Source organism: Buttiauxella sp. JUb87, assembly GCF_004361975.1.
In the GTDB taxonomy this organism is placed as follows: domain Bacteria; phylum Pseudomonadota; class Gammaproteobacteria; order Enterobacterales; family Enterobacteriaceae; genus Buttiauxella; species Buttiauxella ferragutiae.
Genome location: NZ_SNVY01000008.1, coordinates 1 through 115,343, shown reverse-complemented (window position 1 = coordinate 115,343; position 115,343 = coordinate 1). Strand labels below are relative to the sequence as shown.

Below are 115,343 nucleotides of genomic sequence, written 5' to 3'. Positions count from 1 at the left end.
TGTGCTTTGTGCAGTTTGTTGATCGGGTAAGCCAGTTGACGGCGGCCCCAGTCTTCCAGACGGTGGATCGTACCTTCTGCTGCAGTGATTGCACCAGTGTAACGTTCGATCATACCCGGAACCTGTTCGCTCTGGTCAGGATGGACCATAAAAACGATTTCGTAATGACGCATCGAATTGCTCCTTACGGATTATTCAGCCTCCTGTCAGGGTCAGCCGCGGCCCATGGAAGCAAGGAACGTGTTTATAAAGGCGGCTGAAAAAATTGACGCGTAATCATACAAGTGCAGCCCGCTAAACTCAAGGCAATACAGAAATTAATTCTTTTGCATGAAGGCTAAAATTTAAACTGCGTACTAACTCAGTGAAATCTATAACTTTGACGTAGATCACTTTAAATTTTTGACCAACACCATCAGAAATGGTCGCTTTTTATTCAACATGATGGAGTTACACTTACTGTCATAGGCCGCCACTATTATTTATTAACAGGAGCGACGACCGCATCTAACACACTAAGTTGTATACCCTGGCTGCTTCAGAACGCTGGGCTATGGGTATAGTGGAGCGGAATATGAAAACTATCGCATTAGCCTTTGTCGCTGCACTTTTGCTTTGCGTGAATGCGACAGCCGCTATCAAAATAGACAACCATCAGGCAAAAAATATGGATGATGTGATGAGCTTAGGGGTGATTTACATCAATCATAATTTTGCTACCGAACAAGAGGCCGAAGTCGCGATTAATGGCGACACGGATCAGCACGGAGCAAAGTACTTTCACCCGATATTGATGAGAGAGCCAGATAGCAACGGCAATATGCGTATCAGCGCTGATATCTATCGGTAATAGAATGCAATGAGGTAATGAAGTAACGCGTTAACACCAGGAATACCACAACGACATAGAAAGCCAACGTTTGACTTGCCCCCGCTTGCGGGGGCCTTTTTATTACGCTTTCTCATTCAAAATACAGGGGTGTTGGCTGCGTTCACTCACCCCGGTCACTTACTTTAGTAAGCTCCCGGGGATTCGCCCTCTTGCCGCCTAGCTGTATTTCGAATGAGCTCGCGTAATACCTAATAATGCTCAACTAACGCTGTCCGTAATAAGCATTTGCGCCGTGTTTGCGCTGAAAATGCTTGTCCATCAAATAGCTGTCGATTGGTTTTAACTGCGGGTTTATACCCTGTGCAATCCATGCCATTCGTGCGACTTCTTCCATGACCACTGCATTATGAACGGCGTCTTCAATGCTTTTTCCCCACGTAAATGGGCCGTGCTGATAGACCACGACACCAGGCGTGTGCAAAGGATTACCACTGCCCAGCGTTTCAATGATGACATTGCCGGTGTTTAGCTCGTATTCACCTTGCACTTCATCGCAGGTCAACGGACGAGAGCAGGGGATATCACCCAAAAAGTAATCAGCGTGTGTGGTGCCGAGAGCCGGAATACTGAGCCCAGCCTGCGCCCATGCGGTTGCGTGAGTGGAATGGGTATGCACTACGCCGCCGAGTTCGGCGTACTTTTTATAAAGCGCCAGATGGGTAGCAGTGTCCGAAGATGGTCGATACTTCCCTTCAATGACCGTACCGTTCAAATCCACGATGACCATATCGTCCGCAGACATTTGTTCATACGCTACACCACTAGGCTTGATGGCAATGTATTGCCGTTCACGGTCTATCCCGCTGACGTTTCCCCAGGTAAACGTCACCAGACCATGGCGCGGTAATGCCATGTTTGCTTCAAATACCTGTTGTTTAAGCTGCTGCATCGCCGGCCTCCTGCAACCCAGCCGCCGCCATTCGCGCCAATACCCAATCGCGAGCGGCAATGACTTCGGCAATCGGATCCGCCGCAGTCTCACTCCACATTTCAATTAAATATGGGCCACGGTAGCCACTGCGTTTTAATGTTTCAAAACAGCGCTCAAACTCCACTACCCCACTGCCGAAGGGAACATTTTTGAATACCCCCGGACGCGTGTCTTTTACATGTACTGCCACGATATGTCCGCGCCCTGCTTCGAGTTCCATCTGAACGTCGTTATCCCAGGCGGATAAATTCCCGATGTCCGGGTAAAGCTGGAACCACGGGTTATTCAGGTAATGTGCATACCCCATCGCTTTGCTGATGGAATTCATCAGCGGGTAGTCCATGATTTCCATCGCCAACGTGACTTGCGCACGGCTCGCCATTTCGACTGCCAGAGTCAAACCTTCACGAAAGCGACGGCGAGTTTCATCGTTAGCTTGCTGGTAATAAACATCGTACCCAGCCAGTTGGATGACGCGGATACCCACATCCTGCGCAAACTTAATGGCTTTGCGCATTATCTCCAGCCCCTGATTACGCACCGCGTCGTCTTCGCTTCCTAGCGGGTAACGGCGATGCGCACTCAAGCACATCGAAGGCACGCGAACGCCGGTTTGTGCTACAGCCTGAACCAGCGCTATTCTCTGCTCGCGGCTCCAGTCCAGACGCGCCAGGCGCTCATCGGTTTCATCAACTGACATTTCGACAAAATCGAACGCCAGGCTGGCGGCAAGCTGCAATCTTTCGAGCCAGCACTCCCCTGCAGGGAGCGCTTTTTCGTAGATACCTAGCGGAACTTGCTTATGTAACATGAGCCGTCCTTAACCCCAGAGCTGGGCGATAGTGCGCTTAAACTGGCGTGCTGCTTCTACCGGAGATTGCGCATCACGAATACTTCGCCCAGCGATAAACACATGGATTGGAATACCTTTAAATAGTGGTAAATCCTCCAGAGCCAGGCCGCCGGTCACCGTCACTTTAAAGCCCATATCGGAAAGGCGTTTGATGGCACTGATATCTGCTTCACTCCATGCCACCCCAGCGGCTTGCGCATCACGACTTCGGTGATAAACCACCTGTTCGATTCCTGCGGTGCGCCATTCCTGTGCCTGTTCCCACGTCCAGAAACCGGTCAATTCGATTTGCACATCTCCGTTAAATTCACGGGCCACTTCCAGTGCACCTTTGGTGGTGTTGATATCAGCACAGCAAATGACGGTCACCCAATCGGCATTGGCTTCAAAACACATCCGCGAAAGTATTTTCCCGGCATCGGCGATTTTGGCATCTGCCAGTACAATTTTATGTGGGTAGAGCGCCTTGAGATCGCGCACAGCTCGCACGCCCTCCCCGACACAAAGAATGGTCCCCACTTCAATAATGTCGACTTCTTCAGCTATCAGGCGCGTAGTTTTGTATGCGTCTGACATGGTTTGGTTATCCAGCGCAACTTGCAGCATCGGTAATGAATGAGACATGAAAAGCTCCTTAAGCAGTTGCCAGCGCCGTAGCGCGGTCAATTAAATCCAGCACTTCCTGTTCGGAACGGCAGGCGCGTAAACGGTCAAAATTGGCTTCATCTTCAAACAGATTCACAATCTGCATGATGCCGATTTCCTGATGGGTGGTGGCATCAACGGCCGCCATAGTGATGAGGATGTCCACTGGGTCGTTATCTTCATGGTTGAACACCAATGGTGTTTTCAGCGTCACCAGTGAAAAACCGGTGCTTTTCACTCCTTCCTCTGGGCGACCATGCGGCATAGCAAGGCCTGGAGCGATAACGAAGTAAGGGCCAAATTGCGCCACACCATCGAGAATCGCCTGGTAATATCGCGGTTCGACGATGTCTGCCTCCACCAGCAAATCGACGCCGATTTTTACCGCGTCCTGCCAGGTTTTGGCTTCAGCCTGTAAACGTACGGAATGATTTTGTGCCAGAGAATCACGTAATTTCATTGGCGTTCCTTACTTCAGATCCTGAGGAAAATGCGCGGTGATCACTTCCATCAACTTTGGTCCGAAATCCGCCGCAGAAAGCATATTGCGAACCCCCACCACATGTTTGTTGCCGGTCACGGTGATTTCACCTGCGATGTGCGTCGAAGCGATAATCACATCGGCACCGCTCAGTTCACTTTTGTATTCCCCCACGGCACAACTGTTTACGGAATGATCAACACCTTGCTGCGTCAAAAACTGATCCACTTTCATTTTCATGATCATGGAACTGCCTTGCCCGTTACCACATACAGCCAGAATTCGTACGGTCATAATCTCAATTCCTTAATTGGCGGAAGATTCCGTCAGTTGTTTTTCAGCATCTTCTTCCTGGCGCAAGGTGCGCCCGGCGAAGAACATGTAAACCAGTGCAATGACTATCACGACCCCCATAAACCACAGGCCCAGTGTTAATCCTTCCATTAGCGGAGGTGCCAGAATCGACCAGTCGGCCATGCCCATCCAGGCACTGAGTCCGGTAAGTTTTACCGCCCAAACGCAACCGAAGATTTCAATCATGCCCATCACCAGGCAGATTTTTAGTGCAGCACGCCAGCCGCCAAAGTGGTTGGCAAACACGCCAATGGTGGCGTTCGAGAAGAACATCGGGATGAAACCAGGAATAATCATGATGGAGGAGCCAGCGGCGATGAGAATACCGACAGCGATAAGCTGGCCGATGGTTCCCCAGATAAAGCCCCACACCACGGCGTTAGGCGCAAAGCTATAGATAGCCGCACAGTCAATGGCAAGCACCGCACCGGGAATCAAGCGCTGCGAAATACCGTTAAACGCTTCGGAGAGTTCAGCAACAAACATCCTGACGCCCTGCACGATGATGAAAATCGCCACGGCGAACTGGAAGCCGGTTTGCAATATGTAGATAGTCCAGTGTGTTTTACCAGCCATAGCCTGCATGACATCAATGCCGAATGAGCAAAGAATCACACCGAAAAACAACGTCATTACAATGGCAGTGGAAACGATATTGTCATGGAAGATGTTGAGCCAACCGGGCAGTTTGAGGTCTTCAACGCTCTCCTCTTTTTTGCCCAAATACGGCGCAATTTTATAGGCGATCCACGAGGCGAATTGCTGTTGGTGGCCAATGGAAAAACCGCTATTTTCCGTCACAGCTTGTGTAGGTTTGTACATCATGTTTGAGGTGATGCCCCAATAGAGGGAAACCAAAACAGCGGTACAGATGATGGTCGTCCACATCGGATACCCGAGAATAAAGAAGAACACCGCTATTAAACCGGCTTGCTGGAACATGATGTGCCCAGTCAGCATGATGGTGCGAATCCCCGTCACGCGCCGTAACAGCACATAAGTTATGTTGAGAGCCAGCGCCAGCAACACCGCGTACCCCACCCAACTGTAAGCGTCCCCCATCCTTTCGATAGTGGCCATCATTGAGGCATAGGTATCTGAGATCGCGCCATTAATTCCATAAACCTCAGACATTTTTGCCACTACCGGTTTAAACGTGCCGGTCAAAATGCCAGAGCCTGCTTGTAACAGCATGAAACCAATAATGGTTTTGATGGTGCCTTTGATAATCACACTGGCGCTTTTTCGCAGCAGCAAGTAGCCAAGACAAGTGACAATCCCCAACAACAGCGGGGCGTTGGTCATTACCTGGTTAAAAAAGATGGTAAAGACGTTGTAGAGGATCTCCATAAAGCTCTCCGTAGGGTAGTCGCTCCCTGTTTTGATGAGAAAACAGGCTGAAGTAATGTTCGCCCTCACTTTATTTGTCAAAAGTAATCACAACAAGATTGAAAATGATTAATTGTGAGATGCCACGCAATTTATTTTACACAGTTTCACAATGGTTAATGCTTCATAATAAATTCAGACAAATAATCACTAAATATCATGTGAATAGTGAGAGTAAAGCACTGCAGCGATGTCATTAAGTGAGTTTTTTATGGAATCAAACAGCAAACAAGAAAACTAAAAAACACTTCTCAAGTTAATTTTTTGATGTCAATATCAATCAAATTAAATCATTTAATGACCACTATTGATTTTAAATTCTGAATGGAAAGGAGAGAAATGATGAGCAAGGTTAAGACGATTACCCGCGAATCCTGGATATTGAACACCTTCCCGGAGTGGGGAAGTTGGCTGAATGAAGAAATTGAGCAGGAAGTTGTCGCTCCTGGCACTTTTGCCATGTGGTGGCTGGGCTGCACGGGTATCTGGTTGAAATCTCAGGGTGGTGCGAATATCTGTGTAGATTTTTGGTGCGGAACCGGCAAACAAAGCCACGGTAACCCGCTAATGAAAAAAGGCCATCAAATGCAGCGCATGGCTGGCGTCGAGAAGCTACAACCAAACTTGCGTACCACGCCATTCGTGCTCGATCCTTTCGCCATTCGTCATATTGATGCAGTGCTGTCGACGCATGATCACAACGATCATATCGACGTCAACGTGGCTGCTGCCGTAATGCAAAATTGCGCTGATGATGTGCCGTTTATCGGGCCACAAACCTGCGTTGATTTATGGATTGGCTGGGGAGTTCCACGCGAACGCTGCATTGTGGTGAAGCCTGGCGATATTGTGAAAGTGAAAGATATTGAAATTCATGCGCTGGATGCCTTTGATCGCACTGCACTTATTACACTACCTGCGGATGAAAAAGCACTGGGCGTACTGCCGGATGGCATGGACAAGCGGGCGGTAAATTATCTGTTCAAAACACCAGGCGGCAATCTGTATCACAGTGGCGACTCCCACTATTCCAACTACTACGCCAAACATGGCAATGACCACCAGATTGATGTGGCACTCGGCTCTTATGGCGAGAACCCACGCGGGATCACCGATAAAATGACCAGTGCTGATATTTTACGTATGGCGGAGTCACTGAATACTAAAGTTGTCATCCCGTTCCATCATGATATCTGGTCGAATTTCCAGGCCGATCCACAAGAGATCCGCGTCTTATGGAACATGAAGAAAGATCGCCTGAAATACGGCTTTAAGCCGTTTATCTGGCAAGTTGGTGGCAAGTTTACCTGGCCGTTGGATAAAGATTTATTCGAATATCACTATCCTCGCGGTTTTGATGACTGCTTTACCCTCGAACCAGACTTACCGTTCAAATCCTTCCTGTAATAACATAAAGCCGGGTTTACGCCCGGCATCTTCAGCATAACTTTAGGTGTTTCATTATTTTTCAAATATCATCTTTAAAAATCATCTTTCCTCGGGAATAAGCATGACCGAAGCACAACGCCACCAAATCTTGCTTGATCTGCTCCAGCAGACTGGGTTTGTTACTGTCGAACAAGTTATGGAACGCCTGGCAATTTCTCCCGCTACAGCACGTCGTGATATCAACAAACTGGATGAAAGCGGCAGGTTAAAAAAAGTCCGCAATGGTGCCGAAGCCATTAGCCAGCAGCGCTTACGTTGGACGCCAATGAATATACATCTGGCGCAAAATCATGATGAGAAAAGCCGTATTGCCAGCGCCGCTTCTGCCCTCGTAAAACAGGGAGAAAGTGTGGTGATTAACTGTGGGTCGACCGCTTTTTTACTCGGCCAACAGATCTGCGGAAAACCCGTGCAGATCATTACTAACTATCTGCCGCTTGCTAATTATCTTATCGATCAAGAACATGAAAGTGTGGTGATCATGGGCGGTCAGTACAATAAAAGCCATTCCATCACCCTTGGGCCTCAAGATAACGATACTTCGCTGTACGCCGGACACTGGATGTTTACCAGCGGTAAGGGTTTGACTGCGGAAGGGCTTTATAAAACTGACATGCTGACGGCAATGGCTGAGCAGAAGATGCTAGGTGTGGTGGGTAAACTGGCAGTACTGGTTGATAGCTCGAAGGTGGGCCAACGTGCAGGTATGCTTTTTAGCCGGGCTGAGCAAATTGATTTAGTCATCACCGGTAAACAAGCAAACCCTGAAGTGGTCAAAAAGCTTGAAGATCAGGGTGTGCAGGTCATTCTTGTGTAATCAAAGATATTCGCTAAAAAAGCGGCTGGTCGCCTCAAGCGCTGAAGGGGTAATACGATGCTTCACTCCCGGTTCACGCAAGCAAAGAAGCTGTTTGTCCAGCCCCTTCTCAATCAGTGCCTGTTGTAAACGCCAGGTTTCTGCCGCCGGAACTACGTCATCTTCTTCGCCGTGCCACAGCATTAGTGGCCGGTTCCCGGCCTTTTCCAGTTGATGGCTGATGTCGTAGTCTGCAAGTTTGTTAAGTGATTCCAGATCTAACACCTGCGGTGGGAACAAACTTTTACCAAGCGATATGAAATATCCCGACCCCATCAGGCATGCCACACAACTCACTTGCGGGTAACGCGCCATAATTCCAAGAGCGGTCATTCCTCCCATCGACGCACCACCTACTGCAACACGATGTTCATCTATGGGATAACGTTCGCACAGTGCCTTGTGAAGCTGAGAAAACTCATCAATATTTTGTTTGAGAATCGACCAGAATTGATACAGCCGCGCCGCATCGTCTCCATTGAAACGGGAACCATGCTGCTCGGCATCAGGCATAATCACGCGCATTCCGGCCTGAGCGAGTGCGACAGCAAAGTAGCTGTACACCAGTTTGGATGACGTAAAACCGTGATAGAAAAAAACTACCGGCAGTTTGCTTTCTTTTTTCCCGGCAGGTACAGCATGCAGAACTTCGATACCGCCTAACTGCTCGGTGTACATTTCTATCATTGGAATCGCTCCGGATCATTGTGCGTCTTCTTTTGTAAGCCAGCATTCACTAGATGGCAAGCCATGTGCTTACATAGATTCTTATTCACTATGAGATCTGCTTAGCGATTTTCATTCGAAAGTGATTAAAAAGCGCGGGGAAGCTAACAGAATGGGAACATTCCCTCTTCCCAGAAAAAAACCGGGGCTACACTATGGCTATTAAGAGACGAGAAACGATCATGCGACTGCTATCAGCTTTGCTACTTGTGACAGCACTCAGTGCCTGTAGCGTGTTACAGGGTACACCGCAACCCGCACCGCCGGTAACCGAAAGTCCTCAGGAAATTCAGCGTTCGCAAACGCAAGGATTAACCAAAATAGGGACAGTAACAGCACTCGAACGCGGCTCACCAATGGACTCTGAGCGAGCGATAAAAGAGAAAGCAATTGCTGCGAAAGCGGATTACTACCAAATCTTGTTAAACGATGAGACGGTGGTTCCGGGACAGTGGTATGCCCAGGCAATTTTGTATCGCAAGTAATGCAGTGCGGTGTTTACCTTTATTAAGATTTACACAGCTTTGCGTCAACTGATCGTTTGTTATGCACAATGAACTTCAGCCAACGGACAGGTCTGGAGTTCAACTAACGCGAAGGAATGCCCTGCTGATTTAGGGTAAGTATTAAAGGAGCTAACTATGAAACGATCGCTTGCCTTAACCTCATTACTGCTGTCCGTGGGGCTAATTACAACATCGGCGCAATCGGCAGAAGATGTTGCCGCAGATTGTGTGACGGGTTTGAATGAAATCGGCATGATTTCAGTAAACGGTATCGCCGGTACCGTGCAAGATGTGGAAAAAGTCATTGCCTTAAAGGCCGATGAGCACGGTGCGTCTTACTATCGTATCGTCAAAATGCAGGAAAACCAGCTTGCTGAAGGCTGGCGTGTACAAGCCATTATTTATGCGTAAATAAGCCAGCAGCCATTTAGCTCAACGCTATAGCGCTGGCTTTTATGTTTCTATCCAGTACGCCCCGTCGCTCGCAGCAGCACATCAATCAATACTTGATTCGGTAATACACTTTCCCCACGCGAATCCAGCATCATACGACACCAGGCCTCGCCCAACGGTGGAGAGAGATGTTGTAAAACTTGTGCGCCGGTTGCCAGTAGCGCCAGCAGCCGTGTCAGTTCCCTGCCCCACTCTTCTTGTGGTTTGTGCAGCCGCTGTTGCAACTGCCGCCAGCTACGATCGAAATGCCGGTTTTGCCCCTTTACCTCATCAAATTCTGCATGCAGCATTTCCATAGCACCCAGCTGTTTAGTCAAAACACGCAGCACATCAAGGCTCATGATATTGCCGGAGCCTTCCCAAATACTGTTCACCGGCATTTCACGATAAATACGAGGTAATTCGCTGTCTTCGCAATAGCCGATTCCCCCGAGTACTTCCATCGCTTCTGCGACAAACGGGATACCTGATTTACAGACGCTAAACTTGGCAGCTGGGGTAAAGAGGCGGCTATAGGCCAATTCATGTGGGTTAGCAGGTGATTCCCAGGCGCGAGCCAGACGGAACAGAAACGCCGTTTGCCCTTCAAGTTGCAATGCCATTCGTCCAAGCACCTGGCGCATAATAGGCTGGTCGATCAGCGTCTTGCCGAATGCTTGCCGTTGATGTGCGTGATACAACGCAACCGAGAGCGCACGGCGCATCAGGCCATGGCTACCCAATGCACAATCAAAACGGGTGTAGCCACCCATTTTCAGAATCGAACGAATCCCTTCGCCTTCCTCGCCAATAAGCCATGCTGTTGCATCGAGAAACTCGGCTTCACTGCTGGCGTTTGAACGATTACCAAGCTTATCTTTCAACCGCTCAAAGCGAACCTGATTGCGCTGCCCATCCGGTAAAAAGCGCGGCAGGAAGAAGCAGGACAACCCACCTTTCGCCTGTGCCAGAACCAAATGAGCATCACTTTGTGGAACGGAGAAAAACCACTTATGGCCGACTATGCGATACATTTCGCCAGGGCCGCGTTTGTCGATGGCTTCAGCGCGAGTGGTGTTGCTGAGTACATCCGAGCCACCTTGCTTTTCGGTCATCCCCATGCCAATCAACAGGCCACGTTTTTGCGCACCGGGTGCAAGATGGGCATCGTAACGATCGCTGAGCATCGGCTTCAGCCACGGTTGAAACTCTTTGGGTAGATGCTTAAGCAAGAGAGGGATCGCACCAAATGTCATGGTTATCGGACATAACGTGCCTGCTTCCACTTGTGCGTGCTGAACAAAACGCGCTGCACGGGCAACAAACGAGCCCTGCCTGGCATCTTCCTGCCACGGCAAATTATGAACCCGATTGGCACACAATCCCTGCATCAACAAATGCCAGGCGGGATAAAACCGCACATCATCAAGCCGTTCGCCGCTAGAGTCATAACGAAGTAATTCAGGGGGATTCGCGTTTGCCAGCCGCCCGAGTTCCAGCGATTCAGCCGAGCCGAGTTGTTGGCCAATACTCGCCAGAAGTTCAGCATCCCAGCCAGCACCTTCACGTAAAACAGCTTCGGTTAACGAAATATCAGAAAGAAAAAGGTTACTGTTGTTGAGGGGTATTGGTTGGTTAAAAACGGTATGAGTTTGCCAGCGCATCGTGTTCCCTCCCATTAATGGCATAGCCATTAGTATGGACGGTGACGGCAGTTATGCATGGAGGAGGATCACAAAGCGGGGTGCGAGCGCACCCCACCGAGAATTAACTGCGTTGACGCACAGCTTCGAACAGGCAAATACCGGTCGCAACGGAAACGTTCAATGAAGAAACCGTTCCGGCCATTGGGATGCTAATCAGCTCATCGCAATGTTCACGCGTCAGGCGACGCATGCCTTCACCTTCAGCGCCCATCACCAGCGCCATTGGGCCGGTCATTTTGCTCTGGAATAAAGTATGGTCAGCTTCGCCCGCTGTACCGACGATCCAGACGTTCGATTCCTGCAATAAACGCATAGTGCGAGCCAGGTTGGTCACACTGATAAGCGGAACGTGCTCTGCGGCACCGCAGGCCACTTTCTTGGCAGTCGCGTTCAACTGGGCAGATCTGTCTTTCGGAACGATAACCGCGTGCACGCCAGCGGCATCTGCACTACGCAGGCAGGCACCGAGGTTGTGGGGATCGGTAACGCCATCCAGAATGAGCAGGAACGGGGTATCGATACTGGCAAGCAGGTCTGGAATATCATTTTCCTGATACTGACGACCCGGTTTCACGCGAGCAATAATGCCCTGGTGCACCGCGCCTTCAGATTTTTCATCCAGCCATTGGCGGTTTGCCATTTGAACCGGCACACCCTGAGCTTCCAGCGCATGAATTAAAGGCATCAGACGTTTGTCTTCACGGCCTTTAAGAATAAAGACTTCCCGAAAACGCTGAGGGGCGTTATCAAGCAGTGCCTGGACGGCGTGAATGCCGTAAATCATTTCACTCATTACTGTTACTCATTTCAGGTGCTGATGCACCGTTGTTAATGCTGATATGGTCACCCTCACCCCGGCCCTCTCCCCAGGGAGAGGGAGAAAACCGATCGGGTTAGGGTGAGAGGTATTACTCGTTAGCTCGGCTGCTTTTTCGCAGCGCGCTTGGCTTTAGTAGCGGCGGCTATTTTACGAGTTTTGTCCGACTGCGTTTTTGGTTTCTTCGCTTTCGGCTCGGCTTTTGTGTCGGCGCTTTTCTCGGCTTTCGCTTTCTTCGGCTTGGCTGGCCCTTTCTCTTTACGGAAAGTGCTGTCTGGCTCGAAGTTCGTGCGTTTACCGCCCTGACGACGTTTTGGCCCGTTGCCGTTTGCGCCTTTTTTCGCTCGGTCTTTCTCAGTTTTACCCGCGCCACGAGGAACACGAGTGCTGGAAATCAGAGCAAAATCAATTTTACGCTCGTCCATGTGGACGGCTTCAACGCGCACTTCGACACGGTCACCCAGGCGATAAGTCTGACCACCGGATTCACCAATCAGGCGCTGCCCGATTTGGTCGAAACGGTAGTAGTCGTTATCGAGAGTGGAAACGTGTACCAGGCCATCGATAAACAGATCCGTCAGGCGTACAAAGAAGCCGAAGCCGGTAACGCTGGCGATGATGCCAGTAAAGGTATTACCGACCTGATCCTGCATAAAGTCGCATTTCAGCCAGTCGGCAACATCGCGCGTCGCTTCATCGGCGCGGCGTTCTGCCATGGAACAATGCTGGCCAAGCTGCAGCATTTCGTCCATCTCATAGTGCCAGCCACCAGACTCGGTGCTGTTGCCTTTATGACCCTGCTCTTTTGCCAGCAGATACTTAATCGCACGGTGCAGCAACAGATCCGGGTAACGACGAATCGGTGAAGTAAAGTGCGCGTAAGATTGCAGCGCCAGGCCGAAGTGACCACGGTTTTCTGGATCGTAAACGGCCTGTTTCATGGAACGCAGCAGCATGGTTTGCAGCATTTCATGATCCGGACGATCGGCAATCGAGTTCAGCAATTCTGCGTAATCACGCGGTTCTGGTTTCTGCCCGCCAGGCAGTTCCAGACCTAGTTCAGCCAGCACCGAACGGAATGACGTGATCGCCTCGTTAGTTGGACGGTCGTGGTCACGGAACAGTGACGGTTCGTTGTTTTTCTCGACAAAGCGTGCCGCCGCGATATTCGCGAGGATCATGCACTCTTCGATAAGTTTATGCGCGTCGTTACGAACGGTTTGCTCAACGCGTTCAATACGGCGCTCGGCGTTGAAGATAAACTTCGCTTCTTCGCTTTCAAACGAGATGCCGCCACGCTGCGCACGGGAAACATCCAGCACTTTATACAGGTTATGCAGCTCTTCAATGTGCTTAACCAGCGGCGCATATTGCTCGCGCAGTTCCTGGTCGCCCTGCAACATGTGCCACACTTTGGTGTAGGTCAGACGCGCATGGGAGCTCATTACCGCTTCGTAGAATTTCGAACCGGTCAGACGGCCCGTCGAAGAGATGGTCATTTCACAGACCATACACAGACGGTCAACCTGTGGATTGAGCGAGCACAAGCCGTTGGACAGCACTTCCGGCAGCATCGGGATAACCTGCGATGGGAAGTAAACTGACGTGCCACGGTTACGAGCTTCTTTATCCAGCGCGGTTGGCGGGCGAACGTAATAGCTTACGTCGGCAATAGCGACATATAAACGCCAGCCGCCGCCACGTTTCTTCTCACAGAACACGGCATCATCGAAGTCACGCGCATCTTCACCATCGATGGTGACAAGCGGCAGGTCACGCAAATCCACGCGGCCAATTTTGGCTTCTTCCGGCACCTGTTCTTTAAGTGAAGCGACTTGTGCTTCGACTTCTGGCGGCCAGACGTATGGGATTTCATGGGTGCGCAGCGCCATATCGACAGCCATGCCGGTGCCCATGTTGTCGCCAAGAATCTCAACAATTTTACCTACAGCTTTGGTGCGGCGAGTTGGACGCTGAGTCAGTTCAACCACTACCACAAAGCCCATGCGTGCGCCCATTACCCCTTCTGGTGGGATAAGGATATCGAAGCTCAGGCGGCTGTCGTCTGGCACCACAAAACTAATACCGGCATCGGTAAAGTAGCGGCCAACGATTTGCCCGGTTCTTGGCTCAAGTACGCGCACAATACGCGCTTCGCGACGGCCTTTACGGTCGGCACCCAGCGGCTGCGCCAGCACGATGTCGCCATGCATGCACATTTTCATCTGCTCAGATGAAAGGTAGAGATCGTCTTTACGACCTTCTACGCGCAGGAAACCAAAACCATCGCGATGGCCAATGACTTTGCCTTTTAGCAAATCGAGACGTTCTGGCAGGGCGTAACACTGGCGGCGGGTAAAGACCAACTGTCCATCGCGTTCCATGGCTCGCAAACGGCGACGCAGCGCTTCAAGTTGTTCTTCACCGGTAATATTCAGTTCTTCAGCCAGTTCGTCACGATTGGCTGGTTTTTCACGTTTGGAGAGATGAGCGAGAATAAACTCCCGGCTTGGGATCGGGTTTTCGTATTTTTCGGCTTCTCGTTCCTGAAAAGGATCTTTTGACATTGCGGTTCCTCCGTTGTCATTTGCTGAGGAAATCGTGATTTATTCCACCAGCAATAATTTGTAGAGCGGTTGGTTTTGGTCCACCAAATCGGCCAGGGTGTGCTTATCCAGCTCTGTAAGAAAGCTTTGCACCGCCTGGGCCAGTGCCTGTTTCAGGCGACATGCGGGGGTAATATGACAAAACTCACTGCTACAGTTCACCAAAGAAAGCGGTTCCAGCTCGCGCACCACATCACCGACACGGATAGATACCGCCGGCTTGCCGAGGCGAATGCCACCGTTTTTGCCGCGCACTGCCGTCACATAGCCTGCGCGACTGAGTTGATTGATGATTTTCACCATATGATTACGTGATACACCATACACTTCTGTGACTTCAGAAATGCTCGTCATCTTGCCTTCTGGCAAAGACGCCATGTAAATCAAAGCACGTAAACCGTAATCAGTAAAACTCGTTAACTGCACATCAACCTCTAGGGTGGGAGGGGAAACGCTTTTCGCCATCAGGGCGATATATTGATGATAAACCAGCCATATGGTTGCCAGCTAATTTATTTAACGGGGAAGGTAGATAAAACGGCAGGATAAAGCAGTTGGGGCGTGCTATGCGCACACCCCATCACATCATTATGCGTCGAACGGATCGCGCAGAATCATGGTTTCAGAACGGTCCGGACCGGTAGAAATAATATCTACTGGTACTTCGGTCAGCTCTTCAATGCGTTTGATGTAGTTCAGTGCTGCCTGAGGCAAACCGCTACGCTCTTTCACGCCAAAGGTGGTTTCTGACCAGCCTGGCATGGTTTCGTAGATTGGCTCGATACCTTCCCAGTCGTCAGCAGCCATTGGAGTGGTAGTCACTTCACGGCCATCTGGCATACGGTAGCCTACGCACAGTTTAACTTCTTTCAAGCCGTCCAGTACGTCGAGCTTGGTCAGGCAGAAACCTGACAGGGAGTTAATCTGCACTGCGCGACGCACAGCAACGATGTCCAGCCAACCGGTACGACGACGACGGCCAGTGGTAGCACCATACTCGTTACCTTGTTTGCACAGGAACTCGCCGATATCATCAAACAGTTCTGTTGGGAACGGACCTGCGCCAACGCGAGTAGAGTACGCTTTGATAATACCCAGAACGTAATCAACATAACGTGGACCAATGCCGGAACCTGTTGCCACGCCACCCGCGGTGGTGTTGGAAGAGGTCACGTACGGATAGGTACCGTGGTCGATGTCCAGCAGCGTGCCTTGAGCACCTTCGAACATGATGAAGTCGCCGCGTTTACGTGCGCCGTCCAGCAGGTCGGACACATCAACTACCATGCTGGTCAGAATGTCAGCAACTGCCATGACATCGTCCAGAACTTTCTGGTAATCAACCGCTTCAACTTTATAGAAGTTAACCAGCTGGAAGTTATGGTATTCCAGAACTTCTTTCAGTTTGTCTGCAAAGGTGGCTTTGTCGAACAAGTCGCCAACGCGCAGGCCACGACGGGCCACTTTGTCTTCATATGCAGGACCGATACCACGACCGGTAGTACCGATAGCTTTCGCACCACGAGCTTTCTCACGAGCCACATCCAGCGCAACGTGATAATCAAGGATCAGTGGACATGCTTCAGATAACAGCAGGCGCTCACGTACCGGAATCCCACGGTCTTCCAGCTCTTTCATCTCTTTCATCAGTGCAGCAGGAGACAGCACAACGCCATTACCGATGATGCTGGTAACGTTATCACGCAGAATACCTGATGGAATAAGATGAAGAACGGTTTTTTCACCGTTGATTACGAGAGTATGGCCTGCGTTGTGACCGCCCTGGTAGCGCACAACATATTTAGCCCGTTCAGTCAGAAGATCTACGATCTTTCCTTTACCTTCGTCACCCCATTGGGTGCCCAGTACGACGACGTTGTTACCCATTTTTCAAAATCACCGTTTGCTTAAAAAAGGATTCTACCATCGGTTTCTTCGATGATCAGCCCTTTTAGTATGCAAAATGGTAATCATCGCCCTCAATGTGACTCAACCACCGCTTCGACTCAACATGTAGTAGATAACAATACCTGCAACCACTAGACCACCACCAAAACGGCGCAGCGTATTGTCGGGAAGCTGAGTTAAAGCGGCAATCATTCGGCGCCACATACGCGGGTAAAGCATTGGCCCGAGTCCTTCGAGCACTAAAACTAACGCTAATGCCATCCAGATAGTCGAATTCATATTTCCCTCAAACACCAATAAAAAAAGAGCCGGTCAGACCGGCTCTTGTATAACTCGCGAAAATTAACGTGAACTGTTCGCTGGCGTTTTCATGTAGCGGAAGAAATCATTCTCCGGACTTAACACCATCACGTCCTGACCAGAATTGAAGCTGGCCTCGTAAGCGCGCAGGCTACGAATAAAGGCATAGAAGTCTGGATCCTGGCTAAATGCGTCTGCAAACAGTTTGGCAGCTTCAGCATCACCTTCACCACGGCTAATACGGCCCTGACGCTCAGCTTCTGCCAGAGTACGAGTGACTTCGTAGTCGGCGGTAGCACGCAGCTTCTCAGCTTCTTCCTGGCCTTGTGAACGGTGACGACGAGCAACGGCTTCACGCTCTGCACGCATACGGTTGTAGATTGCTTCAGAAACCTCTGCTGGCAGGTTGATCTGCTTGATACGCACATCGACCACTTCGATACCCAGAGCCGCCATACTGTTCGTGTTAACCACAGGCACTTTGCCATTGGTTTCTTGAGTCACACGCGCCGCCGCCGATGCAATCGCATCATCCGCAGCAGGCGTTGACACTTCATCGTCAGCACCCGCAGAACCTGAGTTCAACGCATCACGAACATCCAGAGTCAGGCGACCACGGGAATCGGTCACGATGTCTTTCACATCAAGACGACCAATTTCAGAACGCAGACGGTCACTGAATTTACGTTTTAACAGCACTTCAGCTTGAGAAACATCACCACCACCGGTTGCCAGATAGTAGCGACTGAAATCACTGATACGCCATTTGATATAAGAATCAACGATCAGGTCTTTCTTCTCTTTGGTTACAAAGCGGTCGGCCTGGTTATCCATGGTCTGAATACGCGCATCAAGAGTTTTAACTGACTCGATAAACGGTACTTTGAAATGCAGACCTGGCTCGTAGACCACCGGCTTATTTTCATCATCACGCAACACCTTACCAAAGCGTAACGTAATCCCGCGCTCACCTTCTTGTACCACGAAGACCGAGGTAAACAGCACCACCAGCACGATGATAATTAAAGCAATGACTGACTTACGCATCGTTATTCACTCCCTACGCGCTGGTTATCAGTGCGCTGCGCGTTCACGCGGCGCTGATCCATGATATCGCCCTGACTAGTTGAGGACGGTGTGCTGGCGCTACCGCTGCTAGAGCCGGATGCAGGTGGCAAACGCAACAGATTATTCGCGCCACTGCTGTCACTCTTTGCTGCAGGCTGAGAGCCACCTTTCAGCATCTGATCCAGAGGCAGAACCATCAAGTTGCCGCCTTTGTCGTTAACCAGAACTTTACGAGTATGGCTAAGCACTTTTTCCATGGTTTCGATATACAGACGCTCACGGGTGATTTCCGGTGCGGCTTTGTACTCTGGCAACAGCTTCGCAAAGCGTGCAACTTCACCCTGCGCTTCTAACACTGTCTGTGTTTTATAAGCGCGAGCTTCTTCGAGAATACGCTGCGCCTGGCCGTTAGCACGCGGCTGAACTTCGTTGGTATAAGCTTCAGCTTCACGGATGTATTGCTGTTCGTTTTCACGCGCAGAAATCGCGTCATCAAACGCAGCTTTTACTTCTTCCGGTGGACGAGCTGTCTGGAAGTTAACGTCCAGTAAGGTGATACCCATGTTGTACGGACGAATGGTTTCTTCCAGTTCACGCTGAGTATCATTACGAATAATGGTACGACCCTCGGTGAGGATCTTATCCATGGTGTATTTACCAATAACACCACGCAGTGCGCTGTCGGTTGCCTGACGCAAGCTGTCGTCTGCACTGGTTACGCTATACAGATAGCGACGCGGATCGGTCACGCGATACTGGACGTTCATTTCGACGCGAACCACGTTCTCGTCAGAGGTCAGCATCACACCAGAAGCCGCCAATTCGCGAACTGCTTCAACGTTTACCGCAGTGACTTTATCAATAAATGTTGGTTTCCAGTTCAGACCTGGCTCAACCAAATGGCTGAATTGACCAAAACGAGTCACCACACCACGTTCGGCTTCTTTGATGGTATAGAACCCAGTAGCAGCCCAAATAACCACGGCTACGGCAGCAACAATGCCGACCATACGACCACCGATGTGTGGACGCGGAAGCTGTGAAGAACCGCCGCCGGTACCGCCACCACCACCGCTTTTACCGCCACCAAGGCCGCCGAGTTTTTTGCTTAATTTCCGGAAGATATCATCAAGATCAGGAGGCCCCTGATCCCGCCCTCCTTTATTACCCCCAGAGTCGCCGCCTGGTTTGCTGCTTCCCCACGGGTCGCGGTCCTGTCCGTTATTACCGGGCTGATTCCACGCCATGTTTATGCTCCATATTTGTTGTGCGGTGATATCCCCCTAAGGGGAAAAAGTCTTCAGGACAGTCCCTTGACTTGCTAAACGATGTAGTCAACGAGTGCCGGTTCTTGTTTACAGAGGCGACGCCAGTCAACAATAGGCATACGAATTTGTAAGCCAACACTGCCGTCCTCCTCCATCCACTCTTTTTCGATTGCCTGAAGCTGATAAAAACGGCTTCGCAGTCGCCCAGCCTGGGGGGGCAAGCACAACGTATGCTGTGCAATTTCACCAGATAAACGCTCAGTCAAAGCCTGGAAAAGCAGTGGAACGCCATCACCGGTCTGGGCAGAAAGCCAGACCCGTATCGGCATATTTTCATCATCTCTGTCGATACGAGGAACAAAGTCGTCCAACATATCTATCTTATTCATCACCATTAGCGCAGGAATTTCATTAGCCTCAATCTCTTCGAGAACGGTATCAACCGCGGCAATGTTTTCCTCGATCCTGAGGTCACTTGCGTCAATCACATGTAATAACAATGTCGCCTGACGAGTTTCCTGCAGGGTTGCTTTAAATGCTGCCACTAAGTCATGTGGCAGGTGACGAATAAATCCTACTGTATCCGCCAGGATCGTTTCACCCACATCGGCGACGTTAATACGACGCAATGTTGGATCCAGCGTAGCAAACAACTGATCTGCGGCATAAACATCTGCCGCTGTTATTTGGTTAAACAGGGTGGATTTGCCGGCGTTGGTGTAGCCCACCAGAGAAACGGTTGGGACATCAGCCTTGGCACGCGATCTTCGCCCTTGCTCACGCTGTTTTTCGACTCGTTCTAAGCGACCAAGGATCTGCATAATCCGATTGCGCAGTAAACGGCGGTCGGTTTCGAGCTGAGTTTCCCCAGGGCCTCGTGAACCTATCCCCCCTCCCTGACGCTCAAGGTGGGTCCAGCCGCGCACAAGGCGAGTTGCCATGTGACGTAACTGAGCCAGCTCAACCTGCAATTTACCTTCATGGGTACGCGCACGTTGAGCAAAAATATCTAAAATCAGGCCGGTTCTGTCGACGACACGACATTCACACAGCGCTTCGAGGTTACGCTCCTGAGCTGGAGACAACGCATGATCAAATAAAATGACCGATGCCCCAGTGGCTTTCACTGCATCGGCAATTTCAATTGCCTTACCTTCACCAACAAAATACTTCGGGTGAGGAGCTTTACGGCTACCAGTAACCACCTGTAACGCTTCGACACCAGCTGAAGAGACCAGAGATTCAAACTCATCCAGATCTTCTTTGTTTTTGTCTTGCGTAAAATAGATGTGTACCAGCACCGCCTGCTCACCGGCATCATAACGGTCAAACAAGCGTATAACCTCTCAAAAAGACCAGCGGGGAACCCAGCATCCCTGGTTCCCCGGCTTGGAAAAACAACGTTATGCCTTATTCAGCGTCTTCGTTGTCTTGTTGTGGCGCAGAACCTTGCGCACTTCCACCATGGTGGTAGCTGCCAGAACCGCTAGTACCGGTGTTATTGCTGTGATGAGATACCGGACGAGACGGAACAACAGTTGAAATCGCGTGCTTATAGACCATCTGGCTAACCGTGTTTTTCAACAGGATCACAAACTGATCAAAAGACTCAATCTGACCTTGCAGCTTAATACCATTCACCAAATAAATAGAAACTGGAACACGTTCGCGACGCAGTGCGTTCAAGAACGGATCTTGTAATGATTGCCCCTTAGCCATTCTATCTTTTCCTTATATGCTTGTTGTTTGTAACTCAAGAGCCCTGAGGCTCTGAAAAACTGCGTAAGATACTGCGCACCATAACGATTCAATTGTACACATTCATTGATGCTTCGCACTAACTACCTGTACTACATCGTTGTAAGACTGGGACGGATTATCACTGTCTAACCAGTGAACACCTTCCCAACCTCTCAACCAGGTCATTTGACGCTTAGCCAATTGTCTCGTCGCGCAAATACCACGATAAACCATTTCATCATGAGGAATTTCACCCGCCAGATAAGACCACATCTGCCGGTAACCCACACAACGAATGGAAGGCATGTCCGTATGCAAATCACCACGGGCAAAAAGAGCCCGTACTTCAGCTTCAAATCCCGAAGCTAACATCTGATGAAAACGCTGCTCAATTCTTTGATGGAGCAGTTCACGGCTCGCCGGGGCGATGGCGAACTGATGCACCTGGTAAGGCAGAGCTTCTCCTGACGTTTGTGTCAGTTCCGTTAAAGTTTTACCCGAAATGAAAAAAACTTCCAGTGCCCGGGAAAGCCTTTGTGGATCATTTGGATGAATACGAGCAGCAGCAACCGGATCAACCAGTGCTAATTCACGGTGCAACGCATCCCATCCTTGCTCTGCTGCCTGTTTTTCTATCCGTTCCCGAACTTCAGGAGAGGCGGATGGCAACGGCGATAAACCTTCTAACAATGCCTTGAAGTAGAGCATCGTTCCCCCTACTAATAAGGGGATACGTCCTGCAGCGGTAATTTCCGCCATTTCAGCCAGTGCATCACGCCGGAAATCTGCGGCGGAATAAGCCTGTGCCGGGTCGAGAATATCAAGTAACCGATGCGGAGCCTGGGCGAGTTCTTCTGCCGTTGGCTTCGCGGTACCGATGTCCATCCCTTGATAGATAAGGGCCGAATCGACGCTTATCAACTCTACCGGCAACGTTTTACGCAAATTAATGGCTAACGCTGTCTTACCTGAGGCCGTCGGCCCCATCAAAAAAATTGCCTGTGGCAGGTTTTGCTTAACTTCAGTCATGTTTCAGGGCGTTCATCGCCAATTGTAAATCAACAGGTTGTAACAAACCGCCAGGTGGTGATTTCACCAGTTGCGGACAAAGACGCTCTACGTCAGCCAGCAGGGCAATTGCCTGTGACTGGTTCCATTGTTCATGAAAGCCGTCCATTTGACGAGCAAACCATTGAGCAATCTGTGTTGCGCTAACCTCTGTCTGTTGCGCCAGGTATCCTGGCAGTTCGTGAATCAAGATTTGTAAATTTTGTTTACGCAAAGGTAAAGGTACCGTGCGAATTGTTATCTGACGCGACTCCGCAACAAATTCGATGCCCATTTCCAGCAACAGTGATTGATTTTTCAGCAAAACATCCTGTTCTTCTTTGGTCACCTTCAACCGAACGGGTATCAACAACGGTTGGGCTCGAGCGCCTTCACTACCCGGCACGAGCTGCGCCATTCTCAACCAGCGCTCAGCTACGCTTAGTGAAAGCAGCATCAATTTGCCTTCGCGTTCCAGCAACGCCAGGTCCGGAGGAAGAACCGTCAGTACGCGGCCAAAACTTTGCGCATGTGCATCTAACGCCTCGAAAACTTCAGGCTCAGCAACACGATTCTCCACCGCAGATGCGGGTGTATCCAGTAACTCGCGGTACAACGCACCTTCTTTCTTCTGAAAACCGGGTGCAGCATGGGGCCACAATGGTGCGACTTTATTCACGCCCCCACCGCTATGCCCAGGGATATTTTCCCCAGAACTACGTGGTGCAACGTCACGATATGCCGCTTCGCGATGTGTCGTTGCCGGAGCAGGGGTCGCAAACTGATTCCGCCCCGATGCAACGCGGTTTTCAGGCTGCCAGCGCGGTTGTGGATCTTCCGCAGTCTCTTCCAACGGTAGACGATTTTCGCTCTGCTGTTGCAAAACGCTTAACACGCCCTGGTAGATAAAATCATGTACCAGGCGCGACTGATGAAAACGGACTTCATGCTTAGCGGGATGCACATTCACATCCACCTGATGCGGGTCAATTTCAAGATATAGCACAAATGCGGGTTGTTGCTCGGCCCCAAGCTTATCTTCACAGGCCTGGCGGATCGCATGGTTGATCAGGCGATCGCGCATCATGCGTCCATTCACATAACAGTATTGAATCTCAGCAAGCGCAGACGTGGTGGCAGACGGTTCAGCCACCCAGCCACGCAACGCCAAATCACCATGTTGCCATTCGATGGCCAACGCTTGTTCGAGGAATGCAGTACCGCAGATTGCCCCAAGGCGGCGTTCACGTGGTGCGCCTTCCGCTACAGCACGGTACTGACGTATCACTTTACCGTTATGGGTGAGATTAATTGACACATCGAAGCGCGCCAGCGCAATACGTCTGACTATTTCATCAATGTGGTTGAATTCAGTTTTTTCGGTGCGCATAAATTTGCGCCGGGCAGGCGTGTTGTAGAACAGATCCAACACCTCGAGCGTGGTTCCAACAGGATGTGCGGCAGGTTTAACCGTCACATCTTGTTCGCGTCCTTCGGCATAAGCCTGCCACGCCTCGCTTTGTTCAGCAGTACGCGACGTTAACGTCAGCCGCGCAACTGAGCTAATACTCGCCAGCGCTTCACCACGAAAACCAAGGCTAATAATGGCTTCAAGGTCATCAAGTGTGGCGATTTTACTGGTGGCATGACGAGCCAGCGCCAGCGCCAGCTCATCTTTTTTAATCCCGCAGCCATTGTCGCGAATGCGAATGAGCTTGGCACCACCACGTTCGATATCAATATCAATCCGCGTAGCACCCGCATCAAGGCTGTTCTCAACCAGTTCTTTCACCACCGACGCGGGGCGCTCTACCACTTCGCCAGCCGCAATCTGGTTGGCAAGTTGCGGCGGCAAAACCTGAATCGGCATGAAATATCCTTATTGAGTAATCGCGACCTGATCGACACCTGAGCCTGAGCGTGCGGTCTGAGAAGAGTCAGGTGCTGATTGTAGCGGATGCGTCAGGAAATAATCCTTTAACCCTTGATAAATAGCCTGGGCAATTTTTTGCTGATAATCATCGCTATCCAGCAGACGCTCTTCCGAATGGTTACTGATAAACCCGGTTTCCACCAACACAGAAGGAATATCCGGGGAACGTAACACCCCAAGGCTCGCATGCTCCGGACGGCGTTTATGTAACGCGCCTACCCGCTGCATCTGCGCCAGAACTTTGGTTGCCACATCATACCCGACGCGCTGAGAATGGCCGAATTGCAAATCCAGCACCGCCTGGCTGAGATAAGGATCCGCCTGGCTGTTGGCCAGCACATCGCCCGCGCCGCCAAGTAACTCGGATTGTTTTTCGTGTTGCTCAAGCCAGCCTGCCATTTCGCTATTTGCCCGGCGATTTGACAACACCCAGACAGAAGCCCCTGTTGCATCGCGATTTGGTGCGGCATCAGCATGAATCGACACCAGAATATTGGCGTTCTGCTTACGGGCGACATCTGAACGCCCCATCACTGAAATAAAATAGTCGCCATCGCGAGTGAGCACACCTTTAAACATGGAGTCGTCATTAAGCAACTCACGAAGTTTACGGGCGATAGAAATAGTGACGTTTTTCTCTTTGGTACCACCGGGGCCAATCGCGCCAGGATCTTGCCCACCGTGACCGGCATCAATGGCGACGACGATAGTATCGGATTGAGTGGTGGTGCGTTTCGCTCGTGCCGGATGCGTGACGGTATTCGAACTCATGGCACCGGTTACGGTTTGAGAACTAAAAGGATTTTTTGCCGGTTCAGCGGGACGTGTTACTGGCAACACTTCAACACGTTTCGCCACTACTGGTGGAGGTGGCGGCGGCGGTGCATCGGCATTAATGGTAAATACCACCGTATAATTAGCGCCGTGCTGCTGTTTCACCGCTCGTGTTTTACCTGGCTGGGTGAGGTCCACCACCAGACGTAAAGAACCGCTATCTTTAGGTTGCCCGGATCGAATGCTTTTCACCAGATTATTGCCACTGAATAGCAGCGGCAAACCTCTAATAACACCGGTTTGCTTGATATCCAGAGCAACGCTTTTTTTATCATCCTGAGAAAAAGCATATTCAGGGTCACCAATAAAACTAAAGGTGATCCGCGCCTGCGAATCACCATTTGATACCTGAATATCTGCTAAATTTGCGGCGTTGACCTGTACAGTCAGTACCAGTAAACACACCGCCATCAACCAACTTTTTACGCGAGAGATCATCCCGTCATCCTTGTTATTTGGCCAACCGCGCCAGTAACGACTCACCAGATGAGGAAACTGCTTTCAGACACGCTTCGCGCCCGCAAGCCTGGTAACTTAGGTGGATTTCGACATCCGGTTCTGGAAGCACACCCTGACCTTGTTGCGGCCACTCCACCAGACTGATTGCATCATTGGTGAAATAGTCACGGATTCCCATAAACTCGAGTTCTTCTGGATCGGCAAGACGGTAAAGATCGAAGTGATACACCATCAAATCGCCGAGGGTGTACGGCTCCACCAACGTATAGGTTGGGCTTTTAACGTTCCCTTTATGGCCTAGCGCCTGTATAAAACCACGGCTAAATGTCGTTTTCCCCGCGCCCAGGTCACCATACAGATGAATAACGGTGGCACCTTCGCAGGCTTTAGCCAGACGGGCACCCAACTCTAATGTCGCAGCTTCATCAGGTAATGCGATAACTCGATTAATCATTTTCTTTGCTATTCAAATCCGGGTTAACAAAAGGGTACAACGTCGTTAATAAGTCGCTCGCTAACATGCCACGCGTGCCGTAGCGATGGGCTAACATGTCAGCAGCAGCACCATGAGCAACACAACCAGCGCAAGCAGCATCATACGGGGTTAACTTCTGTGCCAGCAACGCTCCGATAATTCCGGACAGCACATCCCCCATTCCACCACTGCCCATACCAGCATTACCCACATCAATCATTGCGCACTCACCACTTTGGCTGGCCACAATCGTACCGGCACCTTTTAAGACCACAATTCCACCATAACGTTTTACCAGGCGGTCCGCGGAAAGTAAGCGGTCACTCTCAATTTGAGATACGGTACAATTTAATAACCTGGCGGCCTCTCCAGGATGCGGCGTAATCACGCGATTCTGACGTTTATCGGGATTGATTGCCAGAAGGTTAAGCGCATCGGCATCCCACAACATCGGTTTCTGACTGTTCTCTGCTTTTTGTAAGGCGCTTTTGCCCCACTCCTGCTGCCCTAAACCTGGGCCAATGACCACCACATCAGCCCACTCAAGAGATTCATCAAGCGTTTGTGCAGTCAGTTCCTGAACCATTAATTCCGGACGAGCAGTGAGCAATGGTACAACGTTCTCGATACGTGTCAGCACTCTGACTAAACCCGCCCCCGCCCGTAATGCGGCTTCACCCGCCATTCTAATCGCTCCGGCAGTACCGTAATCACCACCAATAACCACCAGCCGCCCGTTAGTGCCTTTGTGCGAAGTAGGTTTCCGTGGCGGTAGCCAGCCGGATAATTGTGCGCTATCCACGCGAGAAATTGGCGCTGTCTGGCCTTGCAACCACTCTTCAAGACCAAGCGCATGAAAATGCAGTTTACCGACCACATCCCGAGCCTTTCCCGTTAGTAAGCCAGGTTTGAGAGCAATAAACGTCAGGGTATGGGAGGCATGTATCACTGCACCTGGTGTCGCCCCAGTTTCTGCGAGCAGGCCTGAAGGAATATCCAGCGCAATGACCGGTGCCGAATACTGATTACATTGTTCGATAAGCTGTACTGCAGCCTCACGCGGCACGCTATTCAGACCGGTTCCCAACACACCATCAATCACAAGGTCGATATCATCGGGCCAGACAGTATCCGCTGCGTGAATCACACCCGCGGCATTTAGCCAGGCATCGCGCGCTGTAGCAGCTTCTTCCGGTAAGGCTTTATCGCTTTCTAATGCCAGCAATGTCACGCGGATGCCAGCAGCCTGAGCAAGCCGAGCCACCACGTAACCATCGCCGCCGTTATTGCCATGCCCGCATGCAATCAACCAGTGGTGAGTTTGCGGGTACAGTTCACGGGCTAAATTAAACGCCGCCGCTCCCGCTCGTTGCATCAATTCATACAGCGTTAACCCTAAGTCATCCGCCGCCTGCTTTTCAGCGGTGCGCAGCCAGTCTGCTGACCAGACTGAATGTGGTATACTTTTAGCGGTTATTTTTAGGCTCAGGTCCGTCATGTCACAGCCCCTCGATCTCAATCAATTAGCGCAAAATATTAAACAGTGGGGGATCGAACTCGGCTTCCAGCAAGTTGGAATTTCCGATACCGATCTCACCGCCAGCGAGCCTGCGCTCCAGATGTGGCTGGATAAACAATACCACGGTGAGATGGACTGGATGGCTCGTCACGGCATGATGCGTGCCCGGCCTCACGAACTGCTCCCCGGCACTTTGCGTGTGATTAGCGTGCGCATGAACTATCTTCCGGCAAACGCAGCCTTCGCTTCAACGCTCAAAAACCCCAAAATTGGTTATATCAGCCGCTACGCGCTTGGACGTGACTACCACAAACTGCTGCGTAATCGGCTCAAAAAACTGGGTGAAATGATCCAGTCCCACTGTTCCACGCTGAATTTTAGACCTTTTGTGGATTCTGCGCCGATTCTTGAACGCCCGTTGGCAGAAAAAGCCGGTCTGGGTTGGACAGGTAAGCACTCACTTATCCTTAATCAGGAAGCCGGTTCATTCTTTTTCCTCGGCGAGCTGTTGGTCGATATCCCTCTTCCTGTTGATAAAGCTATCGAGGAACAGTGTGGGCGCTGTGTGGCTTGCATGACTATTTGTCCAACCGGCGCGATTGTGGAGCCATACACCGTGGATGCCAGGCGCTGCATCTCCTACCTCACCATTGAGCTTGAAGGCGCCATTCCCGAAGAGTTCAGACCATTAATCGGTAACCGCATCTATGGATGTGACGACTGCCAACTGATTTGCCCGTGGAATCGTTTTTCGCAACTCACCACAGAAGACGACTTTAGCCCGCGCCGTGCGTTACATGCACCACCGCTGGTTGAGTTATTCGCCTGGAGTGAAGAGTATTTCCTGCGGGTAACCGAAGGTTCGGCAATTCGGCGCATTGGACATTTGCGCTGGCTGCGAAATATTGCGGTAGCGATGGGTAATGCGCCATGGGATGAAGCGATTCTGGAAGCACTACAACAACGAAAAGGTGAGCACCCACTTCTTGACGAACACATCGACTGGGCGATTGCGCAACAATTAACCAGACGAAGCGCGAATGCAACGGAAGTCCAGTTACCGCAAAAACAGCGTCTGGTTCGAGTCATTGAAAAGGGGTTAAAACGTGATGCGTGAAATGTCCACAGGATGTGAATAAAAATTTGAAAGCCTTGCCCCACAAGCGATGTAAAATCTGCAAGCGATCGAGTTAACATTTTTAAACATTATAAAAATGAATTAAATCAATTAGTTAAACTAAATATGTAAAAGTTAATAAATAATTAGCGATCGAAGGGAATAAAACTAAGCTGTGGATAAGTCTGTTCACAATAGTTTTTGAGGAACGTAAAAACCACCACCGACGCGACTTAGCGTTGTGGATAATTTGTACTGGATATTAGAATTTGGAGCGGGAAACGAGACTCGAACTCGCGACCCCGACCTTGGCAAGGTCGTGCTCTACCAACTGAGCTATTCCCGCTTGGGTGGTGCTGGCTGTAAAAAGCCTAATCAAATTTGGAGCGGGAAACGAGACTCGAACTCGCGACCCCGACCTTGGCAAGGTCGTGCTCTACCAACTGAGCTATTCCCGCTCTGTGTAACGCTGCAAATTCTGCATCGGTACGGGAGGCGCATTATACGAGAAATCGTTTTAGTCGCAAGCCCCTCAAAAGGTTTTTTTCACAAAATTAGTTTGAATGGCGATTTAAACGCCAAAATGATTAATATCTCAGCGATGGAGGAGTTTAGCTCCTCCCACACGCCTGTCAAAGCTTAATAAAATTCTCGCGATAGAATGCTAACTCAGCCACTGACTCACGAATATCGTCCATTGCCTGATGAGTGCCCTGCTTTTTGAAATCAGCCAGAATCTCAGGTTTCCAACGGCGCGCCAGCTCTTTGAGCGTACTGACATCCAGATAACGGTAGTGGAAGTAAGCTTCCAGCTCAGGCATATACTTAAACAGGAAACGACGATCCTGGCCGATACTGTTACCACAGATTGGCGAGCTATTCGCTGGCACCCAAAGCTTTAGGAACTCAAGTGTTGCCAGTTCAGCTGCGCGGTCATCCTGGGTACTCGCTTTGACACGCTCAACCAGGCCACTTCCAGTATGAGTACGCACATTCCAGTCATCCATCAGCGCCAGTTGCTCATCAGACTGATGAACAGCAATGGTTGGTCCTTCAGCGAGGATATTCAAATTGGCATCAGTAACCAGAGTGGCGATTTCAATTATGCGATCCCGCTCGGGGTCCAGGCCGGTCATTTCTAAATCAATCCAAATGAGATTGTTTTCATTTCCACTCATGCTATTTTCCACCCTTCTTGTGCGTAGCCCACCCTTGTCGATGGGTTAACTCGTATAAAATAGTGTGTATCATAGAGGTTTTGCCCACTACGGGCGACCAGGAGCCAGTAAGATTGAGCAAAAATAAACTCTCCAAAGGACAGCAGCGCCGGGTTTCAGCAAACCACCAGCGTCGGCTTAAACAGACTGTGGAGAAAGCCGATCCCGACGACTCTCAGTTTGGTGAACCGCGCGATGGCCGCGTGATAAGCCGTTTCGGCCAACATGCCGATGTTGAATCTCTCGGTGGTGAAATTCACCGCTGCAATATTCGTCGCACCATCCGTTCGCTGGTGACTGGCGACAACGTGGTCTGGCGCCCAGCTAAAGAAGCGGCTGCCGGTGTCACGATTAAAGGCATTGTAGATGCAGTACATGAGCGCACTACCGTCCTGACGCGCCCTGATTTCTACGACGGCGTAAAACCTATTGCCGCTAATATCGACCAAATCATCGTGGTTTCCGCGATCTTGCCGGAGCTGTCACTGAATATTATTGACCGTTATCTGGTGGCGTGCGAAACGCTCGATGTCGAACCATTGCTGGTACTGAACAAAACCGACCTGCTGGACGAAGCAGGCCTGAAGTTCGTCAATGAACAAATGGATATCTACCGCAAGATTGGTTATCGCGTTCTGTTCGTTTCCAGCCACAAAGTTGAAGGTCTGAAAGAGCTTGAAGAAGCGTTGATTGGCCGCGTCAGTATTTTTGCCGGGCAATCAGGTGTGGGCAAATCCAGCCTGCTCAACAACCTTCTCGGCTTTAAAGAAGTCCAGATTCTGGTCAATGACGTTTCGGACAACTCCGGTTTAGGTCAACACACCACCACCGCTTCACGTCTGTATCACTTCCCGGGCGGCGGTGATGTTATCGACTCCCCAGGCGTGCGTGAGTTTGGTTTGTGGCACTTAGAGCCGGATCAGGTCACTCATGGGTTTACTGAATTCCACGACTATTTAGGTCGTTGCAAATACCGTGACTGCAGCCACACCAACGATCCAGGCTGCGCACTGCGCGAAGCTGTTGAACGTGGGGAAATCGCAGAAACGCGTTTCGATAACTACCACCGCATACTGGAAAGTATGTCCGAGGTAAAATCGCGTAAAACCTTTTCCGATACTGACCGCTGACAATTAAGCTGGGCATCGCTAAAATCGCGCTCCTTTTTGTGTATGCCCGCTTACATGTGTACTTAGCCAGGAGGCTATCTTGTTAGACAATTTTAAACTTTCACTCCAGTACATCCTGCCTAAACTTTGGCTGACACGCCTGGCAGGCTGGGGTGCAAGCAAACGAGCAGGCTGGTTAACCAAACTGGTTATCGATCTGTTCGTCAAATACTACAAAGTCGACATGAAGGAAGCACAGAAGCCGGACACCGCCAGCTACCGCACCTTCAACGAATTCTTCGTTCGCCCACTGCGTGACGATGTTCGCCCAGTGAACACCGACCCTAATGTGCTGGTGATGCCAGCAGATGGCGTAGTCAGCCAGTTAGGCCCAATTGAAGAAGACAAAATCTTGCAGGCAAAAGGCCATAATTACAGCCTCGAAGCCCTGCTCGCCGGTAACTACTTAATGGCAGATTTGTTCCGTAACGGCAGCTTCGTTACGACTTATCTGTCACCACGTGACTACCACCGCGTTCACATGCCTTGTAACGGTATTTTGCGTGAGATGATTTACGTGCCGGGCGACTTGTTCTCTGTGAACCATTTAACCGCGCAAAACGTGCCGAATCTGTTTGCCCGTAACGAACGCGTTATCTGCCTGTTTGATACCGAATTTGGCCCGATGGCCCAAATTCTGGTGGGTGCCACCATTGTTGGCAGCATCGAAACAGTCTGGGCTGGCACCATCACACCACCGCGTGAAGGCGTTATCAAACGCTGGACATGGCCTGCGGGCGAAAGCGAAGGTTCTGTGGCACTGTTAAAAGGCCAGGAAATGGGTCGCTTTAAACTAGGTTCAACGGTTATTAACTTGTTCGCACCGGGTAAAGTGAACCTGGTTGAACAGCTGCAAAGCCTGTCTGCGACCAAAATTGGTGAGCCGCTGGCAATCTCGACTGAACCGATGAGTGAACCAGAAATTCCGGTAAGCGAAATTCCCGAACCAGAAGTGGCAGCTGAAACGGACACACCAGAGAACAAACCAGACATCTAATAACGCTATTATCTCCAGCCCTCACCATGAGGGCTGGTTCATAAATAAGGGACTGACGTGCGCCTGATAATCACATTACTGATCGGTTGCTGCCTCAGCCTCGGTGCCTACGCCGCAACGGCCCCCGACGCCAAACAAATCACCCAGGAACTGGAACAAGCCAAATCTGCGAAGGATAAACCAGGCAGTGCTGAAACTGTGGAAGCTCTACAGGCGGCCCTTAATGCGCTTGATGAACGCAAAGTCTCCCTGGAACGAGCCACACAATATCAACAAGTTATAGATAACTTCCCCAAACTTTCAGATACCTTGCGTCGACAAATCAATAATCAGCACGATGAACCACAAAAAGTGCCTGATGGCCTGTCGACCGATGCGTTAAATCAGGAAATCCTGCAAGTCAGTAGTCAGTTGCTGGATAAAAGCCGTCTTGCGCAGCAAGAGCAGGAACGCACCCGAGAAATCACGGACTCACTCAGCCAGCTCCCGCAGCAGCAAACTGATGCTCGCCGCCAGTTAAACGACGTTGAGCGTCGGATGGGAACCTTGCCAGCCACCAGCACACCATTAACTCAGGCGCAGAACATCGCTTTGCAGGCTGAAGCTTCACGCCTGAAAGCGTTAGTCGATGAACTGGAACTGGCACAATTGTCAGCCAGTAATCGCCAGGAACTCGCTCGCCTGCGGGCCGAGCTGGCCCAAAAACAGAGCGCACAGCTGGATGCTTATCTTCAGGCATTGCGTAACCAACTGAATAACCAGCGCCAGCGTGAAGCAGAACAAGCGCTGGAAAGCACCGAACTGTTGGCCGAAAGCAGCGCCAACCTGCCGCCAGAGATCGTTGCCCAGTTTAATAATAACCGCCAACTATCTCAGGCATTGAACCAACAAGCTCAGCGTATGGATTTAGTGGCCTCGCAGCAACGCCAGGCCTCCAGCCAGACGGTGCAAGTGCGCCAGGCACTTAATACGCTGCGCGAGCAATCACAATGGCTGGGCGTTTCAAACGTCCTCGGCGAAGCGCTGCGTGCTCAAGTAGCCCGTTTGCCTGAAATGCCAAAACCTCAGCAAGTGGATACCGAACTCGGCCAGTTGCGTGTCCAGCGTTTGCATTACGAAGACCTGCTGAGTAAACAACAACAGCTTATGCAAACTCGCCAAACCAATGGTCAGCCGCTCACCAGCGAGCAAAATCGTATTCTGGAAGCGCAACTACGTACCCAGCGCGAACTGCTCAATTCTTTGCTGCAAGGTGGCGATAACCTCATCCTTGAACTGACCAAGCTGAAAGTGGCGAACAGCCAACTGGAAGATGCACTCAAAGAGGTCAACGTAGCCACACACCGTTACCTGTTCTGGACCTCAGACGTTAGTCCAATAGGATTCGCCTGGCCGGTTGAGTTAGTGCAGGATTTACGCCGTCTGGTTTCGATGGATACCTTCAGCCAACTCGGCAGCGCTACCATGATGATGCTGACCAGCAAGGAAACGCTGTTGCCGCTGTTTGGTGCGTTGATCCTCGTCGGTTTCAGTATTAGTTCGCGCCGCCATTTCACCGCCTTCCTGGACCGCTCAAGCGCCAAAGTCGGTAAAGTGACGCAGGATCATTTCAGCTTAACCTTGCGCACCGTGTTCTGGTCGATTCTGGTGGCGCTCCCGCTGCCGGTGCTATGGGCAACGCTCGGTTTCGGGCTTCAGGCTGCGTGGCCGTATCCCCTCGCGGTGGCAATTGGTGATGGTGTAACCGCCACCGTTCCCTTGCTGTGGGCCGTGATGATTTGTGCCACGTTTGCGCGCCCTAACGGTTTGTTCATCGTGCATTTTGGCTGGCCGCAACAACGTGTGGCCCGCGCGATGCGTTACTACCTGATGAGTATCGGCCTGATCGTGCCACTGATTATGGCCTTGATTATGTTTGATAATCTTAGCGATCGTGAATTCTCAGGCTCACTTGGGCGGCTGTGCTTTATTTTGATTTGTGGTGCGTTAGCGCTGGTGACCTTAAGCCTGAAACGTGCGGGTATACCGCTGTATCTGGATAAACAAGGCAATAGCGAAAACATCGCGAACACCGTGCTGTGGAACCTGCTGCTTGCCGCTCCATTAGTGGCAATTCTGGCGGCCGTGGTCGGTTACCTCGCGACCGCACAGGCCTTGCTTGCCAGGCTGGAAACCTCAGTCGCTATCTGGTTCCTGCTGCTGGTGGTCTACCATATCATCCGCCGCTGGATGCTGATTCAGCGTCGCCGCCTGGCGTTTGATCGTGCAAAACATCGCCGTGCTGAAATCCTCGCCCAGCGTGCGCGTGGCGAAGAAGAAACCACTCATAGCCTCAGCGCAGAAAGTTCTGCTGAAACCATCGAAGAACAGGAAATCGATCTGGATACCATCAGTGTGCAGTCACTGCGCCTGGTGCGGTCGATTCTGATGCTGATTGCACTGTTGTCGGTCATTGTATTGTGGTCAGAAATCCATTCCGCCTTTGGCTTCCTTGAGAACATCACCTTGTGGGATGTGACCTCAACCGTACAAGGCGTGGAAAGCCTTGAGCCGATTACGCTTGGTGCGGTGTTGATTGCGATTCTGGTGCTGATTATTACCATGCAACTGGTGCGTAATTTTCCCGCACTGCTTGAACTCGCGCTGCTACAGCATCTGGATTTAGCCCCTGGTACTGGTTATGCGATTACTACCGTCACCAAATATCTGCTGTTACTGGTGGGGACGTTGGTCGGTTTCTCGATGATTGGTATCGAATGGTCGAAATTGCAGTGGCTGGTCGCCGCCCTCGGTGTGGGTTTAGGTTTTGGTTTACAGGAAATTTTTGCCAACTTTATCTCTGGCCTGATTATCTTGTTCGAAAAGCCGATTCGTATTGGCGATACCGTGACGATCCGCGATCTCACCGGTAGCGTCACCAAGATCAATACCCGTGCCACGACGATCAGCGACTGGGATCGTAAAGAGATCATCGTACCGAACAAGGCGTTTATCACCGAGCAGTTCATCAACTGGTCGCTGTCGGATTCGGTAACGCGTGTGGTGTTAACCGTTCCAGCCCCGTCGGATGCGAACAGCGAAGAAGTGACGAGGGTGCTGTTACAGGCAGCTGAGCGTTGTTCACTGGTGATTGATAACCCAGCGCCAGAAGCATTCCTGGTGGATTTACAGGCGGGTATTCAGATTTTTGAGCTGCGTATTTATGCCGCTGAGATGAACCACCGTATGCCACTACGTCACGAGATTCATCAGTTGATTCTGCAAGGGTTCCGCGAACACGGAATCGAGCTACCGTTCCCACCATTCCAGATGCGTCTGGATACTTTAGGCGGGCAACGTAGCAGTAAAACGCTGACATCTTCAGGGAAAGCGGGCAGGACGCCGGGGAGTTTGTAAGCAAGGTCGCCCTCATCCGAGCCTTCTCCCCCAGGAGAAGGAGAAAACCGGTACCGCCCTCAGGGGGGGAGAACACCAGACTATCCCCTCTCCCTCAGGGAGAGGGCCAGGGTGAGGGTGAGGGTGGTTTAAGCGCGATCTACCGGAAACGCCAGCACATCGGCCAGGCTTTCAGCCTTCAGAGCCAACATAATCAAACGATCCACACCTAACGCCACGCCTGAGCAATCTGGCAAACCTGCCTTCAACGCTTCCAACAAATTCACATCAATTGGTTGCTGCGGCAAACCGCGAGCGGCACGTTTACGGTTATCCTGCTCGAAACGCTGCTGCTGCTCACGCGCATCGGTTAATTCGTGGAAACCATTCGCCAGCTCAATACCTCGGAAGTAAACCTCAAAGCGCTCAGCTACACGATGGTCTTCGGTGCTGATCTGTGCAAGAGCGGCCTGGCTTGCCGGGAAGTGGTACACAAACGTCGGTTTATCTTTACCAATATGCGGCTCGACACCCATGCTGAAAAGCAGTTGCAGCAAGGTGTCACGGTCTTCTTCCTGATCGGCAATGTTGCTTAAATCGAGTTTTCTCGCCACTTCGCGCAGCTGGGTTTTGTCCGCAGAAAGCGGGTCAATTTCCAGGTGGCGTTGGAAAGCCTGCTGATAAGAGAGCGTTTCTGCCGCATCAGTTTCCAGAACCTGTTGCAGTAAATCATCCACTTCATTCATCAGACGATACATATCGTAGCAAGGGCGGTACCACTCCAGCATGGTGAATTCTGGATTATGGTGGCGACCCATTTCTTCGTTACGGAAACTGCGGCACAACTGGAATACCGGGCCAATGCCCGCCGCCAGCAGGCGTTTCATGTGATATTCCGGGCTGGTCATCAGGTACAAATTGACGCCCTGAGCGTGGCCTGGGCCAACAAAACGGGTTTCAAACGGGAACAGGTTAATATCTGTAACCGTTGCCTGGCTCATGCAGGGTGTTTCCACCTCCAGTACACCGCGATCGGCAAAAAAACGCCGAATAACCGCCATGATCGCGGCGCGTTTCAACAGGTTGGGGATGGATGCGCTCGGCTGCCAAGTGGCCGTTTCGCTCATGGTGGAATCTCCGTATACAAACAAGGCGGAGAAGTCTACTCGCAACACTCCAGGGAGACAAATTTTGCCTGGTAAATTTTCATCAGCCTACGAACCGATTTGGCAGTAAAAATTTGAATTTCGTGACCTGACTCATCATCAAAATTAATTAATTACCGATCTGAACAGCAAAAAAATCGAACACGTCAAATTTCCTTAATATGCCTACGGCTATAATCCGCTACCTACAAAGGAGCAGGGATAACCCTTTCGCGTAGCTAGCGCCGTATTGGTGAACTACCTTTGGTTACATTAGCTATACGAAATCACTAAAATCTGGAGGAATGTCGTGCAAACCTTTCAAGCCGATCTCGCCATAATAGGCGCTGGCGGAGCGGGCTTACGAGCAGCCATTGCGGCAGCACAAGCCAATCCACAAGCCAAAATCGCTCTGATCTCCAAAGTCTACCCAATGCGTAGCCACACCGTGGCCGCTGAAGGGGGTTCTGCCGCCGTTGCGCAGGATCACGACAGTTTCGAATACCATTTTAATGACACCGTAGCCGGTGGTGACTGGTTGTGCGAGCAAGATGTGGTCGACTACTTCGTCCATCAATGCCCAACCGAAATGACACAGCTGGAGCAATGGGGTTGCCCATGGAGCCGCCGTCCGGACGGTTCCGTAAACGTGCGTCGCTTCGGTGGCATGAAGATTGAGCGTACCTGGTTTGCCGCGGATAAAACCGGCTTCCATATGCTCCACACCCTGTTCCAGACCTCATTACAGTTCCCGCAGATCCAGCGTTTTGACGAGCATTTCGTGCTCGATATTCTGGTGGACGACGGCGCAGCACGTGGCCTGGTCGCCATGAATATGATGGAAGGCACGCTGGTGCAAATCCGCGCGAATGCCGTGGTAATGGCAACCGGCGGTGCAGGTCGTGTTTACCGCTACAACACCAACGGCGGCATCGTGACCGGTGATGGTATGGGCATGGCGTTAAGCCACGGCGTACCGCTACGCGATATGGAATTCGTGCAATATCACCCAACTGGCCTGCCAGGCTCCGGCATTCTTATGACAGAAGGCTGCCGTGGTGAAGGCGGTATTCTGGTCAACAAAGATGGCTATCGCTATCTGCAAGATTACGGCATGGGACCAGAAACTCCGCTTGGCGAACCACGTAACAAGTACATGGAACTTGGCCCACGCGACAAAGTTTCTCAAGCCTTCTGGCACGAATGGCGCGCAGGCCGCACCGTTCCGACGCCACGTGGCGATGTGGTCTATCTCGACCTGCGTCATCTGGGCGAGAAAAAACTCCTCGAACGCCTGCCGTTTATCTGCGAATTGTCCAAAGCGTATGTTGGCGTCGATCCGGTTAAAGAGCCGATTCCAGTTCGCCCTACCGCGCACTACACCATGGGCGGTATCGAAACGGATAGCCAATGCGAAAGCCGTATCAAAGGGCTGTTTGCCGTCGGCGAATGTTCTTCCGTTGGTCTACATGGTGCAAACCGTCTGGGTTCTAACTCTCTTGCTGAGCTGGTGGTGTTTGGCCGTATGGCGGGCGAAAGTGCCATGAAGCGCGCGAACGAAGCGCAGCCTGCGAATGATGCCGCGCTGAATGCGCAAGCCGCTGATGTCGAAACGCGTCTGAAGAAACTGGTTAATCAGGAAGGCAATGAAAACTGGTCGAAAATCCGCGATGAAATGGGCCTGTCGATGGAAGAAGGCTGCGGTATTTATCGCACCCCAGAGCTGATGCAGAAAACCATCGATAAACTGTCTGAGCTGCAAGAACGCTTCAAACGCGTACGCATCACCGATACCTCCAGCGTGTTTAATACCGATTTGCTCTACACCATCGAGCTGGGCCACGGCCTGAACGTTGCGGAATGTATGGCGCACTCGGCGATGGCGCGTAAAGAGTCTCGCGGTGCACACCAGCGTTTAGACGAAGGTTGTACCGAGCGTGATGACGTTAACTTCCTGAAGCACACTCTCGCTTTCCGTGACGCAGATGGAACGACACGTCTGGAATACAGTGATGTGAAAATCACCACTTTGCCACCGGCTAAACGCGTCTACGGTGCGGAATCCGAAGCAGCCGACAAGAAGAAGGAGACGTCGAATGGCTGATGTGATGAAGACTCTGAAGATTGAAGTGATGCGCTACAACCCGGAAACGGACAGCGAGCCACACAGTGCTATCTACGAAGTGCCTTATGATGAACAAACCTCGCTGCTTGATGCGCTGGGTTACATCAAAGACAATTTGGCACCAGACCTGACCTACCGCTGGTCGTGCCGTATGGCTATCTGCGGCTCTTGCGGCATGATGGTCAACCGTGTACCGAAACTGGCTTGTAAAACCTTCCTGCGTGAATACACGCAAGGTATGAAGGTTGAAGCGCTGGGGAACTTCCCTATCGAGCGCGATTTAGTCGTCGACATGACTCACTTTATCGAAAGCCTGGAAGCGATTAAGCCTTACATCATCGGCAACACGCGTACGCCAGATCAGGGGCCAAACACCCAAACCCCGGCACAGATGGCGAAATACCATCAGTTCTCCGGCTGCATCAACTGTGGCCTGTGCTATGCAGCTTGCCCACAGTTTGGTTTGAATCCTGAGTTCATTGGCCCGGCGGCCATTACGCTTGCTCATCGTTACAACCTGGATAACCGCGACCATGGCAAGAAAGAGCGTATGGCGCAGCTCAACGGCCAGAACGGCGTCTGGAGTTGCACTTTCGTGGGCTACTGCTCCGAGGTGTGCCCGAAACACGTCGATCCGGCAGCTGCCATCCAGCAGGGTAAAGTCGAAAGCTCGAAAGACTTTTTGATTGCCACCCTGAAACCACGCTAAGGAGTGCAAAATGACTACGAAACGTAAGCCATATGTACGGACGATGACTCCGACCTGGTGGCAAAAACTGGGCTTCTACCGTTTCTATATGATTCGCGAAGGAACATCGGTGCCAACCGTGTGGTTCAGTATTCTGCTGATCTGCGGTCTGTTTTCGCTGAAAAGTGGCCCGGAAAGTTGGGCGGGATTTGTCAGTTTTCTGCAAAACCCGATTGTGGTTATCCTCAATCTGATCACCTTAGCGGCGGCTTTACTGCATACCAAAACCTGGTTTGAACTGGCACCGAAGGCCGCCAATATCATCATTAAAGATGAGAAAATGGGGCCAGAGCCGGTGATTAAAGGATTGTGGGCGGTGACCATTGTCGCCACTGTCGTCATTCTGTTTGTTGCACTGTTCTGGTAAGGGGACGTCATGATTAATCCAAATCCAAAACGCTCCGACGAGCCGGTATTCTGGGGTCTGTTTGGCGCAGGCGGCATGTGGGGGGCGATCATCGCTCCGGTAATCGTGTTGCTGGTTGGCATTATGCTGCCGCTGGGTCTGTTCCCGGGCGATGCTTTGGGCTATGAGCGTGTGCTGGCATTTTCGCAAAGCCTGATTGGCCGCCTGTTCATCTTCCTGATGATTGTGCTGCCGTTATGGTGTGGGCTTCACCGTATCCACCACGCGATGCACGACCTGAAAATTCACGTGCCGTCTGGCAAGTGGGTGTTCTACGGTCTTGCTGCCATTCTGACCGTCGTAACCTTTATCGGTGTGATCACTCTCTAATCACATTGATTGTCAACAAGGCCTGCCATTGCGCAGGCCTTTTTATTTGTACCGGCCAGAACTAAAGTGTCGTTTTATGGAGGAATACCAATGATGAACAAAACTCTCAGCTGTGCGCTGCTACTCACGGCCTCTTGCTCGACGTTTGCCGCCCCGAATACGCTGACTGAAAAACAGATTGCCCAGACAGTCGACCGTGTCATCGCACCGCTACTCAAACAGCAGAGTATTCCAGGCATGGCGGTCGCCGTGATTTATCAGGGAAAACCGTATTACTTCACTTATGGCAAAGCTGATATCAGCCAAAATTTACCGGTGACGAAAGAGACATTATTTGAGCTCGGCTCAGTCAGTAAGACCTTTACTGGCGTGCTGGGCGGCGATATCGTCGCGCGCGGTGAAATTAAACTGAGCGATCCGGCAATCAAGTACTGGCCTGAATTAACCGGTAAACAATGGAAAGATATAAACCTGCTGCATCTTGCCACCTATACCGCAGGAGGCTTGCCGTTGCAGGTGCCTGATGACGTCACCAGCCCGGCTTCCCTGCTCCACTTTTACCAGACCTGGCAGCCACAATGGGCACCGGGGACGACTCGTCTGTATGCCAATTCCAGCATCGGCCTTTTCGGTGCGCTGGCAGTGAAACCGTCAGGATTGAGCTTTGAAGAGGCGATGACCGAACGTGTTTTCCAGCCGTTGAACCTGTCACATACCTGGATAAAAGTGCCCGCCTCTGAAGAAAGAAATTACGCCTGGGGTTACCGTGACGGTAAGGCTGTGCACGTTTCACCAGGCATGCTGGATTCTGAAGCCTATGGTGTGAAATCGACGATTACAGACATGGCGAGCTGGATGCAGGCCAATATGCAGCCTGACCAGGTCGGTGATAAAACACTGCGCCAGGGAATTGAACTCGCGCAATCGCGCTACTGGCGAGTGGGCAACATGTATCAGGGCTTAGGTTGGGAAATGCTCAACTGGCCGGTTGAGGCTAAAACCATCATTGATGGCAGCGATAACAAAGTGGCGCTCGCCCCACAAAAAGCCGTAGCCATCGACCCGCCAGCACCTGTTGTTAAGGCATCCTGGGTCCACAAAACTGGCTCAACCGGGGGATTTGGTACTTATGTGGCATTTATCCCTGAGCAACAGCTAGGCATTGTGATGCTGGCAAATAAAAGTTATCCCAACCCCGAGCGCGTAAAAGCTGGGTACACCATCCTCGAAGCATTGCAGTAATATATTCAGGCCTGCACCGCAGGCCGATTTATTTCCGTCCACACGCCGCAATTTTTCCCGCCGCAATCTACACTTAGCAAAAAACAAACAAGGATTTTGCTATGCGCATCTGGCCGATTATCACCACCCTTGCAGTTGCGTTTCTTGTTGTCTCCTGTAGTTCCCCTACTCCACCACCAGGCACCACGGTAGTTAATAACTTTGACGCTAAACGGTATCTCGGTAAGTGGTATGAAATTGCCCGCTTCGACCATAAGTTTGAAAGTGGATTGAATCAAGTGACCGCCACTTACAGCACCATGGATGACGGCGGTATTCGGGTGATAAACAGAGGTTTTAACCCAGACAGGCAAATGTGGCAGCAAAGTGTTGGCAAAGCGTATTTTACGGGTGACTCGAGCCGTGCGGCACTGAAAGTCTCGTTCTTTGGGCCATTTTACGGTGGCTATAACGTGATTGCGATAGATAAAGATTACCGACACGCACTGGTGTGTGGGCCGGATAAAGACTATCTGTGGATATTGTCACGCACGCCAACCATCAGCCCTGAAGTGAAACAGCAAATGCTGAAAATCGCCGCACAACAGGGCTTCCAGGTTGAAAAATTACTGTGGATTAAACAACCCAGTAGTTAATGGGTGCTGAGTTTCAGGCCAATAATCCCGAGAACAATCAACGCCAGGCTCGCGATGCGGGCCAGGCTTGCTGATTCGCCTAACAGTAAAATACCTGTAGTGGCTGCACCCACGGCACCAATTCCCGTCCAGACCGCGTAAGCCGTACCGGTCGGCAGCGTTTTCATTGACCATGACAGCAACGCGACACTTACAACCATTGCCACCACTGTGATAACGCTAGGCCATAAGCGAGTGAACCCGTGGGTATATTTCAGGCCGACAGCCCAGACAACTTCTAATAAACCAGCAATAACAAGAATCAACCAGGCCATAAACAGCTCCAGCAATGGGGCCGTCCCCGGAATCAAGAAGCGCTTATGGGTCGTCCCATAAGGCTGGTGAGGGCGTTATTTTAACAACCCAGCGAGCTTAGAACAGCCAAAAAAACACTTTGTTATCACAAAACCAGTAACGTTTAGTTGCCATGCTGAGTGAGTGTTTGACGCTAAGCCGAGAATTGACTGCTAATTAACCCGCAAATCCGCAATTCATTTCCGATGTTTTCTTCATATTATAATGTTTTCTCGCACATTCAGAAAAGGCTGTAATAGTGAGTCACGCGAACGGTAAGTATGAATAAGATATTGTTAGTGGACCGTTGTCATTATAGTCGACAAGGTTTTAAAAGCTGGCAGAGTCACAATATGGCCTTTTCCATTGCTGAAACGGACAATTTACTTTTAGCTCGTGAAAAAATAATACAGTGGCGACCAAACCTTGTTATTGCTGACTTCACCAGTTTTGCCAGCTCATTACATAATGTCCAGCAACTCTCCTCTATTTATTCAGCTTGCGGCAAGTCAATACGTTTAATGTTGCTGAATAGTATGCGTCACGTGAAGATTGAAGAATATTGCCTGTCGCAAGGCTCACATTCGATATATAGCAAATCTACACCATTACCTGAGCTTTATGCGGCCATTCAAACGCAACTCAGTACCCGGCCACCGTTTCACACTGGGCAGCAGTACACTTCGCCCTTGCTGACACTACGTGAGGAGAGGATATTAAAACTGTGGACCGATGAAGCCAATAATGATTTTATTGCCAGAATGATGGGGATAAGTACCAAGACAGTTTATACCTATAAGCGAAATATCCGCATGAAACTTGGTATTAATAATCGCTTTTCATTGTTTATAGAACAACACCAATAATAAAAATTAACAGCGGTACGGGCTTGATACCGTACCGCCAGCTAATATATTAATTTTGTGCTTTTGTTGCTGCACCAGAAATCGCCTGACCACCATCCTGAATATCTTCACCCATACCTTTAGTCGTATTACACGCAGTCAGTAACGATGAAAGCACTATGAGAGAAAAAAACGCTGCAATAGTTTTCTTAATCATAACCGTATCCTTTTTTGACGATATTGTTTGTGTATAGCAGTTAAAGCATAGTCAAAAAATGGCAGTCTGAGGGAAAAAGCAGGTTTTTAGGAGTGTTGGAAATTACTTGTTTGCTGCACGTTCAATTGAGCCGCCAAGGTGCTTAAGATCTTCACCAAAGCCGCGAGTGGTGTTACAACCGGCGAGAAATGAGGCTAACAACGTGATGAAAAGTAAATGTTTAATCAAACGGTTCATCTTCCCTGCCTTTTGCAAGCAGCGGTGAAGCATGCAATGCCTCACCGCCAACCTTCACGTATTACTTAACGCGAGAAACATATTCGCCAGAGCGAGTGTCAACTTTGATGACTTCGCCAATCTGAACGAACAAAGGTACTTTAACGACAGCACCAGTAGACAGTGTTGCAGGTTTACCGCCGGTACCAGCAGTATCACCTTTCAGACCTGGATCAGTTTCAACGATTTCCAGCTCTACGAAGTTTGGTGGCTGAACAGCGATAGGACGGCCGTTCCACAGGGTCACGATACACTCGGCCTGGTCAAGCATCCATTTAGCGTTATCACCGATAGCCTTCTCATCTGCAGCCAGCTGCTCAAAGGTTTCGTTGTTCATGAAGTGGTAGAACTCACCGTCGTTGTACAGGTAAGTCAGGTTCATATCTACAACGTCTGCGCCTTCAGCGGAGTCGGTAGATTTGAAGGTTTTCTCAACGCGGGTGCCTGTCAGCAGGCGGCGCATTTTAACGCGAGCAAAGGCCTGGCCTTTACCTGGTTTCACGAATTCACTGGATTCGACTGCGTAAGGTTCGCCTTCGAACATGATTTTAAGACCGGCACGAAAATCGTTGCTAGAATAAGTCGCCATAAGGCCCTCTGAAATTGTTAATTGGTAGCTTAGCCAAAAAATGGCACACATTGTAACCCTAAATCCCCCCCGCAGAGAAGATTGGTTAACGCAACTTGCCGATGTTATAACCGATCCTGACGAACTGCTGCATATTTTAGAGCTAGACGCTGACAAAGAGTTGCTGGCGGGACGTGATGCACGTCGACTTTTTGCCTTGCGTGTCCCACGAGCATTTGTCGCTCGCATGGGAAAAGGCAACCCGAACGACCCACTCTTACGCCAGGTGTTAACCGCCAAAGAGGAGTTTATTGCCGCTCCGGGCTTTAGCACCGATCCGCTGGAGGAACAACACAGCGTAGTACCGGGCCTGCTGCACAAATACCGCAACCGGGCGTTGTTGCTGGTAAAAGGCGGTTGTGCGGTCAATTGCCGTTATTGCTTCCGTCGCCATTTCCCCTATTCCGATAACCAGGGAAACAAACGCAACTGGCAGGCGGCTATCGCTTATATCAGCGAGCATCCGGAACTGGACGAGATTATTTTCTCCGGCGGCGACCCGTTGATGGCAAAAGATCACGAGCTGGATTGGTTATTCAGTGAACTGGAAGCAATCCCGCATATTAAGCGCTTACGCATCCACAGCCGCTTGCCGATTGTTATCCCGGCGCGCATCACTGACACGCTGGTCGAACGCATCGCTGGTTCCCGGTTGCAGGTTATTTTGGTTAACCATATCAATCATGCCAATGAGATTGGGGATGAATTTACCGCATCCATGAAGCACCTGCGCCAGGCGGGCGTAACACTGCTTAACCAAAGCGTGCTGTTGCGCGATGTGAACGACAATGCGCAGACACTCGCAGATTTGAGTAATGCGTTGTTCGATTCCGGAGTGATGCCTTATTACCTGCACGTATTGGATAAAGTACAGGGTGCGGCACATTTTATGGTCAGTGACGACCAGGCAAGATTGATTATGCGTGAACTGCTGACGTTGATTTCAGGCTATATGGTGCCGAAACTGGCACGTGAGATTGGCGGTGAGCCGAGCAAAACACCGATAGATTTGCAGTTGCGCCAGAGCTGATCGTTTTCGAGAATTTCGCCCTCACCCTAACCCTCTCCCCGAGGAGAGGGAAATGTACGATTTCTCCCTCGCCCTTTTAGGGAGAGGGTCGGGGTGAGGGTGGTTTCACCCAAAAATCAATTCGGGCACTTATAAACCTGGCCAGTCATGGTGCTGGCAGTCGGAGCGAAGCTCGACAGCAAGTTTTGAGTCGGGCTGCTCACGCCATACAGCACGTTACCGCCCATCGCCGCTGCGTTATTACGCAGAGCATTTGCTGCGCCACGCATAGAACCGCCTTCACCGCCATGCTGCCCGGAAAACCAGTTACTTTGCTCACCGGTTGCGTTTCCTAATAACTGGCATTCGGTGCCTGGCTTATCCTCAACAAAACGGACGCCTTGCCCACCAGCAGAAAGATCGTTGCTAGTGCTACAGCCTGCCAGCAGCAGCGCTGCTACAGCCATTCCTGCTGAAACTTTAATGCGCATGTTGTTCCCCGTTATCAATGCTGTCTTGAAAAGTAGCGGGCCACCATCGCCCGGTGAGATCTTATACCAGACTGTGACCAAAAAGAAAAAACCCTCAGACATTTCTGACTGAGGGTTTTCTTAACACGGTGTTACAAACACATCAGTGTTTGGGCAATTACATCATGCCGCCCATGCCACCCATACCGCCCATACCTGCGCCACCTAAATCAGGGCCGTCAGATTTTGGCATATCGGTAATCATGCACTCAGTGGTAATCATCAGGCCAGCTACAGAGGCTGCGTACTGCAGAGCAGAACGAGTCACTTTAGTTGGATCCAGAATACCCATGTCGATCATGTTGCCGTATTCTTCAGTTGCTGCGTTGTAACCGTAGTTACCGTCACCCGCTTTCACATTGTTAGCAACAACAGATGGCTCTTCGCCGCAGTTCAGAACGATTTGACGCAGTGGGGATTCCATTGCGCGCAGCGCAACTTTGATACCCACGTTCTGGTCTTCGTTCTGGCCACGCAGTTCAGACAGTTTAGACGCTACGCGAATCAGCGCAACACCACCACCGGCAACCACGCCTTCTTCAACCGCAGCACGGGTCGCGTGCAGGGCATCTTCAACGCGTGCTTTCTTCTCTTTCATTTCAACTTCGGTAGCAGCACCGACTTTGATGACTGCAACGCCGCCAGCCAGTTTAGCTACGCGCTCTTGCAGTTTTTCACGGTCGTAATCAGAAGTTGCTTCTTCGATCTGCTGACGAATCTGAGACACACGGCCCTGGATTGCAGCTTCTTCGCCATTACCATCGATGATGGTCGTGGTGTCTTTGTTGATAACGATACGCTTAGCAGTACCCAGATCTTCCAGGGTCGTTTTTTCCAGCTCCATACCGATCTCTTCAGAGATGACGGTACCGCCAGTCAGAGTAGCGATATCTTGCAGCATGGCTTTACGACGGTCGCCGAAACCAGGTGCTTTAACCGCAGCAACTTTCACGATGCCACGCATGGTGTTAACCACCAGAGTCGCCAGCGCTTCGCCTTCAACATCTTCAGCGATGATCAGCAGTGGTTTGCCAGCTTTCGCAACGGCTTCCAGAACTGGCAGCATTTCACGGATGTTGGAGATTTTTTTGTCAGCCAGCAGAATGAACGGGCTTTCCAGTTCGATAGAACCAGTTTCTGGCTTGTTGATGAAGTACGGAGACAGGTAGCCACGGTCGAACTGCATACCTTCTACAACGTCCAGCTCGTCTTGCAGGCCGGTGCCTTCTTCAACGGTGATAACGCCTTCTTTGCCTACTTTCTCCATCGCTTCAGCGATAAGTTGACCCACGGTTTCGTCGGAGTTAGCAGAGATAGTACCAACCTGAGCGATTGCTTTAGAGTCAGAGCAAGGAACAGACAGAGCTTTCAGCTCTTCAACAGCAGCGATAACAGCTTTATCGATACCGCGCTTCAGGTCCATTGGGTTCATGCCTGCAGCAACAGCTTTCAGGCCTTCAGTGATGATGGACTGAGCCAGCACGGTTGCAGTGGTAGTACCGTCGCCTGCCGCGTCGTTCGCTTTAGAGGCAACTTCTTTAACCATCTGTGCACCCATGTTCTCGAACTTGTCTTCCAGTTCGATTTCACGCGCTACAGAAACACCATCTTTAGTGATAGTCGGTGCACCGAAAGATTTATCCAGAACCACGTTACGGCCTTTAGGGCCGAGGGTAACTTTCACTGCATCTGCCAGTACGTTAACGCCACGCAGCATTTTCACACGAGCGTCATTACCGAATTTTACGTCTTTAGCTGCCATTCTTAACTTTCCTTAAATTCGTTTATGTTCGTTCAGTTTTTGCGCGGATTACGCTTCAACAATTGCCAGGATGTCGCTTTCTGCCATGATCAACACTTCTTCATTGTCGATCTTCTCAGACTTAACACCGTAGCCATCGTTGAAAATCACGATGTCGCCGACTTTTACGTCCAGCGGTTGCACGTTACCGTTTTCCAGAATGCGGCCTTTACCGACAGCGATGATTTCGCCACGAGTTGATTTACCAGCTGCACTGCCAGTCAGAACGATGCCGCCTGCAGATTTAGATTCAACTTCTTTACGCTTGACGATGACACGGTCATGTAATGGACGAATACTCATGTGATAGCTCTCCTTTGAGAAAGTCTGTATCAGTGTTTGGGTAACGCCGGCCCAAAATGGGTTATCGGCTGGTGACCTGAGAGATGGGGATGCGCCTTCCCCCCTTCAAGGGGGGAAAACAAAAAAATTTTCGATTTTTAACGATTGTGACGATCGTCGTTGTCATGATCGTCGAGCTGTTTTGGTGCATCATCTTTACGTTGATACTCACCATCGAACGTTGAACCACCACCAGCGCCCGCACTAAAACCACCACCTGGAGTGCGTGAGAAACGCAAATGAGGCATCAGCTTCAGCGTGAGGTGTTTCTGTACTGGTGGCAGTAACAGCAATAAACCGAGGAAGTCCGTAAAGAAGCCAGGCAACAGTAACAGCAAACCGGCGATGATCAACGAAACACTTTTAATCATCTCTGCCGCCGGGCTTTCACCCACCGCCATTTTCTGCTGCATCAGCATGAAATTCTTAAAGCCCTGGTTGCGAACCAGTGACATACCTATAACTGAGGTGAATATCACCAGCACCAGCGTCAGGAAAACTCCCATCACATGGGCGACTTGAATAAACAACGAGATCTCTATGTAAACATAGAGGAAAACGGCAATTAACGGTATCCAGCGCACCGTGCACTCCTGTCATTGGGAAGTCTGTAGCAAGCGCCATCAAGCACTTGCGGGAAATTAGTTGGCTATTTAGCCAGATAAAAGAGATGGCGGCGTCTTAGTCAAAAATCAATCTATCTGCCGTATTATTTTTCTGGAAATTTTCAACAATTGATCGGCATCACATATTAATAATTGTTATGTGAGCTGGTGTTTATTAAGTGATCCAGATTACTGCATTTCTCTATCATCAGCATATCATCACTGCGTGGTGACCGAATATGGACATAATCGTCGGTCTATTCATCGCACGACCAAAGATCCTGTTCGTGCAATGATCAATCAATGGCAGCTTTAATTAAGAAGGTTCACATGTTAAATAACATTCGTATCGAAGAAGATTTGTTGGGTACCAGGGAAGTGCCAGCGGATGCCTATTATGGTGTTCATACTCTGAGAGCGATTGAAAACTTCTACATAAGCAACAGCAAAATCAGTGACATACCTGAATTTGTACGTGGTATGGTAATGGTTAAGAAAGCAGCGGCAATGGCGAACAAGGAGTTGCAAACCATTCCGAAAAGCATCGCGAACACCATTATCCAGGCTTGCGATGAAGTTCTGAATAACGGCAAATGTATGGACCAATTCCCGGTGGACGTTTACCAGGGCGGTGCCGGTACTTCCGTTAACATGAATACCAACGAAGTGCTCGCCAACATTGGGCTTGAGCTGATGGGCCACCAGAAAGGTGAGTACCAGTACCTGAACCCGAACGACCATGTCAACAAATGCCAGTCCACCAACGATGCTTACCCAACCGGTTTCCGCATCGCGGTGTACGCCTCTATTGTGAAACTGATTGATGCAATCAATCAATTAGGCGACGGCTTCCAGAACAAAGCAGTTGAGTTCGAAAACGTCCTGAAAATGGGTCGTACCCAGTTGCAGGATGCCGTGCCGATGACGCTGGGCCAGGAATTCCATGCGTTCAACGTCCTGTTGACTGAAGAAACCCGCAATCTGCTGCGTACCGCAGAATTACTGCTGGAAGTTAACCTTGGTGCGACCGCCATCGGGACTCGTCTGAACACCCCAGAAGGTTACCAGCAACTGGCTGTGCAGAAACTGGCTGAAGTCAGCAACCTGGCCTGTGTTCCGGCTGAAGACTTGATTGAAGCGACGTCTGACTGTGGCGCATACGTGATGGTTCACAGCTCGCTGAAACGCCTGGCAGTGAAATTGTCGAAGATATGTAATGACCTTCGCCTGCTATCTTCCGGCCCGCGCTCTGGTCTGAACGAAATCAACCTGCCAGAACTGCAAGCCGGCTCTTCTATTATGCCTGCGAAAGTAAACCCGGTAATTCCAGAAGTGGTTAACCAGGTTTGCTTCAAAGTCATTGGCAACGACATCACCGTCACCATGGCTTCCGAAGCAGGTCAGTTGCAGTTGAACGTGATGGAGCCAGTGATTGGCCAGGCAATGTTCGAATCTATCCACATTCTGACTAACGCTTGCTACAATCTGCTGGAAAAATGCATCAACGGCATTACCGCGAACAAAGAAGTCTGCGAAAGCTACGTCTACAACTCGATTGGTATCGTGACTTATCTGAACCCGTTCATTGGCCACCATAATGGCGATATCGTAGGGAAGATTTGTGCTGAAACTGGCAAGAGCGTGCGTGAAGTCGTGCTGGAGCGCGGGTTACTCACCGAAGCCGAGCTGGATGATATTTTCTCTATTAACAACCTGATGCACCCAGTTTATAAAGCGAAACGTTATACCGATGAAAATGAACAGTAGTCTTAACAGGTGTTAATAAAAGGCACGTCCATTGGACGTGCCTTTTTCATTTGTACGTTCAACAAAAACACAACATATAATTATCAAATAATCAAACACAAGGAAGGCAGTTATGTTTGGAGCAGAACTCGTTATCGTGCTGTTAGCGATATATCTCGGAGCCAGACTCGGCGGCATAGGCATTGGCTTTGCTGGCGGTTTTGGCGTACTGATTTTAACTCTTGTTTTTCAAGTTAAACCTGGTGCGATTCCGTTCGATGTTATCGAAATTATCATGGCAGTTATTGCCGCAATTGCCGCCATGCAGGTGGCCGGGGGAATGGACTATCTGGTCAGCCTTGCAGAAAAACTACTGCGTCGCCATCCTAAATACATCACCTTCCTCGCCCCGTTGGTCACCTGGTTTATGACCATTCTTGCGGGAACAGGCCACACCGCGTTCTCCACGCTGCCGGTGATTACTGAAGTCGCGAAAGAGCAAGGGATTCGCCCATCGCGTCCACTGTCTATCGCGGTTGTCGCTTCGCAAATTGCCATTACCGCCTCGCCGATTTCTGCGGCGGTGGTGTTCTTCTCGGGCATCCTTGAGCCAATGGGCATCAGCTATCTGACACTGCTCGGCATCTGTATTCCTGTGACGCTGGTTGCTGTCATGCTGACAGCGATTGTTTGTAACTTCCTCGGTTGCGAACTGAAAGACGATCCGGTTTACCAGGAACGCCTCGCCAAAGGTGAAGTGAAACTGCGTGGCAGCAGCGTGTTTGTGCTGAAGCCACACGCCAAACGTTCTGTGCTGCTGTTCCTGATCGGCATTGTCGCCGTGATGTTCTACGCCACTGCCATCAGCGATACCGTTGGCCTGATTCAAAACCCAATCCTGCCGCGTAACGAAGCGATTGTGGTGTTCATGCTGACCATCGCCACGCTTATCTGCGTCACCTGTAAAATTGATACTGGCGAAATCCTTAATGCCAGCACCTTCAAATCGGGTATGAGTGCCTGTATCTGTGTGCTGGGTGTGGCATGGCTGGGTGATACCTTCGTCAAAAACCATATTCAGGATATTCAGGCCGTTGCAGGCGACTTACTACAAAGCTATCCGTGGTTGTTAGCGGTAGTGCTGTTCTTCGCCGCCACATTGCTCTACTCCCAGGCGGCGACCACCAAAGCATTGATGCCAGCGGCGCTGATGCTCGGCGTGAGCCCACTGACCGCTATCGCTTCGTTCGCTGCAGTATCTGCGTTGTTCGTCTTGCCGACCTACCCAACCTTGTTGGCGGCGGTGGAAATGGACGACACCGGCTCAACACGAATTGGTAAGTACGTGTTTAACCACGCGTTCCTGGTTCCTGGCGTTATCGCCATTACGTTGTGCGTCATCCTCGGCTTTATCGTCGGTGGTTTGGTTCTGTAAATCTTTCAAAACACGGGTCGTACAGCGGCCCGTTTAACACCTCCCCCCGCTTCACCGTGCTATAGTCAACCGCTGTTTCCCCCGGATACGAGGTTAGCTATGCCGAACACTCAGGCTGTTGTCATCCTTTGTACTGCCCCAGACGAAGCCACCGCTCAGGAACTCGCAGCCCTAATGCTGGCTGAAAAACTAGCGGCCTGCGTCACAATATTGCCCGGTGCCACTTCGTTGTATTACTGGGAGGGAAAAATGGAACAGGAGTATGAGGTGCAGATGTTGCTCAAAAGCGATATCGAACATCAAGAAGCCTTGATCGCGTGTCTCAAATCGCATCACCCATACCAAACCCCTGAATTACTGGTTCTGCCAGTTACCCACGGAGATAGTGATTACCTCTCATGGCTCTACGCATCTTTGCGCTAATCTTTGCGCTATTCAGCACTCACGCTTTTGCAGGTCTGTTCGATAACCAGAGCAAATCCCAATTTGTTCCTGTCGATCAGGCTTTTGCGTTCGATTTTCAGCAGTCTGGAAACCAGCTTAACCTCAACTGGCAGATAAAACCGGGCTACTACCTTTATCGCCAGCAAATCAAACTCAATCCGGCGCAGGCCGAACTCACCCCGCTGGAATTACCAAAAGGCAGCTGGCATGAGGACGAGTTCTACGGTAAGACCGAGATTTACACCCAACAGCTCAATCTGCCCGTTACCGTTCAATCTGCGGCCAAAGGCGCGACTATCAGCGTGACTTATCAGGGCTGTGCCGAAGCGGGCTTTTGTTACCCGCCGGAGACACGTGTGGTGCCGCTGAGTGAAGTGGTTGTATCGGCTGAGGGACGCCCTCACCCTAACCCTCTCCCCCAGGAGAGGGGACAAACCAGTGCCGACTCAGAACCGCCTTCCTCCCTCTCCCCTGCGCCTACCGCGGAACCGCCTTCCTCCCTCTCCCCTGGGGAGAGGGCCGGGGTGAGGGGTACAGACAACACGGAACCCTCCCAACTGCCCTTCTCCGCACTGTGGGCATTCTTAATCGGCATTGGCATCGCCTTCACGCCTTGCGTGCTGCCGATGTACCCGCTGATTTCCGGCATCGTGCTCGGCGGTAAACAGCGTTTATCCACCACCCGCGCGCTGCTGCTAACCTTTGTCTACGTACAAGGTATGGCGCTGACCTACACCGCATTGGGTCTGGTGGTTGCCGCCGCCGGGCTGCAATTCCAGGCCGCACTTCAACATCCTTATGTGCTGATCGGCCTGTCTGCACTGTTTGTGTTGCTCGCCGCGTCGATGTTCGGGTTATTCACCCTGCAACTGCCGTCCTCGCTGCAAACCCGCCTGACGCTAATGAGTAATCGCCAACAAGGGGGTTCCGCAGGTGGCGTATTTGCGATGGGCGCATTAGCCGGATTAATTTGCTCTCCCTGCACCACCGCGCCGCTGAGCGCCATTCTGCTGTACATCGCCCAAAGCGGGAACCTGTGGCTGGGTGGTGGCACGCTGTATCTCTATGCGCTGGGCATGGGCCTGCCGCTGATGCTGATCACTGTTTTTGGCAACCGCCTGCTGCCAAAAAGCGGCCCGTGGATGGAAACAGTCAAAACGGCTTTTGGTTTTGTGATCCTCGCACTACCAGTATTCCTGCTGGAACGCATACTGGGAGAGACATGGGGGATTCGTTTGTGGGGATTACTCGGCGTAGCGTTCTTTAGCTGGGCGTTTATCACCAGCCTGCAAGCCAGCAAATCATGGATGCGTATCGTGCAGATAATCCTGCTCGGCGCGGCGCTAGTCTGTGCTCGCCCGCTGCAAGACTGGGCATTTGGCACCTCCGTCGCAGCAAACCAGGCACATATCAATTTCACAAAGATTACCAACGTTGAACAGCTCGACGCAGCACTCGCCAATGCCAAAGGCCAACCGGTGATGCTCGATTTGTACGCCGACTGGTGTGTGGCCTGCAAAGAATTTGAGAAATACACTTTTAGCGATCCGAAAGTGCAAAAACACCTGGCAAATACTGTTTTATTGCAGGCTGATGTCACTGCCAATAACGCGCAGGATGTCGCCCTGTTAAAGCATTTACAGGTTTTAGGACTGCCAACGATTTTGTTCTTTGATGGACAAGGCCATGAGCAGACTGGCGCACGCGTTACCGGTTTTATGGATGCAGACACCTTTAGTACGCATTTGCAGAATCTGGCGCCGTAAATAACACTACTTATGGGACAAACCGTTGAATGAACGACGGAGGGGAGGAAAATACCGTGCAACGCGAAACAGTATTAGAGCATGCCCTGGGCGTTCTTGAACGTGAGGGGATTGCCAGCACCACACTTGAGATGGTCGCCAATGAAGCAGACTATCCGATAAAAGAAATCAGTAAATTCTGGCCTGACAGTGAAGCGTTGCTCTATGACGCGCTGCGTTATTTGAGCCAGCAAGTTGACGTCTGGCGACGCCAGCTCACGCTTAACGATGAGCTGTCGCTTGAACAAAAGTTGTTGAAGCGCTACGAAGCGTTGACTGAATGTGTCAATAAACAGCGCTATCCAGGCTGCCTGTTTATCGCGGCCTGCACCTTCTATCCAGACGCCTCACACCCGATTCACCAGTTAGCGGATCAGCAGAAAAAAGCGGCCTGGGAATTCAGCCATCAACTGCTTACGCAGCTGGAAGTGGATGACCCAACGATGGTAGCTCATCAAATGGAGCTGGTGCTGGAAGGTTGCCTGAGCCGTTTACTGGTGAAACGCAGCCAGGCAGACATCGAAACCGCTCGCCGTCTTGCTGAAGATATTCTGCGCTTTGCGCAATGCCGACAAGGTGGAGCGTTGACCTGATTTAGATATCCTAATCGTCCACTAAACGCATATAATTTCGGCAACATTCACATGTTAAAGGGAATTATATGCGTCATCTGATCTGGCTGGCCTGCGCTGGCCTGTTTTCAACTCAGCTTTTTGCCGCACCGTTAACCGGATTATCTTTCCAACATAAAGACTGGCAAGTTTCCTGCGACAATACCGGCACCTGTCGGGCGGCAGGATACAGCCGCGATTTGGTAAGCGTCTTATTAACGCGGGTTGCCGGTCGCGAAACCAGCGCAAAAGTTGAAGTCACCTTCGCACAACCCACGGCATCATCCGCCACGCTTTTTATAGATGGTGAACAGAAAGGCGAGTTAACCCCTCTTTCAGACGGAAGTTTTTCCATCCAATTTACCGCCCGAGACGCGTTTTTGACCGCGTTGAGCCAGGACAACACCATAGAATTCGAATCTGGCGGAAAGCGTATCCCGCTCTCATCAGCAGGTTCCAATGCCGTGTTGCTGAAGATGGATGAATTCCAAAAAACCACCAATACTTCCAATGCCATGCTTCATCCCGGCAATGAAAATACCGACAATGTATTACTGGCTAAACCTGCCCCGCTTATCATCAGCCAACCCGTTATCCCGGATCCAGACGCAGTACCTTTGACTACCACGCAATTACAAAAAATAGCGCCTCAGCTAAAACTCACCCCTGAGATGCAATGCCGTGAAATTGCGGATGAACAAACGCGAACGTATTACCGCATTCCTGTCGATAAGAATCATGCACTGATTAAAACCGAATGCTTTGATAGTTCCCGCTTTGCCTTGTGGCTGACCGACAATACCCTTACCGCTCGCCCAGAATTGATCACCCACGATGCCAGTAAATATGAAAATGGCGAAATAGCCCGGCTCAGTGGCCCAATACAAATATGGGTCTGGAACGGTAAGCAGTTTCTTCTGCGGGATCAATACCGTAGCAGTGGCCACAACGGCGCCTGGACTCTACCTACGTTCGTCAGCAGAGTACGTACCCAACACGACGTAGATACCGACAAAGCCGCGTTACAGAAGCTTTACCAGGCGGTGACCGACCTGAAAAAAACCGATCCTGAATTAACCCTCACTAAACTTGCCAATCAATTCACATTAACCGGCGAAGTCACCAAATTTGAACTTTCCACTGTTGAAGATGCTACACCGTCAAAAACCAAACCCTCAGCAGAGATAAGTGACGACGAATGGCAGGCATTTTTACGCAGCCCCGTCATGGTGGAGTCGGAAGATGGCAGTATTAGCTACACGCTGCTTGATATGGATGGCGATGGCAAACGAGATCTCATTATCAACAGCTACGTGGGCGGTACGGGATTATATAGTTACACCGGAGTTTTAAAGCGCGGTGAGAATTCGTTCTACAACCCTCGAGCTGACCGTTCAAGTCACGACGGTTTTGGCCCCTTTTTCTCAGAAAACGGGCGCGGAGCGAACCAGTGGAGCGAATGGGTGCGCATCAACGGCCAGGTTTACGCTCTCTGGTTCAACGGGCAGTTTGGTGAAGACAATCTTTACTTGTTGCGCCCGTTTAGCGTTGATGACAAAACCCCTGCTGTCACCATCCGCTATCGCTACACACTGGATACCATCGGCTCATCCGAAGAAAATCAACCGAAGACACCTGCGCTAAGTGACAAAGACAAGGCCAGATTATTAAAGTCGCTTGATACCATGCAGGACCATCTTCTGAAGGATATGGCTGCTGACCAGAAAGTCTCGCCAATTTGCCCTATTCCACCCGGCACATCAGCGAAAGAAGCGGAAAGTTACCACCGGGGTGTCCCCCTGCACTACGCTTTTGAGAGCGTCGCCTACATCCCAGTCTGGCTGAATGAAAAATGCTATATCGGCACCGTAGCCAGCCATCACGGTAGCTACAATAAAGGCGTCGATGCTGAGATCGCGATCAGTTCCCCAAGAGAAGGTGAAGAGAGCGTTAACGGATATTATATTTCAGGTTTACGCCATGTCACTTCAGTGAAAAGCGGCTGGAAGGCACGAGCAGGCGACAACGGCGTGCTGTGATTTTAAGCAAAAAAATGCCCAAAAAGCAGAGTTTGCCGCAAAGTTAAGCAACCGAACGGTAAAATGTGAAATTTGGTTGACGGGGTATGCAGATTACGGTTTAATGCGCCCCGTTGCCCGGATAGCTCAGTCGGTAGAGCAGGGGATTGAAAATCCCCGTGTCCTTGGTTCGATTCCGAGTCCGGGCACCACATTTAGAAGAACCCGCCTATGGCGGGTTTTTTGCTTTCTGTGGATTAACCACTGCAAGCGCTGTTCAAAAACCTTGCCAACGTTTTTATCCGATCCCATGACACTACAAAAAAAAACAGCATCAACCATAAACGGCTGATGCTGTGCTGAAACGTTATTTCTTCTTATAGACCACTGCATTTCCATGTATTTTATTATTGGTATTCCCTGATGTCAGCACATAAATATCACCGCCTTTCTCATCAGCCTTTTTTGACAACTCAGCTTTCGCATCAGCAGTACTGGTTTCACCCGAAGTAGAGATATTTCCAACTTCGACATACTGATCTTTCACCTTCTCAAAATTTTTTTGCGACATCATTTCTGCAGCAAATGAACTGAACGTGAATGTACAAGCAACCATGCCTAAAATGATTCTTTTCATCTTTATTTCCTTTTGAGTATGTCACTGATAGTCATGAGTAAAAATAATAAAAACAACCAAATTTCTATAAACACATATAGTTTGCATGGATAACTTTATCATGATTCATCACTCACAAGATTGATACATCATTATCGTTTAATGATTATGGGATCTCCGTCATAGCCAGTGAAGATTAGGAAGTTTCATGATTATTTGCCTATTTAAAGAATAGCGATGCCACACCCCCGCTAATCAGGCGCCAATACGTAATATGTACGGTGGATATAAAAGAGGAATTGATTAACAGATGAATTATTTTATAAGGAGTAAATAACTGAGGGTAAATGCTGTGCGGAATTATCCTGCCAGTCTTTCCATCACCGGCAGGCTCAGGGTGCATCCACTCACAACACCAATGTCATAAAGCGGCTATTCGGGTCGAGCTGGTAATCGGCAAAGGGTTGGCAATCGACAAAGCCATGCTTGAGATAGAGTTGGTAGCAGGCGGCAAATCCTGGCTGGGTGCCCGTTTCTAAGCTGATACGTTGCAAACCCCTTTCGCGCGCGATTTGCAAAATATGCACTAAAAACTGATTCGCCACGCCACGGCGCAAAAACTCAGTCGCAGTGCGCATTGATTTCAGCTCACCGTGGCTGCCATCGAGCATTTTCAACGCGCCAATGCCGGCTAGTTGCTCCCCTTCCCACGCCGACCAGAATGTCACGGCGGGGTCACGGAGTTTTTGCACATCCAAAGCATGGCTGCTTTCCGGTGGTGATTGTTCCAGCATGCCAGAAATATGGAAGGCCACTAATGTCTGTACCGCATGATGGGACAAATCGTCGATTTTAATGGTGAACATGTTTAACCTTCAAAATGTTACTAACATATTTGCAACATCAAAGCGGACTCGCTGACGTTCGTCCAATAACGATTACTTATGACCTCATTTCTTCATCTGCTGGAGCTGTATCTGGTCAGCGAATTTAGCCTGTTCAGCCAGCTCCGGGAATTGCGAGGGGACATAAAAGGTTTCCGGCGCTTTCAGGCCACGCATATCGCTCCCGGTATGAATTTGCAGTTCCCCAAGCTCGCTCAGCGTAGCGCCCGCGACGGTGACAGGCATCACCAGGCGATAAGGTTCCGCCCTTTCAAACGGGACTGGAGTTGGATAGCGGTTCTCACTCAAATCGTAATTACGGTTAAGCACCAAAAACTTATCCGGCACCCGGCGTTTGCTGTTCCACCAACTGCCGTCCACTTCACGAAACTCTCTTTCTGTCTCTGCTTTGGAGACGGCTCCCAACTGCACCAGCGCCTTGTGCAACGCTTTGTCTATTGCGGAGTCGTAGGAGTCAATCGACCCCGCCTGGCCATGCAGAATCACGTTAATCGCAAGCCTTGCCCCCAATAGATTGGAGTAGAGATCTTCGGGTGAGAACGCAGATATCTCCTCAGGAAACCCCGGCACAGACTCGAAGCCGTACCACTGGGCAATCTCATGCCATTGCGCGAGCTGAAATGCGAGATGCCCCGCAAGCCACGCAGCAATCGTGTAGCGTTCCGACATCGAGGCCGGTGGAGTAAACGCATGCAGTTGAATGCGCCTGACCCCCAACTCTTCACTGTAGAATAGCCGCCAGTCCTGGCCGAGACGCGAATAAATCTGCGTGAAAAGATAGAAGGTGTTATCGGCGGTATCACGGACGTGGGCGATATCGATAAAACCGCCGTGACGGGTATAAATCAGGCCGCTTTTCTCCTCGCTCAGACCGACGATATTTTTGACTGCCCCTAGTGCACTGTCGTTATAACGATGATTGCCAAGCGTCGCGAGCGTCAGAATATTACCAATCTGGTAGACCGGAATTGGCACACCCACGGCGCGCACTTGCAGGTCATAACCAAACGCACAGCAAGGCCGCAAAGATTCTGGGGCGGTAAGCTCCTGAGCAACAGGCCACACGCGCCGCGCCTGTTCGATGGGTAGAAAATCTGTTGATGCTGCGGCAGCACTTGCGCTCACGCAGGCGGCACCGAGCAACAGAGTAAAAATCCAGGCGCGCATTAAAATGCCTCCGCAACTTGAAAATAAAAACCGGTACTTTCTTTGCCAAATCCCAGATCGAGACGGATATTCATGTCTGGCTTAACTTCAAAGCGATAACCCGCGCCAATAGTGGGCAACAGCGGGTTATCTGACAAATTATGCGGGCTGTCACCCAACGCCCCTGCACCGACCCATAAAACATAGCCGTGTCGCCAGTTGAGTTTTTTGCGGTATTCCACTTGTGTGCTGACCACGTCTTTATCGCGATAGCGCCCCTGATAGTAACCGCGCATCCGGTTGTCGTCCCCCGCCTGAGATAAACGATCCCACGGCACATCACCACGGGTGAAGCGCCCCCAAAGATCGAACGCCAGAACATCCTGATCGCTAAGCGGAAGATAATAATTGTATTGCAGTTGCAGAGCGGTGAAGTGCGTGTCCGAGCCGAATGCTGGATCAAAAACGCTGTATTCAGCACTGAAAAACTGACCGTGTTGTGGACGAGTGATCACATCGCGCGAATCGTAATTAATGGTCGCCGTCACGCCGGAACTCAGCGTGCTGCCACCCGCGTTGTAACTCGAAAAGTTATCGCCTGGATGCGGATCATCAATGTTGTCGGCTTTGTAGTTCGAAAAATCCCAACCCACGCCGGCATACAAGTTATCCAGCACCTGACGCATGATCTGGGGATGGAGGCTGAACGACTGCTGGGTGTATTTCTGCTCGTTACCTTGCGCCGCATCGTAGCCAATCCCCCAAAATCCAGTGGGAATTTTTGCCAGCGATCCGTCGATAAACAACCGCCACTCGTCACCGGTGAAAAACGTGTAGTTTTTCATGCCCAGCCCCAGCGCCCCGCTGGTGCTGACAAACCCGGTTAACGATAGCGACGAGTTTTGCGTCACACGGTCATGAGGATCAACGCGGTAAACACCCGCCACCGCCGTCCCGAGGCCAAGCTTCAACTCCGGGGTATAAAACGGCCCTGGCAGCACGCTCCAGTTAATGCCCTTGCTTGGGTCGTATTGATTATCCGCCCCCAACTTACCCAGAAAACCGTCAATCTCTTCGCGCGTCATGGCTTCAGTGGCGGTCGGTATCAACATCAGGCTTAACAACCCCAAAAATAGCGCGCTGCTTGTGTTCATCAGAATCGGTATTCACCTGCCAGGAAGAAGCTATTACGCTCATTAAAACCAATTTCTGTCAGCACATTAAAGTTTTGCGTGATTTCATATTGCGCACCGATCAGCGTGTTCCACGGCGAGGTGAGATGCTGCTTAACATCGAAACGCCCCTGGTTATCCTGGTTCACCGCGCTTATCAGCGGCTGAAGCGAAGCTGGCATATGCAGGTCAGAGAGATTCCCCTTAAACTCCTGCTGCACGTCCTGGTACATCGCCCCAACCCAGATGCTCAAGTGCGACGGCCCGGAAATTTGTGGCATATCAAAACGATAACCAACGCGTGGTGAAACCGTCAGCGCCGAAATTTTACCATCCAGAATATCGAAATCGGTACGCGTGTAGTTGGTGTCCACCAGCGTAAACCAGTTTTTATAGCCACCCGCCAGCGTAAAACCCGTTCCGTAGGTCATGCCTTCGAAATCGAGCGTGAAATCAATATTCTGCAAGTCACCGCTTTGATTCAGGCGATGAACCGAAGCAGCAATAAGGCGATCAATCCCGGTATACAGCGACGGATCCGCATCAACCGAAACGTTGGAAACCGATGAACCTTTGGTGTACCCCACCAGCCCGTAAATATTCAGAAACGGGAATACCCACATATCCATGCGCAGGTTTTCACTGTTACTGCGCTCGCGCGTGTGGCCGACATCGATATTAAACATGTCGCTGGGAATAGCATGCTGGCCCAGTTTAAGGCCGGAGAAAGTAATGCTGTCTACATCCACATTCTGGCGGATGTTCATGTAACTGAGATTCACGCCAAACGGCAGCGGGATGGAATATCCGCGCGCTCGGGCTTCATCTCCCCAGATAGGAAATGTGCTGCTATCACTGGTCGTGGTGTCCGTGGATGCGCCAAAGGCTGCACCTGATAAAAACAGCAGCGGAAGCGCAAATACCCGGCACTGCTGTATACCTTTTAATTTTGTTTTCATTGCGTTCTCTTTAAATTTTACTTGGTCAGTCAGGCGGCAAAATCCTTCTACAGCCCCGCCCCCACATTGAAATAGACCGCTTGTTCGTTGTCGCTAAACGCCACATCAATCCCAGTATGCAGACCAAATTCGCGGGCGATGAGATAACGGAACCCACCGCCCCAGGCCACTTCCGCGGTATGGAAAAGATCGTCAGCATCGTTGCTGGCACTGCCTGCACCGACAAAACCCTGCAATACCCAGCGCGGCGTCATCTGCCATTCGAGTTGCGTTTGCACGATCCCGACATAATCCCCTTGATAGCGATATTGCGAGATGCCTCGCAATTTGATGTATGGCCGCGCCATAGGTGGCAAATGGCTGTCATGGTTCGAAAGCGATTGATAATTACCCGCCAGCGCGAGGGTAAAATCACGGCTTAGCGGTTGGAAATATTTGCCATCAAGCGTCAGCATGTCGTATCGGTAATCGCCACCGAGAAAGCTGGAGTAAAACTGGTATTCGCCGGTAACCGACAAGCCATTGCGTGGATAAAAGAAGTTATCCGTCGTGTCATATTCCATCAGCAAGCCAACACCGGAAGTGGTGCTTTGCTCGCCAAGAACACGTTGAAAGGTACGGTCAATAAGCTTGTTATCGGCCGATATTTCCATATTTGCATAGAATTGCGAACCACCAACGAAAAACGGAGTATCTGCAACGCGGAACAGTAATTTTTGCATACCTCCGTACCCTCTTGTTTGGGTACTAATGCCTTTTCCGTTGTCAAAACCTGCGATATCGCCTGAATAAATATCAATATTTACATTGGCATAGCCGAGGGCAACCAGATAACGAATGCCGTCATTGTTCCAGGTGTGGCGATGCCCACCGCCGACAAACCAGGTGCCGTTTTGTGTCGCTCCACCACCGAATGCTGACATCGCTGGCGGGATGGATCGCCCGTCCGGACGGGTATGCCCAGGCTGACCGTCAGCAGAGTCGTGCAGGAAAAGGCCAAATAACCCACCGCCATAACCGACTGCCGGTTCGGTGATCACCACCGGAATCGGCAGAAACCCGTAGCGGTTATCACGCAAGTACTCGCTCATATCGAGCATACCGTCGGTTGGGTCAATTAACCCTGCGGCGTGGGCGTCCGTGGGCTGCCACAACCCGAGCGAGAGCACCACCGCCAGCGAATACGTGGATTTATTCATAGCAGTTTATCCGGCTGCACGGCGGGTGCCGCAAGCAGGAGGTATACAACGTTGTCCATGCCAGAAGAAACAGCAGCGCCCTGGTCATAACCATCACCTGGTAAAGAGAGAAATTTGTTTTATTTTTCAATTACACGAGAAACCGCACTCTCGCCTAATAACTGATTTGAGCATAGACCAGCATCAAGCATATTCAAGATAAGTGGTGCGAAGTTAAGGGCCTGGAAGCCGCGGATTTCAAGGGTGGCACCGCACTGGAGAGCACGGTATCATTTATTAAACTTATGAAATAAGGCTTATCAATGGATATTAACCACAGCACGGGCGAAAGTGTCATCACCAGCACCAAAGGCTACATGTGGTTTTTATCACTGAATATTATCTTCTGCGCCTGGTTGCTGTTGCGCGGTATTCATCGCAGCGATCTCGATACCCTGCCGCTTCCGTTGCAAATACTTTGCGGTTGTATCATCGCGTTAGCCGCAATAAACCTGATGATTACGCTAAAAATAAAGAAGAATATTAACGACGGTTTTTACCACTACGCCCTGCCCTTTGTGGTGCTGACCTTTGGTTTGTTGTGGTCCGTTTTGTTGTATAACTTCACCCAGTTTTACCAAAACCCGCTTGTCACACTGATGATGGCCGTATCATTGTTATTACCCGCAACCATCACCTTCTTTATTTCTGGCCGCTTATTGTTACTGTTCTCTGCCCCGTTAGTTTTGTGTTTGCTGTATGTCGAATTCTTCTTTCAGCGTAAATTCAGCATCGCACAATTCGTCGGTGCGTTGATCATGCTGCTAGTTATCTATTCTGCACGCTACATTTTGCTGGAGTGGTATCAGCGCGTGCAGCGCAGCGAATATGAAAAAAATATCCTGATCAAAAAACTGGTTCAGCAAGCGCACTACGATGCCTTAACCGGTTTGTATAACCGTCTGAGCCTGGCGCGTTACTTTGAAGAGCACGTCAGCACGCTCGCGCAGAGCAAGAAAAAGCTGTTTATGATAGTGCTGGATATTGATTTCTTTAAACAATACAACGATATATATGGGCATGTGGCTGGCGATAAATGCCTGATCAATGTGTCACGCTGCATCGAACAATCCCTGCGCAAAGAGACTGACAGCGCCTTCCGTTTTGGCGGCGAGGAGTTTGTGGTATTAACTGTCTGCAACGATATTTCCCAGGCGAAAAACATCAGCCAGCGAATCCAGCAGAATATTGCCCATGCCCATATACTGCATAAAGGTTCTGGCGTTTCGGCGGTACTGACTGTCAGCCAGGGAATTGCGCAATGGCGCGAAGGAATGGCACTGGAAATGTTAGTTGAACAAGCCGACCAGCAGCTTTACAAGGCGAAGAAAAACGGCAGGAATCGTGTCTGTTACTAGAAATGAGTTAACGAATAAAACGCCAGAAACGAAAAAACCCGCCGAAGCGGGTTTTTAAATTCTTTAGAGCTTAGTTAACGCTAACCTTACAGGCTAGTTACGTTACCAGCTGCTGGGCCTTTAGCGCCGTTCTCGATGGTGAAGGAAACTTTCTGGCCTTCATCAAGAGATTTGTAACCTTCGTTCTGGATTGCAGAGAAGTGAACGAACAGGTCTTTAGAACCGTCGTCTGGAGTGATGAAGCCGAAACCTTTATCAGCGTTGAACCATTTTACCAGACCAGTCATTTTGTTAGACATGTGTATTACCTTTTGGATTAAGTGTGCCTTACGGCGATTTGGTATGCTTTACAGATTTTATGAAGCGGTAGAAGAGCACACGACAAAGGGTATCCAGGGATGACTCTTGAAGGACTGCTTTACTAAGTTGCTTTAAAGGTCTGTACGTCAAACCGATGGGGCGTATTAACTCATGCTTAGGCGATGAATGACAAGGATTATTTTAGCCGTCCACAGCTCTGGAGCTAAAACACCCCTGTTTTAGCGCTTCGCTTAACAGGGGCACAATGTGAAGCTAATCCATTGTTAATAATCTATTTTCGCCACTCTGCGCAGCGCTTGAGGCGTGACTTCTGGCAGGCCAAAAAATTCCATATAAGCCGGAATCATCTCAAACAACATATCGGTACCAGGTTGAATCTGGCAGTCTCTTTGCATTGCGGCACTCAAAAATGGGGTGATTTCACTTTTCATCACCACTTCGCCAACAAAACTCCCCGGTGTTATCGCATCCACGTCGATGGGCAATTCATCACCTGGATTCATGCCCAGCGGTGTTGCGTTGACGACGATGGAAAACGCCTGCGGGTTGCGCAACCCCGTTAGTACCGTGAGCGCCGGATAATGCCGACGCAGACGAGACGCCAGTTCTTCACTGCTTGCCTGGCGGGTATCAAACAACGCCAGCTTATCAACGCCCGCCGCCGCCAGCGACGCCGCGATAGCCGAACCGACGCCACCACTGCCCACCACCAACGCGCTGGCGCCTTTAACCTGAATCCCTTTGCGCAACACACCGCGCACAAAACCGTCGCCATCAAACATATCGCCGCGCAGGCTGCCATCTGGTTCGCGACGAATAGCATTACAGGCTCCGGCGATTTGTGCCGTCGGACTCAGGCTGTGGACTAACTCGCAGGTCGAGACTTTGTGCGGCATCGTCACCAGCGCCCCAACAATATTGGTCAGGCTGAATAAAGAAGGAATCAGTTGCGCATAATCACCAGGCTTTACCCCCATCGGCACCACTTTGATATCAATGCCTTGTTCTTCAAACCACGGGTTGTAAATCATCGGCGCTTTGAAGGTGGTAGTTGGGTAGCCCAAATGGGCGATTAAACGGGTGTTGCCACTAATTTCCATGATTAATCCGCCAGCTCAATACGTTTGATATCGCCAAGAATAAAGACATAGGCAAACACGCCCAGCAGTGCCGCTCCGCCGATATACACCAACGCGTAGAAGAAGTTACCGGTAGCTGCAACGATAAAACCAACGATTAACGGCGTGATAATCGACGCAAGGTTTGAGCAAAAGTTAAATAAGCCACCCGTCAGCCCCGCAAGGTTCTTCGGTGCCATATCAGAAATCAGCGTCCAGCCAAGTCCCACCATGCCTTGCCCGAAGAACGCCACCGACATCACCGTAATCACCAGCGCGTCAGTCGGCATCCAGTTCGCCGAAATAATCAGGCTCGCCATCAGCAGGCCAGCAATAATCGGCAGTTTGCGGGCCATGTTCACCGAACCGGTGCGTTTCAGAATTTGGTCAGAAACCCAGCCACCAAACATCACGCCTACTGCCGCAGCGAGGAACGGCATAATCGCGAAGAAGCCCACTTTCAGCCACGGCATATGGCGCTCGGTAGCAAGATAAGTCGGGAACCAGGTCAGGAAAAACACTAAGGTGGTATTCCCGGCAAACTGGCCAATCCCCGCGCCAAGGATCTGGCGGCATTTCACCAGCCTTGCGACGTTCGCCCAGCTAAAATTCATCTTCGGCTCAGGTTCAGCCTCTTTGTCATCATGGCCGATGTATTCCAGTTCAAGCGAGTTAGCGGTTTTTGACTCATGCGGCTCGTGATAAAAACGCCACCACACCAGCACAAACAAAATGCCGACCACGCCCACCGTAATAAACAGCGCACGCCAGCCGAAGGTTTCCATAATAAAGAACAACAGCGGAGCAAACGCGGCCAGACCGATATATTCACCAACGGTATACACCGCCGTAGCGCGGGCGCGTTCATGCTGCGGGAACCATTTGCCGACCACCCGGCTGTTGACCGGGAAACACGGCGCTTCACTGATCCCAAGGCCTAAGCGGCAGAGCAACAGCGTTTTCAGCCCGACCGTCAAACCGTGGAATAAAGTAAATGCCGACCAGAAGAACAGTGCCAGCGCGTAAGTGACTTTGTTGCCGAAGCGATCAAGGAAGATGCCGCCGGGGATCTGCATGGCCGCATAAGTCCAGGCAAACGCCGAGAAGACAATCCCCATGGTGGCCGCACCGATGCCGAGATCGGCACTCAGTTGCGGTGCCGCAATACCCAGAACGGTGCGGTCCAGGTAGTTAATCATGGTCCCGATAGCCAAAAGGGTCAGAATCACCATTCGGGTACGGGTTCGTTTTACAACACCAGTTTTCTGGGCGGCGATGTCGCCCTGGCCATAACTCGCCATGGTTGCTTCCTCTATTATTTTATAGGTTACAGGTGTTTTATTGAACCTTAAGGTTCATTTATTGTTATCAATCGAATGACTGCATCTGCATTGCCGCCAGGCGAACAGCCGCGTTAGTGGCACCATATTGTTGATAATCCCCGCGCCGCTCAACCAATTCAAAGAAGAAACGATCCGGGCGGAACGGTGGCGTATAGGCGTGCAAAAATTCCTGCTGGCGTGTATCACGCTCGTAAAGAATATCGAGGCGCTCAAGTCCTTGTAATAACGCGTTGTTTGCGCCGTAACGCGCCAGTAAATCGTCATAATAGTTGGCCGGGATCGTCAGCAATTTCAGCCCTTGCGATTGCAGGCTTTCCACTGTCACCGGTAAATCATCGCAGGAAAATGCCGCATGTTGCAGGCCGGTTCCCTGATAACTCGCCACTGAACGGGCGATTTGCGTATCGAGGCTGTGCGACATATTCAGCGGCAGGCGAATCGAATGACACGGGCTGTGCATCACCTGGCTTCTGACCAGGCCATACGGGTCCGGTACGCTAAGCTCGTTATCCAGCTCGAAACCAAATACCGCACGGAAGAACATAATCCAGTTATCGCGGCTACCTTCCACCAGGCCTAATGCCAGATGATCAATGCCGCGCAATACGCCAGTATTCACTGAATCAGACAGCGTGAAATCGGTCTGATAAATATCGTTTTCGCCCTGCTCTGGCGCTTCTATTAAATAAATCAGGCTACCGTCTGGCGCGCAAATCGCTGCCAGTGCACGCTCGTCCGGGCCGTGTTCTTCGTGCCAGATCGGGTAACCATAATCTTGTGCGCGTTGCAGCACATTCGCCGCCCCTTTCACCCGCCACGCCATGGCACACAACGACACGCCGTGGCGACGATGAAACTCGTCCGCCCAACTGTGCGCCTGATGGTTGATAATCACGTTCACCCCACCGTTGCGCCACAGCGAAACATCTTTTGAACGATGGGTCCCGGTCTGCGCGAAACCTAGCGGTTGCAGAGCTTCGCCAAGTGCTGTGGCATCTTGCGCGTCAGTGGCGAACTCTAAAAATTCAATCCCCTGGTAGCTGGCTTGCGGCGCGCTATGGAACAGTGGTGCATCACTTTGCGGGTTGCCATTCCAGGTTTGTTCTTCCAGCCATAGCAGCGAACGATAGCCATCCTTCGCCGTTGGCGCGTTCGGCGTGGCGCGGAAGTTGTCATTGAAAATCTCCAGCGACCACGGGCCGCGGTAGCCTTTTTCGGTCAGCAAACGGGTAAATTCCACCACCGGCAATTCACCCTGCCCTGGGAAGCAGCGGAAATGACGGCTCCACTCCAGCACATCCATTTTCATCAGCGGGGCGTCGGCCAGTTGCAGGAAGGTGATTTTATCAAGCGGAATATCGTCGAGATTAATCAACTGGTCGCCGAGCGACAGCACATGGAAACTGTCCAGTACCAGCCCCAACGCTGGGCTGTTGACCTGTTTTACCCGCTCCCACGCCTGGCGGTAACGGTTTACATGGGTGCCCCACGCCAATGCTTCGTAGCCGACGATAATTTCATTTTGTTGTGCAAGTTCAGCAAGATGCGCTAAATCGCTGACTTGTAGATCAAGGCTCGGCGAGCAATCTGGAGCCACATTGCTGCACAGCAACATGGTGTTGCAGCCCAGCTCGTGCATCAGAGCAAATTTACGCCGCGCACGTTCCAGGTTGCTGGCAAACTGTGGGCGAGAGGCTCCTTCAAAATCGCGGAACGGCTGAAACAGCGTGATAGTCAGCCCCAAATCTGCGGCCATTTTGCGCACATCCGCAGGTGAACCGGGGTAGTAAAGCAGGTCATTTTCAAAGATTTCGACGCCGTCAAAACCAGCAGCCGATATTGCGGCCAGTTTTTCAGGCAACGTGCCAGAGATAGATACGGTTGCAATTGAACGCTGCATGATGGCTCCTGGTCGCTCGGGGTAATTGGGCTAATGTTGTATCATTTGGTTCATATTGCAAATTTATAGTTAATTTATTGTTACCCCAGATCACACCTACGGAAGTAAAAAAAAATAGCGGGCGATTACCGAACAAAACAAAGTGGAGTTACACTTTTCAGTCACTCCCTGGCAACCCAAAGGCAGACACAACATGTCAGATAATCAATATCAGCCACCGAAAGTATGGACGTGGAATAAAAGCGACAGCGGCACCTTTGCAAACATCAATCGCCCGATTGCCGGCCCAACACACGAACGCACTCTGCCCATCGGCAAGCATCCATTGCAGCTCTATTCTCTTGGCACACCGAACGGGCAGAAGATCACTATTCTGCTGGAAGAACTGCTGGCGGCAGGTGTCAGCGCGGCCGAATACGACGCACATTTGATTCGCATCGGTGAAGGGGATCAGTTCTCCAGCGGCTTTGTGGATGTGAACCCGAACTCGAAAATCCCGGCGCTAATGGACCATTCGGTCACCCCGCCGATTCGCGTGTTTGAGTCCGGCTCAATCTTGCTGTATCTGGCGGAGAAGTTCGGTCTTTTCCTGCCAAAAGAGCTGGCGGCACGCACCGAAACCCTGAACTGGCTGTTCTGGCTGCAAGGTTCCGCTCCGTATCTTGGCGGTGGATTCGGCCACTTCTATCATTACGCGCCAGTGAAAATTGAGTACGCCATCAACCGCTTTGCCATGGAAACCAAGCGCCAGTTAGATGTGTTGGACCGCCAACTGGCGACACATCGTTTCATTGCGGGCGATGAGTATACGATTGCGGATATTGCGATATGGCCGTGGTACGGTAGCCTGGCAAAAGGTGGGTTATATGAGTCTGCTGAATTCCTCGACATCAGCTCATACAAAAACTTTGTCCGTTGGGCCGATGAAGTGGCGAATCGCCCGGCAGTGAAACGTGGGCGTATTGTGAACCGCACGTTCGGAGAGCCGTCGCAGCAGCTGCATGAACGCCACGACGCCTCTGACTTTGATTTGCGTACTGAAGACAAACTGGTTAAATAACATCCAGATGGCAGGTTGCAACGGTGGCCTGCCTTTTTTATCGTTCAAATTTAAACAAACTTAATATAGTTTCCGGATAACCGTGCAGGTAAGTTGCCGTCTGAGTTAAATAGTAAGCAACCTGCAAGGAAATATCGTGTTCAAGAAATCCCTGTTTTTATTCGCTTTCGTTTTAGCCGGTTGTGCTCAACCAGGCGATGATAAGGTTGAAGCGTTAAATACTCTCGACTTCCACGCCACCCCGTCACCTTCCGCCCCGGCGAATAGTAACCCTGCGGAATTAGAAAGCCTGCACAAAACCAATCAGCAAGCTATCGCTAGCCTGACGGCTGAAATTAAATCGGCACGAGTGGATGAGCTGAAAAGTGGTGATGTATTTGATAATCGGGATGGCATTGATAACGTGTTTCAGGCGCTGACACGGCTCGAGGAGTTTGGTGAGCTGAACAATATCTATCTGAAAGATAATAATAAGAATGGCTTAGTACAAATTGGTAAGGTATTAAAACCGCTTACCGAGAAAGACTCCTGAGAACATACCTGGTCTGACATTTCTGTCATTAATGGTGGATGACGCTTACGCTTATCCACCCTACAAAATCCCAATCCGGCATTTCTGCATTAATGGTGGATGACGCTTACGCCTATCCACCCTACAAAATCCCAATCTGGCATTTCTGCATTAATGGTGGATGACGCTTACGCTTATCCACCCTACAAAATCCCAATCTGGCATTTCTGCGTTAATGGTGGATGACGCTTACGCTTATCCACCCTACAAAATCCCAATCCGGCATTTCTGCATTAATGGTGGATGACGCTTACGCTTATCCACCCTACAAAATCCCAATCTGGCATTTCTGCATTAATGGTGGATGACGCTTACGCTTATCCACCCTACAAAATCCTAATCTGGCGTAGGTCGGATAAGCGCTAGCGTCATCCGACATATTCAACGTCAATCAGTAGAGTTGTTTCTCAATCAGCATCTGCTGCAACTGCTGCTTTTGTTCAGTGGTCAGCACGCGGCTAACATTAAACAGATATTTCGCACGCTGGTAACGTACCTGGCCTTGAATATCGCCAATCGCGGTCAGCTGTTTCTTCGCCGCAGTGTCATCCCACACGCCGGTATGGAACATATCAACAATCGCATCCTGAGTTAAAGCATCAGTATTAATCTTACTGATCTCTTTTTGTGCATCTTCGCGCAGTGCCTTCACCGTCTTCATTTGTTCTGGTGTCAGCTTTAATTGCTGTGCCAGGTTATCCTGCGGCAGTGTTTCGGTTGAGTTGGATGCAGAAGCCACACCAGAAAAAGCCAGAACGGTTGCCATCATGGCAATTTTAAACATATTCTTCATTCGATACCCTTAAGAACAATAAGCATTAATACAAATAGTACAGTTCTATTATTAACGCAGCTCGAAGGACATTGAAAACCATTACTCGTTTATTTTTAAATAAATAAATTAACCATATTTTAACAAAAATAATTACAATAGTGCAGATATGTAACCTGGAGCTCACCATGCTCGAAATGGAGTTTTCCACCCTTTATGTTTTCATTTTATTACAATGAATAATAATTAAAAGAACCGGAATCAAAACCTGGATTTCACTCTTAACCCCACTCCCGATAATTAATCTTTTCGCTTATTTATATATATAGCAACCGTGCGCTAGCCAAATGAAAAAGCAAAACAGTGAACATTTATTTTACGTCATTCACCTGTAACAAAAACCTCTTTAACCTCCTCACGTTAGCAGAAAATCACATAGCAAAAAGCCACACTATGTTGCCATAGTGTGGCCTCGTACTGCTTACTATTTGATGGTTGCTTACATAGCCCACATCCCTATGAGCTGAAACCAGCATAAGGTTAATGCACCACGTATTCAAAATTCTTTTTATTTAAAAATAAATTTTAATATTTAGATAAAAAAATACCCGCCGGACAGGCGGGTATATTGTATTGGCACAGCAAGATGCACAAACAATATTAAAGGATCGAATCACTCGAATTGACGATATCAATGAGGCTTGATGTATCAACGTGATAATTGTAGTGTGTGACCATTTCGCCAGCAAACTAATTTCCGTACAAAAATAAACTTATCAGAAACTAAAATTAACCCCAGCGTAAGCGCCATCGGCTAAGATATTATCGCTGCGGCCATCTTTCCCTTCCATGCCAACATAACGGTACCCGCCATCAACGGAAAACGTGGAGTTAACATTCCAGCGAAGACCCGCGTTCGCTTCGCCATACTGTGCTACGCCACTTGAGAGCGAATCAGGTGAAAAATAAGCATCGCCAAACAGAGTAAAATTTTCGCCCAGTGGCAGCTGCGCACCACCCCCTACTGCCACGGCATAACCTTCGTCGTTATCATCCGGGTTCAGATACAGCGTTTTACCGCCGAGGGTAATCAGCACCGAACCCAACGGGATATTCCAGCCCAGTCCCAGGCTCGCAACATCACCGTCATTATCGTTATGTGCCCAGTTACCACTAAAGGTAAAACCAGGCTCATTGGCGCCAAAACTCATACCCAGGTTGGTCCATTTAGAACCCGCCTCTCCATGAAATGAAACCGCACTTGCCGAACCTGCGCTTAGTGTTGCAACGATCAGACAAGCCATTTTTAAATTTTTCATCGCGTTCCTCTTTATTCTTCAGGGTTTCCGGACCAAAAAAAAAGCCCGATAGGCACTAAGGCATCGGGCAAAACGGACGTTACTGCTATTTTTGTAATTGCATGTTGGGACTTATTGCTGTGGCGCTACACCGGCAATTTCGATAACAACGCGGCGATCTGGTGCCAGGCAGTTAATCAGTTCTTGACGCGCAGTGACTGCATCACAGGTTGTTCCAGTTACTGGCTCACTTGCACCACGGCCTTCTGCCTGGACGTTCTGAGCTGGCATACCTAAACGAACCAGTTCGTTAGCAACGGCTTGCGCACGTTTTGCAGACAGGTTCAGGTTGTAATCTTGTGAACCCAGACGGTCAGTAAAGCCAATCACCATAGTGGATTTGTCTTTAGCTGCCTGAATTTCTGGACGGTTGTAGAGGTCACGTACCGCTGCTTCACCTTCAGCAGAAAGCACTGCTGAGTTGAAGGCAAACATCACGTCTGATTTCAGGTTGAAACGCTGTGGTTCTACTGGCGCTTCTACTGGAGCAGGTGCTGCTGCAACTGGAGCGGCTTCGTTGGCACCAAAGCGGTAAACCACACCGGCAGTCACAGTGCTGACATCAGAACTCACGCCAATTTGGTTGGAGTTACCCACGTTGCCAACCCATTGGTATTCCACGCGGCCAGCCCAGTTGTCATTGAACTCATATTCAGTACCGACAGCGGCCAGTGGGCGCACGCCAGTATCAAACTTAGAATCGCCATTTTGCTCAGCTTCAGCACGGTATGCAAATGCACCGGCACGGCCATAGATATCCCAGTTATCAGTGAAACCGTAGCTAGCTTTCATAGAAAGCTGCAAGCCCTGAGAACCCATTTTGGCACCGGCTACGCCGTTGTTGCCTTGGATCTGCATATTGCCGAGATAGTCGTAGCCGCCTTCAACAGCCAACCACGGATTAATTTGATAACCTGCGAATACGCCACCGCCAACATTGTCGCTGCTGGTTTCAAAGTCGGTCGCGTTGCTTACGTTATCATTGAAATCATTGTCACCATTGCCATCGAAATAATGTGACCAACCTAATTTAGCACCGCCATACCAGGTATCGGTATCGGCTGCGGCATTGGCGTTCGTTACTGCGAAGGCGTTGAGTGCGATTAACGCAATAAGAGTCTTTTTCATCATAATCCTTGAAGTCGCTGCTGGGAGATTGCTCAATGGTATTAATATTTAAGCGACGGATGATATTCATATTCCTTGCAAGAAGGAATTTGAACTTCATTTAATTTTAAATGAAAAAGAACTAGGTTAAATCATTGCATAACACACCCACAAAACCAATATCACAACAATAATTAGCGTGCTTTAGAATTTCTCAGGCAAATTGATGACTTCCAGTAAATAACCTCCACGGCGAATGTCAATGTAACCGCCATTCTTTAAAGCAAACATGACATTCAGAATACTGCTACGTGATAAGTGCGTTCTTTCCTGAATGTAATCAAGAATTGAAGTTCTTAATCGAGATTCTTCCGGCAAGCGGCTCATCTCAATAAGATGACCACGAATAATGGAATAAGTGCGTTGCTGCACGACGACAGAATCGCGGTAGCAGAGGTAGGTGGTGTAGTAAGCAAGAATAATAGCCACATCTTTCCAAAGGTCTTGCTGACTTATTATTTCATGTGCCTGGCTGGCATCCATACGTAGCATGGTGCAATCGGTTTCTGCACGCAGAATATGGCTACGTAAAGGCTGGATACTCTCCGCAATACCGAACAAATTCTGCCCGGAGAGCGTAGCAATAACTAAACCATCCGTTGCGCGCAGCACAGAAATTTCGCCTTTCTTGAAGACGTAGAACTGCGGGACATCTTTATATTCCCAGTTAATCCGCTTACGAGGAATGATCTCCATGGGGGTTCCATAGGGCTCAAGGGCGGTCAGCAGGCGCTGGATGGCGGCTTCGGGTCGTGTGGGAGGAGGTATAATCATTTTTTTTCCTGAGATGACTCACTATACATGCAGGTTCCTTGAAGTATATACCACGCCAAAGATCTAGCGGGGGAGCGCTACTCTGAAGTGTTTGCTGCTTACATACAACCATGTATTGAAAAACTAAAACACCTTTTTGCACATTTTTTACAACTATTTCTATGATGAAAAGAAGTGTAATTTCTTATTTTTCCTCTTGCACATTATTGTGGTTTTGTGCAATTAAAAAATCGCCAAAAATTTAAATTTAAACAAATTAAAAGTGGTGCCGCGCACACCTTCTCATTAGTGTCTCCGGACATTTAATCACGGGGCACCAAACTATGATCCTGGACTACCTTGCCTTAGGCGCTCTTATATTTGTGGGACTGACGCTTTTCTATGGCGTTATTGTTGTGCACGATATTCCTTATGAAATCGCGGTGCATCGCAATCATCCACATCAAGATGCTATTCATGCTGCAGGTTGGGTGAGTTTATTCACACTGCACGCAATCTGGCCGTTTTTGTGGATCTGGGCGATGCTATATCGCGAAGATCGTGGTTGGGGATTTGCGACTAAAAACCATGAGTTAGAGGCGTTACGTGAACGTCTGGCTCAACTGGAAGCTCAGCACAAAAATAATACAGCAAACCACCAGTAACCGAATTATTGAGCAGGATTCATTGTGGATTTATTACTTATTCTTACATATACCGCAATTTGTGTCGGTATATTTAAATTCTTCAAAATTCCATTAAATAAATGGAGCGTTCCTACTGCAGTTTTGGGTGGGATTATTCTTATTGGCTCCCTGCTGTTATTAATGAATTACAACCATCCTTACACTGAACGTGCTCAGATGGTTACCGTGACAGTACCTATTATCCCTGAAGTATCGGGTACGGTGGTCGAAGTGACCGCTAAATCTAATGAGATGCTGAAAAAAGGGGATTTCCTGTTCCGTATTGACCCGACCGCCTACCAGGCCAAAGTCGAGTCAATCAAAGGTGAAATCGAAAGCGCAGAAAAGAACGTTGAAATGCTGCAAGCACGCCTGGCTTCCGAAAATGCCGATATTGCCCAGGTAAAAGCACAACGCGATTTAGCCATGAAAGATGCTGACCGTTACCGCAATGGCAGCCAGGACAAAATGAAAAGCCCGTTTACTGACCAGGAAGTGGTTCGCGCACAGCAAACCTATCTGGCAGCGCAGGCGCAATGGCGTTCTTCCCTGTCGAAGCGCGACCAAACAGCGGCAGAACTGAGTGCGCTGGTTAACGGCGAAAACGCGACAGTGTACCGCTTGAAGTCCAACCTCAAAGAAGCAGAATACTTCCTTGAGAAAACCGTTATTCGCGCCCCTAGCGATGGCTACGCAACGCAACTGTTCCTGAAACCAGGCATGTTCGTGCGCCCGATACCGCTGCGCCCAGTGATGGTGTTCGTCCCTGACCAGAAAACCAGCGTTTATGCCGTTTTCCGCCAAAACTCTGCCCTGCGTTTAACCGCGGGTGATGAAGCCGAGGTCGTGTTCAACGGCCTGCCAGGCAGTGTCGTGAAAGGGAAAGTGAAACAAATCATGCCGGCGATCGCCAACAGTAGTTATCAGGCACAAGGCTACTTACAAGGTTTAAGTCTGGATCCCAAACTCGACGGCATCTATGCAGAAATTGAGCTTAACAACGTCAAAGATGTAGAACGTTTACCGGCCGGTACCATGGGACAAGTTGCCGTGTATTCGGATTATTTCGAACACGTTTCCATTATCCGCAAAATCTTGCTGCGTATGACCAGCTGGATGCACTACCTGTATATCGATCATTAATTTGAGGTGAAAAAAGGAGCCACCCCATGCAGAAAGCCAAAATGTTGACACTTTTCGCCGTCGTTATTCTGACGTGGGGTAGCACCTGGCTGGCGATGAAATTCGCGCTAGTCAGCATGCCACCGATTTTTGCCACCGGCCTGCGCTTTTTAAGCGCAGCGCCACTCCTCTTGTGGCTATTGAAGATCACTCGTTCATCGCTGTTATTCCCACCAGGCCACCGTATTTTCCAGTTCTGTGTGTTCCTGTTCTGTTACTGCCTGCCCTTCACGCTGGTGCTTTACGGTGAGCAGTACGTCGATGCCAGCAGTGCGGCAATTATCTTTGCCGTGTTGCCGGTTGCCGTTCTGCTGATTTCTATCGTAGTGCTCAACGCCCCTGTCAGCCTGTTACAACTCATGGGTTCGATGCTGGCGCTACTCTCACTGTTTTGCTTGCTGCGAGAAGAAGCCAGGATGAGCCTGAGCAACAACTGGAAAGGGTCATTAGCCGTCGTTCTTGCCGTTTTCATCCATGCTTTTATGTACGTTCAATGCAAGAAGCGCAGTTGCCAGGTTTCGCTTTCCACATTTAACGCGCTGCCGTGCCTTGCCGCAGGGTTAATCCTCACGCTGATTGGTGTGATAGTGGAAAAACCGCTGATTGAAAATATTACCTGGCTGTCTTTTGCCTCGATTATTTACCTTGGCATTGTGGCTGGGGTGTTCGGAATTTTGTGTTATTTCTCGCTGCAAAAACGTATATCGACGTTCAGTACCTCGTTGGTATTTATCTGTTTTCCGGTTATTGCCGTGCTACTCGAATGCCTGGTAATGGACAGCGTCTTTTCACCGACATCCTGGATTCTGCTCGCCGCGATGCTTAGCGGTGTCTTTTTCTCTTTAATACCGGTTGAGAAGAGAAAAAGCGTTTCAACCTCACAACAACAGTGGAACTAGCACGATTTTTTCTGCGCCATATTTACAACTCATTAATAGCTGTTAAAAATGGATATTATTTGAACATAAATATGGTCAATGTCAGAAGAGATCCTCAGGCAACAGATCCAGAACCTCAAAAAGCATAATGCCCGTCTCAAGAGAATTGCGCATGACTCACGCAACAAGCTGAGTGCAACGCTCGACGGGACAGGTTTGTGCTTGTGGCAACTTGATATTAGCAGCGGCAAACTGGTTATTTTCAACCGCCGTTGGGGTTCCATGCTGGGTTATCGGCCCAAAGAACTTAGCGCTCATTTTGATGTGTGGCGTGACCATCTGCACCCTGAAGACAAAGAAATGGTGCTCGCCGCGTTTTATAACCATCTCGAAGGCAAAGCCCCCTGGTACGAAGCGCTGCACCGTATGCAGGCTAAAAATGGCACCATCACCTGGGTGCTAGACCGTGGACGAGTGACCGAATGGAGCGATGACGGTAAGCCATTGAAAGTCACCGGTACCCACATCGACATGACCAAAGAAAAGCAGTACGAGGAACAGCTGGCGAAGCTCGCCAACCACGATCCGCTCACCGGTCTTGCTAACCGCCACTCGCTGCATGCACAGTTTGATTTGTTAAAAAAACTCGGCCCGCTATCAGTGGCTTTTATCGACCTTGATGATTTCAAAAACGTTAACGATACCCTGGGGCATCGCAGCGGCGACGAAGTTCTGTTGCAGCTCAGCCAGCGGTTGTCCGAAGCCTGCCCGCCAGAAGTGACCATTGGGCGAATCGGTGGCGATGAGTTTATCCTGCTGATGCCGTGGACGCTGGAGAGTGCAGCAATCCAAACCACTGCCCAGCGCTGCCTGGATGCCGCTATCACGCCATTTGAGTTGAGCAACGGTTCGGCGACTGTCGGCGCATCAATTGGCATTAATGAGTCCTGGGCCAACGACAATTTTGCCGATGCGGTAATTCGTGCCGACGAGTCGATGTATTTGATTAAGCGCACTGGTAAGAATGGGGTGGTGCTGGGTGCGAGGGTGGTGAGTCAGGCCTAAACGCCTCTATCTTATACACCACTCACCCTGGCAATCTTGTCAGGGTGAAATCTGTAAGCCTCGCTGATTTTCCGTTCACCCGTGTATTCAGTTATCTCTTTAATCCCCGAAAACGGTGAACGTATCAAGGGGTTAACGCCAACCCCTTGATAATCCAGGCGCCCGGCAAATCAATCGCCGCTAACGCGGTAAACACCGTTTTTCACCCAACATCCGGGGTCGTTCGCGATTCGTTCCCGACGATCGCTCTCTCACGTGGCTCCCGGCCACGTGACCCCAACTGAAGGGTAAAAAACGGCGCGATTGAAGCCGGGGACAAGGTCAAAACCGTTCTGGCCTTTGACTTTGAATTTCGGGTCCGGCTTAAATCGCCTCCATTTTGACTCCAGGTGGCAGGGTCCAGCCGTCGGGAACGGCTGGAGGGCGCGATCGTCCGACAAAAATGTCAGGAACATTTTTGAACAACGCTTGCGTTGGCCACGAAGTGGTTCGGCACACGGATGTGCCGAATAAACGAATCGCAACCGACCCTGACACGGAGGCAAAATGGAGGTTTACCGCTTGCGGCGATTTATTTGCCGGGAGTCCGGGTTCTTAGGGTGGCGACGATGGCCACCCTAAGACGTTCACCGGTTCTGTGGCGACATAAATACTCAATCGCCTGGTGAACGGAACCTTCTTCGGCTCGACAGAAAACGCCCCTCAAAGATCTGTATAAGAGCCAGCTCCCTTGGGGAGAGGTCCCCCCCCTCTAAACCAAATACTGATTAAACCAGGCAATAGTCCGCGTCCACGCAAGATCCGCCGCCGCTTTGTCATAACGCGGGGTCGAATCATTGTGAAAACCGTGATTCACACCCGGATAAATATACGCTTCATAAACTTTCTGATTGGCTTTCAGCGCCGCCTCATAAGCAGGCCATCCCTCGTTAATGCGCGAATCCAGCTCCCCATAATGCAGCAATAATGGCGCTTTGATGCGCGGCACATCTTCCGCTTTTGGCTGGCGTCCGTAGAACGGAACCGCTGCAGCTAATTCCGGATACGCCACCGCCGCAGCATTAGCGACACCGCCGCCGTAACAAAAACCAGTCATCCCGACTTTCCCTGTCACCGCATCGTGGTGCATCAGGAACTCAATCGCGGCGAAGAAATCATTCATCAATTTGGTGGGATCAACCTGCGATTGCAGCTCGCGCCCCTTTTCATCATTGCCCGGATAACCGCCGACCGAACTTAAACCGTCCGGTGCCAGCGCGATAAATCCTGCCTTGGCAACACGCCGCGCCACATCTTCGATGTAGGGATTAAGCCCACGGTTTTCATGCACCACCACCACGCCAGGCACTTTACCCGCCGCTTTTGCCGGGCGCACCATATACCCCCTCACCTCGCCATGCCCTTGCGGGCTGGGGTAGCGAATATATTCAGCCACAATATCCGGGTCGGTAAATTCCACTTGCTGTGCGAAGGCATAATTTGGCGTCAGCAAAGTCCCCAGTGCCGCCGCCGCAAGCCCGCCGACCACAAATTTCCCCGCAATGTCGAGAAACTCACGTTTGCTGATTTTTCCGTGGACGTAGAAATCGAAGTATTCGAGTAATTCAGGAGGGAAATCTTTTGCGGTCAGTCTGGTCATTTGCAGGCCCTTTATCGGTAAAAGATGGATAAATAATGGCCTGCATTTGACGATTTTGTAAACTATCTGCGCGTCACGTTCACTCGCCATATCCCAAAGCACACCAGCACCAGAGCCAGGGCGTAACGCCATTCGAGAATACTTTCTTGCAAGAAGATGGCTGAAAGCACCGCACCCGATACCGGAATCAAGAAGTTAAACGGCGCAATCATTCCCACGCGGTTGTGTTTGAGCAGCAAGCTCCACAACGCAAAGGCCACGGAGGACAGCAACGCCAGATAGCCAAGAATCGCCACCGACTCCAGGCCATGAAACTCAAGCCGCCCGCCGCTTGCGTAGCCGCCAACAGTCAACACCACGCCACCGATGGCCAACTGCCAGCCTGTCATGATAGTCGGGTCGATGGTTTGCGAAATGCGCTTCCCATACAGCGAAGCGGCAGAAAGAATAAACGCTGCCAGCACCACGAAACCGTCACCCATCCAGCTAAAACTGAAGTCCATCAACTGGCTGTTGAAGTTCACCACCATCACACCGGCAAACCCCAGCACACAGCCCACCACTTTGTTAATACTGAGCTTGTCGTTTTGATAGATAAAATGCGCCAGCAGGACACTAAAGAAAGTGCCAGTGGCATTCATAATTGAGCCTTTCACGCCGGTGGTATAGGCGAGGCCAATGTAAAAGAAGATGTATTGAATGGCAGTTTGCGTGACGCCGAGCAACGCTAACTGCGAAAACTGGTGGCGGGATAAACGCGCAATCGGCTTGCCTTGCAGCATCGCGAACGCCAGCAATAAAAGCCCCGCGATGACAAAACGATAACCGGCGAAAACAATTTTGCCCGCTAAATCGTCGGTCGCTATCTGAAAAATGTCATAACCATTTTTAATTGCCGGGTAAGCACTTCCCCATAACAAGCAACAAAAAGCGGCTCCCATCCATGCGAATTTCTTATTAGTAAACAGCGAAACGTTATTACTCACGCCCCTTCCCTTACCCAAAAATAAACTGTCGTTTCAGAATCGGCCATTATCCGTTAATAGCGAAAAATAGCGATAGTGCCATCCACACTTTGCGGCAGTGCGAATGGCACGACAGTGACTTTATTTTTCAGGGTAATGCGATGGGCGAGCTTTCGGGTGAACCGCAAAGTGCCCTGCTGGAGCATTTTCCACGGTCACAGGTGTGAGATGTGGAGCCTGTCTTCTCTGCGATTTATCGCGGAACATATAAACGATAAACGGCAGAATAAACACCAGACCGAAGCAGATAATCAGCAGACCGGCATAAATATCATGGGCGCTGCTGCCAGGCAGAGAACTCGGTGGAATAAACGAAACAAAGAACGCCAGCACTGAAACCAGCAGGCCAGAACAGGCGACGACCAACTTAACGGCTTTACCGCCAGGAATCTGGAAGTCACGTGCTCTGTCACGTTGATGAAGCACCAACTGAATGTATCCGAGGAACAGCATCAGGTAGCTACACAGATAAATCACCACCGTCAGCGACAGAGCAATCAGGAATGACATATTGCTGCCGCCACCAGTATTAGTGAGGACAACCAGTGCGAGAGTAGTGATGCATAACTGGGAAATCACCAGCGCTACTGGAACACCATTTTTATTCACTTTGGCAAAACGCGAAGGCAATAAACCATCCCGTGCGGTGACTAACATGCCGCGCGATGGGCCAACAATCCACGAGGCAATCTCGGCCAACACGCCCAGCATCAACAGCGCAGCAATAGCGCGAATCGCCCACTCGTATTCAGGCCCGTAATAACTAATCAGGGTACTAAAAGCCTGCATCACGCCAGCCGAAAGGTTGATTTCATCGTGCGGGATCACGGTGGCGACAGACAACCCACCAATGGAACTCAGCACAATGGCGGCAATGACCAGCAGGAATATCGCCAGCGGGTAATCACGCGCTGGATTATTCATCTCATTGACATGGGTTGCCGAGGCTTCAACACCCATATAACTGAGCACAAACGCCACAAACACCACTAACGTGCCAATCTGCGAAAAATCAGGGAAGAAGGTCTTCTCTGACATCTCAATCGCCAGCGGTTGCCCATGATAAAGCCACGCCACAGCCAGCAGCACCAGGACAATCGCCGGGAACAAAATCCCAAAGAAGAAACCGAATTTGGCAATAATCGCGGTATAGCGTGTCCCTTTAAATTGAGTCAGCGCCAGCCCCCACAAAATAACCACCGCCGCTACAGTTCTCACCAGCGGGTCGGTATTTAACGCAGGCCAACTCAGGATGTAAGAGAGAGCACCGAGCACAAAATAGAGCATCGGGATAAAACCGATGGCGATTTGCAAATAGCTAAAAGAGATCGCCGCAAAACCCCAGCGTTCCCCGAGCGTATTGGAAACCCATGCGTACAAACCACCTTCTTGCCAGCCCTCAACTGTGGCCATTTCAGCGGCACACAGACCAACGGGAATAAACCAGAAAATCCCGCCCATCAGCAGGAAGAAAATCAGGCTAAAACCTGAAGTGGCAAAAGTGGGATATTCATAAACGGCCATCACCATTGAAGCAGTAATGGCAAAAAAACCGAGCAAAGTGAGCGACTTTGCAGGGGCACTCGTCGTTGTACTGGACATAATCCTCTCCGCATCAGCAGGTTTGAACCACCTGCCGATGTTCATTCACGATTAAATAAGAGAGCCGTAACAAACAGGCTCTCTGGTTGATTGATAAGAAAGGGGTTTATGCGTGGTTGAAGCCGCCCGCTTCCTCGGCAGTCAGCGAATGCGTGACAGGATTTTTTTCCAGTGCTGCGAGCGTGCGTTTCAGGTCGCTTATCAATAATTCGGCCAAATCGGTACTCATGCCATGGCGCACCAGAATGCGCTGCACCACTAGATCTTCGCGGTGAGTCGGCATGGAATAAGCAGGCACCTGCCAGCCACGGCTCCGTAAACGGTCAGCCAGATCGTACAGCGTGTAGCCACAATTGCGTTGGTCAGCTTTTAGCGTCCAGGTTAGTCCTGGAATGCCATTTTGCTGGTTGCCATCATAGATAACCTCGAATGGGCCGATAGCGGCGATTTCACGCGCCAGATACTGGGCGGTGTGATAACAGGCCATGTGAATTTTGCGATAACCTTCGCAACCCAGGCGCAGGAAGTTGTAATACTGAGCGACAATTTGCCCACCAGGACGTGAGAAGTTCAGCGCAAAGGTCGGCATATTGCCGCCGAGGTAGTTAACGTTAAAAACAAGTTCCTCTGGCAGATCTTGTTTTTCACGCCATACCACCCAACCGGCACCGAGCGGTGCAAGGCCGAATTTATGACCTGACGCGTTGATAGATTTCACTCGTGGCAGACGAAAATCCCAGTCGATTTCTGTGGCGCAGAATGGCGCCAGGAAGCCACCGCTGGCGGCATCAACGTGCATCGGAATATCCAGCCCTGTGCGCTCAAACAAATCATCAAGCGCATCGTGAATCTCTTTCACTGGCTCGTACTGGCAGGTGAAGGTAATCCCCAAAGTTGGCACTACGCCAATGGTGTTTTCGTCGATATATTTCAGCGCTTCTTCGGCTGTCATCATCAGACGGTTGCCTTCCAGCGGCACTTCGCGCAGCTCCACGTCAAAATAACGGGCGAATTTATGCCAGCAAATCTGCACCGGGCCGCACACCATATTTGGCTTATCGGTAGATTTTCCTGCCAGTTCACGGTGTTTGCGCCAGCGCCATTTCAGCGCCAGACCGCCCAGCATCGCGGCTTCGGAAGAACCGATAGTGGAACAGCCCATGGTGTCGGTGGCTGACGGAGAATGCCAAAGGTCCGCGAGCATGTTCACGCAACGCTGCTCTATCTCAGCAGTCTGTGGGTACTCATCTTTATCAATCATGTTTTTGTCGATGGAAAGATCCATCAGCTGGCGGATTTCGTCATCCACCCAAGTCTGGCAAAAAGTCGCCAGGTTCTGGCGGGAATTACCATCCAGCATTAATTCATCATGAATAGCATGAAAAACATTGCGTGGATTACTTTCGTTGACCGGAAATGCGTTTTTAGGCAGTGCGGTAGATAACTCTATCGAAGCATAAACATCGTCATTTTCATTTTCGACTGGCTGAATAAGTGTGGTCATAATAAATCCTCTATGGGTATCACTTAAGTTGATAATTCAATTAAGAGTGAATATGGAATTACTTAGCGCTTTGGGTCAGCTCACCTAATTTAGCTTTCGGTGTTTTTTGACACTGTTTAAAAATCCTGGGTACTGACACGGTTTCGACTTCATGCCAATGGATATAATCGCCACCTTTAAAATCTGTATTTCTATTCACTACCCAAAAGGCGACTGGGGTCATAGATTTAGGATTCATATCCATAAACTCCTGGCAGGTCATATTTTGTGGTGTCGTTTCCTGAGTAGCGAAAGCACTATTCATAGTGGCTGAAAAAGCGGCAGCAGCAATAATTACCGAGACATAGGCTTTAATATTCATCATTTACTCCACTGTTTTTGGTGTATCGTTAAGGTTCAATTTCTTGTGCTTCGCTGGCGTCAAATTCCTGCGCAGCGCGATAAATCCAGCAGCGCTGAAGATCATCTCCACGCCAATGAAAGCGGTGGTAAATAAATAGGATTGTTCAGGGTTCAAACTGAGCCAGACAACGGCAATCAGCAGGTCTAAAACACCGATAATAATGTTGGTGATCGCCCCCGCGTTACCACGCATAGTGAAGCCGGAAACGATGCGTGAAACCCCGCCAACAATGAAGAAACAGCTAAATACCAGCGACAGTGACGTCATGCCAATCAGAGGATGGATGACAAAACTGAAGCCCAACAACAGCCAGGCTAAGGCAAATATCACGCTGACAAATTTAGAACGCCAGTGGCGTGAACGAAATACCACCAGACTATAAAGAGTATAAAAACCGCAAACCATAAACATCATGCCGATGATATAGCTGAGGTACATCCCGGCCATAAAAGGATAAATAAGACAGCAGGTACCACAAATAAACAGTAGCACCGCCATCACCAGCGCATGTTTTCTATAATGAAGACATGAAGCCTCACTCAGTGCTTTCAGTCGATATTGATTAAATATAAACATTTTATTTCCGCCATATCGTTATTGACCAACTAGTTATTGGTTAAAATAGTAAGGCCAGCTAGCAAACGGAGTAAATAAGAGTGAACCCCTATCTTCATACGCTCAATCTGACGTCTGACTCAATAATCTGACAAGTGTCAGACAGCTCCTGCAATATTCATTCCGCGCTCTGATTTTCATTCGTTTTGTTATTTCCTATTCTGTCTGGGTTGGTGATTAACACCCATTTTATTAAGGAGACGATAATGAAAAAATTAATTCTGGCAGGCGTACTGGCAACCATGATGAGTTCTGCACCGGTATTCGCTGCAACAGCAACGACTCCAGCACAAACTGCTGCGGCCACTGCACAAATCCAAAAAGAAGCGGCTGATGTGATGCAGGTTGCCGTTCAGGGCGCGAATGCCATGCGTGATATTCAGCTTGCTCGCCTGGCGCTGTTCCACGGCGAACCGGCCAGTGCTAAAAAACTGACTGATGACGCAGCAACACTGCTAAAAGATGACAGCATCGACTGGAAGAAATTTGTCAAAACCGACGCCAAAGCGAAGATGATTGACGACCAGTACGTCATCATTAACGCCACAGTTGCCCTGTCTGAAGACTATGTTGCGACTCCAGCAAAAGAGAGTGCGATCAAATCTGCCAATGAAAAACTGGCTAAAGGCGATAAAAAAGGTGCGATGGACACTTTACGTCTGGCGGGGATTGGCGTGATGGAAAATCAATATCTGATGCCACTGAACCAGACCCGCAAAGCGGTAGCTCAGGCACAAAAAATGCTGGCAGATGGTAAATACTACGAAGCGAATCTGGTACTGAAGGGTGCTGAAGACGGCATCGTTGTTGATAGCGAAATGTTCGCTGCCAGCAACTAAAATTATCGTGCTGGATGTCGGATGACGCTGCGCTTATCCGACCTACAAAAGCTGTATTTGTATTATCGTGCTGGATGACGCTGCGCTTATCTGACCTACGATTTCGGTTCCAGTTCCGGTTTCGTAGGGGGATAAGCGCCAGCGTCATCCACCATTTTTAGTGGCTTATCAAACTATCAATCTCCACGTCAATTTCCTGCATGACTGCCGTAATTTTTTCTAACGCTTGCTGGCGCTCCTCAAGTGGTAACGAACTATGACGACGTGATTCGAAAGGTTCACACAACGCCTGAAGTGCGGTGATTTCCAGAATCTGTGCCGAACCATGCAAACGATGCAACGCATGCAAAAACATTTGCGGTTCATCCTGCTCTATTGAACGCACTGCGGCCTGTAAATCATTGGCTGAAGCTTCGCGGAAGGTTTCCAGAATCTCATTCATCAACTTCCTGTCCCCCCCAGTATTCTCGGTCAGAATGCTCAGCTTCAAATGTCGTGTAGTACACAGCGATGTGCGCCCGCTATCGAGTTTGCTCAACTCGTGAGTCAGCGTCTGAATCGAAACCGGTTTAAACAGGCACTGATTCATACCGCTTTGCAGGCATTGATCGCGTGATTGCGAAAGCGCACTGGCGGTCAGCCCCCAGATTTGCAGCCGCATATTCTGGCGACGCAAAGATGCCGTCAGCGCCAGCCCATCTTTTTTTGGCATGTTCAGGTCAGTTATCAACAAATCGTACGCGTTATTGGCGATTTTCGCTTCCGCCTCCTCACCGTCGCAGGCTTCATCCACGTTGTAACCAATGGCATTCAGCTGGCGTTTTAACAACAGGCGATTCGTCGGGTTATCGTCCGCAATCAGAATCGACAAACGCGGTAATGGCGATAATGCGGCCGGGGTGTTATGGGTCGGCGTAAGCCTCTTCTGTGCAGTTTCAACCAGCAACGTAATCGTGAAAGTGGTGCCCTGCGACTGCTGGCTACTGAGTTCCAGCGTGCCGCCCATCAGCGTCACCAGCTCTTTGCAGATAACCAGCCCCAGTCCGGAGCCTGTCTGTTTACGCCCCTGGCCTGCCTGAACGTAACGGTGGAATAGTGTCTCCTGCTCTTCGGCACTAATCCCGCATCCGGTGTCGCTGACCGTCACCACCAGAGTCCCATGCTTATCCTCAACTTCTGTCAGACGGGATAAGACCTCAATATGCCCTTTTTCGGTAAACTTCAGCGCGTTGCCGACCAGATTGGTGAGAATTTGCCGCCAGGCTTGTGGATCAATCAGCACCTGAGCGTCCGCCGCCAGATGGCTGATACAACGCAACTCAACACCTTTCTGCCTGGCCAGCGCGTCAAATGAGTGGCACTGTAGATTGATAAGCTGTGATAAATCAGTCCATTGCGGTGCTATCTGGTATTTACCAGACTCAATTTTATCGACATCAAGAATCTTGCCGATCAACCCCAGCAGCGATTGTGCAGTTGCCCCTGCCAGTGCTATCGCTTCTTTGCGTTGACTGGCGTTGAGATCCGAGCTCGACAGCAATTCTAAAAAGCCCACAATCGAACTCACCGGGGTACGCAGCTCATGGCTCATACTCGCCAGGAAACGGCTTTTCGCTTTAGTGGCCTGAATCGCTTTATCTTTCTCGGCCTCCAGCTCATGGGAGAGCGTCTCTTTAAGCTGCAATTCTTCTTCGAGTTGCCGTTGCGACTGTTTTCTTTTGCGCACTTCACGCGACAGCGACAGCCCCCAGCCAAGGCTAATGGCTATCAGCACCATCGCGAAGACCACCAGTTGATAGAACTGCTTGCTGTACAGGTTCCAGGTATCTTTCTGTACGCTGGAAATTTTCGACCACTTTTCCGTCATTTGCAGAATGTCGCGCGGAGGAATCGCTTGCAGCGACTGACTGATAATCGACTTCAGTTCGGGTTCATCGGAGGCTATCGCAAAACTCAGCGAACCGCTCGGCATCCCCGGCAGGCGCATGTAGTACATATTTTGCGGGTAATAATGGTCAATCATGTAACGGGCGGATAGCTCGGTGGTAATCGCCGCATCGACCTTACCCTCCTCGACCATTTTCATTGCCTCACCGACATTTTCCGTTTCAACCAGAGTCGCCAGCGGGTATCGCTGATGTAAATCAGCAACCAAAACATCCCCCAGCGCTACGGCAATGCGCAGTGGTTTGGTCAGCAAGCGGTCAGCATTTTCGTGATGCGCGGTGACAATAACGAACGAGAGGCTCATCAACTGATCGCTAAGCGAGGTGTTCTGCGGCGTATTATTCAGCGTGGTGGCGGGGATCATGTCCCACTGCTCTGGTGCCTTTTTTGGGTCGGAACTCATCATCACCGGCTGAAATTCAAGACCGGTTTGCAGCTGAATAATATTGAGTAAATCAGCCATGATTCCGCGTAACTCGCCTTCCTTGTCGATCAGCGTAAACGGTGGATAGTTGGGATTAATGAGCACTTTGACAGTGCGGTGCTTATCCAGCCAGTTTTGCTCTTCCTGGCTAAATGGGCCAGGTGAATTCAGATAGGAAAGATTGCCGCGGTTTAGCCAGTTCTGCATCATCCGCATATGGGTTTCATTGCTGATTGAGGCAATAAAACGTTCAAGGATATTTCGCAACAGCGGCTGACGGTTGCTGGTAATAAAGTAATTGTATTGTTCTTGCTTGTTAAAATAGTGGGTAATCACCAGCGATTGTGAAAAGTATTTAGAAATACAATTCCCGGTAGTCACGTTATTACCAATAAAATATTGGTTTTTACCGGACACCACCGATGACATCGCCTGGTAGTCATTATCGTAATAAGTCATTCTGGCATTCGGGAACGCCACCTTAACAACATCGGCAAACGAGCAATCGCGCACGCAAGCAACAGTCACCTCTTTGCTGGTTTTTAGCGGCAGCAAAGTGTTTTTAAGTGACGTCACCAGTGTCGGCCAGGTTTTGATCAACGCAGACGTTGTCAGCAAAGAACTCGGCGTTTCTTTGTGGGCAGTTAACTGAGTCAGCAGCGTATCGACTTCGTTTTTCGACAGTGCCGCAAGAGCCTCTTTCTCGCTATCATATTGTTTAATAATAATTTTAATATGCAGATTTTTCTGCAGAAGAGCCAGGTAATCGGCATTAACACCCTGATATATCCCCCCAGTACTTTCATAATCAATAGGGGAAACTTCCGGCAACCAGGTGCCGACAGTCAGCGTTTTTTTGCGCTCGAGCCATAACCTGTCTTCTGTACTTAACCGAATATCCAGCACCGCAGGCTGGTAATTACTTTTAAGCTCAATAACCTGTGTGGCGCCAGAAGAAGAAAAACTACTCAGGCAAAAAAACATCATCAAATAAATAAACCAACGAGACTGCATCTTATTAGCCAATTTTATTTCTTTGCGCATAATCATAGAGTTCCATTAATGATGAGCAATCTAACTTTTCCATTAAACGGGTTTTATAAGTACTTACCGTTTTATTACTGATATTCATTTTGTGGGCAATAGTGGTGTAATCAATGCCGTTGAGAATGTAGCGTAAAACCTTCATTTCCTGAGTCGATAAAGTATCCAGTTTATCTTGTTCAGTGAGGGTCACACCGCTAAAACGCTCAACAGAGAAAGGAAAATAGCTATAACCATTTTTTGCCGCTTCAATAGCCGCCAGAATATTATTCATACCCTCTTTTTTACTAACAAAACCATTCGCGCCGTACTCGGCACTGCGCTTGCCGTAGAACAACTCATTTTTGGCAGAGATGATAATAATAATACCGACGTAGTGGCGTTTGCGGAGTTGCTCCAGCACTTCGATACCGCTAAGACCGGGAATGTCTACATCGATGATCAGCAGTTCCGGTTTGAGTTTCTCTACGGTTTGCACCACATGCTCGCCACTGTCGAGTTCAGTGGTGACGGTGATGCCGTTGGTATCGAGCAAGTTGCGTATAGCAATCCGCGCCAATGGGTGATCGTCAACGATTATCGCGTTCATTGCGTGAGTCAATCCTGATGTAAAAAGGAATAATATTTAAGCCGGAAGAACAGATGTGGTTGTTATATTATTATTTTTCGAGATGAATCTGGAGCGGGTTAAATTCTAACATATCTGATTTGGGTGTTATTAAATATTTACAGTCAGAGTCGATAGTGCCAAAAAATGATTTAGATCATATTTTGACTACACGTGTAGGAATAGGAGTTCAATTATTAAGGAAATATCTTAATGATTTTATAAATACGTTCTTTATAAATGATGGGGGAATGTTTGACCCAAAAACAACTGGCAACACAATTAGGGTTAGCTCAACAGGCCATACCACATTATGAGAATGAAATCTGAGATTATCAGTTTCATTATTGGCTGATCTATCTGAAGCTTTAGGGGGATCAATCAATGAGTTATTTGGATTAGAGGGATAGTGAAAAAGAAGGCGCAGAAGGACTTTTCGCGGGTCGGAACGCCAGGTTTGAGATGTCATGGTTAGATGCCCGTTTGTACAGGCGCACGTCTAAGTTAGCAGGACGGGTCTGTTGGCAAAATACGGCACTAAATTGACGCTTACGGATAGCAAGGATAAATTTATGTACTAGCTTAAAAGGGAAGCTAGCTCCCCTTTTAAAATATGATTAGATGATTTATTTCTTAAGCAAGCGCGGTAACTGATTATTAAGCTCAAGCAAACAACTGCTCATATACTTTTCTGTCTCGGCAGTGACGCGAGCATAATTATTGGCTCGCCAATCCGATAGCTTCGCTTCTACAGGCGCTGGAGAACATTCCGCTACAGTAAAGGCGGAAAACATATTGCCATCTTCAGGGCGCTTATAAAAAATCAGTTTGTATTTCAGTTGATAGGCCGGATCGGTCGCCGCCACATCGTTATAAATCAGTGCCCATGTTGCATGACCAATATAAAGCGGATTCTTGTAAGTATACCCATTACCATTGTCCGCCAGCCACTGGCTGATATTCTGCTTCGCTTTCGGCGTAAACCAGGCATCCGTTGGATTGATCAACGCATCGATAGTATTACCTTTGTAGTTCTCTTTATCAAAATCACCGCTATTGATATTTCCCGTAAGCGCCCCTAACACAGCAATTCCCATCCCCATCGTGGCATGCGTCGGCGTGACCTCGCGTAACTTGTTATCGGCAATACGGTTTTTATTAAGATCTGCAAGTGCTGGTACGCTGAGGATAATCAGATTGGTTTCTCGATTAACTAGTCGTTTTCTATAATGTTGTTAAAGAACATGATGCTGTTTCGCTAAGAAGGCCGCAGAATCCATATGAGCCGTTTTTACAGACGCCACCCCAGCCTGCACCTGAAGGGCGACTGGCTAAAAGAGGCGGGGTTTGGGACGGATACGCCGGTTATTGTCGCTGTGGAGCAGGGGCAATTGGTTATCCGGCCTGTGGTTGAGTAGCAGATAGAACGATCCCGGCTTGCTGGCCGGGATCTTCTTTGATTAGTAGAAATCTTCTCTTTTAAAAACGACGCCAGTAGGCACGAGATCATCTTTTTCAAAATAAACTGTATTTTCTTTATCATGAAGGATCACTGCGTATCCATAGATAACCCCATCCTCTTCACTGATCCCCAAAACAACACCTTTACGGCCAACATATTTACTGTTTTTCGCATCAGGAACAACCTGAACCTCTTGGTAGAAATCAATTTTCATATTCATCATTTATGTGTAATTTTCCCATCAAGCGAGATATTTAGGTGGGAACCATCACGAGTTGCCCAGCCTAACTGCGCCTTGCCTGTCCGAGATAACTGAACATCCCATTCAAATGCCTGACCAGCTGTGCGGGATGGACCTTTCACCCATTCATTACCAAACTTATCGAAATACCCATTATTTGGCCCTCTTGGTAACGGTTGTGACGCCGAATAATCTTCAGGCGGTACATAACGAATTTTTCCACTCGTTGGAAGCTCAACATATTTTATACGGCCTTTAGTCGACCATGGTTGAGCTGCCCCGCCAGTGCCTGCCGGGTTATAAGGCGGTTCTTCAACATACGAAATTTTATTTCCAGCAGTCGTCCCTTTTGCCGCATCAGGCTTAACGCTGCCCTTACCACCCTGAGCCGACTCATCACCAGCCACTTTGTAGCCCGCAATGATACTCACGATACCGTGCAACTGCATCGCATCGTCATAGGCTTTTTCAACTTCTGCCCACGGTTTACCGGTGCTCTGCGCTATACCGCTAATCGCCGCATCACGCGTGATATTCCCCGCATCCAGCCCTTCCATGATAGCAGCGGCATTCGCGTAGTCTTTCGGGAAAATATCTTTGTACGACAGGTTATATGTCGCTGCACCACCGTAACTGTCCAGCGCCGTCTGCGCCTTTATCACCAGTTGCGTACAGGCTGCGCTGCTTTTATTACCCTGCGTACAGATATCACCGATTAACGCATCACGCGCTTTATCCGTGGCATTGATATCTGCCAGCTCCTGCTGGAGTACCTGTCGTTCTTCCGGGTTCAGCTCGCCGTTTGCTAACTGATGTTCTACCTGCTTTTTGCGCTCAGCTTCTTTATGGTCCAGGTAGTTATAACGCACCGAATCCAGCGCCGTCGCCGCACCCGACATGGCACCGTTACTGCCCCCCGTCACACCGCCAACCGCTGCGCCACCCAGCGCCGCTGCCCACTGGGTTATCGCCGCTTTTTCATTCACACCCAGTTGAGTATTGCTGCTCAGGTAGTCATCAACAAATTGCCCCAGGGCCTCGCTGCCCATTCCCGCCAGGCCACCCGCCAGCGCATTGCCGCCGCCGAAGCTCGCCTGTATCGCACCTATCACTCCATGGATAGCCGCTTTCTCCGGGCCATCTGCCGCCCAGCCCATCGCTGCACCCAGGTCACCGGCATACTGGTTCGCCATCTGCCCGAACACCGCCGCCAGCTCCTGCTGCTCCTCGATTTTTTCCTTATCGAAGATTTTATCGATATGACCATTGGCGTTATCCGTATCGCGGCTCAGGTCCGCCACATCCTGCTGCTGGTGTTCCTTATCACGGATGGTAATAGTGCCTGCCGCAATGGCTGACTGCGTGATGCCCGAAGCATTATCGCTGGCTCCGATACCAATAAGAGGGACGCCACCCCCGCTGAACATCTGCCCGCCATGGCTGTCCTGACCTGTCGCTCCGCCCGCGCTGATGCCCTTGCTGCTGGCACTGTATTCAGCGTGGTTGTCGAGGCTGCTCCAGCCCAGCGTCCCGGTGTCGAGGCTGTTTTTGCTGGCTTCCGCCGTGCTGGCAATCACCGCACCATCCAGCTGCGTGTGTTTGCCGACGGTAATATCTAATCCTTTGTCCCCGGCAAATAACCCGCTCTGCTCGCCGACGCTGGCGTATTCACTGTCAGTTTTGCTCTGGTTGATATTCAGGCTGGCCGAGCCGGTCATCGAACCAAAGGTGAAACTGGCTCCGCCGCTCACATCTTTCTGTCGGCTGTGATACTCGTCCGTATCCTGCAGACTGCTGATGGTTAAATCACGCCCCACATCGGCTGTGATTTTGTCGCCCAGAGCCTGCGCACCGGAAATTATCGTGTCCCGCCCGCTGCTCATGCTCAGCTCATTGCTGGCATTCACCCGGCTGTTGATATATTCGGTGGTTTTACCGTCTGCGCTGCCTTTCGACTGAAAACCACTGGCTGACACACCTATCCCGGTTTCCTGTCCCAGCGAGACATGTACCCCGGCATTCCAGCCACTGCTATTATTTTTGCTGGTCTGCTCGCTGTTGTTGGTCGCAGCGTCCAGGGTCAGGTCATTCTGCGCAACCAGCGTGACGTTATGACCCGTCACACCACTGCCGCTGATATGCAGGTCGCCGCTGGTACCTTTCCCGCCGGTCGCCACCATGGTGACATCGCCCCCAGCCGTGAGTGTGCTGCCCCGCACCTGATTCTGTGTCGATTCGGACTCAAATTGACTTTTGCTGGATCCGACGCTGACTTCCACTTTCACTGCGTTCACATTGCCCTGCGCAGCCCCCCCTGCTATTGAGGAAGCGCCAGAGCCTGCGGCCCACGCATTTTCTGCTGTTTTAACTGCATACAACGCTTTAAGGCGGTCATCACTGACCTCTTCACCGCGTTTGAAGGTATCGTTGGCAGCCATCACGGCATCGGTCACGGCCGATGAAACCGACACCGTCACCCCACTTTGCTTCTGTTCATAACGTTCTTTACGGCGCTGCTGGTCATTACCGGCATCGACAATAATCTCGCCTGCTGCCACATTGAGATTTTTACCCGCCACCACATCCGCACCGCTGATATGTGCTGTGTTACCGGCAATAATGCTGACGTTACCGCCTGTGGAGCCAATAGTGCTGACACTCTGGCTCTGGGTGGTACCGTCTTCATTCCGTTCATGGAGGGAAGATTTGCTGCCAATAGTGACACCCAACCCGCCCGTCCCCATCAGACCACTGGTTTTCTTTTCCTTGAAACGATATGTCGACTGTTCATCTGTGGCTGCCAGGATGTTGACATCATTTCCTGCCTGGAGGGTTACCGAGCCATCACCCACGACACCAGAACCTTTCACGTTCAGGTCGTTACCCGCTGAGAACGAGACGTTATTTCCGCTCAGTGCAATGCCTTTTTCGTAGGTGGCGTAATCTTCCTCAATGGTGTGCGTGGTGGTTTTGTTCAGGAACCCTTTTTTGGTTTTGGTCTCTTCTTTGAAGTGGTAATCGCTTTCGGTGGCGGTTTCGAGATTGCTGATGCTGTTCTGGCGGACGAGTGCGGCTATTTATGCGCTGGTCAATACGATGGGAAAACAGCAATGCTACCGCCTGCAGGGATCGTGGAGCTGCAATCGTGGAAGTTTAGCGACTACCAAGTCTGACACATCTATTATTTGTTTTATTTATTAGTCAGTTATTACTCGTTCGCTTAACAATTACATGTAACTGCATCTACCATTTCGCTCGTTAATCCCCTTCAAAAAAAACCATATAGGACTTCATTTTAATACCACATATGGTATTGTTTGGAATGTATTTATGCCTGATAAGAAATCGACGTTAAGATGCGAAAACTAATTTACTACTGAGTATATTAAATGACCTTTGGTAAACGTCTCGCCTCTTTACGTAAGGGCAGAAAGCTGACGCAGGCTGTACTTGCGGACAAAGCAAGTTGTCATATATCGATGATTCGCCGCTATGAATCAGACGATGTTCAGCCCACGCTTGAGGTAATCCGCAATTTATCTCTCGCGTTATCAGTCAGTGCAGATGTGCTGGTTTTTGAGGAAGTTGAACAAAATCCTGATGATGAATTACGTTCGTTATTTCTGGCAGTTAACCAGTTCACTCAGGAGGAAAAGTCAGTGACAAAAGTACTACTGGAAGCACTGATTTTGAAACACGATGTTAATCAACGTGTAAGAAATGCGAAGGATTAGCAATCATAAAGGACGCGATGATCCAGTGTTGGAGCACTGAATCACCGCTAACCATAACCAACTATTACGGAGTTAATCATGGCTGAGCACGATTCTAAGTCAGAAGTTGTCACAACTGAAGCACCAGAACTAAAAACCCGCCGTTATACCGTGGGTTACATCCGCGACTGGCAGACCCACGAACCCGCACCGACCATCACGCTTAAAGGTTACTGGCTGGAAGATGCGGGGTTTACAACCGGTACACCACTGAAGATCCGCGTAATGCCCGGTTGCCTGGTGCTCACCGCTCAGGAACCGTTGCCTGTACCGCCGCCAGAGCCGGAGATCATGCAGACGCTGAAGAAGGTCTGTAAGCTCTCGGGCCGCAAGCAACAACAGATACTGGAGTTTATTGCGGTGATCACGGCTAAGCGACCACCAGTGGGGAAGTGGATCTGACGACTGGCTGACAGGTGAAAAAATCCCGGCTCGGTAGATGAGCCGGGTTCTTTTTATTCATAACGATATTCTAAATTGATTTTCATTTTTTCAAGATCAACTGTGACAAGACAACCATGCCATACAGGGAGATTGTTTGTAAGAGACTGTTCTAGATAGAATTTTCTTAACTCCACTAACTTTTCAAGAAGTAAGCTATCTGTAGCGGGTGTTCCCGGTAAAAACCATGTTTTTACACCTTCTTCATTAACATAATCATATAAAAACTTTGCATGATCGTTTTCAGGCGATAGCTCAGCATCCAAGAAAAGCATCTGAGCATCTTCAGGGGCTGACTCAAACAATATACGCCCAATTTCTGAGTACAACTCATCATCACGAGAAGTCATTATTTACCTCCTGGCGTATTATTAAAGATCTCCCTTATAGGGCGCTCATTATTTATTTGATAAGTTACAGTAAAGCTATCTGGCCGTTTATTATTTCCACTGTAGGATGGCTCAACTTTCACATTAATTTGCTTGCCATCCTTCAAGGCATTAGCCCACGTATTTTCCATCTGCTTCCAGGCACCTTTATTCAGATTGCCATTCATAGGAACAAGGTTAAGTTTTTCACCAGAGCCGTTGAAAATACTGGCTATAAGATGCCCACCTTCATCACCGTCAACACCACATTTCCCTGCTTTACATTGCTGATAAGTATTACGATCATTTTTAGACCAAGATAATGAACTCTCAACGCTCTCCGTTCTTCCTAAAGAGTCAGTTTTAAATGTTTTATTACCATCCAGTTTATAGGTCTTATTTGGCTGAGGATTGTTTAGTTCTTTGCTCCAGTTTCCTTTACTTCCAGAGACAGCAACAATCTCATCACTGGCCTGATTAATCAGTTTAGAGGCTGTTTCAAGGTCACCTGCTTTCAGTGCCTTTTCTGCTGCCTTAATCGCTTTACCCGCAGCGTCTCCCAACCCTGGGACAAGACCAATTACCGCTGCCAGATAATCAATCGCGCTTTCCGCCTCATGGAAGCCCTTGATATCACCGACAACCGGCACAAAATCAGCACCAAACGATGTTGTACCTTTCAGCGCTTCCCTGCGTTCATCGTACATTTTGGCTGAGCAGGTTTCTGCACTCAGCCCGCCGCAGTTTTCTTTCTTATAACGCTCGTTCTCCGCCTCAACGTACTCAGCAGCCTTTTGCTCCAGCGTCTTGCCTTCCGATTGTGCCTGCGCAATGTCACTCAGCGCATTATTCTCCACAACAACTTCTTCCGATACGGAGTCCGTCATCGTTCGGCATTTTCACTAGTGCAATCAGCACTTTACAACCACTTTTCGCCAGTGCATTTTCACACCGACAACTTTTTGCCTCGACGCGCTTTTTCAGCCCGTGACGCCATTTTCCCCTACATTGTTAAAGAGCAATACCAGCCACCGCCCCTTGCCACTCCCGGTGTGATCCGGTTGCAGCGGCGGGAAGTAGAATTATTTCAAGACTAAAACGCCAACTAAAATAAATAAGTTGAATATTTTTTCAAGCTTGTAATTATTTCACTTATCTCATTTTTTGGAATAGTTATATCCTCAATGACCGGACACTCTATATCCTCCCAGATCCTTCCATTATGCCCATCAACTAATTTCGTTATTTTCCCCCCAACAATCCTCACTGAACTTTCATTTGAAACAGCAAAGAAATAGGCCCCAGAGTCGTTGATGATCGTGGGGGAAGCACAAAAATCAAACACTTGCTCTGGATATTCATCATCTTGTGTCGATTCTGGGTATGCCAGTTTAAACAAGGCATCAAAAGCTTCATTTGTTGGTGCATTGAAAATTTCATCATTGCGTGGCTGAGAGATAAGAGCATTTTTTTTATCAGTGACATCATAAAAATCAATATCTAACGTTGATGTCCTGACATCTTCTGGATACATATTTCCATTTACAAAAAAATAAAAAAAACCATTCTTATAGGAATCACTCCACTGAGGAATACATTCTACCCAGATAGCAAAACGATACGGATCACCGAAAATCATATTTACCTCCATTTCCCAGGTAAACCAAACTCTTTTTTAACAGCGTTTGGTATATCACTTTTTTTCAATGGAACGGATGCATCTCCCGTACTTCCTGACCAATGCCACGAACCATCATTTGTATTCGTAAATTGATGTACGTTACCTTTTTCGTCTAATGCGTACCTCTTTTTCCCATTCTCTACTGAGTTACCAAACAATTGAATAGAGTTTGTAGGTTCGGTTCCGGCGTTTCTATTATATCCGACTTGACCAGGAGTATGTTTCCCATTCGATTGATAAACCAGCCCATTGCCAGCTTTCGTTGGGGTAGGCACAGGCATCGCGCTTCCCTTACCTTTACCCATACCGCCTGTAACAGCGGCCATGGCAACACCAGCCAAGATTTCAGCTTTCTGACTATCCAAGCCATACAATGTCTGGAGCTGTTGGGCAAACTCGGTGCTGTTAACTATTCCTGACTCGTCCATCTGCTGCATCAGCAAGACCGATAAGTCATTCTTCATGCTCCACGGGATATCTTCACCCAGCGCTTTGTCTATCGCTTCATGCACTAACATACTGTTAGCGGGGATATCACCGTATTTCTCTTTACAGGCCGCTGCATCCGAAGCGCAAGTTACAATTAACTCATTACGTTGCTTCAGACTCAGCTCTTCCATTTCCTGCACAATCTGAGAACAGTCACCACGAGCATCACAGCCCTTAGCCCTCGCTGCAAAATCATCTATCTGCTTGGCACTCAGATAGTTATTCTCCACCGTCGTCTTCCCTGCAATAGCCCCGGTCATCGCATCAGCAGAACTGTCTCCGGTCAGGCCGCCAGCCAGACCTGCGGCTATGCTTGCCAGCGCTGATACCGTCTGCTTTTCGGACTCATTCAGTTTATCGGCATCCCGTCCATACAAGCTGACGGCTATCATACCCGCCAGTTCACCACTCGCCGCACCTGCTGCTCCGGCTGCGGCATTTTTACCCTGGGCTGCAGCCAGAGCAGCGTTGACTACGGCATGCGCGATGACGCGTGACGCATCATCTGTGGTGCTTTTTTTCACCCACTCTGCCAGATATGGTGCCGCCCCACCCGCAATCGCCGCTTTCAGGTCACCGCCTGCCAGCCCCTGCAACGCCATCGTCGCCGCGCTGATACCCTGCTGAATGGCGCTGCCGGTCCCCCATTCTTTCTGTGCAGCTATGTAGCTGTCTGTCTTCGCGAGTTTAGCGTTGTACTCAGCCCATTCTTCTTTCGTCGCACCTGCTTCTGGCTCTTTTACCGGTGGTATCCGCTGCGCCAGTTCGGCCTTACCCGTTTTTATTGCCCAGATATCACCCTCAGTCCGCGCAATATCGCCCGCCTGGCTGCCGATTTCCCCCAGCGTCTGCGCTATCTCCAGCCGCTTTTGCTCTTTCTCTTTATCGAAGATTGGGCTGATGCTGCCATTTGCATGTTCAGTGTCGCGGCTCAGGTCTGCCACATCCTGTTGCTGTTTGTCTTTGTCGCGAATAGTGATACTGCCATCGGCTATCGCCGATTTCGTGGTGCCTTCCGCATCACCATTACCGTCAGCCCCCACCAGCAGTGTGTTCGCCATATTGCCTGCGAACTGGCTACCAATGCTTCCGCCCGTGCTGAAACTGCCACCGCTGTGGCTGACGTCATATTCCGCTTTGTTACCGATGTCACTGAAGCCCAGTGTCCCGGTGTCGAGGTGGTTTTTACTGCTATCTCCCGTGCTGGCAATAACCGCGCCATCCAGTTGTGTGTGATTGCCGACGGTGATATCAAACCCGCCATCACCCGCAAAAATACCGCTCTGTTCAACCACGGAGTCGTAGTTGCTGTGCATCTTGTCTTTACTGACACTCAGGCTGGCTGAACCACTCATCGAGCCAAAGGAGAAACTGGCCCCGCCGCTGATGCTGTCCTGCTTGCTGTCGTAGCGGTCACTGTCCTGCAGGCTGCTGATGGTCAGGTCACCACCAATATCCGCCACCACTTTTTTACCGCTGACCTGTGCACCGGCAAGTGTCGTGTCTTCACCACTGCGTATCGTCACCTGGCGTCCGGCATCCACCGTGGTTTCGTTCTGCTGCGTGCCGTTGCCGCTCTCTTTACCGTGTGACTTATTGCCGCTGGCGGAGACGTTGATCCCCCAGCCACCCGAACCGACACCAATACCGATGCCCACGTTGCCGCCGCTGCTTTTGTTACTCCCTTCCAGCAACTGGGTGTTCTGCGACGAGACCAGATTCACATCCCGTGCCGCATCAAGCCAAACATCCTTACCTGCCTTCAACTGGCTACCCGCCACACTGATATCACCACCTGTCGCGGTGACCGAAAGGTTATCTCCGGCGTTCAGTGTCGAGCCACTGGCAGTATTCTGTTCGTTGTGCGTTTTCGATTTTGACGACTGTGAACCGTAGGACAGGGTGATGCCGACCGTGTTGGTGTTATCCGTGTCGCTACCTTTGACGGTATCCATCCTGGCGGCCTGGTTTGCCTGTACGCCAGACAATACCGCCTGGGTACCTTTCAGCGCTGCCAGGCGTCCGTCGCTTTCGTCTTTCGCTGACTGGGCAGATGACACTGCACTGTTAACAGCACTGCCCACCATTCCAGACAATGCCAGTGTCAGACCGCTCTGGCTTTGCTCGTATTTTTCATCGCGGGTACGTTTGTCATGACCTGGATCGATAATCACACTGTCGCCGGTAATTGACAGGTCTTTGCCCGCAATTAAATCAGAGCCGCCGATATGCGCCTGGCCACCGGCATTAATGCTGACATTGCCGCCCGTTGAACCCACCGTGCTGGCGCTCTGACTCTGGGTGGTGCCTTCGTCATTCATTTCATGGCGGGATTTGTTGGTTCCGACGGTGATACCAATACCGCCGGTGCCCATCAGGCCGCTCTTCTTCTGCTCCTTCAGGCGATAAGTAGAATCCGTATTCGTCGCTGCCACTATGTCAACATTTTTGCCCGCACTGAGCGATACATCCCCGTCACCCACGACAGCCGAACCCTGTACCAGCAGGTTGTTACCCGCCGAGAGCGACACATTAGTCCCGCTCAACAGGGTGCCTGCTTCACGCGTCGCGCTGTCTTCCTCCACCGTATGCGTGGTGGTTTTCTTCAGGAATCCTTTTTTGGTTTTGGTCTCTTCTTTATAGTGGTAATCGCTTTCTGTCGCGGTTTCCAGATTGATGTCGCGGCCTGCGCCAATACCGATATCGCCGCTTGCCAGCACCTGCGCTGCTTCACTGTTCACATCACGTCCGGCGACAATCGTGGTGTTACCGCCGCTGGCGATTTCCGTGCTGTCCTGGCGTACCGACTCGTTGATTTCGACCTTTTTCTTCGCGTGGTAGCTGTTGCCCTCGGTAGTTTCAGCCGCCTGCAGATTCACATCACGACCGGCCTGCATTCCCACGTTGCCTTCGGCGGCGATGCCTGCCGCCTGGCTGTTGATGTCCTGGCCTGTAACCAGCGCCAGGTCGCCGCCTGCGGTGATGGTGGTGCGGGCATTGTCTGTGCTGTGGGTTTCGCTTTTGCCTTTTGAACTCGTTTCGCTGGTTTGTCCTGCGTTCAGGTTCAGGTCGTTGCCGGCAATCAGCGTGGCGTTGTTGCCCGCACTGGCTGAACTGGCTTCAATCGTGACATCGTTGCCCGCCTGAATACCCAGGTTGCCCCCCGCAGAAATCGTGCTGCCCTGCTGCGTGACCGATTCAGTACTGGTCGCCTCAGTGCCGCGGAAGCCTGACTGGCTATAGCCATGAGTGACCTGGTTTGCCGTTATTGCGATATCGCCCCAGGCATTCATCAGCAGATTGCCACCCGCCGCCACATTCGCCCCGGTTATGTTGATATTCTGTCCGGCACTCAGACTCAGGGCATCGAGTGAGGTAATGGACGCGATGTTGCCCACGGTCGTATCCACTATCCCGACATGGCCATTTTTACCCCCGGTACCAAGACTCCAGGTGCTGGTCTGCGTGATGTTGTTGATGCTGCCGTCGAGGCTTTCAAGCTGGACGGTTTTGCCACTGATGGTTGAGCCGATGTTGTTGATATCGCCCAGCGAGCTCAATCCCAGGTTGCCGCCAGCATGAATCAGGCCGTTGTTGAGGTTGCTGATGCTGTTGCCGCTGTCGATGCTCAGGTTATTTTTCGCGGTGATGCTACTGCCGCTGTTGGTGATGTTGCCGCCCGCCAGCTGGACGTTGTTACCGGAAATCACGCTGCCGTTACTGACCGTCACATCTTTTGGCGAGAGATAAACTTTCGGCACCATCACCCTCTGGCCGTTAATGGTCGTCGCTTCCCACCACAGAATACTTTTATCGAGTGAAGCGATTTGCGCCTGCGTGAGCGCGATACCAAATGCCAGCCCCAGCGACTGCTGTGCAAATGCCGCGTTGTCCATCAGATACTGCATCTGCGCAAGATCTGAACCGATGCCGTTGATGTAGCGATTGCCCGTCTGATTCAGCATGAAGTTGCTGACGTAGCGTGTATCAAACGCCGCATCGCCGAGGAAACGGTAGTCGTATTCCGGGTGCAGGTTCAGGCGAGCCAGGAAGTAAGACGAACCGAGGAATTTATTCTGATCGGTATAAGTGCTGCTGGTTTCCCGCGGGGCTTCGCCCGGTTTCATACCCATCATGGTGTAGAGATCGCCAAACAACGAAGGATCAAGCTGGCCGAGACCATCGAGTTTCGGGTTGGTGGTGATCAGATACGGGCTGTTAGGATCTGTGGAAACAACGAAGTAGCCATTCTGGCCGCTCGGCAATGGGTAAGCGCTGGTATCAACCGCTTTGCCAGCATGATTGTTCAGGCTACTGCTACCTGGTTTCACCAGCGCAGCATTTTGCATAGCAGGGTCCGCGAGATCGCCTTGTGAACCCAGCCCGGCGTTGCCTTCTGCTGCGTAATCTCTGGAGGAAAGATCGGCCGAACTGTTATCCAGATTACCGCCACCGTTGATTTGCTGGATAGCGTTTTGTAGTTGATCCTGCCACTGCGGCGTACCCGGCGTAAGGTTATCGGCGCTGGCGAGGCTTTGTTTCTGAACACCGCTGTCAATGTTCTGGTTGCTCAGCGTATTCAGGGTTGGCGCAGAAATCGTGTTGCTGATGCCACCCGTATTCGCCGTAGAAAGGGTGTTGCTGATATCGGTGGTGAAGTTGGCTGTGACATTGCCGCCCGCCTGAATGACGGAGCGGTAAATGTCGCCGGGCGTAGATTCGGTTGTTTTGCCTTTAAGGATGAATTCGATTTTGTCGCCGCTGCTGGAGTTCTCATTTTGATAAACCCAGGAGTCGGTATCTGTCCCTGCCTGCCACGACTGGTTTGACAGCGTGGAGCCCGTCAGGTCAATGTTTCCGTCGCCGAGAATGACGCTGGCATTGTTATCCAGTCGGTCAGCGTGAATCGTCAGATTACCGCCTGAGCGTATTCCGGCCACACCTCCACTGGCGGAAACGACTGTTTCCGTCTGGCTGGCTGCAAAGTACTGCGTGGCAAACTCAGGTTTCATGTAATAAGTCGTTTGCGCAGGCACCGTCACGCAATGCGTATTGGCCACCCCGGTACACCTTTCCCACGCAGGAATGGTGATTGCGTAATAACTCCCGACCGGAAGCTGGCTCAACGGGAGCGTAATCGTGGCATTACCCAGCCCGCTGATTTGTGCTGGATTAGGTGTTGTGGTGGTGGATGTTGTCAGGCCGTCGCGCTGATTCAGCAGGTGCGCAGTATTGAGGGTGATATCGCCGTTTGTTGTCTCAATATTCCCGGACGTATTGATGATTTCTGCGCTTACCGCACCACTGGCGTCCTTCTGCATCACCAGGTTGTTGCCCGCCAGAATATCGCCACGCGTATTTTTGATGCTGTCTGCCAGCAGGGTCATATTGTTGCCCGCATACAGCAGCGCGGTGTTAAGCAGGGAGCCGGCGGCCTGCGCGGACAGGCTGCCGCGGGTGCCGGTGAAACCGTTGAGGATAATATCGCTGGCGCTGGTCAGGACCACGTCGCCACCGGCCTGCAGCGTACCCGCAGCATTCATATTGATACGGCTGCCGCTCAGGTTGCTGGCAGCACTGCCTGCAGTGAGTTGCCCGTTGTTGGTCAGCACGCCACCCGCACCAATGTTCAGCCCCTGGCCCTGCATCACGCTCTGGTTAGTGATGTCGCCGTTGCTGGTCAGCGTCAGCACATTGCCCGCCGCCATCACGTTGCGCGTGGTAAACGCATTCGTCAGGCCGACGGTTAAATTACCGAGCGCCACCACCTGGCCAAGCTGATCGAACCCGGTACTGCTCAGTACCAGATTCCCCCCGCTGAAGAGTTTCCCGGCGGCCTGAAGATTGACCTGACTGGCGTTGATATTGAGCTGGTTGTTGCCGAGCAACGTCCCGCTGTTGGTCAACACCTGATAATCAGAAATCAGGTTCGCGGCCTGCACGGTGCCCTGATTGCTGAGGCTGTTCCCCTTCAGGTTCATCTGCTGGTCTGCCAGCAACGTCCCACTGTTGGTGGCGTTTGCGGCGTTGAGCAGCAGCGTGGTTGCCTGTAGCCAGTCGTTATTGGTCAGGCTTGCAGTGTTGAACGTCAGGTCGCCTGCGAACAGCAGTTTGCCGTCGTTTTGCGCTGAGCTGACGGCGTCAATGCGTGAGGAACCCGCCCCCTGCACAATGCCGTAGTTGATTAAATTCGCCGTGGTGATGTTCAGCTCGTTCTGGCTGAGGAGTGTGCCCGCCGCACGGTTAGTCAGGTTGCCAGTGAGCGAAAGCGTCAGCGCATCATTGCCCTGGATACGCCCCTGGTTATCCAGTGTGCCACTGGTGATGTGTGTGTTGTTACCCTGAATGCGCCCGAGGTTAGTCACCGAAGTGGCATTCAACGCCAGTGCGCCACCCGTCAACAGGGTTTTGTCCTGCTGCTGCGTAAACGTGCCGTTGAGCGCCACGGTCAACCCGTTAACACCGCTGATCTCGCCGTTGTTATTCAGCGTGGTACCGCGCAGCATCAGGTTTTGCGCAATCCACTGCCCGTTGTTTGTAAGGTTCAGCGCCTGTAATGCCGCATTGCCACTGGCGGTGATTTTGCTGCCCGTCCCGGAAATCAGGTCGCCGGACAGTGTCAGGTTCAGACCGTCGGCACTTTGAATCGCGCCGTTGTTATTCAGATTGCTGGCGTTCAGCAGGATGTGATGCCCCTGCCAGACTCCGCTGTTGACGATATTGCCACCATTAATTTTCAGCACGCCCTGAGTTAATAGCTGGCCGTTCGTGTCGTTGTTCAGCTCCAGCAATGGTGCTGAAAATGTCAGTGCATTCAGGCCGATAAGTGTGCCCTGATTGCTGATTTTATTCTGCTGAGCGGTGAGGATTTTTCCCTGAATCGCACGACTGTTATTGAGCGTGCTGCCTGCCAGCGACATATCGCCTTCGCTCAGCAGCGAACCGTTGTTATTCAGGGTTTGCGCCTGAATCGTTGCCTGTCCTTTGCTGAGGATGTCGCCGCTGTTAGTCAGCGTGTCATTCACGTTGGCAGTCAGGCCGCTGGTCGCAATGACCGTGCCGCCGTTGCGCCAGTCGTTCGCGCTGAACTGGTTTTGTCCGCCCTGCAGCAGACCTTCTGTAGCAAGATTTTGCGCGTTGAAAGTCAGCATGCCGCCGGTAAGAACACGGCCGTTCTCGCCAGTAGTGATGTCGTCTGCGTTCGCATTCAGCCAGTCGCTGCCCTGCCACAATCCGTCATTCGCCAGGCTTGTCGCATTTAAATCCAGGCTTTGCCCGATGACTTTGCCACTGTTGTTAAAAATGCCAGCGCTAAGTGCGACAGCCTTCTGACTCCAGATTTGGCCGCCGTTAAACATGTCGCCATTTACGCGAGCGGTGAGGCCGTTCACGCCGATGAGCGAACCGGTGCTGGTGAGGTCGTTCAGGGTTAACGAGAGCAAATTCCCCTGCAAAATGCCGCTATTGCTTAACGAGTCGCCGTGAAGCAGCAAATCGTTCGCCGCCACCAGGCCTGCGTTTTCGAGATTACCGTTCAGTGTCGCGTCGTTCTGTGCCAGTAAACGTCCGCCAGCCTGGTTGATAAACGGCCCGCTGAGCGCAAGGTTCATGTTTTTAGCCGCGATATCACCGCTGTTATTCAGTTCATTGCCCGTCAGTGTCAGCAGGTCGTTCACCTGCAACAAACCGGCATTGTTCAGGCTTTGTAAGGCGAGAGTGAGTGCCCCGCCGCTCACCAGTTGCCCATTGCTGCGGTTAATCAGGATCGGCGTTTTAAGCTGTAACGTGCTGTTGCCTTGCAGCAGCCCGTTGTTATCGAGGTTTTGTGTTTCAACACTGAGGTTATTTGCCGCCAGTTTGCCACTGTTGACTATGCTGTTTGCGGTCAGGCTGGCATCCTGCTGGCTGACTAAAGTACCGCTATTGATCAGTGCGTGACGGGTTATGGCATCCAGTTTATTTTGCGCCTGCGCAACACCACCGTTTTGCCAGTCTTGCGCATTCAGGGAGATATTTTTTCCCTGCATCAAGCCCTGGTTATTCACCGTCTGTCCATCAATTGCCAGTGCGCCGCCGCTCAGCAGTTGACCGTTGTTTTGATTAGTGAACGTCTCGCCCTTCAGGCTCAAATCAAGATTGCCTTGCAGCAACCCGCTGTTCATCAAATCGCCACGGAAAGCAAGCACGTTTGCCACCAGCATTCCGCTGTTTTCAAGGCTGCCACTGTCGATTGTCAGCCCTTGTTTCCCCAGCATTTTTCCCTGGTTTTTAAAGTCATTCGTCACCCTGATGGTGCCGTCCAGTTCGCTTAACGCATTGCCAGTGTTGATCCACTCGCCGCTCGCCAGATCCAGATTTTTCCCCTGCATCAGGCCCGCATTCGTCAGGCTGCTGGCACGCAACACCAGTTTGCCGTTGCTTAAAAGCACACCCGAATTCTGGTTATCAAGGGTGCGGGTCGTCAGTGTCAGCAGGTTCAGCCCTTGCAACGCGCCGCTGTTGGTCAGCTTCGACAGGTTAATATTCGAATCACTGGCGGTAATCACGCCCGCGTTAGTGAGCTCCTGGGTGGTCAGCGTGAAAGTGGTCGCTGCATTGAACACTCCAGTCTGGGTATTCGTCAGTTGCTTCGCGAGATTCAGCACGATGGCTGTTGCCTGCAATGTTCCGGCGTTCACGAAGGAATCTGAGTCCAGCGAGAAATCACCCGCGGTCAGAATATTGCCCTGGTTGCTGAAGTTTTTTACCATGAGATCCAGCGCCGCATCACCCTGAAGATCGCCGGTGTTAGTGAGCTCATCGCTCTGAATCGTCAGGTTTTTGGCAGCAACTTGCCCGCCGTTTTCAAGGGTTGATCCTTTGAATTGCAGGTGTTCTTGCGCCAGCAGTCGCCCGTTATTGGTCACGCGAGCCGTGCCCGCCGTCATATTCACAGAGTTAATTTCGCCACTGTTGGTGAGCTGATTACCCTTCAGCGTCAACCCAGCATCGCTCGTGATAAGCCCGGCATTGAACAGTGTCGGAACCGTCAGCACAAAATCCTGTGTACTCCAGACCGTGCCACCCGCCAGGTTATTCAGATTATCAACGGCTAAATCCAGAGCCTGAGTGCCCTGCAACAGTCCACTGTTGGTCAGGGATAGACCCTGCAACGTCAGCGCTGAAGCAATCAACGCGCCGCTGTTATTGAACTGGTTACCGCTCAACGTCAACGCGGAATCGGTTCTGAGCGTACCGGCGTTTGTGAAGGTGGGAATGTTAAACGCCAGGTTTTGCGAACTGTACAAATAGCCGCCAACCTGGTTATCCAGCAGTTGCGCAGAGAGGCTTAATGCCCTGTCGCCCTGCAGCAGGCCGGTATTGACGATAGTCTGGCTGGTGAGGCTGAGTTCCGGTGCCACCAGGGAGCCGCTGTTGTTGACGTTGCCAGCATGAATATTGATAGCAGCGGCATTAGATTTACCGTTATGTGACAGGTTATCTGCGCGGATAGCGAGATTGCCACGGGCAGCTTGTGTGCCATTCAGCGTGGCATCTGTGGTGTTGAGCGTAAGCTGACCATCGCTTTGCAGCTGCGCATTTTGTTGGCTGGTGAGTCGCTGAGCCTGCACCGCAAGGTCGCCCTTCGCGATAACTTCGCCATCAAGATTGGCATCGTCAGCATTCAGGGCAATATTGCCCTGGCTGGTGCTCAACGAGCCGTTTGCGGTGGTCAGGGAATTAGCCTTCACCGTCAGCGCATTTTTGCCCGACAGCGTGCCATTTTGCTGAATATTCCCCGCGATAACCGTTAACGCGTCATCACTGAGGATTTGTCCGCTGGCCGCGTTATTCAGCGTGTTGGTCGCGTTGATACTGGCACGGCCTTTGGCGCTCAGCGTGCCGCTTTGTTCGAAGGTTTGGGTGGCGAGATCCAGCTCACCGCCGCTCAGCATCTGGCCCTGATTGGTCAGAGCACCGGCGTTTATCGCCATGTTTTTCTGGCTTTGTACGGTGCCGGTATTTTTCAGCGTGCTGGCGTTAAGTTGTGCGGCACCATTGGCGGTAATATTGCCGCTGTTGGACAACGCACCGCTGTTTAAAGTGACATTATTTCCGGCAACCAGCTGGCCGTGGTTATCCGTCGTACCGGCGACTTCAGCCGCGATATCACGCGCAGCGTCAGCACGGCTGCTGCCATCCTGAGTTAAATCATGTGCTTTGAGATTAAGATTGTTTCCGGCAGTCAACGTCGCACTGGATAAGCTCAGCTTGCCATCACTGTTCAGGACAATATTGTTGTCGCTGACAAAGGTGCCACTGTTAAGCGCAACGTCCTGCCCGCTAACATGGATATCGCCGCTGGCTTTGTGTTCTCCGCTCAGTGCAACGCTCTCACCTTTTGCCGTCAGGCTACCGCTGGCGAGGCTGTTTTTAACTGTCAGTTTGCCATTCGCATCAAGGGTAATATCCCCCTGGCGGGCATTCAGGTTGCCAAGGTTGACCCCGACACCTTTGTCGCTGGAAACCAGGTGAATACGGTTGGCGTACATGCCGCCAAGCGCGCCGGCGTCCACCGCAACAGCCGGTGCCGCGCCTTCACCGGCAATTGCCGTTGCGCGTCCATCAGGCGTGACGCGGTTGGCTCCGGCAATGACCGTTAAATCTTTGGCATGAATGTCCGCGTTGATTTCCGTGGCACGCGAGATTATCGACAACGCATCAGACTGACTGGCATCCAGCCCTTTCCCTTCAACGGTGATAGAACCTTTTGTGACATCAAGAGATTGCAGATTACCGCTGGCATCCAGTACCGGTTTCCCGGTGGTCAGTGTCGCGTTCGGCGTGTTGATAAATCCGCAGCCATTACAGGTGATCCCGTAAGGGTTGGCGACCATCACGTTGGCCGCTTTGCCTGCCACTTCGGTGTAGCCCTGAAGCTGCGAGCGGTTCGCGCCCGTCACTTCATTGATGATGCCACGCGCTTCCTGGCCTGCTTTCAGGTTCGGGTTGTTCTGGATAATCCCGCCAAGCTGCGTCTGGTTGAGTTGGCCAGTGGCATTGTTGAGGATTAAGCCCTCTTTGCCGACGTTGTAATCCTGATACTGGTTATGGGATATCCCCGCGCCGTTGGGCGTGGCGATGTTCACCACCGGCACCCCGTTCCCGGCCTGGTCAATTCCGGTGGCACCATTGGCGGGGGTCGGTGCGGCAAATGCCGGGATAACAGGCTGTCCGGCGAGTAAGGCGCAAATCAGGTAGCTCAACAGGCGCTGTGCAAAACAAACGGGTTGCTGATGATTGTCCATAATCTTTGGCCTCACAAAACAATGCTAATGCGGTAATAAATGCTGAGATGGTCAGGCGCTAACCAGTCCGGGTATTTGACAGGTGTTCCCACCGTGAACTGGCTGGCGTAATAACGGTTGGTGCTTGATAACCCCACCGCTGTCCCCCACAACGTGCCGGATGCCCACGGGTCGTGTTTATCTTTTTGTAGCCAGCCACCATCAACGGCAACGACGCTGCTGACCTGGCCAATAAATGGCAACGTGAACAGCACATAGTTGAGTTCATTGCGCAGGTAACCGCCGTTATCACCGGATAAATACTGCTCTTTAAAACCGCGCACCGAGCTTTCACCACCGATAGTCAGGCGTTCGCTGCCATACAGCCGGTCGGGTGACCACTGCCCGTAGAAACTGGTCAGCCACCATAAATCGTTCGCCACCGGGCGCTGGAAGCTGCCGTTGACGCTCCATTTTTTGAACTCAGCTTTTGGCAGAGCGTCGTTTTTACCGTGGTCGTTTTCCGCCCCCAGCCAGGGCACGCCGTGGCTGAATGTGGGGTTCAGCGTGGCAACACCACCGAAGATTTTTTGCGTGTGGTTCAGGCCAAACAACAGGCTGGTCAGCTTGCGGCTGCTGCTGTCGAGCAGTACATCGTTAAGATAGTTACGGCTGATTTGATGTGTCAGGCCAACTGAAGCGCCGGTTTTGATGTCGCCGTCGCGGAACAACACCCGCGAGGCGGTAAAACGGTGTGACTGGCTGTCGCCCGTTGACGCCCAGCCAAAGCCATTGTTATTAATGGTGCTGAGGTAATTGCTCCAGCTGTAGCTGTAATCAAACAGGTTATAGCCGTAAGGTACGCTCAGTCCTGCCTGCACACTTTGTGCATCATGCGAATCAGAAAAATCACTGCTGCGCGCGCCGCTAATAAACCATTTATCGGCAATGCCCAGCAGGTTATTACCCGTCAGCGCCCCGTTAAGCTGGCCAGTACCGGTACTTTTTTGCCCGCTGTTATCAAAGCCCAGCGAGAGGCCGAGGGGAAATTCAGGCGTCGCGGTGAGGTTAACGATGGAATAGCCTGGTTTGCTGCCAGGCAGAATTTCAATCTGCACCGGATTGCTGCGCAGGCGGTTGATTTGTTCCATGCCCTGCTCAATGTCACGCAGGTTGAGGATTTCACCTTCAAGGCCAGGAAAGGCCATATATAACTGGCGGGAAGAACTGCCTTCCAGGCGTATTTTCTCAAGCCGCCCCTCCATCACCGCAATGTTTAATTCACCCTGTGATAAATCCTGCTCAGTGATAAAAGCACGGCTGATAATATATCCTTTCTGAATATACCAGTCGGAAATATCCCGCGTTAACTGCGTGATCTTATCCATTCCAATACACTGATTGATATAAGATTTTTTAAATTCAGTCTGTTTTTTATCGGAAAGCAGTGTTGCATTATTGATATTGATGGAATGAATATTAAAACAGGGTCCAGCGCGGGTCACCGGTTCAGTTACAGCAGGTTGACGTAATGGAACAGAACGTTGTAATTCTTCCCTTTGCTGCTGATTTTGTTGCAATAAACCCTGTTGTTCCTGGCGAATAAGGTCGCGATCCGCAGGGCTAAGCGGTGCAGAAAATACCGGGGGAATAAATAGCAAGACACAGAACGTGAAAATGCTAAGGGTGCAATTATTTTGAATGCGCAATTATTTCGTCCATGAACAATAATGCCGACGCTAAAAAGACCCCGCATAGACACAATATTTAATAAAAATTCACAATATGATAAATGTGAACACATCCTTTGGTCACATTCAATACAAAATATATATATTTAGGATAATTGCGGTATTCATTTTTTATTTAATCAGAACTTCATCAACCATCGCGCTACCCAAACGCATTGCGGAACATATTCGTGGCATTCCCAATGACACGCCGCGGTGGGTTTGGGTGGTCGCAAAGCTCACGGGTTGCTTTTCGCAGTCCGAATCGTCACCAAGCCATGCCAGCGCTTCTTTGCTTTCCATCATTTCCGGTGTGGACGGAAACATCAGCCATTCATAGTAATAATGACGTGTGCGAACAGACGCATTCACATCGTGCGCTAATTGACTGATAGCCAGCGCACGCACTTGTTCAATTAGCTCGCTAGCCTGCAATGAATGACCAAAGCGCACCGCATCGCCAAATGCCCCCCAGTACAACTCTTGCAGCGCGACATAACAGCGCCCGGCGGGGGAGAAACTGAGGTAATGTCCGGCCTGCCAACGGGCGAAAACCTGCTCGCAATGCACAATGCCCAAATGTGTCAAATCCGTACCGTGTAATTGCGTTTCCAGTTTACCCACACGCTGCGCAAGCTGCTGCTGCACTTGAGATAATTGCTGGCGGGTGATGGTTGAGTCGTTGGCCAACCGCACTGAAGCTGCCACTAAAGCCGTGACACTTTCATAGACTTTGACCAGCGCGTGGTGCTTTTTCCCCACCCGCTGACAAAGCTGTCCGAGCATCGCCATCGTCACTTCAGGCGTATCCATCAACACCTCGTCCAGCGCCCATTTTTGCAACTGACTCTGGCCGATAAATTCACCAATCAGCCGCTGATAAAATGCTTTGCTTTGCTGGCTGTGCCATGGTTCACGCGTGACACCACTATTCTTTGCAAAATCGACGACAAATTTTTCAGCGACACATTCCAGGGCGCGAGTTGGCGTTCCAGGTAATAAATTGCTCATGGTTGTTCTACCGTAAATAGCGTCTGAATATCATCCCGCAGCAGGCGGGTGTCCTCATGGATATATCGCGTGGTGCGTAAGCACTGCTGGAGCTGTTGGCGCAAGGCCGTGACCGCATCTTCATTTTGCTGGCGTGCTATCAGGCTTTGTTGCAGGTTCAGATGTATGGCGTCCAGTGCTTGAGAAAAATCAGCAAAGAAGGCCGTCATTCCCTCGCTCACGGCATATTCAATTTGCACAGTCATGGTCTGATTGAGCTGCAACAGAAAGCTGGCAATGTGCTCACTCAGCTTGCGCTGCACATCAGGCAGGGAAATCACGTAGCGGCTTTGCATCACGGTGTAACCTTCCCAGCCCCATTCGTCGCTATTCAGCCAGCGCGCAACGGTGCCACGCATCCCTGCCGGGCGGCGTAACTGTGCGACAGGAATATCCTGCTCCTCAATCAGCTGGTTAAATGCCTGATTGGCATTGAAATTTAATAACCCGACGTGAAACACTGGCAGGCTGATATTAGTGCGAAATCCGGCCTGGGTTAGCCCTTGAGCGACGCGAGCTTCAATCGGTTTTAAGGTATTACGCAGCGTATCCGCCAGTTCGACTTCCAAAAAACTGAACAGATGCATCAGCTCCTCAGTCATCTTTTCCTGCGCCGCGGTGAGGATTACCTCGCATGAAGCACGGATTCTGTGTAGCGCAATTTGCGCCGATTGTTCATCATCAAAACTCAGCGTTTCATTGCGGGCATCAAAATCGATTCCGCGACGCGTACCAAACGACAACGCCTGACGGGTGAGTTTTTCCGGCACCGTACCTTGCAGGAAATAGTCCGCAATATTGGCATTAATTTGCAGCTCATAACGGCGGATGAAATCCTCCATCGTTTGCACAGCCTGGTTTACATTGCTTTGTGCAACTGCACTGGCCGACTGCTGGCTGTCGGTCGCCAGACGCATGTCATCTTCAAGTGCTGCGATATTGCGCTGTAATTGTTCACTGGCAATGCGCAACCCCTGGCAGCGGAAATTCAGGTAATCTTCCGCGCCCTGCGTGTAGACCAGTAATTTCTGGCAGGCAGAACGCAGCGCGTACATCGAGGCGTTAGCATGTGCGGCATGCAGCACTTTTTTGATTGGGAAGGCAAACTGCGAGTCCTCCCACAATAATTCGGCTGACTGGCGCAAACTCTCTGAATCAATGAGATCGGTACTACGCCAACGGCGGCCCAGCGCCGCATCGGCAAAATCTTGCACCCAGCGATGTTCATCGGGATCCGGCAACATACCGTGCAATGCCAGTTCATGACGGGCGCGGTTGGCTAAATATCCCCACATTGAAGAGACGGGGAAAACATGGTTTGGCTCAATCATCCCTTTCATCAAGGTGCCTGAAATCAATGTCTTAACCTGTGCTTCGTCGTCGCCATTGCGGTCTTTTTGATCGAACTTGTTCACCAGCACATACAGCGGCACCGAAGAACTAGCACCTAATATCGCTTTTCGCACGTCTTCATCAGAAACCGACTTCAGTTGGGTGTAATCCAGCACCGCCAGCACGGCAGAGGCTTGCGCCAGTTGCTCCTGGAGCATTTTTTGCAGATGCGGTTGCCCGGCTTCATTTGGGCCAGGAGTATCTAATAAAGTCAGTTGCCCATAGCTTTCATTAATTCCAGCTAAATGGACAAATTCCACTTCAATGACCGGAACATGCTCAATTGCGGCATAGGCTTTAAATGGAAATGCGACATCCAGTGCTTTGGATAAGCGCACTAAATCATTCAGGCTTTTCAGGCAATGAAAAATAGGCTGAGCACCAAGATAATGCTTAGCAAAAGATTCCCCCATGGTTATTCTGGTTAATAACCCCGCCATATCCCGATCAATTTCCAGATGCCTGCCCAACGTTTCTCTTTCGGTTTGTTGCAAGCGAAGTTGCAAGGCCTGCATTAATTCCTCGATGGGTTGCACGTACGGGAAATGCAGCACCGGCTCACGCTGACCAGGCGTGTGGCGAATCAATGTGGGTAACGCTGTCATCGGGCGATTACGGTTTGGCAGGACTTCGGTGCCAATAATGGCGTTGATGGTAGTCGATTTCCCCGCTTTCACCGTCCCGACGATTGCCAACACCATTTCATGTTGGGTGATTTTGCGTAGCTCATTTTGCAACAACGCCTGCTGCACCTGAATGCCACGCGGACAAAACTTAGGAGGAACAACCGACCCCGTCGGCGATTGCCCAAAATAATTCTCGTCTTGCTGTGTAGTAAAAGAGGTCGTTTTTAAGGTATTGAGATTTTGCAGCGCAAGTTGCAATAACCGCTCAGCCTCCTGACCTAACTCAAATATTGCTTGTGTGTGCATAAAAAATCCTTCCTTAAATCAAATTATCCGGATTTTTATAAAGTCATTTATTTTCTTACCGATTAAGTACCGACATTTATAATTACACGCAGGAATCATTAATTCGATAATGTTATATTAAAGATGTTTTATTTATATAGATAAAATCTGATCAGACAACCAGAGGAAAATACAATAACGCATTTTGATAAACTAATTGTGTATTTTCATCGCGAATTTAGCAATTGATTGCGCAGTGAAAATATTTCTTTTTGTTTTCCTCCTGGCCCATGCGATAAGGCACAGCGGCAATCATCCACACAAAAACCAGGTTTTAATGTATAATTTCGCCACTTTTGCGGGAAACCGCTATTTTTAAAGCTATGACTCCAGAGATGACGAATATGACACTCCCTCATTGCCCAAAATGCAATTCTGAATACACCTACGAAGACAACGGTATGTTTATCTGCCCTGAATGCGCGCATGAATGGAATGATGCAGAACCCGCCCAAGACAGCGACCAACTGATTGTTAAAGATGCCAATGGCAACCTGCTGGCTGATGGCGATAACGTCACCGTAGTAAAAGATTTGAAAGTGAAAGGCAGCTCTTCAATGCTGAAGATTGGCACTAAAGTGAAGGGTATCCGTCTGGTTGAAGGCGACCATAACATCGATTGTAAAATTGATGGTTTTGGTCCGATGAAGCTGAAGTCAGAGTTTGTGAAGAAGAACTAAGTAAATTCCCCTATCGCCAAGGCGGTCTCTTGTACACAACTCTCCCTGGCAATCTTGTCAGGGTGAGATCTGTAAGCCTCGCTGATTTTCCGTTCACCCGTGCGTTCAGTTATCTCTTTAATCCCCGAAAACGGTGAACGCATCAAGGGGTTAACGCCAACCCCTTGATAATCCAGGCGCCCGGCAAATCAATCGCCGCTAAAGCGGTAAACACCGTTTTTCACCCAACATTCGGG

99 protein-coding genes, 3 tRNA genes and 1 pseudogene (1 of these 103 running past the window's edge) are annotated in these 115,343 nt (G+C 50.4%); 36 read left to right on the top strand and 67 right to left on the bottom strand.

The genetic code is table 11. From position 1 onward, the window contains the following. Nucleotides 1-173: the start of a 30S ribosomal protein S6 gene (rpsF, locus tag EC843_RS20475; RefSeq protein ID WP_034492828.1), read on the bottom strand. It extends 223 nt beyond the left edge of the window; 173 of the gene's 396 nt are visible here — the first part of the coding sequence; it begins with the start codon at nt 171-173; the stop codon falls past the left edge of the window. A gap of 401 nt (nt 174-574) precedes the next feature. On the opposite strand from rpsF, the gene yjfY reads away from it, so the two are divergent. Further along, nucleotides 575-850 carry a DUF1471 family protein YjfY gene (gene yjfY, locus EC843_RS20470; RefSeq protein WP_064540699.1) on the top strand — a complete coding sequence of 92 codons (276 nt, stop codon included), beginning with the start codon at nt 575-577 and terminating at the stop codon, nt 848-850. 244 nt (nt 851-1,094) lie between these two features. Here the strand turns inward: yjfY and EC843_RS20465 are convergent, their stop codons facing one another. From EC843_RS20465 to ulaA, 6 genes are read right to left on the bottom strand one after another with little or no spacing between them, the layout of a single operon-like run. After that, nucleotides 1,095-1,781 (bottom strand): L-ribulose-5-phosphate 4-epimerase, encoded by a 687-nt coding sequence (locus EC843_RS20465; RefSeq protein WP_133522966.1) that lies wholly within the window; start codon nt 1,779-1,781, stop codon nt 1,095-1,097. Further along, nucleotides 1,768-2,634, bottom strand: coding sequence for an L-ribulose-5-phosphate 3-epimerase (locus tag EC843_RS20460; protein WP_064540706.1), 867 nt, complete (start codon nt 2,632-2,634; stop codon nt 1,768-1,770). Before EC843_RS20460 ends, EC843_RS20465 begins: the two co-directional genes overlap by 14 nt. Nucleotides 2,635-2,643: 9 nt before the next feature. Beyond that, complete coding sequence (locus EC843_RS20455; protein ID WP_133522965.1) at nt 2,644-3,300, bottom strand: 3-keto-L-gulonate-6-phosphate decarboxylase UlaD; 657 nt, start codon at nt 3,298-3,300, stop codon at nt 2,644-2,646. A 10-nt stretch (nt 3,301-3,310) separates the two neighbouring features. Further along, a complete protein-coding gene (gene ulaC / locus EC843_RS20450; RefSeq protein ID WP_064540709.1) occupies nt 3,311-3,781 on the bottom strand; it encodes a PTS ascorbate transporter subunit IIA in 471 nt (156 codons plus the stop codon). Nucleotides 3,782-3,790: 9 nt separating this feature from the next. Further along, nucleotides 3,791-4,096, bottom strand: a complete 306-nt coding sequence (gene ulaB, locus EC843_RS20445) for a PTS ascorbate transporter subunit IIB (RefSeq protein WP_064540712.1) — start codon at nt 4,094-4,096, stop codon at nt 3,791-3,793. Between the two features lie 12 nt (nt 4,097-4,108). Further along, a complete protein-coding gene (gene ulaA, locus EC843_RS20440; RefSeq protein WP_121814463.1) occupies nt 4,109-5,506 on the bottom strand; it encodes a PTS ascorbate transporter subunit IIC in 1,398 nt (465 codons plus the stop codon). A 381-nt stretch (nt 5,507-5,887) separates the two neighbouring features. Between ulaA and ulaG the strand changes: the two genes are divergently transcribed. Both ulaG and ulaR read left to right on the top strand, forming a co-directional pair. Next, entirely contained in the window at nt 5,888-6,952 is a 1,065-nt protein-coding gene (gene ulaG / locus EC843_RS20435) for an L-ascorbate 6-phosphate lactonase (protein ID WP_064540718.1), read from the top strand. Between the two features lie 103 nt (nt 6,953-7,055). After that, nucleotides 7,056-7,811, top strand: coding sequence for an HTH-type transcriptional regulator UlaR (ulaR, locus tag EC843_RS20430; protein ID WP_064540721.1), 756 nt, complete (start codon nt 7,056-7,058; stop codon nt 7,809-7,811). On the opposite strand, the gene yjfP is transcribed toward ulaR, so the two are convergent. After that, nucleotides 7,812-8,537, bottom strand: coding sequence for an esterase (yjfP, locus tag EC843_RS20425; RefSeq protein ID WP_121814464.1), 726 nt, complete (start codon nt 8,535-8,537; stop codon nt 7,812-7,814). A gap of 194 nt (nt 8,538-8,731) precedes the next feature. On the opposite strand from yjfP, the gene bsmA reads away from it, so the two are divergent. Next, entirely contained in the window at nt 8,732-9,061 is a 330-nt protein-coding gene (bsmA, locus tag EC843_RS20420) for a biofilm peroxide resistance protein BsmA (protein ID WP_064540727.1), read from the top strand. 156 nt (nt 9,062-9,217) lie between these two features. Then, a complete protein-coding gene (locus EC843_RS20415) occupies nt 9,218-9,493 on the top strand; it encodes a DUF1471 domain-containing protein (protein WP_064540730.1) in 276 nt (91 codons plus the stop codon). A gap of 50 nt (nt 9,494-9,543) precedes the next feature. Here EC843_RS20415 and EC843_RS20410 read toward each other — a convergent pair whose 3' ends face one another. The 15 genes from EC843_RS20410 to nnr all read right to left on the bottom strand — a co-directional run bounded on the left by EC843_RS20410 (nt 9,544) and on the right by nnr (nt 27,173). Next, nucleotides 9,544-11,178, bottom strand: a complete 1,635-nt coding sequence (locus tag EC843_RS20410) for an isovaleryl-CoA dehydrogenase (RefSeq protein ID WP_133522964.1) — start codon at nt 11,176-11,178, stop codon at nt 9,544-9,546. Nucleotides 11,179-11,281: 103 nt separating this feature from the next. After that, nucleotides 11,282-12,013 (bottom strand): 23S rRNA (guanosine(2251)-2'-O)-methyltransferase RlmB, encoded by a 732-nt coding sequence (gene rlmB, locus EC843_RS20405; RefSeq protein ID WP_034492799.1) that lies wholly within the window; start codon nt 12,011-12,013, stop codon nt 11,282-11,284. Between the two features lie 122 nt (nt 12,014-12,135). Beyond that, on the bottom strand, nt 12,136-14,604 hold the full coding sequence (gene rnr, locus EC843_RS20400; RefSeq protein WP_133522963.1) for a ribonuclease R: 2,469 nt from the start codon (nt 14,602-14,604) through the stop codon (nt 12,136-12,138). 39 nt (nt 14,605-14,643) lie between these two features. Beyond that, the gene (gene nsrR, locus EC843_RS20395; RefSeq protein WP_034492795.1) at nt 14,644-15,069 is read right to left on the bottom strand and encodes a nitric oxide-sensing transcriptional repressor NsrR; all 426 of its coding nucleotides are present in this window, start codon (nt 15,067-15,069) and stop codon (nt 14,644-14,646) included. Nucleotides 15,070-15,231: 162 nt separating this feature from the next. Further along, nucleotides 15,232-16,530, bottom strand: coding sequence for an adenylosuccinate synthase (locus tag EC843_RS20390; protein ID WP_064540740.1), 1,299 nt, complete (start codon nt 16,528-16,530; stop codon nt 15,232-15,234). Nucleotides 16,531-16,632: 102 nt separating this feature from the next. Continuing rightward, on the bottom strand, nt 16,633-16,830 hold the full coding sequence (locus tag EC843_RS20385) for a DUF2065 domain-containing protein (protein WP_064540742.1): 198 nt from the start codon (nt 16,828-16,830) through the stop codon (nt 16,633-16,635). 63 nt (nt 16,831-16,893) lie between these two features. Then, complete coding sequence (gene hflC / locus EC843_RS20380) at nt 16,894-17,898, bottom strand: protease modulator HflC (RefSeq protein ID WP_064540746.1); 1,005 nt, start codon at nt 17,896-17,898, stop codon at nt 16,894-16,896. Nucleotides 17,899-17,900: 2 nt separating this feature from the next. Further along, complete coding sequence (hflK, locus tag EC843_RS20375; RefSeq protein ID WP_064540749.1) at nt 17,901-19,166, bottom strand: FtsH protease activity modulator HflK; 1,266 nt, start codon at nt 19,164-19,166, stop codon at nt 17,901-17,903. 74 nt (nt 19,167-19,240) lie between these two features. Next, the gene (gene hflX, locus EC843_RS20370; RefSeq protein ID WP_064540752.1) at nt 19,241-20,521 is read right to left on the bottom strand and encodes a ribosome rescue GTPase HflX; all 1,281 of its coding nucleotides are present in this window, start codon (nt 20,519-20,521) and stop codon (nt 19,241-19,243) included. Nucleotides 20,522-20,597: 76 nt separating this feature from the next. Further along, nucleotides 20,598-20,906 (bottom strand): RNA chaperone Hfq, encoded by a 309-nt coding sequence (gene hfq / locus EC843_RS20365; protein ID WP_034461169.1) that lies wholly within the window; start codon nt 20,904-20,906, stop codon nt 20,598-20,600. 102 nt (nt 20,907-21,008) lie between these two features. After that, complete coding sequence (gene miaA / locus EC843_RS20360) at nt 21,009-21,956, bottom strand: tRNA (adenosine(37)-N6)-dimethylallyltransferase MiaA (RefSeq protein WP_064540755.1); 948 nt, start codon at nt 21,954-21,956, stop codon at nt 21,009-21,011. After that, the gene (mutL, locus tag EC843_RS20355; protein WP_133522962.1) at nt 21,949-23,844 is read right to left on the bottom strand and encodes a DNA mismatch repair endonuclease MutL; all 1,896 of its coding nucleotides are present in this window, start codon (nt 23,842-23,844) and stop codon (nt 21,949-21,951) included. Before mutL ends, miaA begins: the two co-directional genes overlap by 8 nt. A gap of 9 nt (nt 23,845-23,853) precedes the next feature. Then, complete coding sequence (gene amiB / locus EC843_RS20350; RefSeq protein WP_133522961.1) at nt 23,854-25,179, bottom strand: N-acetylmuramoyl-L-alanine amidase AmiB; 1,326 nt, start codon at nt 25,177-25,179, stop codon at nt 23,854-23,856. Between the two features lie 13 nt (nt 25,180-25,192). After that, nucleotides 25,193-25,654, bottom strand: coding sequence for a tRNA (adenosine(37)-N6)-threonylcarbamoyltransferase complex ATPase subunit type 1 TsaE (gene tsaE, locus EC843_RS20345; RefSeq protein ID WP_064540762.1), 462 nt, complete (start codon nt 25,652-25,654; stop codon nt 25,193-25,195). Next, on the bottom strand, nt 25,647-27,173 hold the full coding sequence (gene nnr, locus EC843_RS20340) for a bifunctional ADP-dependent NAD(P)H-hydrate dehydratase/NAD(P)H-hydrate epimerase (protein ID WP_133522960.1): 1,527 nt from the start codon (nt 27,171-27,173) through the stop codon (nt 25,647-25,649). Before nnr ends, tsaE begins: the two co-directional genes overlap by 8 nt. Here nnr and queG point away from each other — a divergent pair. Next, a complete protein-coding gene (queG, locus tag EC843_RS20335; RefSeq protein WP_121814470.1) occupies nt 27,172-28,311 on the top strand; it encodes a tRNA epoxyqueuosine(34) reductase QueG in 1,140 nt (379 codons plus the stop codon). The genes nnr and queG overlap by 2 nt on opposite strands. Before the next feature lie 270 nt (nt 28,312-28,581). On the opposite strand, the gene EC843_RS20330 is transcribed toward queG, so the two are convergent. From EC843_RS20330 to orn, 3 genes are all read right to left on the bottom strand, one after another. Further along, nucleotides 28,582-28,657 (bottom strand) — tRNA-Gly (locus EC843_RS20330). A 36-nt stretch (nt 28,658-28,693) separates the two neighbouring features. Next, a tRNA-Gly gene (locus tag EC843_RS20325) sits at nt 28,694-28,769 on the bottom strand. Between the two features lie 174 nt (nt 28,770-28,943). Further along, nucleotides 28,944-29,489, bottom strand: coding sequence for an oligoribonuclease (gene orn / locus EC843_RS20320; protein WP_064540773.1), 546 nt, complete (start codon nt 29,487-29,489; stop codon nt 28,944-28,946). Between the two features lie 113 nt (nt 29,490-29,602). Here orn and rsgA point away from each other — a divergent pair, with 113 nt between their 5' ends. The 3 genes from rsgA (at nt 29,603) to mscM (ending at nt 35,090) form a co-directional block, all read left to right on the top strand. Next, the gene (gene rsgA, locus EC843_RS20315) at nt 29,603-30,658 is read left to right on the top strand and encodes a small ribosomal subunit biogenesis GTPase RsgA (RefSeq protein ID WP_064540777.1); all 1,056 of its coding nucleotides are present in this window, start codon (nt 29,603-29,605) and stop codon (nt 30,656-30,658) included. 79 nt (nt 30,659-30,737) lie between these two features. Beyond that, on the top strand, nt 30,738-31,694 hold the full coding sequence (gene asd, locus EC843_RS20310; RefSeq protein WP_064540779.1) for an archaetidylserine decarboxylase: 957 nt from the start codon (nt 30,738-30,740) through the stop codon (nt 31,692-31,694). A 57-nt stretch (nt 31,695-31,751) separates the two neighbouring features. Continuing rightward, nucleotides 31,752-35,090, top strand: coding sequence for a miniconductance mechanosensitive channel MscM (gene mscM / locus EC843_RS20305; RefSeq protein WP_064540784.1), 3,339 nt, complete (start codon nt 31,752-31,754; stop codon nt 35,088-35,090). A gap of 128 nt (nt 35,091-35,218) precedes the next feature. On the opposite strand, the gene epmA is transcribed toward mscM, so the two are convergent. Further along, entirely contained in the window at nt 35,219-36,196 is a 978-nt protein-coding gene (gene epmA, locus EC843_RS20300; RefSeq protein ID WP_064540787.1) for an elongation factor P--(R)-beta-lysine ligase, read from the bottom strand. Between the two features lie 328 nt (nt 36,197-36,524). Between epmA and frdA the strand changes: the two genes are divergently transcribed. The 6 genes from frdA to EC843_RS20270 all read left to right on the top strand — a co-directional run bounded on the left by frdA (nt 36,525) and on the right by EC843_RS20270 (nt 41,700). After that, the gene (gene frdA, locus EC843_RS20295; protein WP_133522959.1) at nt 36,525-38,318 is read left to right on the top strand and encodes a fumarate reductase (quinol) flavoprotein subunit; all 1,794 of its coding nucleotides are present in this window, start codon (nt 36,525-36,527) and stop codon (nt 38,316-38,318) included. Then, on the top strand, nt 38,311-39,048 hold the full coding sequence (locus EC843_RS20290; protein ID WP_064540792.1) for a succinate dehydrogenase/fumarate reductase iron-sulfur subunit: 738 nt from the start codon (nt 38,311-38,313) through the stop codon (nt 39,046-39,048). The genes frdA and EC843_RS20290 overlap by 8 nt, the downstream gene beginning before the upstream one ends. 10 nt (nt 39,049-39,058) lie before the next feature. Beyond that, nucleotides 39,059-39,454 carry a fumarate reductase subunit FrdC gene (gene frdC, locus EC843_RS20285; RefSeq protein ID WP_064540794.1) on the top strand — a complete coding sequence of 132 codons (396 nt, stop codon included), beginning with the start codon at nt 39,059-39,061 and terminating at the stop codon, nt 39,452-39,454. A gap of 9 nt (nt 39,455-39,463) precedes the next feature. Beyond that, nucleotides 39,464-39,823: a fumarate reductase subunit FrdD gene (frdD, locus tag EC843_RS20280; protein ID WP_064540797.1), complete on the top strand. Its 360-nt coding sequence runs from the start codon at nt 39,464-39,466 to the stop codon at nt 39,821-39,823. Between the two features lie 90 nt (nt 39,824-39,913). Beyond that, nucleotides 39,914-41,065 (top strand): CMY2/MIR/ACT/EC family class C beta-lactamase, encoded by a 1,152-nt coding sequence (gene ampC / locus EC843_RS20275; RefSeq protein ID WP_133522958.1) that lies wholly within the window; start codon nt 39,914-39,916, stop codon nt 41,063-41,065. A gap of 101 nt (nt 41,066-41,166) precedes the next feature. After that, nucleotides 41,167-41,700 carry a lipocalin family protein gene (locus tag EC843_RS20270; RefSeq protein ID WP_133522957.1) on the top strand — a complete coding sequence of 178 codons (534 nt, stop codon included), beginning with the start codon at nt 41,167-41,169 and terminating at the stop codon, nt 41,698-41,700. Here EC843_RS20270 and sugE read toward each other — a convergent pair. Beyond that, entirely contained in the window at nt 41,697-42,014 is a 318-nt protein-coding gene (sugE, locus tag EC843_RS20265; protein WP_064540805.1) for a quaternary ammonium compound efflux SMR transporter SugE, read from the bottom strand. The two genes, EC843_RS20270 and sugE, sit on opposite strands and share 4 nt — an antisense overlap. Before the next feature lie 372 nt (nt 42,015-42,386). On the opposite strand from sugE, the gene EC843_RS20260 reads away from it, so the two are divergent. Next, nucleotides 42,387-42,899: a LuxR C-terminal-related transcriptional regulator gene (locus EC843_RS20260; protein ID WP_232887174.1), complete on the top strand. Its 513-nt coding sequence runs from the start codon at nt 42,387-42,389 to the stop codon at nt 42,897-42,899. A 49-nt stretch (nt 42,900-42,948) separates the two neighbouring features. Here the strand turns inward: EC843_RS20260 and ecnB are convergent, their stop codons facing one another. From ecnB to efp, 3 genes are all read right to left on the bottom strand, one after another. Further along, nucleotides 42,949-43,095, bottom strand: coding sequence for a lipoprotein toxin entericidin B (ecnB, locus tag EC843_RS20255; RefSeq protein ID WP_034492730.1), 147 nt, complete (start codon nt 43,093-43,095; stop codon nt 42,949-42,951). A 102-nt stretch (nt 43,096-43,197) separates the two neighbouring features. After that, on the bottom strand, nt 43,198-43,323 hold the full coding sequence (locus tag EC843_RS20250) for an entericidin A/B family lipoprotein (RefSeq protein ID WP_083963200.1): 126 nt from the start codon (nt 43,321-43,323) through the stop codon (nt 43,198-43,200). A gap of 70 nt (nt 43,324-43,393) precedes the next feature. Next, the gene (efp, locus tag EC843_RS20245) at nt 43,394-43,960 is read right to left on the bottom strand and encodes an elongation factor P (protein WP_064540813.1); all 567 of its coding nucleotides are present in this window, start codon (nt 43,958-43,960) and stop codon (nt 43,394-43,396) included. A gap of 40 nt (nt 43,961-44,000) precedes the next feature. On the opposite strand from efp, the gene epmB reads away from it, so the two are divergent. Further along, complete coding sequence (gene epmB / locus EC843_RS20240; RefSeq protein ID WP_064540816.1) at nt 44,001-45,029, top strand: EF-P beta-lysylation protein EpmB; 1,029 nt, start codon at nt 44,001-44,003, stop codon at nt 45,027-45,029. A gap of 116 nt (nt 45,030-45,145) precedes the next feature. Here the strand turns inward: epmB and EC843_RS20235 are convergent, their stop codons facing one another. The 4 genes from EC843_RS20235 to EC843_RS20220 form a co-directional block, all read right to left on the bottom strand. Continuing rightward, nucleotides 45,146-45,517: a DUF4156 domain-containing protein gene (locus tag EC843_RS20235; RefSeq protein WP_269811616.1), complete on the bottom strand. Its 372-nt coding sequence runs from the start codon at nt 45,515-45,517 to the stop codon at nt 45,146-45,148. 139 nt (nt 45,518-45,656) lie between these two features. Next, nucleotides 45,657-47,300, bottom strand: coding sequence for a chaperonin GroEL (gene groL / locus EC843_RS20230; protein ID WP_133522956.1), 1,644 nt, complete (start codon nt 47,298-47,300; stop codon nt 45,657-45,659). A 48-nt stretch (nt 47,301-47,348) separates the two neighbouring features. Continuing rightward, nucleotides 47,349-47,642, bottom strand: coding sequence for a co-chaperone GroES (locus tag EC843_RS20225; RefSeq protein WP_034461121.1), 294 nt, complete (start codon nt 47,640-47,642; stop codon nt 47,349-47,351). 137 nt (nt 47,643-47,779) lie between these two features. Then, nucleotides 47,780-48,265 carry an FxsA family protein gene (locus tag EC843_RS20220; protein WP_064540825.1) on the bottom strand — a complete coding sequence of 162 codons (486 nt, stop codon included), beginning with the start codon at nt 48,263-48,265 and terminating at the stop codon, nt 47,780-47,782. 351 nt (nt 48,266-48,616) lie between these two features. Here EC843_RS20220 and aspA point away from each other — a divergent pair, with 351 nt between their 5' ends. The 7 genes from aspA (at nt 48,617) to EC843_RS20185 (ending at nt 56,557) form a co-directional block, all read left to right on the top strand. Beyond that, complete coding sequence (aspA, locus tag EC843_RS20215; RefSeq protein WP_064540828.1) at nt 48,617-50,053, top strand: aspartate ammonia-lyase; 1,437 nt, start codon at nt 48,617-48,619, stop codon at nt 50,051-50,053. A 112-nt stretch (nt 50,054-50,165) separates the two neighbouring features. Continuing rightward, nucleotides 50,166-51,467: an anaerobic C4-dicarboxylate transporter gene (locus EC843_RS20210; protein WP_064540830.1), complete on the top strand. Its 1,302-nt coding sequence runs from the start codon at nt 50,166-50,168 to the stop codon at nt 51,465-51,467. Nucleotides 51,468-51,566: 99 nt separating this feature from the next. Further along, a complete protein-coding gene (gene cutA, locus EC843_RS20205; protein WP_133522955.1) occupies nt 51,567-51,890 on the top strand; it encodes a divalent cation tolerance protein CutA in 324 nt (107 codons plus the stop codon). Beyond that, nucleotides 51,866-53,677 (top strand): protein-disulfide reductase DsbD, encoded by a 1,812-nt coding sequence (locus tag EC843_RS20200; RefSeq protein WP_064540838.1) that lies wholly within the window; start codon nt 51,866-51,868, stop codon nt 53,675-53,677. The genes cutA and EC843_RS20200 overlap by 25 nt, the downstream gene beginning before the upstream one ends. Before the next feature lie 56 nt (nt 53,678-53,733). Then, a complete protein-coding gene (locus EC843_RS20195; protein ID WP_133522954.1) occupies nt 53,734-54,309 on the top strand; it encodes a transcriptional regulator in 576 nt (191 codons plus the stop codon). A gap of 68 nt (nt 54,310-54,377) precedes the next feature. After that, on the top strand, nt 54,378-56,366 hold the full coding sequence (locus tag EC843_RS20190) for a DUF1176 domain-containing protein (RefSeq protein ID WP_133522953.1): 1,989 nt from the start codon (nt 54,378-54,380) through the stop codon (nt 56,364-56,366). Nucleotides 56,367-56,481: 115 nt separating this feature from the next. Then, nucleotides 56,482-56,557, top strand: a tRNA-Phe gene (locus tag EC843_RS20185). A gap of 155 nt (nt 56,558-56,712) precedes the next feature. Here the strand turns inward: EC843_RS20185 and yahO are convergent. The 6 genes from yahO to EC843_RS20155 form a co-directional block, all read right to left on the bottom strand. Continuing rightward, nucleotides 56,713-56,982, bottom strand: coding sequence for a DUF1471 family periplasmic protein YahO (gene yahO / locus EC843_RS20180; protein ID WP_133522952.1), 270 nt, complete (start codon nt 56,980-56,982; stop codon nt 56,713-56,715). A gap of 386 nt (nt 56,983-57,368) precedes the next feature. Beyond that, nucleotides 57,369-57,827 (bottom strand): GNAT family N-acetyltransferase, encoded by a 459-nt coding sequence (locus EC843_RS20175; RefSeq protein ID WP_133522951.1) that lies wholly within the window; start codon nt 57,825-57,827, stop codon nt 57,369-57,371. 84 nt (nt 57,828-57,911) lie between these two features. Next, nucleotides 57,912-59,033 carry a DUF4056 domain-containing protein gene (locus tag EC843_RS20170; RefSeq protein ID WP_133522950.1) on the bottom strand — a complete coding sequence of 374 codons (1,122 nt, stop codon included), beginning with the start codon at nt 59,031-59,033 and terminating at the stop codon, nt 57,912-57,914. After that, on the bottom strand, nt 59,033-60,166 hold the full coding sequence (locus EC843_RS20165) for a BamA/TamA family outer membrane protein (RefSeq protein ID WP_133522949.1): 1,134 nt from the start codon (nt 60,164-60,166) through the stop codon (nt 59,033-59,035). Before EC843_RS20165 ends, EC843_RS20170 begins: the two co-directional genes overlap by 1 nt. Continuing rightward, complete coding sequence (locus EC843_RS20160) at nt 60,166-61,143, bottom strand: hypothetical protein (protein WP_064540919.1); 978 nt, start codon at nt 61,141-61,143, stop codon at nt 60,166-60,168. The genes EC843_RS20165 and EC843_RS20160 overlap by 1 nt, the downstream gene beginning before the upstream one ends. Nucleotides 61,144-61,190: 47 nt before the next feature. Then, entirely contained in the window at nt 61,191-62,342 is a 1,152-nt protein-coding gene (locus tag EC843_RS20155; RefSeq protein WP_243739171.1) for a BamA/TamA family outer membrane protein, read from the bottom strand. 302 nt (nt 62,343-62,644) lie between these two features. On the opposite strand from EC843_RS20155, the gene EC843_RS20150 reads away from it, so the two are divergent. After that, the gene (locus EC843_RS20150; RefSeq protein WP_133522948.1) at nt 62,645-63,739 is read left to right on the top strand and encodes a membrane-associated sensor domain-containing protein; all 1,095 of its coding nucleotides are present in this window, start codon (nt 62,645-62,647) and stop codon (nt 63,737-63,739) included. An 86-nt stretch (nt 63,740-63,825) separates the two neighbouring features. On the opposite strand, the gene cspA is transcribed toward EC843_RS20150, so the two are convergent. The 4 genes from cspA to EC843_RS20130 form a co-directional block, all read right to left on the bottom strand. Further along, nucleotides 63,826-64,038 (bottom strand): RNA chaperone/antiterminator CspA, encoded by a 213-nt coding sequence (gene cspA / locus EC843_RS20145; protein ID WP_064540929.1) that lies wholly within the window; start codon nt 64,036-64,038, stop codon nt 63,826-63,828. Between the two features lie 285 nt (nt 64,039-64,323). Then, nucleotides 64,324-65,160, bottom strand: coding sequence for a ThiF family adenylyltransferase (locus EC843_RS20140; RefSeq protein WP_133522947.1), 837 nt, complete (start codon nt 65,158-65,160; stop codon nt 64,324-64,326). 2 nt (nt 65,161-65,162) lie between these two features. Further along, on the bottom strand, nt 65,163-66,479 hold the full coding sequence (locus EC843_RS20135; protein WP_121814481.1) for an MFS transporter: 1,317 nt from the start codon (nt 66,477-66,479) through the stop codon (nt 65,163-65,165). Nucleotides 66,480-66,546: 67 nt separating this feature from the next. After that, a complete protein-coding gene (locus EC843_RS20130; protein ID WP_133522946.1) occupies nt 66,547-68,421 on the bottom strand; it encodes a sugar phosphate isomerase/epimerase and 4-hydroxyphenylpyruvate domain-containing protein in 1,875 nt (624 codons plus the stop codon). 193 nt (nt 68,422-68,614) lie between these two features. On the opposite strand from EC843_RS20130, the gene yghU reads away from it, so the two are divergent. Further along, nucleotides 68,615-69,481 carry a glutathione-dependent disulfide-bond oxidoreductase gene (gene yghU, locus EC843_RS20125; protein WP_064540941.1) on the top strand — a complete coding sequence of 289 codons (867 nt, stop codon included), beginning with the start codon at nt 68,615-68,617 and terminating at the stop codon, nt 69,479-69,481. A gap of 136 nt (nt 69,482-69,617) precedes the next feature. Then, nucleotides 69,618-70,013: a hypothetical protein gene (locus EC843_RS20120; RefSeq protein ID WP_064540944.1), complete on the top strand. Its 396-nt coding sequence runs from the start codon at nt 69,618-69,620 to the stop codon at nt 70,011-70,013. A gap of 430 nt (nt 70,014-70,443) precedes the next feature. On the opposite strand, the gene EC843_RS20115 is transcribed toward EC843_RS20120, so the two are convergent. From EC843_RS20115 to EC843_RS20100, 4 genes are all read right to left on the bottom strand, one after another. Beyond that, nucleotides 70,444-70,845 carry a Spy/CpxP family protein refolding chaperone gene (locus tag EC843_RS20115; protein ID WP_064540951.1) on the bottom strand — a complete coding sequence of 134 codons (402 nt, stop codon included), beginning with the start codon at nt 70,843-70,845 and terminating at the stop codon, nt 70,444-70,446. A gap of 755 nt (nt 70,846-71,600) precedes the next feature. Continuing rightward, complete coding sequence (locus EC843_RS20110) at nt 71,601-72,143, bottom strand: YfaZ family outer membrane protein (RefSeq protein ID WP_064540956.1); 543 nt, start codon at nt 72,141-72,143, stop codon at nt 71,601-71,603. A gap of 111 nt (nt 72,144-72,254) precedes the next feature. Continuing rightward, a complete protein-coding gene (ompA, locus tag EC843_RS20105; RefSeq protein WP_064540958.1) occupies nt 72,255-73,310 on the bottom strand; it encodes a porin OmpA in 1,056 nt (351 codons plus the stop codon). Between the two features lie 183 nt (nt 73,311-73,493). After that, on the bottom strand, nt 73,494-74,123 hold the full coding sequence (locus EC843_RS20100) for a winged helix-turn-helix transcriptional regulator (protein WP_064540960.1): 630 nt from the start codon (nt 74,121-74,123) through the stop codon (nt 73,494-73,496). Nucleotides 74,124-74,446: 323 nt separating this feature from the next. Here EC843_RS20100 and EC843_RS20095 point away from each other — a divergent pair, with 323 nt between their 5' ends. The 4 genes from EC843_RS20095 to EC843_RS20080 all read left to right on the top strand — a co-directional run bounded on the left by EC843_RS20095 (nt 74,447) and on the right by EC843_RS20080 (nt 77,913). Next, complete coding sequence (locus EC843_RS20095) at nt 74,447-74,767, top strand: DUF3302 domain-containing protein (RefSeq protein WP_064540963.1); 321 nt, start codon at nt 74,447-74,449, stop codon at nt 74,765-74,767. A 24-nt stretch (nt 74,768-74,791) separates the two neighbouring features. After that, entirely contained in the window at nt 74,792-75,931 is a 1,140-nt protein-coding gene (locus EC843_RS20090; protein ID WP_064540966.1) for an HlyD family secretion protein, read from the top strand. A gap of 26 nt (nt 75,932-75,957) precedes the next feature. Further along, nucleotides 75,958-76,869, top strand: coding sequence for a DMT family transporter (locus EC843_RS20085; protein ID WP_064540969.1), 912 nt, complete (start codon nt 75,958-75,960; stop codon nt 76,867-76,869). Nucleotides 76,870-76,947: 78 nt separating this feature from the next. Beyond that, nucleotides 76,948-77,913, top strand: a complete 966-nt coding sequence (locus tag EC843_RS20080) for a sensor domain-containing diguanylate cyclase (protein ID WP_064540972.1) — start codon at nt 76,948-76,950, stop codon at nt 77,911-77,913. Nucleotides 77,914-78,664: 751 nt separating this feature from the next. Here the strand turns inward: EC843_RS20080 and yghX are convergent. The 6 genes from yghX to EC843_RS20050 form a co-directional block, all read right to left on the bottom strand. Then, on the bottom strand, nt 78,665-79,552 hold the full coding sequence (gene yghX, locus EC843_RS20075) for a YghX family hydrolase (protein ID WP_133522945.1): 888 nt from the start codon (nt 79,550-79,552) through the stop codon (nt 78,665-78,667). A 62-nt stretch (nt 79,553-79,614) separates the two neighbouring features. After that, entirely contained in the window at nt 79,615-80,493 is an 879-nt protein-coding gene (locus EC843_RS20070) for a DMT family transporter (RefSeq protein ID WP_064540997.1), read from the bottom strand. A 165-nt stretch (nt 80,494-80,658) separates the two neighbouring features. Then, nucleotides 80,659-82,179 carry a glutamate:gamma-aminobutyrate antiporter gene (gene gadC / locus EC843_RS20065; RefSeq protein WP_064540976.1) on the bottom strand — a complete coding sequence of 507 codons (1,521 nt, stop codon included), beginning with the start codon at nt 82,177-82,179 and terminating at the stop codon, nt 80,659-80,661. Between the two features lie 106 nt (nt 82,180-82,285). Next, nucleotides 82,286-83,683, bottom strand: a complete 1,398-nt coding sequence (locus EC843_RS20060) for a glutamate decarboxylase (protein ID WP_064540979.1) — start codon at nt 83,681-83,683, stop codon at nt 82,286-82,288. A 58-nt stretch (nt 83,684-83,741) separates the two neighbouring features. Then, nucleotides 83,742-84,044 (bottom strand): acid-activated periplasmic chaperone HdeB, encoded by a 303-nt coding sequence (hdeB, locus tag EC843_RS20055; protein WP_133522944.1) that lies wholly within the window; start codon nt 84,042-84,044, stop codon nt 83,742-83,744. 3 nt (nt 84,045-84,047) lie between these two features. Next, nucleotides 84,048-84,662 (bottom strand): DUF308 domain-containing protein, encoded by a 615-nt coding sequence (locus EC843_RS20050; protein ID WP_133522943.1) that lies wholly within the window; start codon nt 84,660-84,662, stop codon nt 84,048-84,050. Between the two features lie 215 nt (nt 84,663-84,877). Between EC843_RS20050 and EC843_RS20045 the strand changes: the two genes are divergently transcribed. Next, complete coding sequence (locus EC843_RS20045; protein ID WP_166642085.1) at nt 84,878-85,540, top strand: YfdX family protein; 663 nt, start codon at nt 84,878-84,880, stop codon at nt 85,538-85,540. Nucleotides 85,541-85,697: 157 nt separating this feature from the next. Here EC843_RS20045 and EC843_RS20040 read toward each other — a convergent pair whose 3' ends face one another. From EC843_RS20040 to EC843_RS20030, 3 genes are all read right to left on the bottom strand, one after another. Next, on the bottom strand, nt 85,698-88,925 hold the full coding sequence (locus tag EC843_RS20040; RefSeq protein WP_133522995.1) for a transporter substrate-binding domain-containing protein: 3,228 nt from the start codon (nt 88,923-88,925) through the stop codon (nt 85,698-85,700). Nucleotides 88,926-88,929: 4 nt separating this feature from the next. Continuing rightward, a complete protein-coding gene (gene evgA / locus EC843_RS20035) occupies nt 88,930-89,544 on the bottom strand; it encodes an acid-sensing system DNA-binding response regulator EvgA (protein ID WP_064540988.1) in 615 nt (204 codons plus the stop codon). A 644-nt stretch (nt 89,545-90,188) separates the two neighbouring features. Next, nucleotides 90,189-90,659, bottom strand: a complete 471-nt coding sequence (locus EC843_RS20030; protein WP_243739170.1) for a hypothetical protein — start codon at nt 90,657-90,659, stop codon at nt 90,189-90,191. Nucleotides 90,660-90,842: 183 nt separating this feature from the next. Between EC843_RS20030 and EC843_RS20025 the strand changes: the two are divergent. Continuing rightward, nucleotides 90,843-90,980, top strand: a pseudogene (locus tag EC843_RS20025) (SymE family type I addiction module toxin); the annotation flags it as partial. Nucleotides 90,981-91,022: 42 nt separating this feature from the next. On the opposite strand, the gene EC843_RS20020 reads toward EC843_RS20025, so the two are convergent. Next, nucleotides 91,023-91,238: an Imm31 family immunity protein gene (locus tag EC843_RS20020; protein ID WP_208111332.1), complete on the bottom strand. Its 216-nt coding sequence runs from the start codon at nt 91,236-91,238 to the stop codon at nt 91,023-91,025. Nucleotides 91,239-91,243: 5 nt separating this feature from the next. Next, nucleotides 91,244-94,219 (bottom strand): hemagglutinin repeat-containing protein, encoded by a 2,976-nt coding sequence (locus tag EC843_RS20015; protein ID WP_279535818.1) that lies wholly within the window; start codon nt 94,217-94,219, stop codon nt 91,244-91,246. Nucleotides 94,220-94,654: 435 nt separating this feature from the next. Between EC843_RS20015 and EC843_RS20010 the strand changes: the two genes are divergently transcribed. Both EC843_RS20010 and EC843_RS20005 read left to right on the top strand, forming a co-directional pair. Further along, the gene (locus tag EC843_RS20010; RefSeq protein ID WP_064541016.1) at nt 94,655-94,999 is read left to right on the top strand and encodes a helix-turn-helix transcriptional regulator; all 345 of its coding nucleotides are present in this window, start codon (nt 94,655-94,657) and stop codon (nt 94,997-94,999) included. Between the two features lie 78 nt (nt 95,000-95,077). Next, nucleotides 95,078-95,440 carry a SymE family type I addiction module toxin gene (locus EC843_RS20005; protein ID WP_064541019.1) on the top strand — a complete coding sequence of 121 codons (363 nt, stop codon included), beginning with the start codon at nt 95,078-95,080 and terminating at the stop codon, nt 95,438-95,440. A 53-nt stretch (nt 95,441-95,493) separates the two neighbouring features. Here EC843_RS20005 and EC843_RS20000 read toward each other — a convergent pair whose 3' ends face one another. From EC843_RS20000 to EC843_RS19970, 7 genes are all read right to left on the bottom strand, one after another. After that, a complete protein-coding gene (locus EC843_RS20000; RefSeq protein ID WP_064541023.1) occupies nt 95,494-95,829 on the bottom strand; it encodes a hypothetical protein in 336 nt (111 codons plus the stop codon). Continuing rightward, complete coding sequence (locus EC843_RS19995; protein ID WP_208111331.1) at nt 95,829-96,734, bottom strand: DNA/RNA non-specific endonuclease; 906 nt, start codon at nt 96,732-96,734, stop codon at nt 95,829-95,831. The genes EC843_RS20000 and EC843_RS19995 overlap by 1 nt, the downstream gene beginning before the upstream one ends. A 218-nt stretch (nt 96,735-96,952) precedes the next feature. Further along, complete coding sequence (locus EC843_RS19990; RefSeq protein WP_064541027.1) at nt 96,953-97,486, bottom strand: immunity 42 family protein; 534 nt, start codon at nt 97,484-97,486, stop codon at nt 96,953-96,955. A gap of 2 nt (nt 97,487-97,488) precedes the next feature. Further along, nucleotides 97,489-109,305, bottom strand: a complete 11,817-nt coding sequence (locus EC843_RS19985; protein ID WP_133522940.1) for a hemagglutinin repeat-containing protein — start codon at nt 109,303-109,305, stop codon at nt 97,489-97,491. Nucleotides 109,306-109,316: 11 nt separating this feature from the next. After that, nucleotides 109,317-110,963 carry a ShlB/FhaC/HecB family hemolysin secretion/activation protein gene (locus EC843_RS19980; protein WP_232887097.1) on the bottom strand — a complete coding sequence of 549 codons (1,647 nt, stop codon included), beginning with the start codon at nt 110,961-110,963 and terminating at the stop codon, nt 109,317-109,319. Nucleotides 110,964-111,146: 183 nt separating this feature from the next. Then, a complete protein-coding gene (locus tag EC843_RS19975) occupies nt 111,147-112,025 on the bottom strand; it encodes a diguanylate cyclase regulator RdcB family protein (protein ID WP_121814495.1) in 879 nt (292 codons plus the stop codon). Beyond that, nucleotides 112,022-114,388, bottom strand: coding sequence for a dynamin family protein (locus EC843_RS19970; RefSeq protein WP_064541036.1), 2,367 nt, complete (start codon nt 114,386-114,388; stop codon nt 112,022-112,024). The genes EC843_RS19975 and EC843_RS19970 overlap by 4 nt, the downstream gene beginning before the upstream one ends. Before the next feature lie 383 nt (nt 114,389-114,771). Here EC843_RS19970 and EC843_RS19965 point away from each other — a divergent pair, with 383 nt between their 5' ends. Continuing rightward, nucleotides 114,772-115,107, top strand: coding sequence for a zinc ribbon domain-containing protein YjdM (locus tag EC843_RS19965; protein WP_034492586.1), 336 nt, complete (start codon nt 114,772-114,774; stop codon nt 115,105-115,107). Nucleotides 115,108-115,343 lie beyond the last annotated feature (236 nt).

What these genes read in the sequence shown, in the direction of transcription:
- yjfY (WP_064540699.1), top strand. Translation starts at nt 575, where the DNA reads ATGAAAACTATCGCATTAGCCTTTGTCGCTGCACTTTTGCTTTGCGTG.
- EC843_RS20465 (WP_133522966.1), bottom strand. Translation starts at nt 1,781, where the DNA reads ATGCAGCAGCTTAAACAACAGGTATTTGAAGCAAACATGGCATTACCG.
- EC843_RS20460 (WP_064540706.1), bottom strand. Translation starts at nt 2,634, where the DNA reads ATGTTACATAAGCAAGTTCCGCTAGGTATCTACGAAAAAGCGCTCCCT.
- EC843_RS20455 (WP_133522965.1), bottom strand. Translation starts at nt 3,300, where the DNA reads ATGTCTCATTCATTACCGATGCTGCAAGTTGCGCTGGATAACCAAACC.
- ulaC (WP_064540709.1), bottom strand. Translation starts at nt 3,781, where the DNA reads ATGAAATTACGTGATTCTCTGGCACAAAATCATTCCGTACGTTTACAG.
- ulaB (WP_064540712.1), bottom strand. Translation starts at nt 4,096, where the DNA reads ATGACCGTACGAATTCTGGCTGTATGTGGTAACGGGCAAGGCAGTTCC.
- ulaA (WP_121814463.1), bottom strand. Translation starts at nt 5,506, where the DNA reads ATGGAGATCCTCTACAACGTCTTTACCATCTTTTTTAACCAGGTAATG.
- ulaG (WP_064540718.1), top strand. Translation starts at nt 5,888, where the DNA reads ATGAGCAAGGTTAAGACGATTACCCGCGAATCCTGGATATTGAACACC.
- ulaR (WP_064540721.1), top strand. Translation starts at nt 7,056, where the DNA reads ATGACCGAAGCACAACGCCACCAAATCTTGCTTGATCTGCTCCAGCAG.
- yjfP (WP_121814464.1), bottom strand. Translation starts at nt 8,537, where the DNA reads ATGATAGAAATGTACACCGAGCAGTTAGGCGGTATCGAAGTTCTGCAT.
- bsmA (WP_064540727.1), top strand. Translation starts at nt 8,732, where the DNA reads ATGGCTATTAAGAGACGAGAAACGATCATGCGACTGCTATCAGCTTTG.
- EC843_RS20415 (WP_064540730.1), top strand. Translation starts at nt 9,218, where the DNA reads ATGAAACGATCGCTTGCCTTAACCTCATTACTGCTGTCCGTGGGGCTA.
- EC843_RS20410 (WP_133522964.1), bottom strand. Translation starts at nt 11,178, where the DNA reads ATGCGCTGGCAAACTCATACCGTTTTTAACCAACCAATACCCCTCAAC.
- rlmB (WP_034492799.1), bottom strand. Translation starts at nt 12,013, where the DNA reads ATGAGTGAAATGATTTACGGCATTCACGCCGTCCAGGCACTGCTTGAT.
- rnr (WP_133522963.1), bottom strand. Translation starts at nt 14,604, where the DNA reads ATGTCAAAAGATCCTTTTCAGGAACGAGAAGCCGAAAAATACGAAAAC.
- EC843_RS20390 (WP_064540740.1), bottom strand. Translation starts at nt 16,530, where the DNA reads ATGGGTAACAACGTCGTCGTACTGGGCACCCAATGGGGTGACGAAGGT.
- EC843_RS20385 (WP_064540742.1), bottom strand. Translation starts at nt 16,830, where the DNA reads ATGAATTCGACTATCTGGATGGCATTAGCGTTAGTTTTAGTGCTCGAA.
- hflC (WP_064540746.1), bottom strand. Translation starts at nt 17,898, where the DNA reads ATGCGTAAGTCAGTCATTGCTTTAATTATCATCGTGCTGGTGGTGCTG.
- hflK (WP_064540749.1), bottom strand. Translation starts at nt 19,166, where the DNA reads ATGGCGTGGAATCAGCCCGGTAATAACGGACAGGACCGCGACCCGTGG.
- hfq (WP_034461169.1), bottom strand. Translation starts at nt 20,906, where the DNA reads ATGGCTAAGGGGCAATCATTACAAGATCCGTTCTTGAACGCACTGCGT.
- miaA (WP_064540755.1), bottom strand. Translation starts at nt 21,956, where the DNA reads ATGACTGAAGTTAAGCAAAACCTGCCACAGGCAATTTTTTTGATGGGG.
- mutL (WP_133522962.1), bottom strand. Translation starts at nt 23,844, where the DNA reads ATGCCGATTCAGGTTTTGCCGCCGCAACTTGCCAACCAGATTGCGGCT.
- amiB (WP_133522961.1), bottom strand. Translation starts at nt 25,179, where the DNA reads ATGATCTCTCGCGTAAAAAGTTGGTTGATGGCGGTGTGTTTACTGGTA.
- tsaE (WP_064540762.1), bottom strand. Translation starts at nt 25,654, where the DNA reads ATGATTAATCGAGTTATCGCATTACCTGATGAAGCTGCGACATTAGAG.
- queG (WP_121814470.1), top strand. Translation starts at nt 27,172, where the DNA reads ATGTCACAGCCCCTCGATCTCAATCAATTAGCGCAAAATATTAAACAG.
- nnr (WP_133522960.1), bottom strand. Translation starts at nt 27,173, where the DNA reads ATGACGGACCTGAGCCTAAAAATAACCGCTAAAAGTATACCACATTCA.
- orn (WP_064540773.1), bottom strand. Translation starts at nt 29,489, where the DNA reads ATGAGTGGAAATGAAAACAATCTCATTTGGATTGATTTAGAAATGACC.
- epmA (WP_064540787.1), bottom strand. Translation starts at nt 36,196, where the DNA reads ATGAGCGAAACGGCCACTTGGCAGCCGAGCGCATCCATCCCCAACCTG.
- EC843_RS20290 (WP_064540792.1), top strand. Translation starts at nt 38,311, where the DNA reads ATGGCTGATGTGATGAAGACTCTGAAGATTGAAGTGATGCGCTACAAC.
- frdC (WP_064540794.1), top strand. Translation starts at nt 39,059, where the DNA reads ATGACTACGAAACGTAAGCCATATGTACGGACGATGACTCCGACCTGG.
- frdD (WP_064540797.1), top strand. Translation starts at nt 39,464, where the DNA reads ATGATTAATCCAAATCCAAAACGCTCCGACGAGCCGGTATTCTGGGGT.
- ampC (WP_133522958.1), top strand. Translation starts at nt 39,914, where the DNA reads ATGATGAACAAAACTCTCAGCTGTGCGCTGCTACTCACGGCCTCTTGC.
- EC843_RS20270 (WP_133522957.1), top strand. Translation starts at nt 41,167, where the DNA reads ATGCGCATCTGGCCGATTATCACCACCCTTGCAGTTGCGTTTCTTGTT.
- sugE (WP_064540805.1), bottom strand. Translation starts at nt 42,014, where the DNA reads ATGGCCTGGTTGATTCTTGTTATTGCTGGTTTATTAGAAGTTGTCTGG.
- EC843_RS20260 (WP_232887174.1), top strand. Translation starts at nt 42,387, where the DNA reads ATGGCCTTTTCCATTGCTGAAACGGACAATTTACTTTTAGCTCGTGAA.
- ecnB (WP_034492730.1), bottom strand. Translation starts at nt 43,095, where the DNA reads ATGATTAAGAAAACTATTGCAGCGTTTTTTTCTCTCATAGTGCTTTCA.
- efp (WP_064540813.1), bottom strand. Translation starts at nt 43,960, where the DNA reads ATGGCGACTTATTCTAGCAACGATTTTCGTGCCGGTCTTAAAATCATG.
- epmB (WP_064540816.1), top strand. Translation starts at nt 44,001, where the DNA reads ATGGCACACATTGTAACCCTAAATCCCCCCCGCAGAGAAGATTGGTTA.
- groL (WP_133522956.1), bottom strand. Translation starts at nt 47,300, where the DNA reads ATGGCAGCTAAAGACGTAAAATTCGGTAATGACGCTCGTGTGAAAATG.
- EC843_RS20225 (WP_034461121.1), bottom strand. Translation starts at nt 47,642, where the DNA reads ATGAGTATTCGTCCATTACATGACCGTGTCATCGTCAAGCGTAAAGAA.
- aspA (WP_064540828.1), top strand. Translation starts at nt 48,617, where the DNA reads ATGTTAAATAACATTCGTATCGAAGAAGATTTGTTGGGTACCAGGGAA.
- EC843_RS20210 (WP_064540830.1), top strand. Translation starts at nt 50,166, where the DNA reads ATGTTTGGAGCAGAACTCGTTATCGTGCTGTTAGCGATATATCTCGGA.
- cutA (WP_133522955.1), top strand. Translation starts at nt 51,567, where the DNA reads ATGCCGAACACTCAGGCTGTTGTCATCCTTTGTACTGCCCCAGACGAA.
- EC843_RS20200 (WP_064540838.1), top strand. Translation starts at nt 51,866, where the DNA reads ATGGCTCTACGCATCTTTGCGCTAATCTTTGCGCTATTCAGCACTCAC.
- EC843_RS20190 (WP_133522953.1), top strand. Translation starts at nt 54,378, where the DNA reads ATGCGTCATCTGATCTGGCTGGCCTGCGCTGGCCTGTTTTCAACTCAG.
- yahO (WP_133522952.1), bottom strand. Translation starts at nt 56,982, where the DNA reads ATGAAAAGAATCATTTTAGGCATGGTTGCTTGTACATTCACGTTCAGT.
- EC843_RS20175 (WP_133522951.1), bottom strand. Translation starts at nt 57,827, where the DNA reads ATGTTCACCATTAAAATCGACGATTTGTCCCATCATGCGGTACAGACA.
- EC843_RS20170 (WP_133522950.1), bottom strand. Translation starts at nt 59,033, where the DNA reads ATGCGCGCCTGGATTTTTACTCTGTTGCTCGGTGCCGCCTGCGTGAGC.
- EC843_RS20165 (WP_133522949.1), bottom strand. Translation starts at nt 60,166, where the DNA reads ATGAACACAAGCAGCGCGCTATTTTTGGGGTTGTTAAGCCTGATGTTG.
- EC843_RS20160 (WP_064540919.1), bottom strand. Translation starts at nt 61,143, where the DNA reads ATGAAAACAAAATTAAAAGGTATACAGCAGTGCCGGGTATTTGCGCTT.
- EC843_RS20155 (WP_243739171.1), bottom strand. Translation starts at nt 62,342, where the DNA reads ATGAATAAATCCACGTATTCGCTGGCGGTGGTGCTCTCGCTCGGGTTG.
- EC843_RS20150 (WP_133522948.1), top strand. Translation starts at nt 62,645, where the DNA reads ATGGATATTAACCACAGCACGGGCGAAAGTGTCATCACCAGCACCAAA.
- cspA (WP_064540929.1), bottom strand. Translation starts at nt 64,038, where the DNA reads ATGTCTAACAAAATGACTGGTCTGGTAAAATGGTTCAACGCTGATAAA.
- EC843_RS20140 (WP_133522947.1), bottom strand. Translation starts at nt 65,160, where the DNA reads ATGGAAATTAGTGGCAACACCCGTTTAATCGCCCATTTGGGCTACCCA.
- EC843_RS20135 (WP_121814481.1), bottom strand. Translation starts at nt 66,479, where the DNA reads ATGGCGAGTTATGGCCAGGGCGACATCGCCGCCCAGAAAACTGGTGTT.
- EC843_RS20130 (WP_133522946.1), bottom strand. Translation starts at nt 68,421, where the DNA reads ATGCAGCGTTCAATTGCAACCGTATCTATCTCTGGCACGTTGCCTGAA.
- yghU (WP_064540941.1), top strand. Translation starts at nt 68,615, where the DNA reads ATGTCAGATAATCAATATCAGCCACCGAAAGTATGGACGTGGAATAAA.
- EC843_RS20115 (WP_064540951.1), bottom strand. Translation starts at nt 70,845, where the DNA reads ATGAAGAATATGTTTAAAATTGCCATGATGGCAACCGTTCTGGCTTTT.
- EC843_RS20110 (WP_064540956.1), bottom strand. Translation starts at nt 72,143, where the DNA reads ATGAAAAATTTAAAAATGGCTTGTCTGATCGTTGCAACACTAAGCGCA.
- ompA (WP_064540958.1), bottom strand. Translation starts at nt 73,310, where the DNA reads ATGAAAAAGACTCTTATTGCGTTAATCGCACTCAACGCCTTCGCAGTA.
- EC843_RS20100 (WP_064540960.1), bottom strand. Translation starts at nt 74,123, where the DNA reads ATGATTATACCTCCTCCCACACGACCCGAAGCCGCCATCCAGCGCCTG.
- EC843_RS20095 (WP_064540963.1), top strand. Translation starts at nt 74,447, where the DNA reads ATGATCCTGGACTACCTTGCCTTAGGCGCTCTTATATTTGTGGGACTG.
- EC843_RS20085 (WP_064540969.1), top strand. Translation starts at nt 75,958, where the DNA reads ATGCAGAAAGCCAAAATGTTGACACTTTTCGCCGTCGTTATTCTGACG.
- EC843_RS20080 (WP_064540972.1), top strand. Translation starts at nt 76,948, where the DNA reads ATGTCAGAAGAGATCCTCAGGCAACAGATCCAGAACCTCAAAAAGCAT.
- yghX (WP_133522945.1), bottom strand. Translation starts at nt 79,552, where the DNA reads ATGACCAGACTGACCGCAAAAGATTTCCCTCCTGAATTACTCGAATAC.
- EC843_RS20070 (WP_064540997.1), bottom strand. Translation starts at nt 80,493, where the DNA reads ATGGGAGCCGCTTTTTGTTGCTTGTTATGGGGAAGTGCTTACCCGGCA.
- gadC (WP_064540976.1), bottom strand. Translation starts at nt 82,179, where the DNA reads ATGTCCAGTACAACGACGAGTGCCCCTGCAAAGTCGCTCACTTTGCTC.
- EC843_RS20060 (WP_064540979.1), bottom strand. Translation starts at nt 83,683, where the DNA reads ATGACCACACTTATTCAGCCAGTCGAAAATGAAAATGACGATGTTTAT.
- hdeB (WP_133522944.1), bottom strand. Translation starts at nt 84,044, where the DNA reads ATGAATATTAAAGCCTATGTCTCGGTAATTATTGCTGCTGCCGCTTTT.
- EC843_RS20050 (WP_133522943.1), bottom strand. Translation starts at nt 84,662, where the DNA reads ATGTTTATATTTAATCAATATCGACTGAAAGCACTGAGTGAGGCTTCA.
- EC843_RS20040 (WP_133522995.1), bottom strand. Translation starts at nt 88,925, where the DNA reads ATGCAGTCTCGTTGGTTTATTTATTTGATGATGTTTTTTTGCCTGAGT.
- evgA (WP_064540988.1), bottom strand. Translation starts at nt 89,544, where the DNA reads ATGAACGCGATAATCGTTGACGATCACCCATTGGCGCGGATTGCTATA.
- EC843_RS20030 (WP_243739170.1), bottom strand. Translation starts at nt 90,659, where the DNA reads ATGGGAATTGCTGTGTTAGGGGCGCTTACGGGAAATATCAATAGCGGT.
- EC843_RS20020 (WP_208111332.1), bottom strand. Translation starts at nt 91,238, where the DNA reads ATGAAAATTGATTTCTACCAAGAGGTTCAGGTTGTTCCTGATGCGAAA.
- EC843_RS20010 (WP_064541016.1), top strand. Translation starts at nt 94,655, where the DNA reads ATGACCTTTGGTAAACGTCTCGCCTCTTTACGTAAGGGCAGAAAGCTG.
- EC843_RS20005 (WP_064541019.1), top strand. Translation starts at nt 95,078, where the DNA reads ATGGCTGAGCACGATTCTAAGTCAGAAGTTGTCACAACTGAAGCACCA.
- EC843_RS20000 (WP_064541023.1), bottom strand. Translation starts at nt 95,829, where the DNA reads ATGACTTCTCGTGATGATGAGTTGTACTCAGAAATTGGGCGTATATTG.
- EC843_RS19995 (WP_208111331.1), bottom strand. Translation starts at nt 96,734, where the DNA reads ATGACGGACTCCGTATCGGAAGAAGTTGTTGTGGAGAATAATGCGCTG.
- EC843_RS19990 (WP_064541027.1), bottom strand. Translation starts at nt 97,486, where the DNA reads ATGATTTTCGGTGATCCGTATCGTTTTGCTATCTGGGTAGAATGTATT.
- EC843_RS19985 (WP_133522940.1), bottom strand. Translation starts at nt 109,305, where the DNA reads ATGGACAATCATCAGCAACCCGTTTGTTTTGCACAGCGCCTGTTGAGC.
- EC843_RS19975 (WP_121814495.1), bottom strand. Translation starts at nt 112,025, where the DNA reads ATGAGCAATTTATTACCTGGAACGCCAACTCGCGCCCTGGAATGTGTC.
- EC843_RS19970 (WP_064541036.1), bottom strand. Translation starts at nt 114,388, where the DNA reads ATGCACACACAAGCAATATTTGAGTTAGGTCAGGAGGCTGAGCGGTTA.
- EC843_RS19965 (WP_034492586.1), top strand. Translation starts at nt 114,772, where the DNA reads ATGACACTCCCTCATTGCCCAAAATGCAATTCTGAATACACCTACGAA.